The organism is Pantoea sp. DY-17, from assembly GCF_019795975.1.
GTDB lineage: Bacteria > Pseudomonadota > Gammaproteobacteria > Enterobacterales > Enterobacteriaceae > Pantoea > Pantoea leporis.
Genome location: NZ_JAIMIG010000001.1, coordinates 1,600,183 through 1,715,525, shown reverse-complemented (window position 1 = coordinate 1,715,525; position 115,343 = coordinate 1,600,183). Strand labels below are relative to the sequence as shown.

Annotated in this window: 105 protein-coding genes and 2 tRNA genes (2 of these 107 only partly in view); 65 read left to right on the top strand and 42 right to left on the bottom strand. The window is 56.6% G+C overall.

Annotated elements, in window-relative coordinates:
- The 6 genes from K5Y33_RS08115 to puuD form a co-directional block, all read right to left on the bottom strand.
- Positions 1-722, bottom strand: the 5' end (the start) of a protein-coding gene (locus tag K5Y33_RS08115) for a glucosyltransferase domain-containing protein (protein WP_222233661.1). The gene continues 748 nt to the left of window position 1, outside the view; only the first 722 of its 1,470 coding nucleotides appear in the window; it begins with the start codon at positions 720-722; its stop codon lies beyond the left edge, outside the window.
- Positions 712-1,650 carry a glycosyltransferase family 2 protein gene (locus K5Y33_RS08110; RefSeq protein WP_222233660.1) on the bottom strand — a complete coding sequence of 313 codons (939 nt, stop codon included), beginning with the start codon at positions 1,648-1,650 and terminating at the stop codon, positions 712-714. Before K5Y33_RS08110 ends, K5Y33_RS08115 begins: the two co-directional genes overlap by 11 nt.
- Positions 1,647-2,006: a GtrA family protein gene (locus K5Y33_RS08105; RefSeq protein ID WP_101763396.1), complete on the bottom strand. Its 360-nt coding sequence runs from the start codon at positions 2,004-2,006 to the stop codon at positions 1,647-1,649. The genes K5Y33_RS08110 and K5Y33_RS08105 overlap by 4 nt, the downstream gene beginning before the upstream one ends.
- A 95-nt stretch (positions 2,007-2,101) precedes the next feature.
- The gene (locus K5Y33_RS08100) at positions 2,102-3,379 is read right to left on the bottom strand and encodes an FAD-binding oxidoreductase (protein ID WP_222233659.1); all 1,278 of its coding nucleotides are present in this window, start codon (positions 3,377-3,379) and stop codon (positions 2,102-2,104) included.
- Between the two features lie 24 nt (positions 3,380-3,403).
- Positions 3,404-3,961 (bottom strand): HTH-type transcriptional regulator PuuR, encoded by a 558-nt coding sequence (gene puuR / locus K5Y33_RS08095; RefSeq protein WP_008104818.1) that lies wholly within the window; start codon positions 3,959-3,961, stop codon positions 3,404-3,406.
- Positions 3,958-4,722 carry a gamma-glutamyl-gamma-aminobutyrate hydrolase gene (puuD, locus tag K5Y33_RS08090; protein ID WP_222233658.1) on the bottom strand — a complete coding sequence of 255 codons (765 nt, stop codon included), beginning with the start codon at positions 4,720-4,722 and terminating at the stop codon, positions 3,958-3,960. The genes puuR and puuD overlap by 4 nt, the downstream gene beginning before the upstream one ends.
- A 213-nt stretch (positions 4,723-4,935) precedes the next feature.
- Between puuD and K5Y33_RS08085 the strand changes: the two genes are divergently transcribed.
- Positions 4,936-6,351, top strand: coding sequence for a glutamine synthetase family protein (locus K5Y33_RS08085; protein WP_101763399.1), 1,416 nt, complete (start codon positions 4,936-4,938; stop codon positions 6,349-6,351).
- 371 nt (positions 6,352-6,722) lie between these two features.
- Positions 6,723-8,081: an APC family permease gene (locus K5Y33_RS08080; protein ID WP_222233657.1), complete on the top strand. Its 1,359-nt coding sequence runs from the start codon at positions 6,723-6,725 to the stop codon at positions 8,079-8,081.
- Between the two features lie 196 nt (positions 8,082-8,277).
- Here K5Y33_RS08080 and ygbI read toward each other — a convergent pair whose 3' ends face one another.
- Positions 8,278-9,039: a DNA-binding transcriptional repressor YgbI gene (gene ygbI / locus K5Y33_RS08075; protein WP_222212121.1), complete on the bottom strand. Its 762-nt coding sequence runs from the start codon at positions 9,037-9,039 to the stop codon at positions 8,278-8,280.
- A gap of 259 nt (positions 9,040-9,298) precedes the next feature.
- Here ygbI and ltnD point away from each other — a divergent pair, with 259 nt between their 5' ends.
- From ltnD to K5Y33_RS08050, 5 genes are all read left to right on the top strand, one after another.
- On the top strand, positions 9,299-10,207 hold the full coding sequence (gene ltnD, locus K5Y33_RS08070) for an L-threonate dehydrogenase (RefSeq protein WP_222233656.1): 909 nt from the start codon (positions 9,299-9,301) through the stop codon (positions 10,205-10,207).
- A gap of 2 nt (positions 10,208-10,209) precedes the next feature.
- Positions 10,210-11,469 carry a 3-oxo-tetronate kinase gene (otnK, locus tag K5Y33_RS08065; protein ID WP_255610243.1) on the top strand — a complete coding sequence of 420 codons (1,260 nt, stop codon included), beginning with the start codon at positions 10,210-10,212 and terminating at the stop codon, positions 11,467-11,469.
- Positions 11,466-12,092 carry an aldolase gene (locus K5Y33_RS08060; protein ID WP_222233655.1) on the top strand — a complete coding sequence of 209 codons (627 nt, stop codon included), beginning with the start codon at positions 11,466-11,468 and terminating at the stop codon, positions 12,090-12,092. Before otnK ends, K5Y33_RS08060 begins: the two co-directional genes overlap by 4 nt.
- Positions 12,092-12,871: an HPr family phosphocarrier protein gene (locus K5Y33_RS08055; protein ID WP_222233654.1), complete on the top strand. Its 780-nt coding sequence runs from the start codon at positions 12,092-12,094 to the stop codon at positions 12,869-12,871. Before K5Y33_RS08060 ends, K5Y33_RS08055 begins: the two co-directional genes overlap by 1 nt.
- A 119-nt stretch (positions 12,872-12,990) precedes the next feature.
- A complete protein-coding gene (locus K5Y33_RS08050; protein WP_137386087.1) occupies positions 12,991-14,343 on the top strand; it encodes a GntP family transporter in 1,353 nt (450 codons plus the stop codon).
- A gap of 186 nt (positions 14,344-14,529) precedes the next feature.
- Here the strand turns inward: K5Y33_RS08050 and sbcB are convergent, their stop codons facing one another.
- Positions 14,530-15,951 carry an exodeoxyribonuclease I gene (gene sbcB, locus K5Y33_RS08045; RefSeq protein WP_110866679.1) on the bottom strand — a complete coding sequence of 474 codons (1,422 nt, stop codon included), beginning with the start codon at positions 15,949-15,951 and terminating at the stop codon, positions 14,530-14,532.
- 202 nt (positions 15,952-16,153) lie between these two features.
- Between sbcB and dacD the strand changes: the two genes are divergently transcribed.
- The 5 genes from dacD to K5Y33_RS08020 all read left to right on the top strand — a co-directional run bounded on the left by dacD (position 16,154) and on the right by K5Y33_RS08020 (position 19,929).
- Positions 16,154-17,320, top strand: a complete 1,167-nt coding sequence (gene dacD / locus K5Y33_RS08040) for a serine-type D-Ala-D-Ala carboxypeptidase DacD (protein ID WP_192233442.1) — start codon at positions 16,154-16,156, stop codon at positions 17,318-17,320.
- A gap of 308 nt (positions 17,321-17,628) precedes the next feature.
- Positions 17,629-18,687: an FUSC family protein gene (locus K5Y33_RS08035; protein WP_101763409.1), complete on the top strand. Its 1,059-nt coding sequence runs from the start codon at positions 17,629-17,631 to the stop codon at positions 18,685-18,687.
- Between the two features lie 161 nt (positions 18,688-18,848).
- Complete coding sequence (gene tmaR, locus K5Y33_RS08030; protein WP_008110563.1) at positions 18,849-19,169, top strand: PTS system regulator TmaR; 321 nt, start codon at positions 18,849-18,851, stop codon at positions 19,167-19,169.
- 140 nt (positions 19,170-19,309) lie between these two features.
- The gene (locus tag K5Y33_RS08025; protein ID WP_007891008.1) at positions 19,310-19,498 is read left to right on the top strand and encodes a type II toxin-antitoxin system HicA family toxin; all 189 of its coding nucleotides are present in this window, start codon (positions 19,310-19,312) and stop codon (positions 19,496-19,498) included.
- Between the two features lie 17 nt (positions 19,499-19,515).
- Positions 19,516-19,929, top strand: coding sequence for a type II toxin-antitoxin system HicB family antitoxin (locus K5Y33_RS08020; protein WP_222233653.1), 414 nt, complete (start codon positions 19,516-19,518; stop codon positions 19,927-19,929).
- Positions 19,930-20,015: 86 nt separating this feature from the next.
- Here the strand turns inward: K5Y33_RS08020 and K5Y33_RS08015 are convergent, their stop codons facing one another.
- From K5Y33_RS08015 to K5Y33_RS08005, 3 genes are all read right to left on the bottom strand, one after another.
- A complete protein-coding gene (locus tag K5Y33_RS08015; RefSeq protein ID WP_222233652.1) occupies positions 20,016-20,843 on the bottom strand; it encodes a glycosyltransferase family 8 protein in 828 nt (275 codons plus the stop codon).
- 18 nt (positions 20,844-20,861) lie between these two features.
- Complete coding sequence (locus tag K5Y33_RS08010; RefSeq protein WP_222233651.1) at positions 20,862-22,244, bottom strand: D-arabinono-1,4-lactone oxidase; 1,383 nt, start codon at positions 22,242-22,244, stop codon at positions 20,862-20,864.
- Positions 22,245-22,318: 74 nt separating this feature from the next.
- Positions 22,319-22,960, bottom strand: a complete 642-nt coding sequence (locus tag K5Y33_RS08005) for a TetR family transcriptional regulator (RefSeq protein WP_101763413.1) — start codon at positions 22,958-22,960, stop codon at positions 22,319-22,321.
- 212 nt (positions 22,961-23,172) lie between these two features.
- Here K5Y33_RS08005 and K5Y33_RS08000 point away from each other — a divergent pair, with 212 nt between their 5' ends.
- From K5Y33_RS08000 to K5Y33_RS07980, 5 genes are all read left to right on the top strand, one after another.
- Positions 23,173-24,000 (top strand): MetQ/NlpA family ABC transporter substrate-binding protein, encoded by an 828-nt coding sequence (locus K5Y33_RS08000; protein WP_222233650.1) that lies wholly within the window; start codon positions 23,173-23,175, stop codon positions 23,998-24,000.
- A 12-nt stretch (positions 24,001-24,012) separates the two neighbouring features.
- Positions 24,013-25,143 carry a methionine ABC transporter ATP-binding protein gene (locus K5Y33_RS07995; protein WP_222233649.1) on the top strand — a complete coding sequence of 377 codons (1,131 nt, stop codon included), beginning with the start codon at positions 24,013-24,015 and terminating at the stop codon, positions 25,141-25,143.
- Positions 25,124-25,780, top strand: a complete 657-nt coding sequence (locus K5Y33_RS07990; RefSeq protein ID WP_192233454.1) for a methionine ABC transporter permease — start codon at positions 25,124-25,126, stop codon at positions 25,778-25,780. The genes K5Y33_RS07995 and K5Y33_RS07990 overlap by 20 nt, the downstream gene beginning before the upstream one ends.
- 97 nt (positions 25,781-25,877) lie before the next feature.
- Positions 25,878-27,077 (top strand): M20 family metallopeptidase, encoded by a 1,200-nt coding sequence (locus tag K5Y33_RS07985; protein ID WP_192233456.1) that lies wholly within the window; start codon positions 25,878-25,880, stop codon positions 27,075-27,077.
- An 11-nt stretch (positions 27,078-27,088) separates the two neighbouring features.
- Complete coding sequence (locus tag K5Y33_RS07980) at positions 27,089-28,381, top strand: NtaA/DmoA family FMN-dependent monooxygenase (protein ID WP_222233648.1); 1,293 nt, start codon at positions 27,089-27,091, stop codon at positions 28,379-28,381.
- A 75-nt stretch (positions 28,382-28,456) separates the two neighbouring features.
- Here K5Y33_RS07980 and K5Y33_RS07975 read toward each other — a convergent pair.
- Positions 28,457-28,532 (bottom strand) — tRNA-Asn (locus K5Y33_RS07975).
- Positions 28,533-29,039: 507 nt separating this feature from the next.
- Between K5Y33_RS07975 and K5Y33_RS07970 the strand changes: the two genes are divergently transcribed.
- The 6 genes from K5Y33_RS07970 (at position 29,040) to K5Y33_RS07945 (ending at position 37,104) form a co-directional block, all read left to right on the top strand.
- Positions 29,040-29,963 (top strand): sugar ABC transporter substrate-binding protein, encoded by a 924-nt coding sequence (locus K5Y33_RS07970; protein WP_222233647.1) that lies wholly within the window; start codon positions 29,040-29,042, stop codon positions 29,961-29,963.
- Between the two features lie 34 nt (positions 29,964-29,997).
- Complete coding sequence (locus K5Y33_RS07965; protein ID WP_222233646.1) at positions 29,998-31,482, top strand: sugar ABC transporter ATP-binding protein; 1,485 nt, start codon at positions 29,998-30,000, stop codon at positions 31,480-31,482.
- A gap of 14 nt (positions 31,483-31,496) precedes the next feature.
- A complete protein-coding gene (locus K5Y33_RS07960) occupies positions 31,497-32,528 on the top strand; it encodes an ABC transporter permease (protein WP_101763421.1) in 1,032 nt (343 codons plus the stop codon).
- 569 nt (positions 32,529-33,097) lie between these two features.
- Entirely contained in the window at positions 33,098-34,015 is a 918-nt protein-coding gene (gene nac, locus K5Y33_RS07955; protein WP_101763422.1) for a nitrogen assimilation transcriptional regulator NAC, read from the top strand.
- A gap of 1,169 nt (positions 34,016-35,184) precedes the next feature.
- Positions 35,185-36,144 carry an HTH-type transcriptional regulator Cbl gene (gene cbl / locus K5Y33_RS07950; RefSeq protein WP_101762578.1) on the top strand — a complete coding sequence of 320 codons (960 nt, stop codon included), beginning with the start codon at positions 35,185-35,187 and terminating at the stop codon, positions 36,142-36,144.
- Positions 36,145-36,258: 114 nt separating this feature from the next.
- Positions 36,259-37,104, top strand: coding sequence for a GNAT family N-acetyltransferase (locus K5Y33_RS07945; protein WP_222233645.1), 846 nt, complete (start codon positions 36,259-36,261; stop codon positions 37,102-37,104).
- A 264-nt stretch (positions 37,105-37,368) separates the two neighbouring features.
- Here K5Y33_RS07945 and K5Y33_RS07940 read toward each other — a convergent pair whose 3' ends face one another.
- From K5Y33_RS07940 to K5Y33_RS07925, 4 genes are all read right to left on the bottom strand, one after another.
- Positions 37,369-46,113, bottom strand: coding sequence for an Ig-like domain-containing protein (locus tag K5Y33_RS07940; protein WP_222233644.1), 8,745 nt, complete (start codon positions 46,111-46,113; stop codon positions 37,369-37,371).
- Between the two features lie 1,282 nt (positions 46,114-47,395).
- Entirely contained in the window at positions 47,396-47,833 is a 438-nt protein-coding gene (locus K5Y33_RS07935) for a transposase (RefSeq protein ID WP_192233466.1), read from the bottom strand.
- A gap of 386 nt (positions 47,834-48,219) precedes the next feature.
- A complete protein-coding gene (locus tag K5Y33_RS07930; RefSeq protein WP_222233643.1) occupies positions 48,220-49,647 on the bottom strand; it encodes an Ig-like domain-containing protein in 1,428 nt (475 codons plus the stop codon).
- 186 nt (positions 49,648-49,833) lie between these two features.
- Positions 49,834-52,017, bottom strand: coding sequence for a bifunctional diguanylate cyclase/phosphodiesterase (locus K5Y33_RS07925; RefSeq protein ID WP_222233642.1), 2,184 nt, complete (start codon positions 52,015-52,017; stop codon positions 49,834-49,836).
- 311 nt (positions 52,018-52,328) lie between these two features.
- Here K5Y33_RS07925 and phnF point away from each other — a divergent pair, with 311 nt between their 5' ends.
- The 13 genes from phnF (at position 52,329) to phnE (K5Y33_RS07860) (ending at position 63,219) form a co-directional block, all read left to right on the top strand.
- Positions 52,329-53,045: a phosphonate metabolism transcriptional regulator PhnF gene (phnF, locus tag K5Y33_RS07920; RefSeq protein ID WP_222233867.1), complete on the top strand. Its 717-nt coding sequence runs from the start codon at positions 52,329-52,331 to the stop codon at positions 53,043-53,045.
- Positions 53,042-53,488: a phosphonate C-P lyase system protein PhnG gene (gene phnG / locus K5Y33_RS07915; protein ID WP_217546235.1), complete on the top strand. Its 447-nt coding sequence runs from the start codon at positions 53,042-53,044 to the stop codon at positions 53,486-53,488. Before phnF ends, phnG begins: the two co-directional genes overlap by 4 nt.
- The gene (phnH, locus tag K5Y33_RS07910) at positions 53,488-54,063 is read left to right on the top strand and encodes a phosphonate C-P lyase system protein PhnH (RefSeq protein ID WP_222233641.1); all 576 of its coding nucleotides are present in this window, start codon (positions 53,488-53,490) and stop codon (positions 54,061-54,063) included. The genes phnG and phnH overlap by 1 nt, the downstream gene beginning before the upstream one ends.
- Complete coding sequence (locus tag K5Y33_RS07905; RefSeq protein WP_101762820.1) at positions 54,063-55,139, top strand: carbon-phosphorus lyase complex subunit PhnI; 1,077 nt, start codon at positions 54,063-54,065, stop codon at positions 55,137-55,139. The genes phnH and K5Y33_RS07905 overlap by 1 nt, the downstream gene beginning before the upstream one ends.
- Complete coding sequence (locus K5Y33_RS07900; RefSeq protein ID WP_008105508.1) at positions 55,132-55,980, top strand: alpha-D-ribose 1-methylphosphonate 5-phosphate C-P-lyase PhnJ; 849 nt, start codon at positions 55,132-55,134, stop codon at positions 55,978-55,980. Before K5Y33_RS07905 ends, K5Y33_RS07900 begins: the two co-directional genes overlap by 8 nt.
- Positions 55,970-56,731, top strand: a complete 762-nt coding sequence (gene phnK, locus K5Y33_RS07895) for a phosphonate C-P lyase system protein PhnK (protein ID WP_222233640.1) — start codon at positions 55,970-55,972, stop codon at positions 56,729-56,731. Before K5Y33_RS07900 ends, phnK begins: the two co-directional genes overlap by 11 nt.
- A gap of 165 nt (positions 56,732-56,896) precedes the next feature.
- On the top strand, positions 56,897-57,601 hold the full coding sequence (phnL, locus tag K5Y33_RS07890; protein WP_222233639.1) for a phosphonate C-P lyase system protein PhnL: 705 nt from the start codon (positions 56,897-56,899) through the stop codon (positions 57,599-57,601).
- Entirely contained in the window at positions 57,598-58,734 is a 1,137-nt protein-coding gene (gene phnM, locus K5Y33_RS07885; RefSeq protein WP_222233638.1) for an alpha-D-ribose 1-methylphosphonate 5-triphosphate diphosphatase, read from the top strand. The genes phnL and phnM overlap by 4 nt, the downstream gene beginning before the upstream one ends.
- On the top strand, positions 58,734-59,267 hold the full coding sequence (gene phnN, locus K5Y33_RS07880; RefSeq protein ID WP_222233637.1) for a ribose 1,5-bisphosphokinase: 534 nt from the start codon (positions 58,734-58,736) through the stop codon (positions 59,265-59,267). Before phnM ends, phnN begins: the two co-directional genes overlap by 1 nt.
- Positions 59,268-59,465: 198 nt before the next feature.
- Positions 59,466-60,296: a phosphonate ABC transporter ATP-binding protein gene (phnC, locus tag K5Y33_RS07875; protein WP_101762815.1), complete on the top strand. Its 831-nt coding sequence runs from the start codon at positions 59,466-59,468 to the stop codon at positions 60,294-60,296.
- Between the two features lie 26 nt (positions 60,297-60,322).
- Positions 60,323-61,249: a phosphonate ABC transporter substrate-binding protein gene (gene phnD / locus K5Y33_RS07870; protein ID WP_110868351.1), complete on the top strand. Its 927-nt coding sequence runs from the start codon at positions 60,323-60,325 to the stop codon at positions 61,247-61,249.
- A 225-nt stretch (positions 61,250-61,474) separates the two neighbouring features.
- On the top strand, positions 61,475-62,338 hold the full coding sequence (phnE, locus tag K5Y33_RS07865) for a phosphonate ABC transporter, permease protein PhnE (RefSeq protein WP_101762813.1): 864 nt from the start codon (positions 61,475-61,477) through the stop codon (positions 62,336-62,338).
- Positions 62,335-63,219, top strand: coding sequence for a phosphonate ABC transporter, permease protein PhnE (phnE, locus tag K5Y33_RS07860; RefSeq protein ID WP_222233636.1), 885 nt, complete (start codon positions 62,335-62,337; stop codon positions 63,217-63,219). The genes phnE (K5Y33_RS07865) and phnE (K5Y33_RS07860) overlap by 4 nt, the downstream gene beginning before the upstream one ends.
- Here the strand turns inward: phnE (K5Y33_RS07860) and K5Y33_RS07855 are convergent.
- A complete protein-coding gene (locus K5Y33_RS07855) occupies positions 63,173-65,761 on the bottom strand; it encodes an ATP-binding protein (RefSeq protein ID WP_101762811.1) in 2,589 nt (862 codons plus the stop codon). The genes phnE (K5Y33_RS07860) and K5Y33_RS07855 overlap by 47 nt on opposite strands.
- Before the next feature lie 144 nt (positions 65,762-65,905).
- Between K5Y33_RS07855 and K5Y33_RS07850 the strand changes: the two genes are divergently transcribed.
- The 6 genes from K5Y33_RS07850 to K5Y33_RS07825 all read left to right on the top strand — a co-directional run bounded on the left by K5Y33_RS07850 (position 65,906) and on the right by K5Y33_RS07825 (position 72,272).
- Positions 65,906-67,411, top strand: coding sequence for a sugar ABC transporter ATP-binding protein (locus K5Y33_RS07850; protein ID WP_210082088.1), 1,506 nt, complete (start codon positions 65,906-65,908; stop codon positions 67,409-67,411).
- A gap of 10 nt (positions 67,412-67,421) precedes the next feature.
- On the top strand, positions 67,422-68,405 hold the full coding sequence (locus K5Y33_RS07845) for a ribose ABC transporter permease (protein ID WP_101762809.1): 984 nt from the start codon (positions 67,422-67,424) through the stop codon (positions 68,403-68,405).
- Positions 68,406-68,607: 202 nt separating this feature from the next.
- Positions 68,608-69,546 (top strand): ABC transporter substrate-binding protein, encoded by a 939-nt coding sequence (locus K5Y33_RS07840; protein WP_101762808.1) that lies wholly within the window; start codon positions 68,608-68,610, stop codon positions 69,544-69,546.
- A gap of 116 nt (positions 69,547-69,662) precedes the next feature.
- Entirely contained in the window at positions 69,663-70,346 is a 684-nt protein-coding gene (locus K5Y33_RS07835; RefSeq protein WP_110868355.1) for a D-lyxose/D-mannose family sugar isomerase, read from the top strand.
- A gap of 11 nt (positions 70,347-70,357) precedes the next feature.
- Positions 70,358-71,218, top strand: a complete 861-nt coding sequence (locus K5Y33_RS07830) for a ketose 1,6-bisphosphate aldolase (protein ID WP_101762806.1) — start codon at positions 70,358-70,360, stop codon at positions 71,216-71,218.
- Positions 71,219-71,222: 4 nt separating this feature from the next.
- On the top strand, positions 71,223-72,272 hold the full coding sequence (locus K5Y33_RS07825; RefSeq protein ID WP_222233635.1) for a carbohydrate kinase family protein: 1,050 nt from the start codon (positions 71,223-71,225) through the stop codon (positions 72,270-72,272).
- Here K5Y33_RS07825 and K5Y33_RS07820 read toward each other — a convergent pair.
- A complete protein-coding gene (locus K5Y33_RS07820) occupies positions 72,209-72,955 on the bottom strand; it encodes a response regulator (RefSeq protein WP_101762804.1) in 747 nt (248 codons plus the stop codon). The genes K5Y33_RS07825 and K5Y33_RS07820 overlap by 64 nt on opposite strands.
- 80 nt (positions 72,956-73,035) lie before the next feature.
- Here K5Y33_RS07820 and K5Y33_RS07815 point away from each other — a divergent pair, with 80 nt between their 5' ends.
- The 3 genes from K5Y33_RS07815 (at position 73,036) to K5Y33_RS07805 (ending at position 75,463) form a co-directional block, all read left to right on the top strand.
- Positions 73,036-73,305: a hypothetical protein gene (locus K5Y33_RS07815; RefSeq protein WP_222233634.1), complete on the top strand. Its 270-nt coding sequence runs from the start codon at positions 73,036-73,038 to the stop codon at positions 73,303-73,305.
- A gap of 61 nt (positions 73,306-73,366) precedes the next feature.
- Positions 73,367-74,665, top strand: coding sequence for an NCS2 family permease (locus tag K5Y33_RS07810; protein ID WP_008105472.1), 1,299 nt, complete (start codon positions 73,367-73,369; stop codon positions 74,663-74,665).
- A 261-nt stretch (positions 74,666-74,926) separates the two neighbouring features.
- Complete coding sequence (locus K5Y33_RS07805; protein WP_255610241.1) at positions 74,927-75,463, top strand: DUF4164 family protein; 537 nt, start codon at positions 74,927-74,929, stop codon at positions 75,461-75,463.
- Between the two features lie 50 nt (positions 75,464-75,513).
- Here K5Y33_RS07805 and K5Y33_RS07800 read toward each other — a convergent pair whose 3' ends face one another.
- Positions 75,514-76,962 carry an AMP nucleosidase gene (locus K5Y33_RS07800; protein ID WP_110868358.1) on the bottom strand — a complete coding sequence of 483 codons (1,449 nt, stop codon included), beginning with the start codon at positions 76,960-76,962 and terminating at the stop codon, positions 75,514-75,516.
- Positions 76,963-77,362: 400 nt separating this feature from the next.
- Here K5Y33_RS07800 and K5Y33_RS07795 point away from each other — a divergent pair, with 400 nt between their 5' ends.
- The 9 genes from K5Y33_RS07795 (at position 77,363) to ybiX (ending at position 87,575) form a co-directional block, all read left to right on the top strand.
- On the top strand, positions 77,363-78,478 hold the full coding sequence (locus K5Y33_RS07795; protein ID WP_101762802.1) for a branched-chain amino acid ABC transporter substrate-binding protein: 1,116 nt from the start codon (positions 77,363-77,365) through the stop codon (positions 78,476-78,478).
- An 82-nt stretch (positions 78,479-78,560) separates the two neighbouring features.
- Positions 78,561-79,475 carry a branched-chain amino acid ABC transporter permease gene (locus K5Y33_RS07790; RefSeq protein WP_008105462.1) on the top strand — a complete coding sequence of 305 codons (915 nt, stop codon included), beginning with the start codon at positions 78,561-78,563 and terminating at the stop codon, positions 79,473-79,475.
- Between the two features lie 10 nt (positions 79,476-79,485).
- Positions 79,486-80,766, top strand: coding sequence for a high-affinity branched-chain amino acid ABC transporter permease LivM (gene livM, locus K5Y33_RS07785; RefSeq protein WP_222233633.1), 1,281 nt, complete (start codon positions 79,486-79,488; stop codon positions 80,764-80,766).
- Positions 80,759-81,634, top strand: a complete 876-nt coding sequence (locus K5Y33_RS07780; RefSeq protein WP_222233632.1) for an ABC transporter ATP-binding protein — start codon at positions 80,759-80,761, stop codon at positions 81,632-81,634. The genes livM and K5Y33_RS07780 overlap by 8 nt, the downstream gene beginning before the upstream one ends.
- Positions 81,627-82,376 carry an ABC transporter ATP-binding protein gene (locus K5Y33_RS07775; protein ID WP_222233631.1) on the top strand — a complete coding sequence of 250 codons (750 nt, stop codon included), beginning with the start codon at positions 81,627-81,629 and terminating at the stop codon, positions 82,374-82,376. The genes K5Y33_RS07780 and K5Y33_RS07775 overlap by 8 nt, the downstream gene beginning before the upstream one ends.
- 120 nt (positions 82,377-82,496) lie before the next feature.
- Positions 82,497-83,909, top strand: coding sequence for an EmmdR/YeeO family multidrug/toxin efflux MATE transporter (locus K5Y33_RS07770; protein ID WP_110868362.1), 1,413 nt, complete (start codon positions 82,497-82,499; stop codon positions 83,907-83,909).
- A 131-nt stretch (positions 83,910-84,040) separates the two neighbouring features.
- Complete coding sequence (locus K5Y33_RS07765; RefSeq protein ID WP_222233630.1) at positions 84,041-84,208, top strand: hypothetical protein; 168 nt, start codon at positions 84,041-84,043, stop codon at positions 84,206-84,208.
- A gap of 353 nt (positions 84,209-84,561) precedes the next feature.
- Positions 84,562-86,847, top strand: a complete 2,286-nt coding sequence (locus K5Y33_RS07760) for a catecholate siderophore receptor Fiu (protein WP_222233629.1) — start codon at positions 84,562-84,564, stop codon at positions 86,845-86,847.
- Between the two features lie 50 nt (positions 86,848-86,897).
- Entirely contained in the window at positions 86,898-87,575 is a 678-nt protein-coding gene (gene ybiX, locus K5Y33_RS07755; RefSeq protein ID WP_222182793.1) for a PKHD-type hydroxylase YbiX, read from the top strand.
- A gap of 44 nt (positions 87,576-87,619) precedes the next feature.
- Here the strand turns inward: ybiX and K5Y33_RS07750 are convergent.
- The 3 genes from K5Y33_RS07750 to K5Y33_RS07740 all read right to left on the bottom strand — a co-directional run bounded on the left by K5Y33_RS07750 (position 87,620) and on the right by K5Y33_RS07740 (position 89,526).
- Positions 87,620-87,695, bottom strand: a tRNA-Asn gene (locus tag K5Y33_RS07750).
- A gap of 103 nt (positions 87,696-87,798) precedes the next feature.
- Positions 87,799-88,575 (bottom strand): DgsA anti-repressor MtfA, encoded by a 777-nt coding sequence (gene mtfA, locus K5Y33_RS07745; RefSeq protein ID WP_222233628.1) that lies wholly within the window; start codon positions 88,573-88,575, stop codon positions 87,799-87,801.
- A gap of 276 nt (positions 88,576-88,851) precedes the next feature.
- Complete coding sequence (locus K5Y33_RS07740; protein ID WP_101763938.1) at positions 88,852-89,526, bottom strand: hypothetical protein; 675 nt, start codon at positions 89,524-89,526, stop codon at positions 88,852-88,854.
- Between the two features lie 570 nt (positions 89,527-90,096).
- Here K5Y33_RS07740 and K5Y33_RS07735 point away from each other — a divergent pair.
- Together K5Y33_RS07735 and K5Y33_RS07730 are read left to right on the top strand one after the other, a co-directional pair.
- Positions 90,097-90,795 carry a phosphohydrolase gene (locus K5Y33_RS07735; protein ID WP_110868365.1) on the top strand — a complete coding sequence of 233 codons (699 nt, stop codon included), beginning with the start codon at positions 90,097-90,099 and terminating at the stop codon, positions 90,793-90,795.
- A gap of 76 nt (positions 90,796-90,871) precedes the next feature.
- Positions 90,872-91,120: a hypothetical protein gene (locus tag K5Y33_RS07730; protein ID WP_008105442.1), complete on the top strand. Its 249-nt coding sequence runs from the start codon at positions 90,872-90,874 to the stop codon at positions 91,118-91,120.
- Positions 91,121-91,161: 41 nt separating this feature from the next.
- Here K5Y33_RS07730 and K5Y33_RS07725 read toward each other — a convergent pair whose 3' ends face one another.
- Both K5Y33_RS07725 and dcm read right to left on the bottom strand, forming a co-directional pair.
- The gene (locus tag K5Y33_RS07725; RefSeq protein ID WP_222233627.1) at positions 91,162-92,754 is read right to left on the bottom strand and encodes a methyl-accepting chemotaxis protein; all 1,593 of its coding nucleotides are present in this window, start codon (positions 92,752-92,754) and stop codon (positions 91,162-91,164) included.
- A 124-nt stretch (positions 92,755-92,878) separates the two neighbouring features.
- Positions 92,879-94,270 carry a DNA (cytosine-5-)-methyltransferase gene (gene dcm, locus K5Y33_RS07720; RefSeq protein ID WP_222233626.1) on the bottom strand — a complete coding sequence of 464 codons (1,392 nt, stop codon included), beginning with the start codon at positions 94,268-94,270 and terminating at the stop codon, positions 92,879-92,881.
- A 128-nt stretch (positions 94,271-94,398) separates the two neighbouring features.
- Between dcm and K5Y33_RS07715 the strand changes: the two genes are divergently transcribed.
- From K5Y33_RS07715 to K5Y33_RS07700, 5 genes are all read left to right on the top strand, one after another.
- On the top strand, positions 94,399-94,875 hold the full coding sequence (locus tag K5Y33_RS07715) for a very short patch repair endonuclease (protein WP_222233625.1): 477 nt from the start codon (positions 94,399-94,401) through the stop codon (positions 94,873-94,875).
- 70 nt (positions 94,876-94,945) lie between these two features.
- Positions 94,946-95,218: a hypothetical protein gene (locus K5Y33_RS07710; protein WP_008105433.1), complete on the top strand. Its 273-nt coding sequence runs from the start codon at positions 94,946-94,948 to the stop codon at positions 95,216-95,218.
- Between the two features lie 14 nt (positions 95,219-95,232).
- Positions 95,233-96,135 carry a DUF808 domain-containing protein gene (locus K5Y33_RS07705; protein ID WP_101763943.1) on the top strand — a complete coding sequence of 301 codons (903 nt, stop codon included), beginning with the start codon at positions 95,233-95,235 and terminating at the stop codon, positions 96,133-96,135.
- Between the two features lie 44 nt (positions 96,136-96,179).
- Positions 96,180-96,314 (top strand): hypothetical protein, encoded by a 135-nt coding sequence (locus K5Y33_RS23650; RefSeq protein WP_255253243.1) that lies wholly within the window; start codon positions 96,180-96,182, stop codon positions 96,312-96,314.
- Between the two features lie 182 nt (positions 96,315-96,496).
- The gene (locus K5Y33_RS07700) at positions 96,497-96,676 is read left to right on the top strand and encodes a YodC family protein (protein WP_101763944.1); all 180 of its coding nucleotides are present in this window, start codon (positions 96,497-96,499) and stop codon (positions 96,674-96,676) included.
- A gap of 48 nt (positions 96,677-96,724) precedes the next feature.
- Here K5Y33_RS07700 and K5Y33_RS07695 read toward each other — a convergent pair whose 3' ends face one another.
- The 3 genes from K5Y33_RS07695 to yodD all read right to left on the bottom strand — a co-directional run bounded on the left by K5Y33_RS07695 (position 96,725) and on the right by yodD (position 99,361).
- Positions 96,725-97,945: a glycosyl transferase gene (locus K5Y33_RS07695; RefSeq protein ID WP_101763945.1), complete on the bottom strand. Its 1,221-nt coding sequence runs from the start codon at positions 97,943-97,945 to the stop codon at positions 96,725-96,727.
- 26 nt (positions 97,946-97,971) lie between these two features.
- Positions 97,972-98,769: a mannosyl-3-phosphoglycerate phosphatase-related protein gene (locus K5Y33_RS07690; RefSeq protein ID WP_110868371.1), complete on the bottom strand. Its 798-nt coding sequence runs from the start codon at positions 98,767-98,769 to the stop codon at positions 97,972-97,974.
- A gap of 358 nt (positions 98,770-99,127) precedes the next feature.
- Positions 99,128-99,361 (bottom strand): YodD family peroxide/acid resistance protein, encoded by a 234-nt coding sequence (gene yodD, locus K5Y33_RS07685; protein WP_222233624.1) that lies wholly within the window; start codon positions 99,359-99,361, stop codon positions 99,128-99,130.
- 313 nt (positions 99,362-99,674) lie between these two features.
- On the opposite strand from yodD, the gene K5Y33_RS07680 reads away from it, so the two are divergent.
- Together K5Y33_RS07680 and dsrB are read left to right on the top strand one after the other, a co-directional pair.
- Entirely contained in the window at positions 99,675-99,833 is a 159-nt protein-coding gene (locus tag K5Y33_RS07680) for a YqaE/Pmp3 family membrane protein (protein ID WP_192411592.1), read from the top strand.
- A gap of 68 nt (positions 99,834-99,901) precedes the next feature.
- Positions 99,902-100,096, top strand: a complete 195-nt coding sequence (gene dsrB / locus K5Y33_RS07675; RefSeq protein WP_101763947.1) for a protein DsrB — start codon at positions 99,902-99,904, stop codon at positions 100,094-100,096.
- A gap of 124 nt (positions 100,097-100,220) precedes the next feature.
- Here dsrB and K5Y33_RS07670 read toward each other — a convergent pair whose 3' ends face one another.
- The 15 genes from K5Y33_RS07670 to fliF form a co-directional block, all read right to left on the bottom strand.
- Positions 100,221-101,924: a methyl-accepting chemotaxis protein gene (locus tag K5Y33_RS07670; RefSeq protein ID WP_137386044.1), complete on the bottom strand. Its 1,704-nt coding sequence runs from the start codon at positions 101,922-101,924 to the stop codon at positions 100,221-100,223.
- Positions 101,925-102,066: 142 nt separating this feature from the next.
- Positions 102,067-102,702: a transcriptional regulator RcsA gene (gene rcsA / locus K5Y33_RS07665; RefSeq protein WP_008105413.1), complete on the bottom strand. Its 636-nt coding sequence runs from the start codon at positions 102,700-102,702 to the stop codon at positions 102,067-102,069.
- Positions 102,703-103,331: 629 nt separating this feature from the next.
- A complete protein-coding gene (gene fliR, locus K5Y33_RS07660; protein WP_101763949.1) occupies positions 103,332-104,120 on the bottom strand; it encodes a flagellar biosynthetic protein FliR in 789 nt (262 codons plus the stop codon).
- A complete protein-coding gene (fliQ, locus tag K5Y33_RS07655) occupies positions 104,120-104,389 on the bottom strand; it encodes a flagellar biosynthesis protein FliQ (protein WP_008105408.1) in 270 nt (89 codons plus the stop codon). The genes fliR and fliQ overlap by 1 nt, the downstream gene beginning before the upstream one ends.
- 40 nt (positions 104,390-104,429) lie before the next feature.
- Positions 104,430-105,161: a flagellar type III secretion system pore protein FliP gene (gene fliP, locus K5Y33_RS07650; protein ID WP_222233865.1), complete on the bottom strand. Its 732-nt coding sequence runs from the start codon at positions 105,159-105,161 to the stop codon at positions 104,430-104,432.
- Entirely contained in the window at positions 105,161-105,556 is a 396-nt protein-coding gene (fliO, locus tag K5Y33_RS07645) for a flagellar biosynthetic protein FliO (RefSeq protein WP_101763950.1), read from the bottom strand. Before fliO ends, fliP begins: the two co-directional genes overlap by 1 nt.
- A 2-nt stretch (positions 105,557-105,558) precedes the next feature.
- Positions 105,559-105,969, bottom strand: coding sequence for a flagellar motor switch protein FliN (gene fliN, locus K5Y33_RS07640; RefSeq protein ID WP_008105402.1), 411 nt, complete (start codon positions 105,967-105,969; stop codon positions 105,559-105,561).
- Positions 105,962-106,969, bottom strand: coding sequence for a flagellar motor switch protein FliM (gene fliM, locus K5Y33_RS07635; protein ID WP_064739115.1), 1,008 nt, complete (start codon positions 106,967-106,969; stop codon positions 105,962-105,964). The genes fliN and fliM overlap by 8 nt, the downstream gene beginning before the upstream one ends.
- A gap of 4 nt (positions 106,970-106,973) precedes the next feature.
- Positions 106,974-107,459, bottom strand: a complete 486-nt coding sequence (gene fliL, locus K5Y33_RS07630; protein WP_222233623.1) for a flagellar basal body-associated protein FliL — start codon at positions 107,457-107,459, stop codon at positions 106,974-106,976.
- Between the two features lie 129 nt (positions 107,460-107,588).
- Positions 107,589-108,851 carry a flagellar hook-length control protein FliK gene (locus K5Y33_RS07625; protein ID WP_222233622.1) on the bottom strand — a complete coding sequence of 421 codons (1,263 nt, stop codon included), beginning with the start codon at positions 108,849-108,851 and terminating at the stop codon, positions 107,589-107,591.
- Complete coding sequence (fliJ, locus tag K5Y33_RS07620) at positions 108,848-109,291, bottom strand: flagellar export protein FliJ (RefSeq protein ID WP_064739112.1); 444 nt, start codon at positions 109,289-109,291, stop codon at positions 108,848-108,850. Before fliJ ends, K5Y33_RS07625 begins: the two co-directional genes overlap by 4 nt.
- 19 nt (positions 109,292-109,310) lie before the next feature.
- The gene (gene fliI / locus K5Y33_RS07615; protein WP_008105395.1) at positions 109,311-110,675 is read right to left on the bottom strand and encodes a flagellar protein export ATPase FliI; all 1,365 of its coding nucleotides are present in this window, start codon (positions 110,673-110,675) and stop codon (positions 109,311-109,313) included.
- A complete protein-coding gene (fliH, locus tag K5Y33_RS07610) occupies positions 110,675-111,376 on the bottom strand; it encodes a flagellar assembly protein FliH (protein ID WP_137386041.1) in 702 nt (233 codons plus the stop codon). Before fliH ends, fliI begins: the two co-directional genes overlap by 1 nt.
- Positions 111,369-112,361, bottom strand: coding sequence for a flagellar motor switch protein FliG (fliG, locus tag K5Y33_RS07605; protein WP_101763955.1), 993 nt, complete (start codon positions 112,359-112,361; stop codon positions 111,369-111,371). Before fliG ends, fliH begins: the two co-directional genes overlap by 8 nt.
- Positions 112,358-114,088 (bottom strand): flagellar basal-body MS-ring/collar protein FliF, encoded by a 1,731-nt coding sequence (fliF, locus tag K5Y33_RS07600; protein ID WP_222233621.1) that lies wholly within the window; start codon positions 114,086-114,088, stop codon positions 112,358-112,360. The genes fliG and fliF overlap by 4 nt, the downstream gene beginning before the upstream one ends.
- Positions 114,089-114,346: 258 nt before the next feature.
- On the opposite strand from fliF, the gene fliE reads away from it, so the two are divergent.
- Positions 114,347-114,658 (top strand): flagellar hook-basal body complex protein FliE, encoded by a 312-nt coding sequence (gene fliE / locus K5Y33_RS07595; protein WP_008105389.1) that lies wholly within the window; start codon positions 114,347-114,349, stop codon positions 114,656-114,658.
- Between the two features lie 128 nt (positions 114,659-114,786).
- On the top strand, positions 114,787-115,343 hold the 5' portion of the coding sequence (locus tag K5Y33_RS07590; RefSeq protein WP_222233620.1) for a YnfC family lipoprotein. 151 nt of this gene lie beyond the right edge of the window; 557 of the gene's 708 nt are visible here — the first part of the coding sequence; it begins with the start codon at positions 114,787-114,789; its stop codon lies off the right edge, out of view.

The window sequence follows — 115,343 nt, the reverse complement described above, 5'->3', positions numbered from 1 at the left end:
TATACATCCCTTTTCCCCCATCCTATCATTGAGGTAAGGTAGTTAGATATTGTTACGTCAAAATATAAAGCAGTCCATTTAGCTAAAAAAGAGTTTATTATCAATGAAAGAGTTATTAATAAGCTAAATACAAATATTTTCTTTAGAGCTTGTCTAAATATTATCTGACCTTTAATAGCGTCAGTTGTTATTCTAATGCATGTTAGTGTGGCAGCGTAGAGGAAAATTGATTGGTAAACGGAAAGGGATACCACGGTGAGCATTATAAATGCACTCGCCCGGATAACACTCATCTTTTCAATCATGAAAAGTGCAACAACTGAGAGTAAAAAAGATAAAGAAACAGTATCTGCTTGATTTGAAAATTCCAACTGATAAGCAAGTTGAGGTAATGCCGCTAACATAATTACGAATGAAATTGATTGAAGCTTGTTCAGTCCTATATAGATAGATGAGGTTGCAGCCGATAAAGATAGAATGATTATACTTAATGCTGTTGTGAAAAAAGGAGCATAGGGCTCAGGAAGAACATAATGTCTTAGTAAGGCATGTCCCCATCTACCGGCTGAAAGCGTTTGTAGAAAATTATCTAATGGTTCTTCGTCTATAGATAACGTAAAATGTGTTAGCTCAAATCCATAAACGAAAATATAAGCTAATAAAGCAGCGATGAATGCTGATTTAAACGTGTCTAAGTTTTTTGTCGTAATATTAAATGTCATGTTTTTTTTCATCTTTACATTTTGTCAAAATATATCTTGGACGACCCTTGCTCTCTATATAAATCCTACCAATATATTCCCCAAGCACACCAATCCCAATGAGCTGAACGCCACCTAAAAACAGCATTGAAACCATGATTGAAGGATAACCTTTAACAGGGTTGCCCCAGAATATAGTATCAATCAGCATCCATGCGCCATAGATGAATGAAAGGGCAGCAACGACAAGTCCGAGATAAGTCCAGATCCGAAGTGGGAAGGTTGAAAACGAAGTAATCCCTTCAAGCGCAAGATTCCACAGTTTCCAGCCATTAAATTTTGTTGTACCAGCAACACGTTCAGCGCGAATATATTCAACGACCGCAGTTTTGCCGCCGACCCAGCTGAGAACACCTTTCATAAAAAGGTTACGTTCCTGCAGCAATTTGATGTTTTCCACTACGTCGCGTGACATTAAGCGGAAATCACCCACGTTTTCTTCTATCTTCGGCGAACTGATCTTGTTGTGCAGTTTGTAAAACCACTCAGCAGTCTTACGCTTTAAATGAGAGTCAGTGCTACGATCAACACGTTTAGCCAGAACAATATCCGCGCCCAGATGCCACTTTTCGACCATTAAAGGAATGACATCAATAGGATCTTGTAAATCCACATCGATTGGAATGATGGCATCGCCAGTTGCCGCTTCAAGGCCAGCGAAAAGGGCCGGTTCTTTACCAAAATTGCGTGTGAACGAAATATGTTTGACTAAATCATCATTAGCCTCAATTTCATTTAGAACCGCTTCAGTGCTGTCTGTGCTGCCATCGTTTATAAAAACGATTTCAACATTATATTTTTTGAAAGGTTCAAATTCGCGTACTGCTTTATAGAAGAGAGGAATGGCCTCCTCTTCATTCAATACAGGAACAATCAGAGAAAATTTCATTTACTCGTCCTAAACACGAAAAACTTAGAGTAGGCGAAGCCGCAAACCAAGCTGAGTGCAGAGAAGAAAACCAATGTAATAATTGGATTAATGTGCAGATAGTCAGCTGTCCAGCCCACGGCTGTTGCCATTGCGCCCATAAAGCAGATATAGAGAAGATATCGGGTGGTGGTCGCTTCTGCGTTAAACGTCCATTTTGCGTTGGCAAAGAAGGAAAAGGTTACCGCAACACAAAACGCCACGAGGTTAGACAGGGATTGGCTACCAACGATGGCATAAAGTGCGGCAAATACGCCCCAATGAATGAGCGTATTAATTACACCTACAGAAGTGTATCTGGCGAACAACCTCAACATTTTGCAGCCCAAAAATTAAAGAGCCCGATCCTGACATTACTGCTGTTTTATAGCAAGTTTTGGTAAAGGAATGTCGAGAAATTGTAATCAGTGGTTCACACCCCAAACCGATCCCTTAACGCATACCACGCCGCTCCCATCGCGGTAAGCGGCACCTTAAACCGTCTCCCACCTGGAAACGGCAGATGCGGCAATTTCGCAAACGCTTCAAATCTCTCGGCGTGCCCACGTAGCACTTCAGCAATTAACTTTCCCGAAAGATGGGTACAGGTCACGCCGTGTCCGCTGTCGCCCTGCATAAAGAACGCATTCTTCTCCACCTGCCCAAACTGCGGCATGCGCGATAGCGTGAGCAGGAAGTTGCCACTCCAGCGGTGACTGATTTTGATATCCCGTAACTGCGGAAAGGTGCGCTGCAACTTGGGGCGAATCAGCGCTTCGATGTCATCCGGCTCGCGTGCGCCATACACTACGCCGCCGCCGTAGAGCAGGCGGTTATCGGCGGTGAGGCGGAAATAGTCGAGCAGATAGTTACAATCTTCAACGCAGTAATTGTTCGGCAGCAAACCCAAAGCCTGATCGCGCGTTAAAGGTTCGGTGGTGACGATCTGCGAGCCGCACGGCATGCTTTTGCCCGTCAGGCGCGGTTCAAGCTGTGACGGCAAGTAAGCGTTACCGGCAAAAATCACGAAGGTGGCGCTGACTGCGCCCTTAGCGGTTTTTATGCGATGCGGTGCGCCGTATTTCACTTCAATCGCCGCCGACTGCTCATAAATGCGCCCGCCGTGACGGCGAATCGCTTCGGCTTCGCCCAATGCGAGATTGAGCGGATGCAGATGCCCGCCGCGCTTATCGAGTAAGCCGCCGACGTAGCGATCGGTCGCCACTTCGCGCCGAATACCGCGTTCGTCGAGCAGCTCTAAATCGTGATTGCCATAGCGCGCCCAAAGGGCTTTTTGGCTGCGTAGATGGCCCATTTGCCGCTGATTCAGTGCGGCGAAAATGCCGCCGGGACGATAGTCGCAGGCGATAGCGTAACGGTCAATGCGGTCGCGAATGATCTCCGCGCCTTCAAACATCATGCTGCCAAGCATTTGTGCGGTCTGTTTGCCGTAGCGCTGCTCAATCACATCCACGTCGCGGCTGTAGGAGTTGACGACCTGGCCGCCATTGCGGCCGCTGGCGCCAAAGCCGATTTTCGCCGCTTCAAGCAGCACCACGTCGTAACCGGCTTCGGTGAGAAACAGCGCGGACGAGAGCCCGGTAAAGCCGCCGCCAATGATGCAGACATCGCACTGCACCGACTCTTGCAGCGCCGGCCACGGCTCATGGGCGTTGGCGGTAGCGGCGTAATAACTTCCCACATGTTGCATGACATCCTCCTTAAGCGCGAAATCTTAGAAATTGGCGGGCGTATGCGCGCTAACAATGCGACACGGCTGATCTGAGGTATTGGTAAAACTGTGCGGCAAGCCGGTATCAATCACATAGCTTTCACCGCGATAGAGATGGTAACTCTGGCCGTTGACCACCAGCGTGATTTCCCCTTCCAGCACGGTGCCGGTTTCCTCGCCGGGATGGCGTAACTTCTCTCCGGTGCTGGCACCGGGTTCATAGCGCTCCAGCAGCATCGCCAGCGCGCGCCGTGCGGCACCGTTATCGATCAGCATCAGCGATACGCCAAGGCTGCCGATCTCCACGCACTCTTCCGGGCGCACAATCACCCGCGGCGTGGCATTGATTTTGGGTTCGGAGAAAAACTCTGAGAGCGAAAGCCCATAAACTTTCAGCAGCTTCTGTAAGGTGCTGACGGCCGGGCTCACTTTGTCCTGTTCGATAGTGCTAATGGCGCTGTGCGTTAAACCTGATAACTCAGCGACGCGACGCTGAGACAATCCCAACTCCTGCCGGATCTGCGATAAGCGACGTCCGGGTGCCAGAGTGGCATCATTCATGGCTGTTTTTCCTTGTGATAACAGACCGCGGCGTGGATAAAAGCCTCAAACAAACGGCGCGAGACCGGATCGCGTTCGGAGTGCCATTCCGGATGCCATTGCACCGCAAGGGCGAAAGGGTGCTTTGGCAGGCTTACGGCTTCAACCAGCCCGTCGGGCGCGCGCGCTTCGATATGCAGCTGCGGACCGGTTTCGCGAATGCCTTGCCCGTGCAGCGAATTCACCGCAAAGGGTTCGGCGCTGCCCAGCAGCTGGCTCAGCATGCCATCCACTTCTGGCTGCACGGTATGCACTGGCGCATATTGCTCATCCAGCGGCAGCGCGTCGTTTTCGCGGTGCTCCTGAAACAGATGTGTCATATGCAGCTGGCGATACAATGCGCCGCCATTAGCGACCACCAGCTCCTGCAAACCGCGACAGATGCCGAACATCGGCATCTTTTTACCGATCGCATGGGTGATGAGACCAAAAGCAAGGCGATCGCGCGCCGGATCGGCATGCGTCTCTTTACCGTCTTCGCCATAATGCCAGGGCTCGATGTTGCTGGGGCTGCCAGTCAGCAAAATGCCATCCAGCACGGTCATACTGTTTTCTAATAGATGAGGTGCCTTCATCAGTTGATGCGGCAAGGGCAGCGGCACGCCACCGGCAAGCACGATAGCGTCGAGATATTTGTTGTGAACCGTTTGCCCTGCGTGGCTGCCGATAAAGTTCTGGCACATCACTACGCCAATCAAGGGCTTGTCAAAAATAATGCCCATAACGTCTCCGCGTTGCTGTTCAATATTTTCGCCGGAAATGCGCGGCTGGCCTTAAAAGTGTGCAATATTTTGTCAATCTAGCAACCGATCGTTCATTCCTCAAACAGAATTGTTACATTTGCACACTTTTTGCGTTAGCGCTATGTTAGTGGAGTGGCTGTTATTTTGAGCATTGCGCGCACCAATATTAAACGGTAAAGGGCGGGTGGGATCATGACGAACCTCGTAGAAGTAGAAGACTTCACGCGACACAGTGAAGAGAAACGAACAAGCGCGTTCCAGCTGGAGGTCAAAACCTGGCTGGAACGCCATCCTGAAACGCAGTATGTCGATATTCTTCTTAATGATTTAAATGGGGTATTTCGCGGTAAACGCATTCCCATCTCCGCATTGGCAAAACTGGAAAAAGGGTGTTACTTCCCGGCCTCGGTTTTCGCTATGGATATTCTCGGTAACACCGTCGAAGACGCCGGACTGGGTCAGTCACTGGGCGAACCCGACCACCTCTGCATGCCGGTGCCCGGCACCTTGATTCCTTCTGCCGCCGATCCCACGCACATCGCTCAGTTGTTGCTGACCATGTGTAACCAAGATGGCACTCCCTTTGACGTTGAACCCCGTAATGTCCTTAATCGACTGTGGCAACAGCTGCGTAATCGAGGATTGTTCCCGGTGGTAGCGGTAGAGCTGGAGTTCTATCTGGTGGATAAAAAGCGTGATGCGGAGGGCTTCATTCAGCCGCCGTGTTCGCCGGGCAGTGACGAACGCAATATGCAGAGCCAGGTGTATTCGGTGGATAATCTCGATCACTTCGCCGACGTACTGCGGGACATCGACCATCTGGCCAAGCTGCAAGGCATTCCCGCCGATGGCGCGTTGGCGGAAGCCTCGCCCGGCCAGTTCGAAATCAACCTGCATCACACACGTGACGTGTTGAAAGCCTGCGATCACGCTATCCAGCTGAAACGGCTGGTGCGTCAGGTGGCGGAAAATCACGGCATGACCGCCACTTTCATGGCCAAGCCTTACGAAGAGTACGCGGGCAGCGGCATGCATGTGCACATCAGCATGCTGGATGCCGCCGATCACAACGCCTTTGCGCTTGATGACGGCAGCGATTCACCGCTGATGAAACGCGCGCTGGCGGGCATGATCGATTTAATGCCGGCTTCGATGGCGCTGCTGGCGCCGAACGTGAACGCCTATCGCCGCTTCCTGCCGGAAGCCTATGTACCGCTGCAGGCGTCATGGGGACACAACAACCGTACGGTTGCGCTGCGTGTGCCTTGTGGCGATGCGGATAACCATCGCATCGAGTATCGCGTGGCCGGTGCAGATGCAAATCCCTATCTGGTGGTGTCAACAATTCTTGCCGGTATTTTGCACGGTCTGGATAATCAGCTACCTTTACCGCATGCGGTGCAGGGCAATGGACATGAAGCCGAAGGGCTGGCATTACCGATTCGGCAGAGTGATGCGCTGTATGAATTTGAGAATAGCTATCCGCTGCAAAAGCTGCTGGGCGAGCGTTTCAGCGGGGTGTGGCACAGCTGCAAACAGTATGAACTGATGCAGTTTGAGCGCTTAATCACCTCGACGGAAATCGACTGGATGCTCAAGAATGCCTGAGTGCCGGAAGAATTGATCTAACGTCTTGTGCCGATGGCATAAGTTGGGGCAAAATACGCGCCCTGCAAAATGAGAACTAACCGACGTTAACCGCGTCGGTTATTTTTTTGCATGATGTACTCACTGACATTCACACGAGGCCGGACACGCATCCGGATAGATAGATACTGACAAACACGCTTGTGCGTGAGATTTGAGGAAAACAAAGATGGGACTGTTTAACATTGCACCAGCGCAGGCTGGTTCTCGCTTCCGTGATGACTACGGCGCCGCGACAATCGTAAACACTAATATCACTTCTCACTGCAGCAAATTGCGCAGTAGCCCTGTAGCCCAACCGATCGCGGTTGTCGTCTGCGGGGGCCTGAACAATGTCGCTTAACACCTCTGCCGCACCTCAGCGTGCACACCTGAAAAAATCTCTGACCCTGATCCCGGTTGTCATGATGGGCCTGGCGTATATGCAGCCAATGACCCTGTTTGATACTTTCGGTATTGTGTCTGGATTAACCGACGGCCACGTCGCCACCGCTTATGCTTTCGCCCTGATCGCGATTCTGTTTACTGCCGTGAGCTACGGCAAGCTGGTACGCCGCTTCCCATCTGCGGGCTCCGCTTACACCTATGCTCAGAAGGCAATCAGTCCGCACGTCGGCTTTATGGTTGGCTGGTCATCACTGCTGGACTACTTGTTCATGCCGATGATCAACATCCTGCTGGCGAAAAGCTACTTTGAGACGCTGGTGCCGGGCATTCCGTCATGGATTTTCGTGGTGCTGCTGGTGGCCTTTATGACCATCTCCAACCTGCGTGGAATCAAAACCGTTGCTAACTTTAACAGCGTGATCGTGGTGCTGCAGGTGGTGGTGATGGTAGTGATTACCGGCATGGTGGTTTACGGTGTGGCGCACGGTGTTGGCGAGGGAACATTGACCAGCAGCAAACCGTTCTGGTCTGAGAATGCGCACGTAGTCCCGATGATTACCGGTGCGACCATTCTCTGCTTCTCGTTCCTCGGCTTCGACGGTATCAGTTCGCTGTCGGAAGAGACCAAAGATGCTGAACGCACTATCCCGCGCGCGATTTTCCTCACCGCGCTGATTGGTGGTGTGATCTTTATCGGTGTCTCTTACTTCCTGCAGCTGTACTTCCCGGACATCTCGCGTTTCCAGAATCCGGACTCTTCACAGCCAGAAATCATGCTGTTCGTGGCGGGTAAAGCGCTGCAGATTGGCATCCTGATCTTCTCGGTGGTGACGGTGCTGGCATCCGGTATGGCCGCGCACGCAGGCGTTTCACGTCTGATGTACGTGATGGGCCGCGATGGCGTGTTCCCACAGCGTTTCTTTGGCTTCGTGCACCCGAAATACCGCACGCCGTCTCTGAACGTACTGCTGGTGGGTGCGGTCGCGCTGATGGCGATCAACTTCGACCTGGTAACCGCAACTGCGCTGATTAACTTCGGTGCGCTGGTGGCGTTTACCTTTGTGAACCTGTCGGTGATTGCGCAGTTCTGGATCCGTGAGAAGCGTAACAAGACGCTGAAAGATCACATCAACTATCTGGTGCTGCCGGTAATGGGTGCCCTGACGGTGGGTGCGTTGTGGATTAACCTGGAAGAGACCTCCATGGTGCTCGGCCTGGTGTGGGCAGCGATTGGTATTATTTACCTCGCCTTTGTGACCCGCACCTTCCGCAACCCGGTTCCGCAGTTCAGCGAAGAAGTGTGATTTGATCGACGTCGCTGTCCCCCATCCCGGCCTTCCCCCGCAAGCGGGGGAAGGAGACGCTGCCACATGCACCTCCTCACTCGCATAGAGCACCATCTTCCTCCCCCATTTATGGGGGAGGACCGAGGAGGGGGACAGCAAGCACGGACCAGGGATAGGGGACAGCGAACACGGATCGAGTAGGGGACAGCACGCACTATCCCGCCAACACCAACTCCCAACGCCCCGCACCTAACGCCTCGCGTCCCGCTTTACTCAACCCCGCATCGGTAATCAAGGTATCAAACCGCTCCAGCGGCAACGCCAGATGCGTCGCAATCTTGTTGTACTTCGAACTGTCGCTTAACAACACGCGCTTACTACTCACATCGCTCGCCGCCAGCTTCACCGGCACCTTATCCTCATCCGGCGTAAACAGCCCGCGCGGGCCCCAGCAGGACGCGGAGATAAACGCGATATCAATCGCCAGCTGGCGCAAACTTCTGGCGGCCGCTTCACCGACGCTGGAACGGTTCTCACGACATACCGTGCCGCCGGTGTGAATCAACTTGCAGCCGCTGCTCTCCATCAGCAGGCGCGCAATCACGAAATCGTTGGTCACCACCAGCAAGTCATCACGCTCAAGCAACTCGCGCGCCAGCGCCAGTGTGGTGGTGCCGGCATCGAGATAGATGCAGCTATTACGCGGAATATGACGCGCGGCATACTGCCCAATCGCCATCTTCTCGCCGCTGTACATATTGGTTTTCGCCAGATGCGATGGCTCCGCCGCCAGGCGATCTGCTGAGCGCACGCCGCCCGAAACAGACAATACCGCACCTTGCTCTTCCAGCTTCTGCACATCGCGACGTATCGTCATATGCGACACACCCAAGCGCTCAGTGAGCTCGGCAATGCTAACCACGCCGCGTTCGCCCACCAGCGCTAAAATTTGTTGATGACGTTCAACCGGAATCACCTTGCTCTCCCTGAATTATCATTTTTTCACATTGTAGATCATCGATTCACAGCCCGCAGCACAATTTATCTTGGCGGAATCTAAGCAGAAATCCCATCTGGACTGACTTCGAAGCGCTGACCTCCGGCTGTGAATCCATGTTAATCATTGAGCGGCTAAGTTAATTTTTGTGATATCACGCACGTTTATTCGCCACTGACTGCGGCAGACTTAACACCAATGAACAAATTATCACTTAAATTAACAATGGAGGTTTGCTATGTCAGCAACCGTGAATAACATCGGCGTGATTGGTTTAGGTTCCATGGGCATGGGTGCAGCGCAGTCTTGCATCCGTGCAGGATTAAATACCTGGGGTGTTGATCTCAATCCGCAGGCGCTGGAAACCCTGCGTCAGGCCGGTGCACGTGATGCGCAAACCTCCGCTGACCGCTTTGCCGCTGAACTCGATGCGGTGCTGCTGCTGGTGGTGAACGCCGCGCAGGTTAAAGCAATCCTGTTCGGTGAAAACGGCGTGGCGGCGCAGCTCAAGCCCGGCACCGTGGTCATGGTCTCTTCTACCATCTCTTCACAGGATGCGCAGGCGATAGAACAACAGCTGGCGCAGCATCAGTTGCTGATGCTGGATGCACCGGTTTCCGGCGGCGCAGCCAAAGCCGCAGTCGGCGAGATGACGGTAATGGCGTCCGGTAGCGATGAAGCTTTTGCCCTGCTCAAGCCTGTGCTGGATGCGGTGGCGGGGAAAGTCTATCGCGTGGGCAGCGAAATCGGTCTCGGCTCAACCGTCAAAATCATTCACCAGTTGCTGGCGGGCGTGCACATTGCTGTGGGCGCTGAAGCGATGGCGCTGGCCGCGCGCGCGGGAATCCCGCTCGACACCATGTATGACGTGGTGACCAACGCCGCCGGTAACTCATGGATGTTCGAGAACCGCATGCGTCACGTGGTGGATGGCGATTACTCGCCGAAATCAGCGGTCGATATCTTCGTTAAAGATCTCAATCTGGTGGCGGATACCGCCAAGTCGCTGCACTTCCCGCTGCCGCTGGCTTCTACTGCGCTCAATATGTTTACCGAAGCCAGCAACGCCGGCCACGGTCGTGAAGATGACAGCGCAGTGATCAAGATCTTCAGCGGCATCACGCTGCCGCAGGCGAAGGAGCAATAATCATGCGTTTAGGCGTTATTGCAGACGATTTTACCGGCGCAACCGACATCGCCAGTTTTCTGGTGCAGAACGGTTTGCCGACCATCCAGTTCAACGGCGTGCCGGAAAGTCATGACGCGCTGAGCGCGCAGGCGATTGTTATCAGCCTGAAGTCACGCTCATGCCCGGCACAGCAGGCGATCGATCAGTCGCTGGCGGCGCTGCAGTGGCTGCAACAGCAGGGCTGCGATCGTTTCTACTTCAAATATTGTTCCACCTTCGACAGCACCGAGCAGGGCAACATCGGTCCGGTGACCGATGCGCTGCTGGCAGCGTTGGGCGAAACGCAAACGGTGATCTCGCCATCGCTGCCGGTTAACGGTCGTACGGTGTATCAGGGTTATCTTTTTGTGGGCGATCAGCTGCTGTCCGAATCGGGCATGCGCCATCATCCGGTGACGCCAATGACCGATAGCAATCTGGTGCGTTTGATGACGCGCCAGGCCAAAGGCCAGGCCGCAGTGATCAACGCCGCGCAGCTCGATCAAGGTGCTGATGCGGTGCGTGCGCAGCTGGATACCCTGAAAGCGCAGGGCATCAACTATGTGGTGCTGGACGCGCTGCACGAGCAGCATCTGCTGACGCAGGGCGAAGCGCTGAAAGAGACGCGCCTGGTGACCGGCGGTTCAGGCCTGGCGATCGGTATCGCCCGCGCCTGGGCAACGCAGCAGCAGAACAGTGATGCTGAACACGCCGGGCGCCCACAAGGCGATCGCGCGGTGGTGATCTCAGGCTCCTGCTCGCAAATGACCAACCGTCAGGTGCAGGCGTATCGTCAGCAAGCGCCCTCGCATGAAGTGCTGGTGGAGCGCTGCCTCGATAACACCGAAAGCTATGCGCAGGAACTCTGTGATTGGGTGGCAGCGCATCATCAGTCCGATCTGGCACCTTTGCTGTTTGCTACCGCCGATGCCCAGCAGCTGCAGGCCATTCAGCAGCAATACGGCGCGGCGCGCAGCAGTGAAGCGGTTGAGCAGCTGTTTGCCGCAGTAACCCGTGAACTGAAAACCCGTGGCTGGCAGCGCTTCATCGTTGCTGGCGGTGAAACCTCGGGCGTGGTGGCACAAAGCCTTGGCGTCACCGCATTCCACATTGGCCCAATGATTTCGCCGGGCGTGCCGTGGGTACGCGATATCCATCAGCCGCTGTCGCTGGCGCTGAAATCAGGCAACTTTGGCGACGAACAGTTCTTTGCCCGCGCACAACAGGAGTTTTCAGCATGACGGAACAACAAGCACGCGAAGAAATGGTACAGCTCGGTGCGTCCTTCTTTCAGCGCGGTTACGCCACCGGTTCAGCGGGCAATTTGTCGCTGCTGCTGGAGGATGGCAACTTGCTGGCGACGCCAACCGGCTCCTGCCTCGGCGAACTGCAGGCCGATCGCCTGTCGAAAGTGACGATTCAGGGCGAATGGATCTCCGGCGACAAGCCGTCGAAGGAGGTGGCTTTTCACCGCGCTCTCTACCTGAATAATCCCGCGTGCAAAGCGGTAGTGCATCTGCACAGCCACTATTTGACGGCGCTCTCCTGCCTCAACGATCTCGACAGCGAAAACTGTATTCGTCCGTTCACGCCGTATGTGGTGATGCGCGTCGGCGATGTGCCGGTGGTGCCCTATTACAAGCCGGGCGATCAGCGCCTGGCAGACGATCTGGCCAATCTGGCCTCGCGCTATAACGCCTTCCTGCTGGCCAATCACGGTCCGGTGGTGGTGGGCAAATCCCTGCGCGAAGCTGCCAATAACACTGAAGAACTGGAAGAGACCGCGCGCCTGATGTTTACGCTCGGTGACCGCTCGATTCGTTATCTGACCGATAGCGAAGTCGCGGAATTGAGGAATGTTTAATGCCTAAGTTTGCAGCCAATCTATCTACGCAGTTCGGTGAGTTGCCGTTTATCGAACGCTTTGCCGCCGCGGCCAATGCCGGTTTTCGCGCCGTTGAATTCCTGTTCCCGTATGACTTTCCGGCCGAGGTGATCAAAGCCGAGCTGGAAAAACATCAGCTGGAACTGGTGCTGTTAAACACCGCTGCGGGCAACGTGCAGGCGGGCGAGTGGGGCGTATCCGCCATTCCGGGCCGTGAACAGGAAGCGCGTGCCGATATCGATCGGGCGCTGGAGTATGCGCTGGCGCTCAACTGCCAACAGGTGCATGTAATGGCGGCAACGGTGCCAAACGGTGCCGATCGTGCAGCCTATGAAGAGACTTTCGTGCGTAACATGCATTATGCCGCCGAGCGTTTTGCGCCGCACGGCATTCGCCTGCTGCTGGAAGCGCTTAATCCAGTCACTAAGCCGAATTATCTCTACGCCAGCCAGTATCAGACGCTGGCGATGATGGCGCGTATCGATCGGCCCAACGTCTTTACCCAGCTCGATCTGTTCCATGCACAGCTGGTGGACGGCAATCTGACGCATCTGATTCGTGAATACGCCGGGCGTTATCGCCATATCCAGATCGCCTCGGCGCCGCATCGTCACGAGCCGGATGAAGGCGAGATCAACTATTCCTATCTGTTCGACCTGCTGGATGAAGTGGGTTACGACGGTTGGGTGGGATGTGAATACATCCCGCGCGGCCGCACTGAAGCCGGCCTCGGCTGGTTCGCGCCTTACGCTAAATAATTTTTGTTTAACCACCCAGCACAGGGATTTTCAGCACTGTGCTGGGTAAGTCATACCTTAATCCGTCAATACCAGATAGAGCTGTACCCAAACTATACTAATTAAATCAGAGGATTATCATGTCTACCGCGTTGTTGTTAGCCATTGCTACCGCCAGCATTGTGATCTTGCTGCTGCTGGTGATTAAAACCAAAGTTCACCCCTTTGTGGCGCTGCTGATTGTCAGCTTGCTGGTGGCGATTGCGACCGGCATTCCAGCCGACAAAATTATGGAAACCATCTTTAGCGGGATGGGTAACTTGCTGGGGCATATCACCATTATCATCGTGCTGGGGGCGATGCTCGGCGCAGTGATTGAAGCCTCGGGCGGTGCCGAGTCGCTGGCACAACGCTTCAGTAAATCGCTGGGTATCAAGCGTACCGTGGCGGCGCTGACCATGGCGGCGTTTATCCTCGGCATTCCGGTGTTCTTCGAAGTCGGCTTCATCATCGTGATTCCGCTGATTTATGGCTTCACCAAAGTGGCGCGCGTGTCACCGCTGAAGTTTGGCTTGCCGATGGCGGGCGTGATGCTGACGGTGCATGTGGCGCTGCCAACCCATCCCGGCGCGGCGGCGGCGGCGGGCATTCTGCACACTGATATGGGCTGGCTGATGATGCTCGGTATCCTGATCTCGATTCCGGTCGGTATCGTCGGTTATTACGTCGCGAAAGCGATGAACCTGCGCCAATATCATCTTTCCGTTGATGTATTAGAACAGCTGCAGCTGGCGAAGCCGGAAGGTAAGCCGAAGAACGACGCGCCAGCGCCGGGTGCACTGACCATTACCGGTCTGATTGTTGTGCCGATTCTGTTGATCGTCATGGGTACCGTCGCGCATACCACACTGGCTGAAGGCAGCACGCTGCGTGCGGTGATGACGGTGATCGGTACGCCAGCCATTGCGTTGCTGATTGCGCTGGGACTGGCGGCATGGCTGCTCGGCGTGCGTCGTGGCTGGAGCAAAGAGAAGTTGGAAGATCTCACCGGACGTGCGATTCCCAGCTCCGCCAGCGTGATTCTGGTGGCGGGCGCGGGCGGCGCGTTTGGTAAGGTGCTGGTGGAATCGGGCGTGGGCAAAGCGCTGGCGTTGACGCTGGAAACCTTGCATCTGCCATTAGTTCCGGCTGCGTTCATTCTGTCGCTGGCGCTGCGTGCTTCGCAGGGATCGGCAACGGTGGCAATTCTGACCACCAGCGGCTTGTTAAGCCAGGCGGTGGGCGATGTGACGGATATGCAGCGCGTGTTGGTGACGTTGGCGGCCTGTTTCGGTGGGTTAGGCTTGTCGCACGTCAATGATGCGGGTTTTTGGGTGGTGACGCGTTATCTGGGCTTGTCAGTGGCCGATGGCCTTAAGACCTGGACGGTATTGACGACGGTGATGGGGCTGAGCGGTTTTGCACTGACGTGGCTGGTGTGGGGGATGATTTAAGGGTTTTCCCTCACCCTAACCCTCTCCCACAGGGAGAGGGAACCGATCGAGCGCTCACGCCAGCATCTGGCAGCGTCTCCCTCTCCTGTGGGAGAGGGAACCGATCGAGCGCACACGCCAGCATTTGGCAGCGTCTCCCTCTCCCTGTGGGAGAGGGCCGGGGTGAGGGCATCAAATCGCAGAGGACTAAGACACCAGCTCCTGCGCATACAAATAGAGCGCCTTCAGTTGCGCCATCTTCTCCGTATTCCCCTCATGCAAACTCGCCAGCGACTCCAGCTCCAACAGGAACGCCTGCACGCGCTCGGCATTCAGCGCTTCGCGGCGATGCTGCAACCAGCGCTGCTGTTCGGCGTCATCCAGGGTACCGGGGAAGTTGCGCGCACGGTAGCGGAACAACAATTTAGCAATGCGCTTATCGTCGAAGGTCAAATCCAGCGCCGGTAAGTTCTGCGGCGGCGTCTGGCGGATGATATTCATGCCAGCGCGATCGGCATCGCTAAAGAAACCGTCATACAACTGCGCGTCAACATCATCTGACGGGGTAAACGGCTCGGCGTCGGCAAACAGCGCCACCACTTTCTCACGCACTTCCGCGTGGTCACGCAGCAGCTTGAGGTTTGCAAGGCACTGCTGACGGTCGATGTTGAGGCGCGCGGCATCTTCCGGACGCAGCGTGCTGGCAGGCGCCAGCACGGGACACTTATTAATGTGCACCAGCTTGATCGGCACCGCAGGCAGATCGCCCAAATCGCTGTGGCGGGTATACAAACGTTCGCGCAGTTCGTCAGATTCCAGCGTCAGCAGCGGCGACATATCACCGGCCAAATCGGCGACAATCAGCGCGTTACGGTTATCCGGATGCCACGCCAGCGGCACAATCCAGCTGGTGTTACCGCGCGCCGCACCGAACATGCCGGAGACGTGCACCAGCGGTTTCATCTGCGGGATATCAATCAGCGTCATCAGTTTCTGTTTGTTGCGATGGGTAAACAGAAACTCAAACAGCTTCGGCTGCTTCTCTTGCACCAGTTTTGCCATCGCCAGCGTGGCATAAACGTCGGACATCGCATCGTGCGCCTGTTCGTGCGCCACGCCGTTGGCCTTAGTCAGATGCTCCAGCTTGAAGCTGGGGAAGCCATCGTCATTCTCCGGCCACTCAATGCCTTCCGGACGCAGCGCATAGCAGGCGCGCATCACATCCAGCAGATCCCAGCGTGAATTGCCGTTCTGCCAGCTCCAGCCATAGGGATCAAAGAAGTTGCGATAGAAGATATTGCGCGTCACTTCATCATCAAAACGCACATTGTTGTAACCAATCACACAGGTTTGCGGCTCGCTAAACAGGCCGTGAATGCGTTCGGCAAACGCTGCCTCGGTCACGCCACGCGCTTTGGCGGTTTGCGGCGTAATGCCGGTGATCATCACCGCTTCCGGCTGCGGCAGATAATCGTCGGCTGGCTGGCAATAAAACACCTGCGGTTCACCTACTGCATTGAATTCTTTGTCGGTACGCAGGCCCGCGAACTGCGCCGGACGGTCCAGCGACGGGCTTTTACCGAAGGTTTCATAATCGTGGAATAAGAAGGTGAACTCAGAGGCGGGCACGGCGTTATCCTGGCAATGGAGAATCAACGCACAGGATAGTCGTCCATGGGTAGCAGTACAACCTCGATCATCCTCGCTGCGAGCGGGCGCGCAGCATTTATGCGCAGTTCATACTTTTTTTCAATTTATTCAGATCTGTAAGCGCTATTTGCCGTAAAACGTGCGGCGGTAAATTCATTTTTTTGATTTTGAGGAAGAAGTGTTGAAAAGGCGTCTGCTGGTAACTGTATCTGGAATAATTATTTGGGCATCGTGGGCGCAGGCTGACGACAGCATGCCGTTTCCCCTGACACCACCGCCGATTGATGCGGCTTCATGGGTGTTGATGGACGCCACCACCGGACAAATTCTCACCGCTGGCAATCCGGATGAAGAGCGTAACCCGGCCAGCCTGACCAAACTGATGACCGGCTATGTCGTGGATCGCGCTATCGATCAGAATAAAATCAGCCGCGATGACAAAGTCACTATCGGCAAAGATGCGTGGGGCGCAGGCAATCCGGTGTTCAAAGGCTCCTCGCTGATGTTCCTCAAGCCTGGCGATCAGGTCACGGTGCGCGACCTGATGCGCGGCGTGATCATCGATTCCGGTAACGATGCCTGCGTAGCGCTGGCGGATCACGTGGCCGGCAGCGAAAGCAGCTTCGTCACCATGATGAACAGCTACGTGCAGAAACTCGGCCTGTCGCACACCCATTTCGAAACCGTGCACGGCCTCGATGCGCCGGGCCAGCACACCACCGCACGCGATCTGGCGGTGCTGTCGCGCGCCATCATCAGCGGCGAGCCCGATTTCTACGCCATGTACGGGGAGAAAACCCTGACGTGGAACGGCATCACCCAAAACAACCGCAACGGCTTGCTGTGGGATCAAAATCTGCACGTCGATGGTCTGAAAACCGGCCACACCGAAAGCGCCGGTTTTAACATCATCGCCTCCAACGTCGTCGGCCGTCATCGCCTGATTGCGGTGATCATGGGCGGCAAGAGCCCGAAAGGGCGCGAAGATCAGGCGCGCAAGCTGCTGGTGTGGGGCCAAAACAGCTTTGATACCGTGCAACTGTTCCACGCAGGCAAAAAAATCGGCAGCGAAAACGTCTGGTACGGCAATCCGCATAAGGTCGATGTCGGCACCACGCAGGATATCTACCTGTCGCTGCCGCGCACCGAAGTGGCCAACGTGATGGCGAAATACGTTATCGATCGTAAAGATCTGGAAGCGCCGCTGAAAGCGGGCGAGCAGATTGGCGAAATTCAGGTGATGGACAAAGATAAGCAGCTGGCCAGCTATCCGCTCTACGCGCTGCAAGCGGTGGAAGAGGCAGGCATCATTACGCGTATCAGCGATTACGTGAAACAGAAACTGTAATCTGTCGCGTATTTCCGCGTCATCATCGTCGCCGTGATGCGGCGATGATGACACAATCGTTGTTGGCGTTGCAGACCAGAAAGGTGTGCTGGTGCGCGATGACGTGATTTTCTGATCGCCATTCATGGCAACCGTTTTAATGCGCGCACCAAACCCACTGCGTTACATCAATGTTTCTATTGAGAAAACTTGATGTAACGTCCATGTTGTATTTCAGCAAAACCTGAAAAATAATTGCGTTCGACCCTGATGATGCAGCCGTCGCCAGGGTAACATAGCGCGCAAATTTTTAGCGTTCCCGGACAACCATGTTACGCGCTGACAAGCCCATCTCGCAGATTGAGTTCTGGTTCTACCGCCACTATCGCACCGTACACGGCGTGCGTATCGCTATCGCCTTTGTGCTGTGTTTCCTGTTTGTGCGGCTCACCGACATTCCCGAAGGCACCTGGCCGCTGATTACGCTGGTGGTCGTGATGGGGCCGATTTCCACCTGGGGCAACGTGCTGCCGCGCGTGGTGCAGCGCATTAGCGGCACTTTTGCCGGTCTGATTTCTGGCCTGATCGCGCTCAAGCTTGAGCTGTTTTCACTGCCGGTGATGCTGGTGTGGTGCGCCGTTGTGATGGTGGTCTGTGGCTATCTGACGCTGGGAAAACATCCTTACATGGCGCTGCTGATCGGCATCACGCTCGGCGTGGTGGTTGGCGCACCGGCCGGGGATTTCACCATCGCCATGTGGCGCGGAGGCGATGTGATTCTCGGTTCACTGATGGCGCTGCTGTTCAGCGCCATCTGGGCGCAGCGCGCCTACACCCATTGGCGCATCCAGTTGTCGGATGCGTTTATCGCCATGGCCAAACTGCATCACACCGGCTTCTCCGCCAATCTGCTGGAGAAGCCGCGGCTGAATAAACCTTTTCAGAAATTGCTGAGCAGCGTGATCAAAATGCGCGCGCTGCTGGAGCCGGCGAGTAAAGAGACGCGCATTCCGAAATCGGTGTTTGAGGCGATCCAGACCATCAATCGCAATCTGGTCAACACCATGCAGATGCAGATTGATGCATGGTGGTCGTCGCGTGAAAGCCACTTGATTATGCTCAACGCGCCTACGCTGCGCCGCACCCAGCAGATGACCGAAGACACGCTAAATGCGCTGGCCACGCTGATGGTGAAAGGCGAAACCGAGCAGATCACCGCCAACAGCCACGCGCTCGAGGAGATCACCCAAGAGCTGGAGCAGCTGATTGCTAATCGCAGCGGACGTTCCGAAACCACGGCGATTTACGGCTACGTTTGGCTGAGCCTCGAACAGGCGCGTCAGCTGGAGCGTATGACCGATTTAGTGCGTCTGGCGCTGCGTAAATAGTTTTCTCAGGCAAGGACTTAATGTGAATCACCCTTTCTTTGCGCTAAGATAAGCGCCAGTCCGAATTTAGCGGTGAGAATTGCAACCCTGGCGGCCAAGCCGCTAAGCTAAACGTTATGACTATTCCGCCTGCCGACGCAGGCCTCAAGAAAGGTGCCAACATGGAAAATGCCAAGCAATCATTTCAGGACGTACTGGAGTTTGTGCGTATGTTCCGTCGTAAAAACAAACTGCAGCGCGAAATCGTGGATAACGAGAAGAAAGTCCGTGATAACCAGAAACGTGTGCTGCTGCTGGACAACCTGAGTGAATACATCAAACCCGGCATGAGCATCGAGGCGGTGCAGGAAATTATCGCCAGCATGCGTGTGGACTATGAAGACCGCGTTGATGAATACATCATCAAAAACGCTGACCTCTCCAAAGAGCGTCGCGAGCTGTCGAAGAAGTTGAAAGCGATGGGCGAGCCAAAAGCGCAATAAATTTCCATCCACCACTCATCTTGAGGTCGTCATTTATGACGACCTTTTTATTTGGGAATAGATAACCCCAATAACTCTTCTTGCGATTTAGAGTTATTGGGGTTATCTTTTATGCTTTCAGGACGCGGAAAGGCAATGGCTTGGATAGCAGATCATTAATGGCCGAGATCAAGGCCGATGGCTGGGAACTGATACGTGTGAACGGCAGCCATCACCATTTTGTCCATCCGGTAAAAAAAGGGCTGGTGACGATACCGCACCCCAAAAAGGATTTGCCGATCAAAACGGTGAAAAGTATCAGGAAACAAGCCGGACTGACTGTCCATTAATTCGAAAGAGGTGACGTATGTTTTATCCCATCGCGATTGAGGCGGGTGACCAAAGCACGGCATTTGGCGTCACGGTGCCGGATTTACCGGGCTGTTTTTCTGCTGGAGATACGCTGGAAGCGGCGGTAACAAATGCCAAAGAGGCGATTATCGGGCATCTGGAGCTGCTGGTAGAATTAGAGCAGGACATCCCGGCGGTTTCTGAATTGAAATCGTTGATGAAAGATCCGCAATATGCAGGTTATGTTTGGGTGCTTATTGATGTGGATATCACTCGCATTTTGGGCGGGTCCGAGAAAATCAACGTAACCTTGCCAAAACTGCTGATTGATCGCATTGACCGCTGCGTAGCAACGCATCCCGAATTCAAAACCCGTTCAGGTTTTTTGGCGCAGGTCGCGCTCGAGCGCATTGCGAAGACCCGTTCATAAGCTGCGTCGGGCACCCATTTATGGCGACCTGGCCCGCAGTAATGGGCAATTCATATGAAACAGCGCGACGAATCGCGCTGTTTTTTTTATTCCGCCGCTAACTCCCACCATAGCTTATCCAGCGCGTAGTAGCGGTCGCGTTCCGATTCAGGCTGATTCAAGTCGCGTTTCCACGGCTTCGCCAGAATAAAGTGCAGGTTCTTCACTTCATCTTCACGCCACATCTTACTGTGCTGGAACGGCAAGGTTTTCAGCGCATTGTATTTGTACGAAAGCGGCAGCCAGCGATCCTCGAACACTTCATTAAGCAAATCCTGCTCCGAGAACGGGTAGCGACGCAGATCGGTAATGCCCGCCACTTTTTCCTGCAGCCACTCAAACACCGCCAAATCCGGCTTCAACACCAGGAAGCCGCCGTTCAGGTAGCGATCGAGCGTAGACGGTGCCGATTCGCCGCGATCCTGCCAGGTATAGTGACAATTCTCTGGCTGCCAGCTGGCTGGATAACTGGCGATCTTATTGGGGTTGCAGCGACAGGCGTGGCACGCTGCCAGCGCATGCTTGCCCAGATCGAGCGTAAACAGCTCATCCATATTGTGCAGCACCAGCATGTCGGCATCGAGAAATACTACGCGCTCACAATCAACCAGCTCCCACGCGCGCAGCTTGCTCCACACTTCACCGAACTGCGCCGAGGCGTAATGCTGCTCCAGTTCGGCGTTTGGCGTCAGCGGATCCACCGGATGTATCACACAGCCCAGCGCCTGCAACGCCTCACGCGTCTCCAGATCGATGGCGTCGGTGACCATGACAATTAGCGGCCAGCGGGTTTCGCTGCGCTTCAGCGAGCGGTGCAGCGCCTTCACGCCAATGAAATAGTCCGGCTGCGTTAACAGCGTTACCCATGCAAACATGGTTTCTCCCCTTCAAACTTAATCAAACAAAGCAGTGACATAGTCATTGCTAAAACGGCGTTGTGGATCGAGCTGGTCGCGCACCGCGCGGAAAGCGTCCCACTGCGGATAGATATCGCGCCACTGATAGCGCTGCGGATCGTAATATTTGCCCCAGTGCGGACGTCCGCCTTCGGCCGCCAGCAGCTTCTCGACTTCAGTGAGAAAATGCAGGCCATCCTGCGACAGCGAACCGTCATCAGCGTAATAAACCACAAAGCCAAAGAAGCAGGTGGCGTGCTGATACGCCGGGTTGAGCCAGCCTTCAGACGCGCCGGTACAGCGCAGAATGATCGGATAGTGCATATGCGGGTGATTCTCGGCATACCACGCTTTGATCTTGCTGATAATCTGCGGCGTTTTCTCCAGCGGCACGCCGATCTCGACGTTGATCTGCGGTACGGCAATGCCGCGACAAAATAGCTGATAGATATCGCCGCTGATGTCGGTGAAATCGCGGAAGCGCGTCACGGTGCGGAACTGTTTGCCGCCTTTGCCGTGAATCTGCGTATCGCGATGCATCTGCGCCAGCGTCTGATCGATGGTGTCATTCAGGCTGCTGTCGGTGTCATCGCCATGCTCAATCACCTCGCGCTGATTGGCGTGCCATGCCTGCGAATCTTCAGCGCTGGCTTCGTGCGCGTTCCACACGTGCATCAGGTTGTCATCGACAAACCACCAGGCTTTGCTCATCTCATATTGCTGGTTCCATTCGATTAGATCGTTCTCCAGCGTATCGGCGGAGACGGCGAATTTGTGGCAGGTAAACAGGCGGAAAGGGCGGGTGCGCAGCGTCACGGCCGTCACAATGCCCAAGGTGCCGAGCGAAACCTGTGCGGCAGCGAAATCGGGCTCACCGCGCACAAATTCACGCACGCTACCGTCAGCCAACACCATGCGGATGCGCAGCGCTTCATCGGCGATGGAGCTTTGTGCTAAACCCTGGCCGTGCGTGCCGGTGGCCATTGCGCCCGCCAGCGTCTGCACCGCAATCACGCCCGGCGACGAGGCCAGCATGCGATCCATCTCGGTTAAGGTGCTGTAAACCTGCTCCAGCGGCGTACCGGCGGCAAAGGTGACGCTCTCTTCGTCCTGGGCGATCACGCCGTTGAACGCGCTGAGATCCAGCAGCAAATCCTGCTCATCAACGCCCAGCATGCGGCCCGGCGACAAGCGGTTGCCCAGCACGCGCACTTTGCCGCTGGCGGTGCGCAGCAGTTGTTGCAACTCCGCTTCAGTTTGCGGCTGATGTAACTGACTACGCTGACCAACCACCGAGTTTTGCGCCCAGTTCCACAGTGCGCTGTCCTGATCGGTATTCTGCGTATGGCGTAAGGGATAAAGGTGGGGATCTTTGTTCACTACGGCGTTCCTTAGTCTGTGGTCTGTGACGGTCCCAAATTTAAAAGCGTAGACCATCAGCGCGCAGCCGCAGCCTACGGGGCTTTGCGCACATAACGCAGCGTGGCGGTGACGGCTAACTGGCGGTTGCGACGGATGCTGTCTTCCTCGCTATCGTTCGGCGTGAACAGCGTGTGAAAGGTGTAGCGATTGGAGACGTGATGCACACAAATGCTGCTCAGCAAGCGGTGCACATCCACGGTATCCAGCCCAGCAATAAACAGCCCTTGCTGCTGGCCGCGCGTCAGAATGTCATCCAGCACATCGAGTGCACTTTTGTTCAGCGCCTTGATGCGTTCGGATTGCATGATGTAGCGCCCGCGCAGCAGGTTTTCGGTACACACCAGCCGCATAAAATCCGGGTGCGAAACGTGGTAATCAAAGCTGGCTTCCACCAGTTTGGTCATCGCCAGTTCCGGTGCCATCTCGGCGAGATTAAGGCCGGTTTCATGCTGGCGAATCGCCTGATACACCTGCTCCAGCACCTCAATATAGAGCTGCTCTTTATTGCCGAAGTGATACACCACCATGCGTTTAGTGGTTTGCGCGTGCTCAGCGATCTGCTCCAGCCGCGCGCCCTGCATACCGAACTCGGCGAACATTTTCAGCGCACCAGCAAGGATGCGTTTCTTCAGCCCTTCAGGGTCATTTTTTCGTTTAGGTGTGGTGTCCGACATAGCGCTCAGTAACAAGTCCATCAAAAGGGGGAGGATAGCACAGCCATTTCTCGCGTGTGGCGATGCGAGCGGCGCTGCGGCTTTATGCTTTTCAGGAATAGCATTTCTGAATAAATCATAATGCAGGAATAAGCAACTGCGTATACTGCGGTCATCTGTCGTTACGACAGCTTATTTTGACTCGCGCAATTATAACGATTAGGAAGCATTTTATGCACACACGTCTGTCATCAGTAAAAAATAAATTCCTGTTAACGGCTGGCGCCTTGCTGCTGGCCAGTGCGGCGCTGTCGCCGCTGTCCATCGCCCACGCGGCGGACAAAACCTCGGTTAAAGTCGGCATTATGAGCGGCGAAGATGAAGACGTCTGGCGCGAAGTGATCAAACAGGCGGCGGCAAAAGGCTTAACGGTGAAAACCGTGATCTTCAACGATTACAACCAGCCGAACGAAGCTCTGCAAAACGGCGAAGTGGATGCTAACGCCTTCCAGCATCAGCCGTTCCTCAATAATCAAATCAAGGTCAATCACTACGACATCGTGCGCGTCGGCGATACCGCCGTGTGGCCGATTGGTCTCTACTCGAAGAAAGTGAAAAGCGCGAAAGAGCTGAAAGAGGGCGCGGTGATTGGCGTGCCAAACGATCCCTCTAACGAAGCGCGCGGTCTGGTGCTGCTTGAGCAACAAGGTCTGATCAAACTGAAGCCGGGCGTCGGCATCGCGGCCACCACCGCCGATATCACCTCGAATCCGCATCATCTGAAAATCAAAGAGCTGGATTCCGGCATCATCGGCCGCTCCGTTCCTGATCTGGATGCCGCCGTCGTCAACACCGATTGGGCGCTGAAAAGTGGCCTGACCGCAGAAGACCGCATTGCGCAGGAGCCGGTAAAAGATAACCCGTACAACAACTTTATTGCGGTGAAGAAAGAGAACGTCAGCGCGCCGTGGGTGAAAACGCTGGTGGCTTCTTATCAGAACGATGCCGTGAAGACCGTGTTTGACAAGGTCTACAAAGGCACGGGCGAAACGGCCTGGTAAGGAACAAACAAGATGACGTTATTCTCAGCAGCCGAAACGCCATTTACCGCCGTCAAACGCGGCGTGGCGGAAAGTGCCCATGACGAGGCGCAGGTGAAGTTTCGCGACAGCGGCAGCGTGGTGCGCCTGCAAGGCGTGTCACGTCGCTTTGGACAAACCCAGGCGCTGCGCGATATCTCGTTGACGGTGCAGAAAGGCGAAATTCTTGGCCTGATTGGACGCAGCGGCGCGGGGAAATCCACGCTGATCCGCTGTCTCAACGGGCTGGAACAACCTGATGAAGGCGTCATTGAAATCGAAGGCCGGAACATCACCGGCCTGTCGGAAAAACAGCTGCAAACGGTGCGCAGTCGTGTTGGCATGGTGTTCCAGCACTTCAATCTGTTATCGGCAAAAACGGTGGCGCAGAACGTTGCGCTGCCGCTGAAAATTGCCGGCATGGATAAAGCGCAACGCCAGCAGCGCGTGGCGGAACTGCTGGAGCTGGTAGGACTGGCGGATAAAGCGCAAAGCTATCCGGCGGCGTTATCCGGTGGACAAAAACAGCGCGTTGGCATTGCCCGCGCGCTGGCGGCCAGTCCGGCGCTGCTGCTGTGCGATGAAGCCACCTCGGCGCTCGATCCGGAAACCACGCGCTCGATTCTGGCGCTGCTCAAATCCCTGAATCAAAAACTCGGCATCACCATTTTGCTGATTACCCATGAGATGGAAGTGATCAAATCCGTGGCGCATCGCGTGGCGGTGATTGATGCCGGTGAAATCATTGAACAAGGTCCGGTTTGGCAGGTGTTTGCGCATCCCAACTCGCAATTGACGCGCACGCTGCTGCGCGGTTTGCTGCCGCAGCTGCCGGAAAATATTGCTGCGCGCCTCAGCGATGACAAGCAAGGCGACGCCATCTACAGCGTGCACTTTGCCGGTGACGATGCGCAGGGCGATCTGCTCACCCGCTTTGCCGGCGCGCTGCCGGGCAAGTTCCGCCTGCTGCAGGGCGGCATCGATCACATCCAGCACTACGCGGTGGTGCGTTTCTTTATTGCGCTCCCGGCAGCCAACGTGGCCGACGAGCAACAGATTCTCAGCTGGCTGCACGCGCAGCAGGCTCAAGTGGAGTTGGTGGGTTATGTCGCCAGTCATGATTGATCTTTTACTCAATGCGTTAGGCGAAACGGTTTTAATGACGGTGATCTCCGGTCTGTTTTCGCTGGTGGCCGGCTTGCCGCTCGGCCTGATTCTGGTGATGACCAGCCCCGGCGGCATTGCTGAGCATCGTGGCGTGAATCGCGTGCTGGGCCTGATCATCAACAGCTTCCGCTCGCTGCCGTTCATCATTCTGCTGGTAGCGCTGATTCCCTTTACCCGTTTTCTGGTCGGCACCTCGCTCGGCACCTGGGCCGCGATTGTGCCGCTGTCGATCACCGCAACGCCGTACTTCGCGCGCGTGGCCGAAGTGTCTCTGCGTGATGTCGATCGCGGCCTGATTGATGCGGTGCGCGCCATGGGCGCCAGCAAGCTGCGTATCGTCTGGGACGTGCTGATCCCGGAAGCGCTGCCCGGCATCTTGTCGGGGTTTGTGGTTACGCTGGTGGCGCTAATTGGTGCTTCGGCCATGGCCGGCGCGATTGGCGCAGGCGGACTGGGCGATCTGGCGATCCGTTATGGCTATCAGCGCTTTGAAACCTCAGTGATGATCGCGGTGATCGCGGTGCTGATTGTGCTGGTGTGCGGCATTCAGTGGCTCGGCGACCGGTTAGTGCAGCGTATTGATAAGCGCCATTGATTATCACTGATGCGCGATAAATCGCGCCGCTACGAATACGTGCATCTACGGTAGCGGCGCAATCTATTGCGCATTGTTTTGCCAAAGGAGAATGCTCATGTCGCTGAATCCACTTCAGCTCACGCTCGAAAACAGCCTCGAACAACACAGCGCCGCTTATCTCAAGGTATCGCAGGCGATATTCCAAAATCCCGAAACCGGCAACAACGAATATTTTGCCAGTGAGCAACTCACGCAACTACTCAGCGCTGAGGGCTTTGCGGTCACGCGCAACGTCGCCGGACATGAAACGGCGTTCTACGCGGTGAAGGCCAGCGACAAACCGGGCCCCACCATCGCTTTTCTCGCGGAATATGACGCGCTGATCGGCATCGGTCACGCCTGCGGTCATAACCTGATTGGCACCACCAGCGTGGCGGCGGCCATCACGCTATCGCAGGTACTGGATCAAACCGGTGGACGCGTGGTGGTGTTAGGCACGCCAGCGGAAGAGGGCGGATTAGCCGGACCGGGCGGACCCAAAGGCAACGTGAAAAAGCGCTTTGTCGAAGCCGGCTACCTCAAAGATGTCGACGTGGCGCTGATGGTGCATCCTTCGGGCAAAACCCGCCTGACTGAATCCACGCTCGCCAATAATCATCTCTATTTCCACTTCTACGGCAAGCCGTCGCACGCCGCCAGCGCGCCCCATGAAGGGATCAACGCGCTGGATGCGCTGGTGCTGCTCTACAACGGCATCAGCGTGTTGCGTCAGCAACTGCCGGATGGCGTGCGCGTGCACGGCATTATCACCAACGGCGGCCAGGCCCCGAACGTGATCCCGGAATACGCCTCCGCGCATTACTACATCCGCGCGGACAGCCGCGAAGTGGTGGAATCCCTTGAGCCGCGTCTGCGTGCCATTGCTGAAGGCGTGGCGCTGGCGACCGGCGCGCGCGTCGAGATTGACCATCAGATTGGCCCGCGCGATTTCAAACTCAACTCAGCGCTGGATGCCTTGCTGCTGGAAGAGTTCACCGCGGCAGGCGAACAGGTTGATCTCTCGCCGCAGAAAAACAAAGTCTCCACCGATGCTGGCGACATCAGCCACGCGGTGCCGACGGCGCATCCGTGGCTGAAAATCGGCCATGACGATCTGATTTTCCACACCGTGCCCTTCCGTGAAGCGGCCAACTCAGCGCGCGGCTATCAGGCGTTGCTGATTGGCGCGCGCGTGCTGGCTCGCACCGGCTTACGTCTGCTGACCGATGCGGACGCCTTAAACCATGTCAAAGCGGATTTCGCGCGACAACCATAAAGGAGAGTGTTGTGTCGCAAACGTATCGCAGAAAACTGAAAACGCTGGTCGGCGCCAGCAGTGTGATTTCCGCCGCCAATGACAGCCAGCCCGGCGTGGGCATCACGCGCGCCATCGAACTGGCGAAAATTGCCGAGCGCGAAAAAATCACCGGGCTGTTCACCGCCGATTTGCTGCAGGCCGATGCGGCCGGATTAGCGGGCACCACCGGCACGCAAGATCCGCTGATTGCGCTGGCGGCATTGAGCCAGGTCACTTCGCACATCGGTTTAATCGCTACCGTCAGCACCAGCTGGCTGCATCCGTATAATCTGGCGCGTCAGGTCGGCACGCTCGATCACATCAGCGGCGGTCGCGCGGGCTGGAACGCGGTAACTTCCTCGGTTGGCGAGGAGAACTTCGGTGAAAGCCAGCTGCCGCCACCGCAGGAGCGCTACGCGCGCGCCACTGAATTTATTGAAGTGATGAACGCGCTATATGACGCCAACGAACGCGCGGCAGTGCAGCGCACCGCCAGCGGCGGTATTCGTCTCGACCACAGCAAACTGCATCCGATTCACTATCGCGGCGACTATTTTCAGGTGGCGGGGCCGCTTAACGTACCGCCGCCGCCACAGCGCCGTCCGGTGCAGTTTCAGGCGGGACAATCCGACGCGGGCGTCACGCTCGGCGCACGTTATGCCGAGGTGATTTACACCTCGCAGCCTACTTTTGAGGCGGCGCAAACTTTCGTGGCTGATGTGCAGCAGCGGGCGCGACGTTTTGGCCGCGAACATAATCCGCCGCTGATCATGAACTCGTTTCACGCCATCATTGGCGACAGCGACGCCGATGTGGCGCGCCGTCTGCGCGATAAGCATGAACGCATCAACTATGAACAGGGCAGATTACGCGTGGCCGATATGCTGGGCGGCGAGGTGGATTTGCGCGATGTGCCGCTCGACCAACCGCTGCCCGCCGCGTTAATTCCCGAACTGGCGCAGGTGCATCGTCGTCAGGGGCGCGCCGCCATTTTCCGTGGCTATGCGTTGGAAGGATTAACCTTGCGCGAGCTGATCATCAAAGCCGAAGAGACCGGCCACTGGTTTGTAGCCGGTACGCCAGAAACCCTGGCCGATGCCATCGAACAGCGCTACCGCGCCGGCGTGCTGGATGTGATTTCGTTGCATGGACTCGGCCAGCCCGATCAGCAGGATTTGCTGCTCAACGGCCTGCTGCCAGAACTGCGCCGCCGCCAGCTGATAGATAACGATTATGTCGGCAACGATTTCCGCAGCAGTCTGGAGCTGGCTCCGCTGACGTAGTTGCTCGTGGCGACCTGGCAAATCCTCAAAAACACAAAACCCCGCTCAGGTTTCCCTGAGCGGGGTTTTTGAATTTGGCTCCTCTGACTGGACTCGAACCAGTGACATACGGATTAACAGTCCGCCGTTCTACCGACTGAACTACAGAGGAATCGTGTGAACGAGGCGCATATTAGCGATGCCGATCCCCATTGTCAAAGCCCGACTGCACACTTTTGGTTTAAGTGCGCGTAAAAGCAGCGGAATGCTGCTTTTCTGCCTTGAATGATCAGATTCTAAACTGCCAGCAAGATCTCACTTTAAACGCAATTCCTTTGAGATGTTAGATGCATGTCAAAGTTTTGTTATTTGCCGATTTTAAAACAATCATTTCAGTGCTTTTATGATGAAAGTTTCAAATGCATGTTAGATGAAATAAATGAACTGCTAATCATCACCGGCGAAATGAGTTGTGTCATCTGAAACGGCATTTCGAAAATAACTGGCTGATTAGTAGAAGGTTACACAGAAAAGATGCAGTAAACCGATAGCGTCAGACCAGAAGCCTTGCCTCTACAACCACAAAAAAAACGCCAGCGACGTTGGGTGAATGTAAAAGATATTTTTCATTCGCGGTCTCAGCCAACCTGAGCATGTTAACGAATAAGAAGGGTTACCTATGAAATTCAAAAAAGCGTTATTAACTTCCCTGTTAGTTTGCATGTTACCTGCCGCTGTCATGGCAAAAGACCTTCAGGTTGGCGTTTCTATGGCGCTGTTTGATGACAACTTCCTCACCATTCTGCGCACCGCAATGCAGAAAGAGATGACCAAAGATGGCGTTAAAGGCCAGGTCGAAGATGCCAAAGGTGACGTTTCACAGCAGCTGCAGCAGGTACAGAACTTCATTGGTCAGGGCGTTGACGCCATCATCGTTAACCCGGTGGATACCAACGCGGTGAAACCGTTGATGGATGCCGCAGCGAAAGCGGGCGTGCCGCTGGTGTTCGTCAACCGTAAACCGGCGGGCGAGTTGAAAGACAAAATGGCTTACGTCGGTTCGGATTCCGAACTGGCTGGTCGTCTGCAGATGGAAGCACTGGCGAAAGCGCTGAACGGTAAAGGCAACGTAGCCATTCTGATGGGCGACCTCGCTAACGAATCGACCCGTGACCGCACCAAAGGCGTAGAAGCAGTGGTAGCGAAATATCCGGGCATCAAAGTGGTACAGAAACAGACCGCTAAATTCATGCGTAACGATGCGGTAGACGTGGTGAGTAACTGGCTGACCGCCGGTGACGATATCCAGGCGATTGCCTCCAACAACGATGAAATGGCGATTGGTGCGCTGCAGGCGCTGGGTAAAAACCCGAACTACATCCTGATTGCCGGTGTTGATGGAACGCCAGATGCGTTGCAGATGCTGAAGAACGGCAAAATGGTTGCCACCGTATTCCAGGACGCAAAAGGTCAGGGCGAAGGTGCGGTTCAGGCGGCAGTGAAACTGGCAAACGGCGAGAAAGTTGAAAAGGTCATCAACATTCCTTACCAGCTGATCACCAAAGACAACATGGCGCAGTTCGAATCACGTAATCAGAAATAAAACCGTAACCGACTCAGCCGTACGGAGGTGATGTATGACCGCTTTTGCGCTTGAAGCCGAAGGCATCAGCAAGTTCTTCCCCGGAGTGAAGGCACTCGACAATGTCTCACTGCGTATTAAACCGGGGTCGGTACATGCCCTGATGGGTGAAAATGGCGCGGGCAAATCCACTTTAATGAAATGCCTTATCGGGATGTATCGTCCCGATAAGGGCACCATTCGCATTAAAGGGGAGCCGGTGCAGTTTCAGGACACCATGGATGCGCTGCGTTCCGGCATCTCCATGATTCACCAGGAACTCAATCTGGTGCCTTACATGACCGTGGCCGAGAATATCTGGCTCGGCCGCGAACCGATGAAGTACGGCTTTGTTGATCACGGCAAGCTGAACAAACAGACGCAGGAACTGCTGAACAAACTCAATATCCGTTTGAAAGCCGATCGTCTGGTTGGCGAGTTGAGTATTGCGTCGCAGCAGATGGTGGAAATCGTGAAAGCGGTGTCATGGAATTCAGACATCGTGATCATGGATGAACCGACCTCGGCACTGACGGAAACCGAAGTGGCACACCTGTTCACCATCATCCGCGACCTGCGTGAGCAGGGCAAAGCCATCATCTACATCAGCCATAAGATGGATGAGATTTTCACCATTACCGATGAGATCAGTATTTTCCGTGACGGATCGTGGGTTGGCAGCAACAGCACCAGCGAATACACGCGTCAGTCACTGATTACGCAGATGGTGGGCCGTGAATTAACCCAGCTGTTCCCGAAATTCAACGGTGAAATCGGTGGGGATGTGCTGACGGTGCGCAATCTCACCTGCAAAGATCGCTTCACCGACATCAACTTCACGGTGCGCAAGGGCGAAATCCTCGGCGTCGCGGGATTGGTGGGTGCCGGACGCAGCGAAGTGATGGAAAGCCTGTTCGGCATGGAGAGTTTCGACAGCGGTGAAATCCTGATTGATGGCGTGCCGGTCAAGATCGATTCGCCGTCAACGGCGATTGAGAAGGGTATGGCGTTCCTGACCGAAGACCGTAAAAAGTCGGGGCTGTTTCTGGTGTTGTCGGTGATGGAGAACATGAGCATCGTCAACATGCCCGATTACACCCATAAAAGCGGTTTTGTCAGCCACATCAAAATGGCGCAGGACTGCATGGATCAGATTCGCAAGCTGAACATTAAAACCCCCACCATGGATCAGATCATCAATAACCTCAGCGGCGGTAACCAGCAGAAGGTGCTGATTGCCCGCTGGCTGCTGGCGCAACCGAAGATCCTGATTCTCGACGAACCCACGCGCGGTATCGACGTGGGGGCAAAAGCAGAGATTTATCGCTTAATCAGTGAACTGGCGAATCGCGGCGTGGCCATCATCATGGTGTCGTCCGAACTGCCAGAAATTCTCGGCATGAGCGACCGCGTGATGGTTATGCACGGCGGACGTATAACCGGCATCCTCGATAAAGAAGAGGCCAATCAGGAATCCATTTTGTCGTTGGCATCCGAGTGAGGCGTGAGACACCTATGAGTAACGTAAAAATTACGGCCCCGCAGGCCGCAGAACAGAGTTCTTTCTTTGGCAACCTGCGTCACAAGCTGCCAAAAGATACCGGGATTTTTGTCGTGATGGTGGGCATTGCCCTGATTTTTGAAATTGCCGGTTGGTACGTACGTGACCAATCTTTCCTGATGAACACCAACCGCCTGGTGCTGATTATTTTACAGGTGGCAATCATCGGCATCATCGCGGTGGGCGTGACCCAGGTCATCATCACCACCGGTATTGACCTGTCATCCGGTTCGGTTATTGCCCTCACCGCGGTGGTGGCGGCCAGTCTGGCGCAAACTTCAGACAGCCTGTCGCCGATGTATCCCTCGCTGGTGAACCTGCCTGCGGTGATTCCCATCGTCGCCGGCATCGGGGTCGGGCTGCTGTGCGGCGTAATGAACGGCGTGCTGATCACCAAAACCGGTATTCCGCCGTTCATCGCCACGCTTGGCATGATGGTGTCGGCACGCGGTCTGGCGCAGTACTACACGCAGGGTAACCCGATTAGCTTCCTGTCAGATGGCTTCACCTCCATCGGCCAGGGCGCGATGCCGGTCATTATCTTCCTGGTGGTGGCGTTCCTGTTCCATATCGCACTGAAACACACCCGCTACGGCAAATATGTCTACGCGATTGGCGGCAACATGACCTCCGCCAAAGTGTCCGGTATCAACGTTAATAAGTACCTGATCATCGTCTATACCATCGCCGGTGCGCTCTCTGGCCTGGCGGGTGTGGTGCTGGCGGCGCGTGTCAGTAGCGGCCAGTCCAGCATGGGGATGGCGTACGAACTGGATGCCATTGCCGCTGCGGTTATCGGCGGCAGCAGCCTGATGGGCGGCGTGGGCCGCATCACCGGTACGCTGATTGGTGCAGTGATCCTTGGCCTGATCAAGAGCGGCTTCACCTTTGTCGGTGTCGATGCTTACGTGCAGGACATCATCAAAGGCATCATCATCGTCGCAGCGGTTTCAATAGATATGCATCGCAACCGTAAAAAACGCTAATACGCTTCATACTTCACGCTGTAGCGGCGTTGGCTGCGAAAATTCCCCCCGGTCACATAGTTAACTATGCTCCCGGGGCTGAATTTTCTTGCCGCCTTGCTACAGCGCGAATTATTTTGCGTAGTGACATTGTGCTCGATCGGTTCCCTCTCCCGCGCGCGGGAGAGGGTTAGGGTGAGGGACAACGCGCACCGCCCGCCACATAAGTTTTCCAACTGGCTAAACCCCTTCTTTCCCGCTCGTTTTGTTCCATTCCCGCCGTTTCTGTTCACTTTCTGTGTTTTCTGCACCAAACCAGCTCATCAGGTCATCACTTTTTTGCACGCCTGACTCGCATTTTCTGCCCCACGGCGGTGCATGTTGTTCAACGCTTACGCAAATCACGTCATCGCCCACGCTTATTAACTCCTTCGAGGTAATCGCAAACGCTTATTTTCCGTGCCGTTAGGAAAAATCTGCCAACGCAATTTTGCATCGCGAACAAACCTGGCCTGCATATTGCAACTTCATTCCCACAAGCCAGCAGGCTGAAACACCCAACTGGGTATTCGGGGATTGACGGAGGCAACATGAATTTAAGACGACTCAAGTATTTTGTAAAAATCGTCGATATCGGCAGCCTGACTCAGGCAGCAGAAGTGCTGCACATCGCGCAGCCTGCGCTTAGCCAGCAGGTGGCGACGCTGGAAAATGAACTCGATCAGCAATTGCTGATCCGCACCAAGCGCGGCGTGACGCCCACTGAAGCCGGAAAAATTCTGTATGCCCACGCTCGCACCATTCTGCGCCAGTGTGAACAGGCGCAAACGGCGGTGATCAACGCCGGCCAGGCACTGAACGGCCAGGTTTCGATTGGTTTAGCGCCGGGCACCGCTGCATCTTCGCTCACCATGCCGCTGCTGCACACGGTGCGTGAGCAGTTCCCGGATGTGCTGGTGTATCTGCATGAAAACAGCGGCACCTCGCTCAATGAAAAAGTGATGAACGGCCAGCTGGATATGGCGGTGCTGTACGACCGTGCGCCAACGGCGGGCATCAACAGCATTCCCTTAATGAAAGAAGAGCTCTATCTGGTGGGCGCAACAGCGTGCCCGGGTGCCACGGTCGATCTGGCCGATGTGGCGCAGATGAGCCTGTTCCTGCCACGCGATTACAGCGCGGTGCGTAAACGTGTCGATGAAGCGTTCTCGCTGCGCCGTCTGAGCGCGCGCATCATCGGCGAAATCGAATCCATTTCGACGCTGACGGCGGCGGTGTCCAGCGGCATGGGCGTGACTGTGCTGCCAGAATCTGCAGCGCGGGCGCTGGTGAGTTCAACCCATGCATGGATGGCGCGCATTAACAGTCCGTCACTCAATCTGCCGCTGTCGCTGAACATCTCGGCGCGTCTGCCGCTGTCGCCATCGGCGCAGGCCGTGAAGAATATTTTGCTGTCGCTGCTGAATAAGCCAGCGGTAGAGGACCGTGAATTGATGCTGGTGGGATGAGTTAAGCGCACTTTTCCCCTCACCCTAACCCTCTCCCATCAATGGGAGAGGGGACCGATCCCGCCCCATATTTAGCCTAACGCTCGTCAGTTAAGACATGAAAACCCGTCATTACCGAGCACACACATTGTAGCGGCGCAATTCATTGCGCGATAAATCGCGCCGCTACGGAAGGTGCGGTGATTTGATACGGCGCTTAACTGATCGGCATTAGCCCATATTCAGCCTCATGCTCGTCAGTTAAGACATGAAAACCCCTCCTTACCGAGAGCACACATTGTAGCGGCGCAATTCATTGCGCGATAAATCGCGCCGCTACGGAAGGTGCGGTGATTTGGTACGGCGCTTAACTGATCGGCATTAGCCCATATTTAGCCTCATGCTCGTCAGTTAAGACATGAAAACCCCTCCTTACCGAGAGCACACATTGTAGCGGCGCAATTCATTGCGCGATAAATCGCGCCGCTACGGAAGGTGCGGTGATTTGATATGGCGCTTAACTGATCGGCATTAGCCCAGATTTAGCCTCATGCTCGTCAGTTAAGACATGAAAACCCGTCATTACCGAGCGCACACATTGTAGCGGCGCAATTCATTGCGCGATAAACCGCGCCACTACGGAAGGTGCGGTGATTTGATACGGCGCTTAACTGATCGGCATTAGCCCATATTTGGCCTAACGCTCGTCAGTTAAGACATGAAAACCCGTAATTACCGAGCGCACACATTGTAGCGGCGCAATTCATTGCGCGATAAATCGCGCCGCTACGGAAGGTGCGGTGATTTGGTACGGCGCTTAACTGATCGGCATTAGCCCATATTTAGCCTAACGCTCGTCAGTTAAGACATGAAAACCCGTAATTACCGAGCGCACACATTGTAGCGGCGCAATTCATTGCGCGATAAATCGCGCCGCTACGGAAGGTGCGGTGATTTGATACGGCGCTTAACTGATAGGCATTAGCCCATTTTTAGCCACAAAGATCACCTCACCAACCAACCGCTCGATCAGCTCCCTCGCCCGCTTGCGGGAGAGGGCGGGGGTGAGGGCGTCCTTCAAACGACTCCTTATTACTATTCCGCATAACACACCGTTTTTTATTATTTGTTGCGATGACACCAACTTCATAACATGGACGAAACAGGGGCAGGAATCAGGAGAAAAGGGTGTGAATTTCCAGCAACTTAAAATTATACGTGAAGCGGCCCGTTGCGAGTTCAACCTGACCGAAGTGGCGAATACGCTGTTTACCTCCCAATCCGGAGTCAGCCGCCATATTCGCGATCTGGAAGATGAACTGGGCGTGGAAATCTTTATTCGTCGTGGCAAGCGACTGTTAGGCATGACCGAACCGGGCAAGGCGCTGTTGACCATTGCTGAGCGCATCCTTGATGAAGCGGGCAAAGTACGCCGCTTAGCGGATGTGTTTACCAATGAAACCAGCGGCGTGCTGACCATCGCCACCACGCACACCCAGGCGCGTTACAGCCTGCCGCGCGTGATCAAAGCGTTTCGCCAGCTCTATCCCAACGTGCGCCTTGAGCTCAATCAGGGATCGCCGCAGGAGATCGTCGCCATGCTGCTGGCCGGTGAAGCCGATATCGGTATCGCCTCCGAGCAGCTAGTGAATAACAGCAGCCTTGCGGCGTTCCCGTGGTTCAGCTGGCATCACTCGCTGCTGGTACCGCACGATCATGAACTGTTACAGCAGCAGCCCATTACGCTCGCCAGCCTGAGCCGTTATCCGTTAATCACTTATCGTCAGGGCATCACCGGCCGTTCGCGGGTGGATCGGGCATTCCAGGCCGCCGGTCTGCGCCCGGATATCGTGCTCAGCGCGCAGGATTCTGATGTGGTGAAAACCTACGTGGAACTCGGTCTTGGTGTGGGGATTCTCGCCGATCAGGCGTGCGATATTTACGAAGGCGAAGATCTGGTAAAAATCGACACCCATCATCTGTTCGATGCCAATACCGTGTGGCTCGGCCTGAAGCGCGGCCAGCTGCAGCGCAATTACGTTTGGCAGTTCCTCGAACTCTGTAATGCCAATCTGTCGCTGGAGGAGATCAAGCGTCAGGCGCTCTCCTACGAAACCGAAAACGAACCGGCCATCGACTTCCAGATTTGATCCAGCACGGTGCGGCGCAACCCGGCCGCACCGCCTCGCAACCGCGTTCCCGCTTTCATCCCCGCCCTGAAATGTGCTAAAGACAAGAGCATTTCCCGCACATCAGGAGCAAACATGATCAGGCTACGCGCTATGACGTCACGCGACATCGATTCCGGTGTTGCCCTCACGCAGCAACTGCACTGGCCGCATCGCCGCGAAGACTGGCAACAGGCGCTGACGTTCGGCGCAGGCACGGTGGCTGAGCATCAGGGCGACTACGCCGGCAGCGCGCTGGGGTTTCGCTGGGGCGAGCAGGCGGCCACCATCGGACTCGTCATCGTCAGCCCACGCTGGCAAGGGCAGGGCATCGGCAAACAGTTGATGCTGGCGCTGCTGGAACAATTCCCTGATTACCGGCTGCGGCTGCACGCCACCGAGAGCGGCAAACCGCTGTATCAGAAACTCGGTTTTGCGGTAACGGGCCAGATCCTGCAATATCAAACGCGCGCGCTGGCGGCGGTGCCGGCGTTAACGGTGCCAGCCGGTTTCACGCTGCGTCCCGTGTTGCCCGCAGAGGCACAACCGTTGACCACCTTCGATCACCAGGCGCACGGCCTGTGGCGTCCCGCGTTAATCACCCACCTGATTGCCGCTGCACAAACCCGCATATTGCTGGATGCGCAGCAGCGCGTGCAGGGCTTTGCCAGCCTGCGCCGGTTTGGTCACGGCTGGTCGATTGGCCCGGTGATTGCGCTGAATCTGGCGAGCGCGCAAACCTTGATTGCCGCCCTGATGCAGACGCTGCGCGGCGAGTTTGTGCGCATCGATACCGACGCCGCGTTACCGCTGGCGCATTGGCTGAAAACCCTGGGTCTGCAGCAGGTGGATGCGCCCACCATCATGGTGCGCGGCACGCCATGGGCGCCACAACCCGGCGCGATGCAGGCTTATGGTTTGATGACGCAGGCGATGGGATGATGCCGGATGAAGAGAGGATCGCTGCCGCGGCCGTCGCGGCGGATGCGGTGTACCGTGATCACCGCACTACGTAGCGGCGCGATTTATCGCGCAATGCCAGCCGGGGCGCAATGCCAGCCGGGGCGCAATGCCAGCCGGTGCGCAATGCCAGCCGGTGCGCAATGCCAGCCGGTGCGAGATGCCCGAAGGTTCTGAGTGGGTAAACAACAAAAAAAGCCACCGAATTTCGGTGGCTTTCCAGACAGATAATAGAGGATCTAACCGTTAAATCAGCTCGGTTTTCACCCCCTGCTGCACCAGCAGTTCCGCGTCGTCGCCGTGGCTGTACACTTCATACTCCACGCCCGCAACCGTCACCGTGCCCTGCTGATGCTGCCATTCGCTGATATCGCTGCCTTCCGGCAGAATATCTTTCAGCTGCACCACGTCGCCGGCATCGCCATTCACCATCAACTGGGTTTTGCCGTCTTCGATAAACAGATCTTTTTCGCCGTAATGCAGCAGCGCATCCAGATCGATTATCAGCGTATTATCCCCGCTGCCGCGAATATCAAAGATCTCCACCGACTGAATCTCCGCTTTATGCTGAGATAAATCGAGCAGCTGATCTTTACCGGTTAATTGCAGAGTATCAACCTGCGTTTCACTGCCGGTAATGGCGTTATCGGTTAATTCGTCGACGCCGTCGAGGAAGTGGATGAGGCTTTCGCTTTCACTAGACAACATTGAAGGATTGTACATATCTTTTTCAACAGTATAAATATTGTCAACGTAAGTTTGGGTACCATTTTTTATGAATGCAAAATCTATCATTTGATAATAAGGTGCATCGGTTGCAATATAATCTGCACTATCAAATGAAAATACTTTTCCAGCTTCGACTGTAAAGGTTAAAGTGTATTTTTTATTTAAGAATGAGTAACGAAATTGAAAAACAGTTTCTTCAGTACTGTTGTTCCAAAGAGTAAGTCCAACCTGTGAAAAAGAATTTGATTTTCCTAATTCATACTTATTTGCATCAAAAGTGAAACTTACATTTCCTCTTAACTTGAGACTGTGACTCCCCCAATCATCAGGAGCACCGTCAGGAGTTGTGACTACATCGACTGCAATACTGTTCGGAGTAGAACCAAACATAATGCGAGAATTTTCATTAAAGTTTATAGAAGCTGAATTATAAATCCCTCCCAGCTTTATATTTTCGAAGTCAAGTATTCCTGCATCACCTGGATATCCTTGAGTAATATTAAGCTCAAATGACTGGCTCCAGCTTTCCGAACCTACTTTTTTAACTTGGAATGCCCAGTCGCCTTTCGCCAGCGCCGTATCCGGCGTCCAGCTCCACTTACCATCCGCACCCGCCTTCACGCTGTAGGTTTTCTCACCCGACGCATGCTGCGCACGGATCATCACCACGCTGTTCGCCGGCGCGTTGCCGCGCAGGGTTGGCGTGCTGTCATCAGTGATGTCACCGCTGGCGAGGCTGCCGGTCTTAGCACCATAATTATCAAACGCATCGGTAATGGTCGGCGTCGGATCGGTGTAGTTCAGAATAAAGCTCTCTGACCAAGCGCTTGTGCCGCTGCTGTTCTCTGCACAGGCGCGGAAGTGCCAGTTGTCGCTGTGATCCAGCGCCGGCGACGTCCACTCCCAGCTGCCGTCCGCGTTTACCACCGTGCTGCCCACGTTCACCCACGCCTGATTCCACGGGCCGTTCTGGAAGTGAATGATGCTGCCCGCCACGCCACGCCCGCGCAGGGTTGGCGTGCTGTCATCGGTGTAGCCCTCGCTCTTGACGCTGCCCGTAACCGGACCGACGTCGTCAAACGCATCGACGATGACTGGCTTGTCAGGCGCCGCCGCAACGTATTTCACCACGAACTTGTTGCTCCACGCGCTATAGTGATCGCCGTTCTGCGCCTGGGCCTGGAAGTCCCAGGTGTTGCTGCTGCTCAGCGCCGGTGAAGTCCACTCCCAGGTGCCGTCGGCTCTCACCACGGTGCTGCCCACGGCCTCCCACGGCACGCCCGGCGGGCTGCTCTGAATGTGGATGATAGTGCCGGCCACGCCTTTGCCGCGCAGGGTCGGCGTGCTGTCGTCGGTGGTATCACCGTTCTGCAGGCTACCGGTCTGGGCACCAAAATCATCAAACGCGTCAACAATGATCGGCGTCGGATCGGTGTAGTTCAGAATAAAGCTGTCTGACCAGTCGCTTTGGCCGTTGCTGTTCTCTACGTACGCGCGGAAGTGCCAGTTGTCGCTGTGGTCCAGCGCCGGCGACGTCCACTCCCAGGTGCCGTCCGCTTTCACCACCGTGCTGCCCACGTTCACCCACGGCTTATCCCACGGGCCGTTCTGGAAGTGAATGATGCTGCCCGCCACGCCTTTGCCGCGCAGGGTTGGCGTACTGTCATCGGTGTAGCCCTCGCTCTTCACGCTGCCGGTCACCGGACCGACGTCGTCAAACGCATCGGTGATGGTCGGCTTGTCAGGCGCTGCCGCAACGTATTTCACCACGAACTTGTTGCTCCACTCGCTGAAGTGATCGCCGGTCTGCGCCTGGGCCCGGAAGTCCCAGGTGTTGCTGCCACTCAGCGCCGGTGAGGTCCACTCCCAGGTGCCGTCGGCTCTCACCACGGTGCTGCCCACGGTCTCCCACGGCACGCCCGGCGGGCTGCTCTGAATGTGGATGATGGTGCCGGCCACGCCTTTGCCGCGCAGGGTCGGCGTGCTGTCGTCGGTGGTGTCACCGTTCTTCAGGCTGCCGGTCACCGCGCCAAAATTGTCCCAGGCATCGTCGATGGTGGGCTGCATATCCAGCGCCGGATCGATGGTCAGCTGGAAGCTGCTCCAGCCGTTCTGGCCGGCCTTCTGCACCTCAAAGGTCCAGCTGCCTTTCGCCAGCCCGGACGGCGTCCACGACCAGTTGCCTGCGTTGTCCACGCTCACCGTGGTGGAGGCGTAGCTGCCGCCGTCCATTTTGTAGCGCAGCGTAATGGTGCTGTTGGCCGGGCCGCTGCCGCGCAGGGTCGGCGTGGTGTCGTCGGTGGACGCGCCGCTGCTCAGGCTGCCGGTCACCGGACCCGCGTTGTCGAACGCGCTGTCGATGCTGGCGTTGCGATCCGCGTTGGAATCGATGGTCAGCTCGTAGCGGCTCCAGTTTTCCTGGCCGTCCTTCTTCACCTCAAAGGTCCAGTGTCCGTCCTCCAGATCTGGCGCGGTCCACGTCCAGTCCCCGCTGGCGTCCACTTTAACCATGATGCCGCCGCTGCGGTCGCCATTGCTGTACTTCAGCGAGATGCTGCTGTTGGCCGGGCCGGTGCCGCGCAGCGTCGGGGTGCTGTCGTCGGTGGTCCCGCCGTTGGCAATGGTGCCGGTCACGGCGCCGAAGTCATCCCAGGCGCTGGTGATCACGGCATCGCGGTCCACGGTCGGATCGATGGTCAGCGTAAAGCTGCTCCAGCCGCTCTGGCCGGCCTTCTGCACCTCAAAGGTCCAGCTGCCGTTGGCCAGCGCGGACGGCGTCCACGTCCACTTGCCATTGCCGTCCACGCTTACCGTGGTGCTGGCGTAGCTGCCGCCGTCCATTTTATAGCGCAGGGTGATAACGCTGTTGGCCGGACCGCTGCCGCGCAGGGTTGGCGTGCTGTCGTCGGTGCTGCTGCCGCTGCTCAGGCTGCCGGTCACCGGGCCGACGTTATCGAGCGCGCTGTCGATGGTCGGGTAGCGATCGAGGTCCGGATCTATGGTCAGCTGGAAGCTGCTCCAGCCGTTCTGGCCGGCCTTCTGCACCTCAAAGGTCCAGCTGCCTTTTGCCAGCGCGGACGGCGTCCACGACCAGTTGCCCGCGTTGTCCACGCTCACCGTGGTGGAGGCGTAGCTGCCGCTGCCGAGCTTGTAGCGCAGCGTGATGGTGCTGTTGGCCGGGCCGGTGCCGCGCAGCGTCGGGGTGCTGTCGTCGGTGATCCCGCCGTTGGCAATGGTGCCGGTCACGGCGCCGAAGTCATCCCAGGCGCTGTTAATCACGGCATCGCGGTCCACGGTGGGATCGATGGTCAGCTGGAAGCTGCTCCAGCCGCTCTGGCCGCTCTTCTGCACCTCAAAGGTCCAGCTGCCTTTTGCCAGCGTATTTGGCGTCCATGACCAGGTGCCGTTTACGTCCACGCTCACCGTGGTAGAGGCATAGCTGCCGCCGTCCATTTTATAGCGCAGCGTAATGGTGCCGCTGGCCGGGCCGCTGCCGCGCAGGGTCGGCGTGGTGTCATCGGTGCTGCTGCCGCTGCTCAGGCTGCCGGTCACCGGGCCGACGTTGTCGAACGCGCTGTCGATGGTGGCATTGCGATCCAGGTTTGGATCGATGGTCAGCTTAAAGCTGCTCCAGCCGCTCTGGCCGTCCTTCTGCACCTCAAAGGTCCAGCTGCCTTTCGCCAGCGTATTTGGCGTCCATGACCAGTTGCCGCTGGCATCCACGCTCGCGCTGTCGATGGTGTAGCCACCGTTGCCGAGCTTGTAGCGCAGGGTGATAACGCTGTTGGCCGGGCCGGTACCGCGCAGGGTCGGCGTGGTGTCGTCGGTGGTCGCGCCGCTGCTCAGGCTGCCGGTCACCGGGCCCACGTTGTCGAGCGCGCTGTCGATGGTCGGGTAGCGATCGAGGTCCGGATCGATGGTCAGCTGGAAGCTGCTCCAGCCGTTCTGGCCGGCCTTCTGCACCTCAAAGGTCCAGCTGCCTTTCGCCAGCCCGGACGGCGTCCACGACCAGTTACCTGCGTTGTCCACGCTCACCGTGGTGGAGGCGTAGCTGCCGGTGCCGAGCTTGTAGCGCAGCGTGATGGTGCCGTTGGACGGGCCGCTGCCGCGCAGGGTCGGCGTGCTGTCGTCGGTGGACGCGCCGCTGCTCAGGCTGCCGGTCACCGGACCCGCGTTGTCGAACGCGCTGTCGATGCTGGCGTTGCGATCCGCGTTGGAATCAATGGTCAGCTCGTAGCGGCTCCAGTTTTCCTGGCCGTCCTTCTTCACCTCAAAGGTCCAGTGTCCGTCCTCCAGATCTGGCGCGGTCCACGTCCAGTTCCCGCTGGCATCCACTTTAACCATGATGCCGCCGCTGCGGTCGCCGTTGCTGTACTTCAGCGTGATGCTGCTGTTGGCCGGGCCGGTGCCGCGCAGCGTCGGGGTGCTGTCGTCGGTGGTCCCGCCGTTGGCAATGGTGCCGGTCACGGCGCCGAAGTCATCCCAGGCGCTGTTGATCACGGCATCGCGGTCCACGGTGGGATCGATGGTCAGCTGGAAGCTGCTCCAGCCGCTCTGGCCGGCCTTCTGCACCTCAAAGGTCCAGCTGCCGTTGGCCAGCGCGGACGGCGTCCACGTCCACTTGCCGTTGCCGTCCACGCTTACCGTGGTGCTGGCGTAATTGCCGCTGCCAAGCTTGTAGCGCAGGGTGATAACGCTGTTGGCCGGGCCGCTGCCGCGCAGGGTTGGCGTGCTGTCGTCGGTGCTGCTGCCGCTGCTCAGGCTGCCGGTCACCGGGCCGACGTTATCCAGCGCGCTGTCGATGGTCGGGTAACGATCGAGGTCCGGATCGATGGTCAGCTGGAAGCTGTTCCAGCCGCTCTGGCCGGCGTTCTGCACCTCAAAGGTCCAGCTGCCTTTTGCCAGCCCGGACGGCGTCCACGACCAGTTGCCTGCGTTATCCACGCTCACCGTGGTGGAGGCGTAGCTGCCGCTGCCGAGCTTGTAGCGCAGCGTGATGGTGCTGTTGGCCGGGCCGGTGCCGCGCAGCGTCGGGGTGCTGTCATCGGTGGACGCGCCGCTGCTCAGGCTGCCGGTTACCGGGCCGACGTTGTCCAGCGCATCGGTAATCACCGGTCCGGCGGCAGCAACGTACTTCAGAATAAATTTCCCGGTCCAGCCGCTGATAACGTCGCCGTTTTGCGCCTTCGCGTGAAACTCCCAGGTGCCGTTTTTGCTCAGCACCGGTGAGGTCCACTCCCAGGTGCCGTCCGCTTTAACGACGGTGCTGCCCACATTAACCCAGGAACCGCCCGCCAGGCCGTTCTGGAAGTGGATGATGGTGCCGGCCACGCCGGTACCGCGCAGGGTTGGCGTGTTGTCATCGGTGGTGTCACCGCTTGTCAGGCTGCCGGTTACCGCGCCAAAGTCGTCCCAGGCGCTGTCAATGGTTGGCTTCAGGTCCAGCGCCGGATCGATGGTCAGCTTAAAGCTGCTCCAGCCGCTCTGGCCGTCCTTCTGTACCTCAAAGGTCCAGCTGCCTTTTGCCAGCGTATTTGGCGTCCACGACCAGTTGCCGTCTGCATCCACGCTCGCGCTGTCGAGGGTGTAGCCACCGTTACCGAGCTTGTAGCGCAGGGTGATAACGCTGTTGGCCGGGCCGGTACCGCGCAGGGTCGGCGTGGTGTCGTCGGTGGACGCGCCGCTGCTCAGGCTGCCGGTCACCGGTCCGACGTTGTCGAGCGCGCTGTCGATGGTCGGGTAGCGATCGAGGTCCGGATCGATGGTCAGCTTAAAGCTGCTCCAGCCGTTCTGGCCGGCCTTCTGCACCTCAAAGGTCCAGCTGCCCTTCGCCAGCGTATCCGGCGTCCACGACCAGTTGCCGTCTGCATCCACGCTCACGCTGTCGAGGGTATAGCTACCGTTGCCGAGCTTGTAGCGCAGGGTGATAACGCTGTTGGTCGGGCCGGTGCCGCGCAGGGTTGGCGTGGTGTCATCGGTGGACGCGCCGCTGCTCAGGCTGCCGGTCACCGGGCCCGCGTTGTCCAGCGCGCTGTCGATGCTGGCGTTGCGATCGGCATTGGGATCGATGGTGAGCGTAAAGCTGCTCCAGTCCATCTGACCGCTCTTCTTCACCTCGAAGGTCCAGCTGCCGCTGGCCAGCTCCGGCGGCGTCCACGACCAGTTGCCGCCTGCGTCTGCTTTTATGCTGGCGCTGGCATAGTGGCCGTCGCCCAGGGTGTAGCGCAGGATCACCAGGCTGTTGGCTTCGGCGCGACCGTGCAGCGCTGGCGTGCTGTCGTCGGTCCTGCCGCCGCTGCCGAGGTTGCCGGTCACGGGACCGAAGTCATCCACCGCGTAATCGATGACGGGCGCAAAGCCGCCGTCGCTTTCGGAAACAATGATCAGATCGAAACTGTCGTTCCAGTGCGTCTGCCCCAGAGATTTGACGTCGAACGACCACTGGCCGGCGGCCAGCTCAGTGTCCGGCGTCCAGCTCCAGCGGCCGGTGCTGTCGGCGTCAACGGTGACGGAGGCAGCAGCGCCGCCCGCCAGCGTATAGCGGATCACCACCTGGCTGTTGGCTTCCGCCCGGCCCTGGAAGGTGGGCGTGGCGTCGTCGGTGATGGCGCCGCTTTCCAGCAGGCCGGTGGCATCGCCGAAGTCGTCGATAACCGTTTCAAAGCGGGGGCGCAGGACGATATCGGACGGGCTGACGATCTCCAGCTCAAACAGCGCCGAGGCGACGTCGCCGGTGCTGGCCTGGAATTCATAGCGGCCGTACGGCAGGTTGCTGCCCGGCGTCCAGCTCCAGGTCTCGCCGCTGACGGTGGCGGTGGCGCTGCCGGCCCAGGTCGGGCTGCCGGCGAGGCGGTAATAGACGATAACGGTGTCAGCGGCGGAGACCTCGCCGCGCAGGGTCGGCGTGGCGTCGTCGGTGAGCGCGCCGTTGCCGAGCGCGCCGGTGAAGCTGCCCGCGTCGTCAAGCGCATCGGTAATGGTAACCGTGACGTTGTCGCCGGCAATCACGATGTCAAACGCCGCCGAAGGCGCGCCGGCGCGCAGCTGCTTACCAAAGGTCTCTTCGGCCATCAGGCGCAGGCTGTTAATGCCGTCTTTTAAGTCCTGCGATGGCTCCATCACCCACTTGCCGGTGACCTTGTCCGCCACCGCGCTGCCGATTTTTTCATTTTTGTCGTTGAGCAGGTAAACGGTGCTGCCTTTCTGCGCGATGCCGGTCAGCGTCGGGCGTTTGTCGTCGGTAGCCTTGCCGGCGTCAAAGCTGCCGGTCACGGCGCCCTGGTCGTCGTAGAGGTTAATCAGCTCCGGCGCGTCCGGCGCGGTGGTATCCACAATCATGGTGCCGAGCGTCGGCGGGTTGCGGTTGCCGGCGTTGTCAAAGTGGCGGAGGGAGAAGCTGTACTCGCCGTCGGCGTAGGGCGTCGGCGCTTCCCAGCGGTAAAAGCCTTCATCGTTTACCGGGACGCGGAAGGTGTCGGTGCCGATGACCAGCTCAATAAAGCCGCCGGGCTCCAGCTTCTCTTTGTTACCAAACACCAGTTTGCCGTCGGCGCTTTCAAAGTAGAGGGTCTTGCTGCGGGCCAGCGGTTCGGTGGCGGCCGGTGCGGCTTCGCTGACCGGCGCGGCGGCCGCGTCACCGGTGTGTTCAACCTGCGCGCTGCCGTTGCCGGTAATGATGTTGAACGGCGCAGACGGCGTGCCGGCGCGCAGCTGTTTACCAAAGGTCTCTTCGGCCACCAGGCGCAGGCTGTTGCTGCCGTCTTTCAAGTCCTGCGCTGGCTCCATCACCCACTTGCCGGTGACCTTGTCCGCCACCGCGCTGCCGATTTTTTCATTTTTGTCGTTGAGCAGGTAAACGGTGCTGCCTTTCTGCGCGATGCCGGTCAGCGTCGGGCGTTTGTCGTCGGTGGCCTTGCCGGCGTCGAAGCTGCCGGTTTTGTCGCCCTGGTCGTCGTAGAGGTTAAGCAGTTCAGGGGCGGCGGGGGCGCTGGTGTCAACAATCACGGTGCCGAGCGTCGGCGGGTTGCGGTTGCCGGCGTTATCAAAGTGGCGGATGGAGAAGCTGTAGTGGCCGTCGGCGTAGGCGGAAGGCGCTTCCCAGCGGTAAAAGCCTTTGTCGTCTACGGGGACGCGGAAGGTGTCGGTGCCGATGACCAGCTCAATAAAGCCACCGGGCTCCAGCTTCTCATTGTTACCAAACACTAGCTTGCCGTCGGCGCTTTCAAAGTAAAGGGTCTGGCTGCGGGCAAATAAATCAATCATAAGAATCGTCCATAATGTGTTGTCAATGTAAGTGCGACGCGGTTTACACGACATCGCACAGCGGCGGGAATGTTAGAGCAGCGCGTTACGGACTCGTATCAAGAACCGTCTGCAAAGAAGGAAAATTCCTGGTGGAGCGTAGCGGCGCAATTTATTGCGCAATGCCGGATGAGGGCACGGTGCCGCTGTCAGCATGCGCGATAAATCGCGCCGCAACGGAGATGTGCGGATTGTTTGCGTTGTGATGATGGCTGCCGGGCAATGTAGCGGCGCAATTTATTGCGCAATGCCGGATGGGGGCACGGTGCCGCTGTCAGCACGCGCGATAAATCGCGCCGCAACGGAGATGTGCGGATTGTTTGCGTTGTGATGATGGCTGCCGGGCAATGTAGCGGCGCAATTTATTGCGCAATGCCGGATGAGGGCACGGTGCCACCGTCGGCACGCGCGATAAATCGCGCCGCAACGGAGATGTGCGGGTTGTTTGCGTTGTGATAATGGCTGCTGCCCCTGTAGCGGCGCAATTTATTGCGCAATGCCGGATGGGGGCACGGTGCCGCTGTCAGCATGCGCGATAAATCGCGCCGCAACGGAGATGTGCGGATTGTATGCGTTGTGATGATGACTGCTGCCCCTGTAGCGGCGCAATTTATTGCGCAATGCCGGGCGGGGCACGGTGCCGCCGTCAGCATGCGCGATAAATCGCGCCGCAACGGAGATGTGCGGATTGTTTGCGTTGTGATGAAGGCTGCTGGGCAAGGTAGCGGCGCAATTTATTGCGCAATGCCGGGCGGGGGCACGGTGCCGCTGTCAGCATGCGCGATAAATCGCGCCGCTACGGAGATGTGCGGATTGTTTGCGTGGCGATGAAGGCTGCCGGGCAATGTAGCGGCGCAATTTATTGCGCAATGCCGGATGGGGGCACGGTGCCGCTGTCAGCATGCGCGATAAATCGCGCCGCAACGGTGACGTGCGGATGGTGTGTGTGATGATAACGTTCTGCTGCGTAATGTAGCGGCGCAATTTATTGCGCAATGCCGGATGAGGGCACGGTGCCACCGTCGGCACGCGCGATAAATCGCGCCGCAACGGTGACGTGCGGATTGTTTGCATCGCGATGATGGCTGCCGGGCAATGTAGCGGCGCAATTTATTGCGCAATGCCGGATGAGGGCACGGTGCCGCCGTCGGCACGCGCGATAAATCGCGCCGCAACGGTGACGTGCGGATGGTGTGTATGGTGATAATGTTCAGCCGCATAACGGCGGGCGTGGTTTGTTGGTTCAGTAATAACGGTCCAACGTCCAACGCAAAGGGTTTTGCTCAATATATTGTCGGGCGAAAAACAGTTCCCGCTCATCCCGAATAACCCGTTCATAAAAGTTACGTTGCCAAAGTGATTGCTGCCACATCCGGCTCATGCCCGCTTTATAGAGGGCAATAATGGTTGACAATGAAACGGTGTTATCCCCGGTTAACCAGATGATGCCATGCAGGTGATTGGGCATGACGACAAAACTATCCAGTTTTATACCGGCTATACGTGTGGGCAGCGCCAGCCAGGCTTGTTTGGCGGTGTGGCCCATCGGGGAGGGAAAAAAGAGATGATGATCGATATGGCCAAAGAGTGGCGCACGCAAACGCGTAACCAGCGTAATAAAATACGCGCCCGAAGCGGTGTAATCATAATTCAATAACCGAATGTTCTTGCGTCCTTTCATTGCGCCTCCCTGTTTTACCCCAAGCATCTTTTATTCAGCGCGCAATGTCAGATTCGAGGTTCGTTATGCCGAGCCCTATTCCAATCTTTTTAAAATGAACCTATTGTTAAGACGCTTTTCTCCAGCGTATGTCAGGTAACCCTATTTATGCTAATGCTCGTCAGTTAAGACATGAAAACCCTAATTTCCGAGCGCACACATTGTAGCGGCGCAATTCATTGCGCGATAAATCGCGCCGTTACGGAAGGTGCGGTGATTTGCTATGGCGCTTAATTGAGCGGCATTAAACCTACTCATGCGCACTTAATTAAACGCCGCCCAAAAACAAAAAAGCCATGCAGCAAAGGCGGCATGGCTTGGTTAATACGGCTCTCAATTAATGCTGATTAAACGGCGTGTTGCACCAGTAATTCTGTCTCATCTGTGTAGTGGTAAACATCATATTGAACACCCGCCACGGTGAGGGTGCCTTGCTGCTGTTGCCAGCCGTCAATATCGTTGCCGGATAAAATATCCTCCAGCTTCACCACGTTACTGGCGTCGTTGTCCAGCATGTACTGCGTTTTACCGTTATCAATCAAAACGTCACTATCAACAACGGAAAGCAGATCGCCAACACTCAGTGACGTTAACGCGTTGTCAAACGCGTCATCCCCGCTTGCTGTATCTGCTGAGGTATCAATGGTGATCGCGAAGCTCTGGCTCCAGCTTGGTGCGCCCTCAACCTGCACCTGGAATGTCCAGTAGCCGTCATTCAGATTCTGCCAGGGCGTCCAGCTCCAGTTGCCCTCGTTGTCGGTAAAGGTACTGTTGGTGCGCACCCTGCCGCCATCGGTATACAGGATATCAATCAGCTTATTGGCCGGACCGGTGCCGTGCAGGGTCGGCATCGCATCATCGGTAATGCTGCCAGAGAAGCGGTCACCCTGATCGCTGCCGACATTATCCGTAATATGGGAGATTTCGGCGTCGCGCAAGGCGATACGGCCTTCCGGCGTATCAATGGTGATCGCGAAGCTCTGGCTCCAGCTCGGTGCGCCCTCAACCTGCACCTGGAATGTCCAGTAGCCGTCATTCAGATTCTGCCAGGGCGTCCAGCTCCAGTTGCCCTCGTTGTCGGTGAAGGTGCTGTTGCTGCGCACTCTGCCGCCATCGGTATACAGGATATCGATCAGCGTATTGGCCGGTCCGGTGCCGTGCAGGGTCGGCATCGCATCATCGGTAATGCTGCCGCTGAAACGCTCGCCTTGCTCGCTGCCCACGTTATCGTAGATGTGGGTAATCAGCGCTGGCGGTGCCGCTGGGGTGTCGATGACCAGCGTGAACGCATTGCTCCATGTGTCCTGGCCGTCGGCCTGCACTTTAAATGTCCAGGTACCGTCGGCCAAATCGGCGCGTGGCGTCCAGCTCCAGTTACCGTCAGCGTCGGTGGTGATGCCGTTGTAGCGGGTTACGCTGCCGTTGGTGAACATAATGTCCATGTAAGTGTTCGCCGGGCCGGTGCCGCGCAGGGTCGGGGCGGCATCGTCGGTGCGGTTGCCGCTGGCGCGCACGCCTTGCTCCTGTCCAACGTCATCCCAGGCATAGCGAATAACTGGGGTGATCGCTTTTACGCCATAAGCGTAAGACGAAGGCTGGTGTGCGTAGCTTACCGGTGTGTCGCTGACGAGGCTTTCAGGGAAACTGCTCAGGGTTTTGGTGGTGGTTTGCTCAATCACATAAGTTGAATTATCGAGCGCGATATAGGCGGTTGAACCGTTTTCACGCGACGCGCGGTCGGTGTCGAGGGTGTAATCCGGATAGCGTGTGTTCATCTGTGGTTCCTTAACAGAGTAAAAGAAGGGATTGAGGCCGGCTTGCCGAAACGGGCTGGCAAGCGCACAGACGAGAGGATGGGTTAAACGCGTTAATCAGGGTACGAGAATGGTCCCGATGCGCACGCAGCTTTTCAATGCGTGAGCGAGAAAAGCGCGGCAGTCGGCGGCCGCCGCGCGGGAGCGTTAAGGGCGGGAAGCGGGCGGCAACATGGTCAAAATGTCATCCAGCGGCACCGCGTGGCTAAACAAATAGCCTTGCAGCTGATTACAGCCTGCATCGGCCAGCGCGTTTTTCTGGCCTTCGGTTTCTACGCCTTCAGCGGTCACCGTTAAGCCCATCGCGTGACCTAACCGCACCACCGATTCCACAATCGCGGTAGAGTTCTGCGCCACGCCCAGCGACTGAGTAAACGAACGGTCAATCTTGATTTTGTCCACCGGGAAGCTGCTGAGGTAATTAAGGCTTGAATAGCCGGTACCGAAATCATCCAGCGCAATCCGGAAGCCGGCTTCGCGCAGCGCAATGATGCTGTTGCGCGCCTCGTGTTCATCCTCAATCAGCACGCCTTCGGTGATCTCCAGCTCCATACGCTGCGGATCGGCACCTTCTTCCTGCACGATATGGATGATGCGCTCAACAAAATTCACCGCGCGGAACTGCACCGGCGAGACGTTCACCGCCACCACAATATCCGGCAGCTTGAGCGACGTTTTACAGGCTTCGCGCAGCACCCATTCGCCGAGCGGGATGATCATGCCGGTCTCTTCGGCGATGGCGATGAAATCACCCGGTGCAACGTCGCCGCGCATGGCGTGATGCCAGCGCAGCAGCGCCTCCAGGCCCACCACCTGCTGGCCGCTGATATCCATTAACGGCTGATACCACACCGCTAATCCACTAAACTTCACCAGCGCCTGACGCAAATCCGCCGCCATCTGCTGACGGGTGCGCAGCGATTCATCCATCACTTTTTCGAACTGGCGATACTGGCCGCGCCCGTGGTTTTTGGCATCATAAAGCGCGATATCCGCTTTGCGCATCAGCTCCAGCCGATCAATGCCGTCTTTTGGCGCCAGCGCCAGACCGATGCTGACGCCCACCCACAGCTCGCTGCCCACCAGCTGATACGGCTCGCTCAGGCGGCTGATAATGCGTTGCGCCAGCGATTGCACCTGACCAATATTCTCCACCTCCGGCATCACGATGATGAACTCGTCGCCGCCGATGCGGCCCACGGTGTCGCTGGTGCGCACAATCTCATTGAGGCGGCGCGCCACCTCAATGATCAACTCATCGCCGGCGTGATGGCCGTAGGTATCATTGATATTTTTGAAGCGATCAAGATCCAGCAGCAGCAGCGCCACGCGCTGATCGTGGCGTCCGGCCAGCGCCAGCGCCTGGGTTAAGCGATCTTCCACCAGGGAACGATTGGGCAAACCGGTTAACACATCATGAAAGGCCAGATGCTGCGCCTGCGCTTCACTGGCACCGAGTTTCAGCAGCGACTGCGACAGCTTGAGTGAAGAGGTCCAGATGCGGCGCACCATCACCCAACACAGCACGGTAATCAGGATCACCGACAGCAAGGTAGACGGGCCGAGGGTGCGTAACATCTGCGCGCCGGGCTTATCGGGATTCCAGCTGAGGTAACCGACCGGTTCGCCCTGTTGTGAGTTCAGCAGATAGCGCGCTTTGGTTTTCCCCGCTGGCTCACTGTCGCTGAAATGCAACTGACGTAGCTGGCTGCGATCGGCGAGGTTGCGCAGATAGCCATCGTCGAGAAACTTAATGCTTACCAGACGATAGCGCCCGGCCTGTTTAGTACTGCTGATATCGCCCACCGCCAGCGCGGCAGCGCGTTGACCGATGCGCACGAAATCGGCGTGATCGGTGGGGCCCGCCACCACATCGCTGTTTTGCACCAGCGGACTGTTCAGCATGTCCTGCAGATAAGGGCCGATGCGCTTGTCCGGCACCGGCTGGCCGTTGCGCCACACGTTAATCAGCTGGTTGTCGCGGTCCAGCAGCACCACCAGCTGGTGATCAAACATGTCATAGAGCCAGCCGCCGACATTTTGCGTCAGCCAGCGTTGATCGGGATGCGACGACGCCAGCTGATCGGCCAGCGGTGACCAGCGCGTCAGGCTGCGCAGCTGGCGCAGATGTTCCGTCAGGCTCTGGGTAAACGAAGCCTGGATCATGCGCTGTTGCTGATCGCGCGCTTCGTTATTGCTTAACGCTGTGCCCCAGAACAGACCCACGCCCGCGCCGACAAAGGTCAGAAGCAAAATTGCCAGCAGCGGCAAAATAACTTCACGCACAAAGTTGCGGCGAAAACCATCCGATAGTTTTATTGCGTTAATCATTTTAAAAGTTGGCCTGACAAGAAGGGTTCATCCTTTAACCTAGCAGAACATCCGCAGGCTGTATTCTGTAAGGGAGCTGAAAGCGTGATGTAAATTAGCGTTAATTTTTTGAATGCTGTCACAAACAGAACAGTTAAAAATAATTTATTAAAAAAGCCGTCCGTTTCGCTGCAATTCTGCTGCCCTAAAACAAATTCATCCGCCCGTCATTGAGCCGTCACGGCGCTGTCATCTGACATGCGCAATGTAATCGCCATCCCGCAGCAAGCCCGCTGCGTTCCTCAACCAATGCGAATGAGGTATTGAGCGTGATGGAGATATCCAGACATCCGACCACTGTTTATCAGGCCGTTGCTGCCCAGCTGGAGCTGGCGCTGCAGGAGCGCTACCGCTGCGGCGACTATCTGCCTTCTGAACAGCAGCTGGCCGATCACTACGCAGTGAATCGTCACACCTTGCGGCGCGCGGTGGATGAGCTGGTCAATAAAGGCCTGCTGCAACGGCGTCACGGCGTGGGCATTTTGGTACTGATGCGGCCGTACGATTATCCGCTGCATGCGCAGGCGCGTTTCAGCCAGAACCTGATGGAGCAGGGCAGCCATCCCACCAGCGAGCGTCTGCTGGCGGTGCTGCGTCCGGCGAGCAGCGATGTGGCGAGCGCGCTGGGCGTCAACGAAGGCGACAATGTTATCCACTTGCGCACGCTGCGCCGCGTCAATGGCGTGGCGGTGTGCGTCATTAACCACTTCCTGGCGCAACTCAGTTGGTGGCCGGCGCTGCAACAGTTCCACAGCGGTTCACTGCACGACTATATGCAGCAACAGCTTGGCCTGAGCCTGACGCGCAGCCAAACCCGCATCAGTACGCGTCGCGCGCAGGCCAAAGAGTGCAAGCAGCTGGAGATTGCGCTGCAGTCGCCGCTGCTGTGTGTGCGCACCCTCAATAAACACAGCGACGGTCAGGTAGCGGAATACTCCGTCAGCCTGACGCGTGGCGACATGATTGAACTGACTCTGGAGCACGAATGACACAGCAAACCGCCCGCCAGCATTGGCTCTCGGTGCTGGCGCACAGTGAAGCCCGCCAGCTTGAGGCGCACTGGCAGCCGTTACGTATCACTACTGATTTTGAACGCATCCGTCCGGCAGAAACCGGCTTAACCCGCCTGCAGGCGCGCATGGGCGGCAGCGGTAAGCGCTTTGTGATGGGCGATGCCACGGTGACGCGCGCGGTGGTGAAGCTGCACAACGGCACGCTCGGCTTTAGCTACGTGCTGGGGCGCGACAAAGCGCACGCCGAACGCTGCGCGCTGATTGATGCGCTGCTGCAACAGCCGGAAACCCAGGCGCTGTTGCAGGAAAAATTGATTGCCCCGCTGGCGGCTCTGCGTGAAGAGCAGCGACAGCTGCGCGCGCGTGAGATCGCCAGCTCCAAAGTGGATTTCTTTACGCTGGTTCGCGGAGATAACTGATGACTTTACTGGCAAGTTTTACCCATCCGGTGGCCGATGCCCAACGTGCTTTTCGCCGCATCCTGAAAGCGATGAGCGAGCCGGGCGTGATGGTATCGCTGCCGCTGCAACAGGGCTGGGGCGATCTCTCGCCGGCGGCCACGGCGGTGCTGCTGACGCTGGTCGATCAGGAGAGTGCGCTGTGGCTGGATGGCCGCATCGATAGTGACGTGGTACGCAGCAACCTGCGTTTCCACACCGGCGTGCCGATTGTCGATGAACGCGATGCCCCCTTTGCGCTGACGCATGCGGCGGCCAATCCCGATCCGGCGCTGTTTGCCTCTGGCGACAATATGTCCCCGGAAAAAAGCACCACGCTGATTGTGGAAGTGCCGTCACTGAGCGGCGGTTTAACGCTGCGCCTGTCCGGTCCCGGCTTACGTGAGCCGCGCGCCGTTGCGCCGCAGCTGCCAAAAGCGATTCTGCACTATCTGCGTGAGCGCCCACATCCGTTCCCACAAGGTGTGGATCTGATTTTCACCTGCGGTGAAGCGATGATGGCGCTGCCACGCACCACCGACGTGGAGGTGTGCTGATGTACGTTGCGGTCAAAGGGGGCGAAAAGGCGATAGCCAGCGCCCATCAGCTGCAGGCCGATCTGCGTCGTGGCGATCGCGAGGTTGCCGAATTGGGTTGCGATCAGGTGGCGCAACAGTTGGGTTTAGCGGTCGATCGCGTGATGACCGAAGGCGGCATCTACGATCCGCAGCTGGCGGCTTTGGCAATTAAACAGGCGAGTGGCGATCTGGTGGAAGCGATCTTCCTGCTACGCGCCTATCGCACCACGCTGCCGCGCCTCGCCGATAGCCTGGCGCTGGCAACCGCTGAGATGCGCCTCGAACGCCGTATCTCAGCAGTTTACAAAGATTTGCCGGGCGGCCAGGTGCTCGGCCCAACCTACGATTACAGCCATCGTCTGCTCGATTTCACCCTGCTGGCGAATGGCGAAACGCCTGCCGCGCCGCGTGACGATCAGGCGCTGCCACAACACTGTCCCCACGTGTTCAGCATGATGACGGCGGAAGGATTGGCGGCACGCGAAGAGGATGACGGCAGCGAGCCGTGCGACATCACGCGCGAACCGCCAGGCTATCCGGCTACGCGCGCCGCACGGCTGCAACAACTGGTGCGCGGCGACGAAGGATTTCTGCTGGCGCTCGGCTACTCGACGCAGCGCGGCTACGGCCGTAATCATCCGTTCGCCGGTGAAATTCGTACCGGTTATCTCAGCGTGTCAATCTGCCCGGAAGAGTTGGGCTTTGAGATTGAGATTGGCGAAATCCTGCTGACCGAATGCGAGATGGTGAATGGCTTCACCACCGAAACTGACAGCGCGCCGCACTTTACGCGCGGTTACGGTCTGGTGTTTGGCCGTTCCGAGCGCAAAGCGATGGCGATGGCGCTGGTGGATCGCGCGCTGCAGGCGCCGGAGTACCACGAACGCATTGCCGGCCCGGCGCAGGATGAGGAGTTTGTGCTGTCGCATGCCGACAACGTCGAAGCGGCGGGCTTTGTCTCGCATCTGAAACTGCCGCACTACGTCGATTTCCAGGCGGAGCTTGAGCTGCTGAAACAACTGCGCCAACCGCATCAGGAGCAGAACCATGAGTGAGTTAACCGGCTACAACAACGGTTATCTGGATGAGCAGACCAAACGCACCATCCGCCGCGCCATTCTGAAGGCGGTGGCGATTCCCGGTTATCAGGTGCCGTTCGCCGGACGCGAAATGCCGATGCCCTACGGTTGGGGCACCGGCGGGATTCAGATCACCGCCAGTATTATTGGCGATGCCGATGTGCTGAAGGTGATCGATCAGGGCGCGGATGACACCACCAACGCGGTATCCATTCGTCGCTTCTTCCAGCGCGTCAGCGGCGCGGCCACCACCGAAGCAACCCGTGATGCCACGCTGATCCAGACGCGTCACCGCATTCCGGAAACGCCGCTGGAAGAAGATCAAATCCTGATTTTCCAGGTGCCGATCCCTGAGCCGCTGCGCTTTATCGAGCCGCGTGAGACCGAAACCCGCACCATGCACGCGCTGGAGGAGTACGGCATCATGCAGGTGAAGCTGTATGAAGATATCGCCCGCTACGGCCATATCGCCACCACCTATGCCTATCCGGTGAAGGTCAACGATCGCTACGTGATGGATCCATCGCCGATCCCCAAATTCGACAACCCCAAAATGCACATGATGCCAGCGCTGCAGCTGTTTGGTGCCGGACGTGAGAAACGCATCTATGCGCTGCCGCCGTACACCAAAGTGGAAAGCCTCGACTTCGACGATCACCCGTTCAGCGTGCAGCAGTGGGAAGAACCCTGCGCGCTGTGCGGTTCGCGCCACAGCTACCTCGACGAGGTGGTGATGGATGACGCCGGTACGCGCATGTTTGTCTGCTCCGATACCGATTTTTGCCACCAGCAGCAGGAACAACAGCATGCACAGTGAACAGCCGCTGCTTGCGGTCAACCATCTCACCCACCTTTACGCGCCCGGCAAAGGGTTTGAAGAGGTGAGTTTTGAACTCTATCCCGGCGAAGTGTTAGGCATTGTTGGGGAATCCGGATCGGGCAAAACCACCTTGCTGCGCAGCCTGTCAGCACGCTTAGCGCCGCAGCAGGGCAACATTCTTTATCGCGCGCAGGATCTCTATCAGCTGAGCGAGAGCGATCGCCGCCGCTTGCTGCGCACCGAATGGGGCGTGGTGCATCAGCATCCGCTGGATGGTTTGCGTCCGCAGGTCACGGCGGGCGGCAACATCGGCGAGCGGCTGATGGCGGTGGGCCAGCGGCATTACGGTGATATCCGTAAAGAGGCGATGCGCTGGCTGCAGGATGTGGAGATCCCCGCTAACCGCATCGACGATCTGCCCACCACCTTTTCCGGCGGCATGCAGCAGCGTTTACAGATTGCCCGCAACCTGGTGACGCAGCCGACGCTGGTGTTTATGGATGAGCCAACCGGCGGGCTGGATGTGTCGGTGCAGGCGCGCCTGCTGGATCTGCTGCGCACGCTGGTACGTGAGCTGAATCTGGCGGTGGTGATTGTGACGCACGATCTCGGCGTGGCGCGGTTGCTGGCGCATCGCCTGCTGGTGATGAAGCAGGGGCGCGTGGTGGAGAGCGGGTTGACTGACCGGGTGCTGGACGATCCACATCATCCGTATACGCAGCTGCTGGTTTCATCTGTTTTGGCGTAGGGCAACGTCAAAACAACGCGATAAATCGCGCCGCTACGAATCGTGCGGTTCGTGGGCACGTAATCTGGTGCCCGCACAGACCGTAGCGGCGCAATTTATTGCGCAATGTCGAGAGCTGTACAAGGGGTGAATGTGGTGGAAAACAGCAAATATCAGGAAATTAACATGCAACCTTTATTGCGCGTAGAGCATCTGAGCAAAACCTTTGTGCTGCACAACCAAAGCGGCGCCGCGCTGCCAGTATTGCAGGACGCCAATCTTGACGTCAGCGGCGGCGAATGCGTGGTGCTGCATGGCCGCTCCGGCAGCGGCAAATCCACGCTGCTGCGTGCGCTGTACGGCAACTATCAGGCCAACAGCGGTCACATCTGGCTGCAACATCAGGGCGAATGGATCGACATGGCCAACGCGCCCGCCCGCCAGATTCTGGCGATTCGCCGCCACACCGTCGGCTGGGTCAGCCAGTTTTTGCGTGTCATCCCGCGCGTGCCCACGCTGGAGATTGTGATGCAGCCGCTGCTTGAGCGCGGCACCGAGCGCGCTTTCTGCGAAAAGCGCGCCAAAGAGCTGCTGACGCGCCTCAATGTGCCGGAGCGTTTATGGTCACTGGCGCCGTCCACCTTCTCCGGCGGCGAACAGCAGCGCGTCAACATCGCACGCGGCTTTATCGCCGACTATCCGGTGCTGCTGCTGGATGAGCCAACCGCCTCGCTCGACAGCGCCAACAGCGCTGCGGTGGTGGAACTGATTGAACAGGCGCGCGCCCGCGGTGCCGCCATTGTCGGAATTTTCCATGACGAAGCGGTGCGCGCACGCGTGGCCGATCGCCTGCACGTCATGCAGCCAATGCAAGCAGGAGCAGAAGCATGATCGTCAACAACGTCCAGCTGGTGCTGGAAAACGAAGTGGTAACGGGATCGCTGGAAATCCGTGACGGGCGCATCGCCAGCTTTAGCGACAGCGTCAGCCAACAGCCGGGCGCGCTGGATGGCGAAAACGCCTTCCTGCTGCCGGGTTTGGTGGAGCTGCACACCGATAACCTCGACAAGTTCTTTGCGCCACGTCCGAAGGTGGATTGGCCAGCCTATTCGGCGATGAGCAGCCACGATGCGCTGATGGCCGCCAGCGGCATCACCACGGTGCTGGATGCGATTGGCGTCGGCGACGTACGCGATGGCGGCCATCGCCTGGATAATCTCACCAAAATGATCGACGCGATTCAGGACAGCAATCGCAAAGGTATTAACCGCGCCGATCACCATTTGCATCTGCGCTGCGAGCTGCCGCACAACACCACGCTGCCGCTGTTTGAAGCGCTGATCAACACGCCGGAGCTGTCGCTGGTGTCGCTGATGGATCACTCGCCGGGCCAGCGCCAGTACGCCTCGCTGGAGATGTATCGCACCTATTATCAGGGCAAATATCAGCTCAACGACGAGCAGATGGATCAGTTTGAGCGTGAGCAGCTGGCGCTGGCCGCCGAGTTCTCCACGCCTAACCGCAACGCCATCGCCAGCTTGTGCCGTTCACGCGGCATTCCGCTGGCCAGCCACGATGATGCCACGGCGGCGCACGTTGCCGAATCGCATGAGGTCGGCAGTGCCATCGCCGAATTTCCAACCACGCTGGAGGCGGCACGCGCATCACGCAACTGCGGCATGCAGGTGCTGATGGGCGCGCCCAACATCGTGCGCGGCGGTTCGCACTCCGGCAACGTGGCGGCGGCAGAACTCGCCAGCCACGGCCTGCTGGATATTCTCTCCTCCGACTACTATCCCGCCAGCTTGCTCGACGCGGTGTTTCGGCTGGTGGCCGATGAGCGCAACACGCTGACGCTGCCGCAGGCGGCCGCGCTGGTGACCCACAATCCGGCGCGGGCAATTGGCCTGCAGGATCGCGGCCGCATCGCCGAAGGACTGCGTGCCGATTTGGTGCTGGTGCATACCGATCATGGTCATTCGCACATCCGTCACGTCTGGTCGCAAGGCAAGCGGGTGTTCTGATGGCGCGCCTGATCTGGCTTACCGGGCCTTCGGGCGCGGGCAAAGACAGCCTGCTGAACGCGCTGCGTGAAGCGCCGCCGGAGAATTTGCTGATCGCCCATCGCTACATTACGCGCGCCGCCGATGCGGGCGGCGAGAACCACGTGGCGCTAAGCGAAGCCGAGTTTCGACGGCGCGAGGCGCTGGGGTTGTTCGCCGTCAGCTGGCAGGCGCACGGCATGTATTACGGGCTGGGCGAGGAGATCGATCTGTGGCTGGCGCGCGGAATGAACGTGCTGGTGAACGGCTCGCGCCTGCATCTGCCGATGGTGCAGCAGCATTACGGCACGCAGCTGCTGCCGCTGGTGTTACAGGTTTCGCCAGCGGTGCTGGAAGCGCGTTTGCGGCAGCGTGGGCGCGAGTCAGAAGCGGAGATCGCGCAACGGCTGGCGCGTGCCGCCGAACCGCTGCCCGCGCACTGTTATGCGTTGAATAATGATGGTGCGTTGAGCAGTACGCTTGAACAGCTGCGACGTTTGCTGGGTGCGCGATAAATCGCGCCGCTACGGACACGTGCAAAAATTCGTAGCGGCGCAATTTATTGCGCAATGTCCGGATGGGCAGGGTGTGGACATGCGAGTCGTGACAGCAAACCGCGCTGTCACCGTTTAATCATTTTACTGTCATCAAGCTTTCATCCGTTTTGCCCGTAATAGCGTGCAATCAACAGCTCAGAAGAGATGGAGTGCAACATGGCACAGGCATTACTGAAAACCGTCGTCGACAATCCCTTCCCACACGTTACCGGGCAGGGCAACAAGGTGCTGTCGGTGCAGGGATTGTGCAAAGCGTACGGCGCCAATCAGGTGCTGGATAACGTCAGCTTCGATCTGCATGCGGGCGAGCTGGTGGCGGTGATTGGCCGCTCGGGCGCAGGCAAATCGACACTGTTACACATGCTCAACGGCACCATCACCGCTTCACAGGGCGCGATCCTCAGCAATCGCCACGGCGAAGTGGATCGCGATGTGGTGACGCTGAACAGCCGCCAGATGCGTGAATGGCGCAGCGAATGCGGCATGATCTTCCAGGACTTCTGTCTGGTGCCGCGCCTCGACGTGCTGACCAACGTGCTGCTCGGTCGTTTAAGCCAGACCTCGACGCTGAAATCGTTCTTCAAAGTCTTCTCCGAAACCGACCGCGCCCGCGCAATCGAACTGCTGCAGTGGATGAACATGCTGCCGCAGGCGCTGCAGCGTGCGGAAAATCTCTCTGGCGGCCAGATGCAGCGCGTAGCGATTTGCCGGGCGCTGATGCAGAACCCGCGCATTTTACTGGCGGACGAACCGGTGGCGTCACTCGATCCGAAAAACACCAAGCGCATCATGGACGTGCTGCGTCAGGTGAGCGAGCAGGGCATCAGCGTAATGGTGAACCTGCACTCAATTGAATTGGTAAAAAGCTACTGCACCCGCGTCATCGGTATTCAGCGCGGCAAAGTGCTGTTTGATGGACATCCTTCCCGGTTGACCGACGGCCTGATGCATGAGCTGTACGGCGACGAAATTAACCAGCTCCACTAACTCCCACAGCAAGAGAAAACCTAAGAATGAAACTGACTTCTTTAGCTTTACTGACTATTGCGATGGCATTTGGCGCAAACGCAGCGGATGCACCAAAAGAGTTGAACCTCGGGATTCTTGGCGGCCAGAACGCCACGCAGCAGATTGGTGATAACCAATGCGTGAAAGATTTCTTCGATAAAGAGCTGCAGGTGGATACCAAACTGCGCAACTCGTCTGACTATTCAGGCGTGATTCAGGGCTTGCTGGGTAACAAAATCGACCTGGTGCTGAGCATGTCGCCCGCCTCGTTTGCCTCGGTTTATCTGCAGAACCCGAAAGCGGTGGATGTGGTGGGCATCGTGGTGGACGACAAAGACGGTTCGCAGGGTTATCACTCAGTGGTGATCGTGAAAGCCGACAGCCCGTACCAAAAGCTGGAAGACCTGAAAGGCAAATCGTTCGGCATGGCCGATCCGGATTCCACTTCCGGCTTCCTGATGCCGAACCAGGCGTTCAAGAAAGAGTTTGGCGGCACGGTGGACGACAAGTACAACAACACCTTCTCCAGCGTCACCTTTTCCGGCGGTCACGAGCAGGACATCCTCGGCGTGCTGAACGGCCAGTTCGAAGGCGCAGTAACCTGGACGTCGCTCATTGGTGACCGCGAAACCGGTTATACCTCCGGTGCCTTTGGTCGTTTGATTCGTATGGATCATCCAGACCTGATGAAGCAGATCCGCATTATCTGGCAGTCGCCGCTGATCCCGAACGGTCCGATTCTGGTGAGCAACAATCTGCCCGCTGACTTCAAAGCGAAAGTGGTGGCCACCATCAAGAAACTGGATAAAGAAGATCACGGCTGCTTTGTTAAAGCGGTTGGCGGTGCCCAGCACATCGGCCCAGCTACCGTGGCGGATTACCAGAATATCATCGATATGAAGCGTGATTTGATGAAGGGTACGCGCGGTTAATTTAGTTGGTGCTGGCTGTCCCCCTCCTCGGTCCGTGCTCGCTGTCCCCCATCCCGGCCTTCCCCCACAAGTGGGGGAAGGAGATGCTGCCACATGCGACTTCGGAGCTGCATTTTGCACCATCTTCCTCCCCCACTTGTGGGGGAGGACCGAGGAGGGGGACAGCGAGCACCATCCCGCGAGCACCATCCAGAACGAACCCTCCCAACCAACAGGAATCCCCCCTTGACCGATTTCGAACACTACTACCAACGCATCCGCCGCCAGCAAAAGCGCGACTCGCTGCTGTGGTCGCTGCTGTTACTGGCGCTCTATCTGGCCGCGGGCAAGATGGCGGAATTTAACCTGCTCACCGTCTGGCAGTCGCTGCCACACTTTTTCGATTACATTGGCGAAACGCTGCCTGTGCTGCATCTCCCGCTGCTGTTCGCTGACGGCAAAACCGAGGGTTCGCTGGCCTATTGGGGCTATCGCCTGCATTTCCAGCTGCCGCTAATCTGGGAAACCTTACAACTGGCGCTGTCGTCCACCATCATAGCGGTGGCGGTGGCTGGCGTGCTGGCGTTCTTCGCCGCCGACAACACCCAAACGCCACGCAGCCTGCGCATGGCGATCCGCGCGTTTGTCGCCTTCCTGCGCACCATGCCCGAACTGGCGTGGGCGGTGATGTTCGTGATGGCGTTTGGCATTGGGGCCATTCCTGGCTTCCTCGCGCTGGCGCTGCACACCGTCGGCAGCCTGACCAAACTGTTCTACGAAGCGATTGAGAGCGCCTCGGATAAACCGGTGCGCGGCCTCGCGGCGTGCGGTGCCAGCAAACTGCAGCGCATGCGCTTTGCCTTTTGGCCGCAGGTCAAACCAACGTTTCTCTCCTACAGCTTTATGCGTCTGGAGATCAACTTCCGTTCCTCCACCATCCTCGGGTTGGTCGGTGCGGGCGGTATCGGGCAAGAGCTGATGACCAATATCAAACTCGATCGATACGATCAGGTCAGCATTACGCTATTGCTGATCATTGTGGTGGTGTCGCTGCTGGATACGCTGTCCGGCTGGCTGCGTCGCCGCGTAGTGGAAGGAGACGTATCATGATCGCCTTAGCGCCGGATGTCGCCAAACTTAAACAGGAGCATGCCGCCCTGTTTGCCGCGCAAAACCGCTATCTGCGCCGCGTTGCGCTGGTGGCGCTGGCCATCGCGCTCTATTACCTGTTCTTTTTCGAATTCTTTGGCATTGAGTGGAGCCGTTTTCTCATCGGCTGCCAGCAGCTCAGCCGTTATTTCCTGCGTATGTTTGTCTGGCAGGATTTCCTCAACTGGCCGTTTGCTTACTACTTCACGCAGGTCGGGATTACGCTGGCGATTGTGTTTTCCGGCACGTTGACCGCGTCACTGGTCGCCTTGCCGGTCTCGTTCCTGGCGGCGCGTAACGTGATGCACGATCCGCTGACGCGTCCGATTGCGCTGGTGGTGCGTCGCGTACTGGATGTGCTGCGCGGCATCGACATGGCGATTTGGGGGCTGATCTTCGTGCGTGCCGTCGGCATGGGACCGCTGGCTGGCGTGCTGGCGATCTTGATGCAGGATGTCGGTCTGCTCGGCAAACTCTACGCCGAAGGGCACGAAGCGGTGGAGCGTTCGCCGAGTCGCGGTCTCAGCGCGGTGGGCGCGAACAGCCTGCAAAAACATCGCTACGGCATTTTCACCCAATCGTTCCCGACCTTCCTCGCGCTCAGCCTGTATCAGATTGAGTCCAACACCCGCTCCGCAGCGGTGCTGGGCTTTGTTGGCGCGGGCGGCGTCGGCCTGGTGTATGCCGAGAACATGCGTTTATGGAACTGGGATGTAGTGATGTTCCTGACCCTGATTCTGGTGGCGGTGGTGATGATCATGGATGTGGTCTCCAGCAAGCTGCGGAAGCGTTACATCACGGGGAAAGGGGTGCCGTTGTGGCAGCCTGCCGCGCGCGACTAAGCCGTTCACTGCGCTGCCAGGCGCGCTCCAGCGCCTGCACCAGCTGCGCCTGATGCCAGGGTTTTGCCAGCCGCTCACACAGCGGCAGCGTGACCTGCGTCTGGCGCAGATCCTGACCGCTGATCAACACCGTTGCCAGATGCGGCCACTGCGCCTGCGCCTGGCGAATCACATCCGCGCCGTTAATGCCGCCCGGCAGCATCAAATCACTGATTAACAGATCGATATCCGGCGTCTGGCGCAGCAGCCTCAGCGCGCTTTCGCCGTCGCCACACTCCAGCGTCAGATAACCCAGCTGATGCAGATGTTCGCACAGCGTTTGCCGCACCGTCGGTTCATCATCCAGCACCAACACCAGCCGATCGTTGCTGGCCTGCGGCACCAGCGGCGGCGGCACGCTGAGCGGTTGCGCCGCTTCGGGCGCGCGCGGCAATAATAGCCGCACGGTGGTGCCTTGTCCCGGCGCGGTTTCCAGCTCAATCTGGCCGCCGGATTGCCGCACAAAGCCATACACCATCGATAAGCCCAAACCGCTACCGCTGCCGATGGCTTTGGTGGTGAAGAACGGCTCGAACACCTGTTCACGCACCTCGGCCGACATGCCGCAGCCGTGATCGATCACTTCAATGGTGACGCGATCGCGCTTGCCGTCGGCTTCCTGTTTACGCTGATTCCAGATACGCAGGCGGATTTCGCCGCTCTGCTGCGCCATCGCATCGCGCGCGTTGACCACCAGATTGATTAGCGCGTTCTCCAGCTGTCCGGCATCGATCCACGCTGGCCAGCCGGGTCGCTGCGCATCAATTACCAGCTGCTGGCCGGGCAGCAGCGCGTGCTGCAGCAGCGAATGCAGATTATCCACCAGCTCCACCACCGACACCGCGCGCGGATAGAGCGCCTGCTTACGTGAGAAGGCCAGCAAGCGCTGCGTCAGCTGCGCCGCACGGTCGGCGGCCTGACGCGCGCGTTCGATGCGGCTGGCGAGCGTGCCGGGCGGCAGCTGATCGACGGTTAACGCCAGGCTGCCAATGATCACCGCCAGCAGATTATTGAAGTCGTGCGCCAGTCCGCCGGTCAGCTGTCCCACTGCTTTCATCTTCTGGCTGTGCAGCAGCGCTTCCTCCAGCGCCTTGCGCGTGGTGCGCTCCAGCACGGTATTTACCATGCCGCGCCGTGGCACCGGGCTGAAGCGCAGCTCCAGCGTGCGACCATCCGCCAGCCGCACTTCCTGCGCATCGGCTAATCCGTTGAGCTCGACATCAACGCGTTTTAATAGCTGCTGATAGTGCAAACCGCGATGCAGTTCACGCGGCGCGATGCCGAGCAGCTCGGCATATTGCGCATTCCATACCACCAGCTGACCGCTGTTATCGAACAGCGCAAAGCCGTCGCGCATGGCGAGAAAGGTCGATTCCAGCTGGTTGCTTTTCTCTTTTAGCAGGCGCGACGTGTGCGCCAGCGACGCGGTATTGCGCGCAAACACGTTGAAGGCGCGCGCCAGATCGCCCAACTCATCGCGCCGCGCCAGGCCCGGCACGTTGACGCTCTTTTCACCCTGCGCCAGCCGCGTCATGGCGTGGGCGATGGCGGTCAGACTCGAACCGAGATTGCGGTAAATGTAGTAACCGGCGTAACCAGTGATCAGCAGCGCCAGCAGCATAAACAGGCCGATAAAGCCGATGATCGAATCCAGCTCTTCATGCGTCACCGCGCTGCGGGCGTCACTCTGTTGCGCCACCAGCTGCACGTAATGGGTGATGTCGTCGTTGAGCATCGCCACCAGCGCTTTGATGCGATAGGTAGCGTAGGCAATGGCGATATCGCTTTGCTCCAGCTGCTGCGCCACCGGCTGCAAATCCGTGCTGGTGGCGATCAGCCGCTGCACCTGGGTATTCAGCGCGCCGTTAAGCCTTAACGCTTGCCACTGGCGCAGCACCGAAGGCAATTGCTGCACTGCGGCCTGCGGCGCGCTGGATTGAATCGCCACGCTGAATAAGCTGTGGGTTTGCTGGCGCAGCGCGGCAGAAGGGGAATCGGTGCGCGTTAGCAGGTCAATGCGATTGAGTAACAGCTGCGATTGCCACAAGCCGCTCAGCATCACGTTGCGCTGCAGATGGCGCTGATGCCCGGCGCGCAGCAACTGATTGATGGTTTGTTCCAGCGTCTGGCTGCGCTCACGAATACGCGCTAGCAGCTGCGGCTGCTGTGCCGCCAGCGGCGCACTTGCCAGCAAGCTCAGCGACTGCTGCAGTTCCCGCTGCGTTTGCTGCAGGCGCGCCGATTCGCTCTGATACTCCAGCGCGCCGACCACCTGCGATAACCGCACCGCCGCAATGGCCACATTGGCGGTGTCGCGCGCCAGCGCCAGGCTGCCGTTCATATCGGCCAGCGTTTGTGCCTGCGCCTGTTCCTGAATGTGACCTGCGTGGCGAAATCCAAAAATCGCGACCAGGCTCACCGCCAGCGTCACCGACATCACCAGCAGATTAAACAGCAGCAGACGACTGCGCGCGCCCGCGTGCCAGTGCAGACTGTGACTCATGGCTGCCACTCCTTACCGCTCAACTGCTGGCGAGTATAGAAGCGCGATCGGGGCGAAATATGACAAATATGAATGGCCGCTGACATTTTCCATTTATCTAAGCAGGTTTTACTCGCTGCAACCTTTGCCAGCAGGAGTCTGTAAATGGATGCCACACCGATACTCTCCATGCGGGGAATCACCCGACGCTTCGGCAACTTCTATGCGCTCAAGGGCGTGGATCTCACGGTCTGGCCCGGTGAAGTGCATGCGCTGATGGGCGAAAACGGCGCGGGCAAAAGTACTTTGATGAAAATTCTGGCCGGCGCCTATACCGCCAGCAGCGGGGAAATTCTTATCGACGGCCAGCCGTATGTCATAAAAGGCCCAAAAGAGGCGTTGGCGGCGGGCATCACCCTGATTTATCAGGAGATCAATCTGGCACCCAATTTGACGGTGGCGGAGAACATCTTTCTCGGCAGTGAAATCACGCGTGGAGGCCTGGTGAAGCGTCGCCAGATGGCGGAAGAGGCGCAGCGGGTGATTGATCGCCTGGGTGCGCAGTTCAGCGCCACCGATCTCGTGAGCCGCCTGAGTATTGCCGAGCAGCAGCAGGTGGAAATTGCCCGCGCGCTGCACCGCAACAGCCGCATTCTGGTGATGGATGAGCCGACTGCCGCGCTCTCCAATCGTGAAACCGAGCAGCTGTTTGCGCTGATTAAACGGCTGCGCAGCGAAGGCATGGCGATTATCTACATCAGCCATCGCATGGCGGAAGTGTATGAGCTGTCGGATCGCGTGAGCGTGCTGCGCGACGGGCAGTACGTCGGCAGCCTGACGCGCGAGCAGCTTAACGCCAGCGAGCTGGTGCGCATGATGGTCGGGCGGCCGCTCAGCGATCTGTTCAACAAAGACCGCAATATTCCGCTCGGCGACATCCGTCTCGCCGTCAATCACTTGTGCGACAAACACAAAGTGCGTCCCAGCAGCCTGTCGGTGCGTGCCGGCGAGATTGTCGGGCTGGCGGGGCTGGTCGGCGCCGGGCGCAGTGAACTGGCGCAGCTGATTTTTGGCGTGCATCAACCGAGCGGCGGTGAGATCTGGATCGACGGCGTGAAAGTGCAGATTCACTCGCCGCGCGACGCCATCGCACGCGGCATCGGTTTCCTCACCGAGAACCGCAAAGAGCAGGGCTTGTTCCTTGAACTGGCGGCGCAGGACAACATTGTGATGGCGACGCTGGAGCGCGATGCCAGCTACGGCCTGCTCAATCGGCGCAAAGGGCAGAAGATCGCCAGCGAGGCGATTGATGCGCTGAACATCCGCGTGCCGCATGCGCAGGTGCGCGCGGGCGGCTTGTCCGGCGGTAATCAGCAGAAGCTGCTGATTTCACGCTGGGTGGCGATTGCGCCGCGCATCCTGATTCTTGATGAGCCGACGCGCGGCGTTGATGTCGGCGCCAAGAGCGAAATCTACCGCATGATGCAGCAGATGGCGCAGCAGGGCGTGGCGATTTTAATGATCTCCAGCGAGTTACCGGAAGTGGTGGGCATGAGCGACCGCGTTTATGTGATGCGTGAAGGCGCCATCGCCGGTGAGTTGAGTGGGGCAGAGATTAGCCAGGAAAACATTATGACACTGGCCACCGGCGCGCAGCCGGTTCAGGCCTGAGGAGAGCGCAATGACCAGTGAATCCGCACGCGTAAAAAGTCCCACCCTCAAGCGCGCGTTAATGAGTGACCTGCTGCAAACCGTCGGCATCCTGCCGATTCTGATCCTGATCGTGGCGGTGTTCGGCTTTGTCACGCCGAACTTCTTCACCGAGGGCAATCTGCTCAACATTACGCGTCAGGCCTCGATCAACATCGTGCTGGCGGCGGGCATGACCTTTGTCATTCTCACCGGCGGCATCGATTTGTCGGTGGGATCGATGCTCGGCACCACGGCGGTGGTGGCGATGGCGGTTTCGCTCGATCCGGCATTTGCGTCACTGACGATCCCGGCGGCGTTAGGTGCCGGGCTGATTATGGGGTTGTTCAACGGCATTCTGGTGGCGTGGGCGGGGCTGCCGCCCTTTATTGTCACGCTTGGCACCTACACCGCGATGCGCGGCGCGGCTTATCTGCTGGCGAACGGCACCACGGTGATCAACTCCGACATCAACTTTGAGTGGATAGGCAACGGCTATCTCGGGCCGGTGCCGTGGCTGATCATCATCGCCTTTGCGGTGATCGCGCTGTGCTGGTTCATTCTGCGCCGCACTACCTTAGGCGTACACATTTATGCCGTTGGCGGCAACGTGCAGGCGGCGCGCCTGACCGGCATCAAAGTCAGCGTGGTGCTGCTGTTTGTCTACGCCATGAGCGGCTTGCTGTCGGGGCTGGCTGGATTGATGAGCGCCTCGCGGCTCTACAGCGCCAATGGCAACCTTGGCGTCGGTTACGAGCTGGATGCGATAGCGGCGGTGATCCTCGGTGGCACCAGCTTTGTCGGCGGCATCGGCACCATCACCGGCACGCTGATTGGTGCGCTGATTATCGCCACGCTGAATAACGGGATGACGCTGATGGGCGTCTCCTATTTCTGGCAGTTAGTGATTAAGGGCGCGGTGATCATTATCGCGGTGTTGATCGATAAGTACCGGACGCGGCATCACGTGGGTTGAGTTACAAGGTGCTGGCTGTTTTAGAACGTGCTGGCTGTCCCCCTCCTCGGTCCTCCCCCACAAGTGGGGGAGGAAGATGCTGCCATATGCTCGTACTGAAGCTGCATGTGGCAACGTCTCCTTCCCCCGCTTGCGGGGGAAGGCCGGGATGGGGGACAGCGAGCACTAATCATAAAAACCAAAAAGCAGGAGAACATCGACTATGCGTTTTAATCCGATTCTAACCGGACTGCTGGCGGCTACGCTTCTGAGCGCGCCATTGGTGCAGGCCAAAGAGCTGAAATCCATTGGTGTGACCGTCGGCGATCTCGCCAACCCGTTCTTCGTGCAGATCACCAAAGGTGCCGAGCTGAAAGCGCGTGAACTGGCGGGCGACAAAGTCAACGTAACGCTGGTCTCCAGCGGCTACGATCTCGGCCAGCAGGTGGGGCAGATTGACAACTTCATCGCCGCTAAAGTGGACATGATCATCCTTAACGCCGCCGATTCCAAAGGTATCGCGCCCGCGGTAAAACGTGCGCGTGATGCCGGGATTGTGGTGGTGGCGGTCGACGTGGCAGCAGACGGCGCTAACGCCACTATCACCTCCGATAACACCGCCGCCGGCGCGATGGCGTGTAAATACATCTCCGACCGCCTGAAGGCCAAAGGCAACGTGGTGATCATCAATGGACCGCCGGTTTCTGCGGTGCAGAACCGTGTCGAAGGCTGCATGACCGAGCTGAAAACCCATCCGGACATCAAGCTGCTCTCCTACAACCAGAACGCCAAAGGCAGCCGCGAAGGTGGCCTCGAAGTGATGACCGGCCTGCTGTCGGCCAATCCAAAGATTGATGCAGTGTTCGCGATTAACGACCCAACGGCGATTGGTGCCGATCTGGCGGCGAAACAGGCGCAACGCAATGAGTTCTTTATTGTCGGCGTCGATGGATCGCCAGACGGTGAAGAGGCGCTGAAACGCAAAGGCTCGCTGTTCGTGGCCACGCCAGCGCAGGACCCGCAGGTGATGGCGGCGAAAGCGGTGGAGATCGGCTATGACATCCTGCAGGGCAAGCCCGCGCCGGATAAGCCGGTGCTGATTCCGGTGACGATGATCGATCGTAACAGCGTCAGCAGCTACAAGGGCTGGACGGTGAAGTAAGCAGCCGCTGTCCCTCACCCTAACCCTCTCCCATAAATGGGAGAGGGGACAAATAGCGCCCTCTCCTGCTTGCGGGAGAAGGCTGGGGTGAGGGCCAGCGTGGAAAGGAGGTGAAGATGCAACGCTCAGAAGTGAATGCGATCCTACAACGCACCCGCGAATTCTTTATGCGTCAGGATGTGCATCTGCCGCCGTGGGCCGATTACGGCCTCAGCCAGTGGCGCGCGCTCGATAAACATGACGCCGATGAACTGCTGGCGCTGCATCTTGGCTGGGATGTCACCAGCTTCGGCGCTGACGATTTCAATCAAACCGGTTTAACCCTGTTCACACTGCGCAACGGTTCGCGGGGTGGCCAGCCGTGGGCCAAACCTTATGCCGAAAAAATCATGCATGTGCGCGAAGGGCAGGTCACGCCGCTGCATTATCACCCGCAAAAGATGGAAGACATTATCAATCGCGGCGGCGGCAATCTGATCGTCACGCTGCATAACCGTGCGGGCAATCAGCTGGCTGATACGGCGGTTAACGTCACACTCGATGGCATCCGCCAAACCCACGCCGCCGGTTCGCAGCTGCGTTTATCGCCGGGCGAAAGCGTTACCTTGTTGCCGGGCATCTGGCACAGCTTTTGGGGCGAAGAGGGCTACGGCGATGTGCTGGTGGGTGAAGTCTCGATGCCCAATGACGACGAACATGACAATGTGTTTCTCACGCCGCTGGCGCGCTTCAATCCGCTGGATGAAGATGAAGCACCGCGCTGGCTGCTGTGTAACGAATATCACCGCTGGCTGGCCTAAAGGAGCCTGATATGGCACTGATTTCACTGGCGCAGGGTTTGGCCCATGCGCAACAGAACGGCTACGCGCTTGGCGCGTTTAACGTCCTCGACACCCATTTCCTGCGCGCGCTCTATCAGGCCGCTGAGCGGCAGCGCTCGCCGTTTATTATCAGCATCGCTGAAGTGCATTTTAAGTATGTCAGCCTCGAGCATTTGGTCGCCGCGGTGCGTACCGAAGCGGCGCTGCACGCTATTCCGGTAGTGCTGCATCTCGATCATGGCCTGCATTTTGAGGCGGTGATGCAGGCGATTCGCCTTGGCTTCACCTCGGTCATGTTCGATGGCTCGACGCTCAGCTATGAGGAGAACGTGCGCCAGACCCGCGAGGTGGTGAAGATGTGTCACGCGCTCGGCGTGTCGGTGGAGGCCGAACTCGGTGCGGTGGGCGGCGATGAAGGCGGTGCGCTGTTTGGCGAGGCCGACAGCGATAAATTTACCGATCCGGCGCAGGCCGCTGATTTTGTACACTCCACCGGCATTGATTGCCTGGCGGTGGCGATTGGCAATGCGCACGGCAAATACAAAGGCGAACCCAAACTCGACTTCGACCGGCTGGCAGCGATTCGCGCGACGGCCGGCATTCCGCTGGTGCTGCATGGCGGTTCCGGCATTAGCGACGCGGATTTCCGCCGCGCCGTCAGCCTTGGCATCAATAAAATCAATTTCTATACCGGCATGTCGCAGGCGGCGCTCGGGGCGATTGAAGCGCAGATCGCCCAACGCGATGCGCGCTACGACGCCTTTGCTGAGTTGTTGATGGCGGTAGAGCGCGACATCGCCAACGTGGTGGCGCAGCAGATGCAGGTATTCGGCAGCGCCGGGAGGGCATAACCGCATGGTGCGTAACGGAATCATCGGTGCCGGCAGCATGCTGGTGGATCACGTGCAGCGCATCAGCCATTGGCCGGAACAAGGCTGGCTAACCGAGATTCAGCACAGCGAGAAGTGCAGCGGCGGCGCGGCGCTCAATGTGCTGTTTACGCTGGCGCGCATGCAGCTGAATCTGCCGCTGGCGGGCGTCGGCATAGTAGGCGAGGACAGCGACGGCGACTACATCCTGCAACTGCTGGACGATCATCACATCGACCGCCAGTTTGTGCAGCGCATCGCAAGCATCAATACGGCGATGACGCAGGTGATGACCACGCCGGATGGCCAGCGCACCTTCTTCCATGCGCGCGGCGCCAATGGCAAGCTCGATCTGGCGCACTTCGCCGACGTCTTCACGTCCCATCGCATCTTCCATCTCGGGTATTTGCTGCTGCTGGATAGCCTTGATGTGCCGGACGATGAATACGGCACGCGCAGCGCACGGCTGCTGGCGCAGATGCAGCAGCGCGGCTATCTCACCTCCCTCGATTTGGTGTCGCGCGTGGGCGAATATCGACCGCTGGTGGTGCCTGCGCTGCGCTGGCTCGATTATCTGGTGATTAACGAACTGGAGGCGCAATCACTCACCGGCATCAGTTTGCGCACGCCGCACGGGCTTGCCGCACCGACTGCGTTTGCCGAAGCGGCGACCTGGCTAATGCAGCAAGGCGTACGTCAGCGCGTGGTGATCCACGCACCCGAAGGCGCGTGGGGCCAGCAAGCGGACGGCGAAGGGCGCTGGCAACCGGCGTGGTGCTTAGCGCCAGAAGAGATCGTCGGCAGCGTGGGGGCGGGCGATGCGTTTTGCGCCGGTGTGCTCTATGCCAGCCATGAAGACTGGTCGCTGACGGAAACGCTGAAGCTGGCGCACACCTGCGCCTGCTTTAATCTGCATGCCGCCAACGCGCTGGACGGCACGCGGCCATTAGCCGAGATGCAGCGCTGGATGGATCAGGCGATTTGCGTTTCACGTGCCGAAGAGGCCGGACGCATCACGTCGGCGGAGAAAACATAGCCGAGACCGCGAATGGTGCGGATCAGGCTCGGTTGATGCGGATTGATTTCTATCTTGCGTCGCAGCCGCATAATCAGTACATCAATAGTGCGATCAAACACCTCAAGGCTTTCGCTGTGCGTCAGTTCGAGCAGTTGATCGCGGGTTAATACTTTGCGCGCATGCGCCACCAGCGCGCGCAGCAGCGTGTATTCACCTTGCGTTAGCGGCACGCTTTCACGCTGCGGATTGAACAGTTGGCAGCGCGCATCGTCGAGGCGCCAGCCGTTAAATTGCCAACCTTCATCTGCTAACGCTTCCGGCTGCGCCAGCCGTCCGCAGCGTCGCAGCGCCGCGCGTGCCCGAGCCACTACCACGCGCGGATTGAACGGTTTAGCGATGTAATCATCCGCGCCCATCTCCAGCCCCACCACCATATCCGCTTCCGAACCCATGCCGGTCAACATGATCACTAGCAGATCGGGACGCTGCCGCTGCATCTGTTGCAGCACCAGCAAGCCGTTGGTGTCTGGCAGCATCATATCCAGCATCACCAGTGAAATTTCCGGGTGTAGCGTGAGCAGGGCTAGCGCATCTTTACCCTGATGGCAGCAATAAACGGTAAATACATGTTCATTCAACACATCGTGCAGCAATTCGCACACTGCACGATCATCATCGACCACCAGAATCGCGGGCTTCATGGATGCGCCTCTTTTGTTACGAAAGGGTTAAAAGCAGTGTAACCCGATGTTTTTTACCTGCTGATTAAGGCAACAGAAACGTGAGCGCCATCGCCTGGCAGAGTGCGGAAGCGTGCAGTGCCGCACTCTTTTTGCCAAAACATCGTCAGCAAGGAAAACGATTGCGCGGCGCTGGTGCAATGCACCATAATCGCGCCTCATTCTGGTTCAGAATAATCTTAGCCGCAGCCGCAAATGAAAACGTAATCGATTGCGTAGGGGAGTGGCATAGCTATTGCTATATGGACAGGGGAAAGCGCAAGGTTTCACAACCTGTTGTCCAGTTTGCTTCGCTTTCAAAACAACAATAAGCATGTAAACCACATTGGCAAGGAGCGCGCGCATTCGTGCCGACTCCGCTCATGAGAGATGATGATGTTAGAAAAACTCTTCAAACTAAAAGCGCACAACACCACGGTTCGCACCGAAATCATTGCGGGTATCACCACCTTCCTGGCAATGGCTTACATCCTGTTTGTTAACCCGAGCATTCTCGGCGCAACCGGCATGGATAAAGGTGCGGTCTTCGTGGCGACCTGTCTGGCGGCGGCGATTGGCTGTGTGTTAATGGGCCTGATCGCTAACTATCCGATTGCACTTGCACCGGGCATGGGCCTCAACGCCTTCTTCACCTATACCGTGGTGCTGCATATGGGTTACACCTGGCAAGTCGCGCTGGGCGCGGTGTTCTTGTCGGCGGTGATCTTCTTTGCCATGTCGCTTTTCAAAATTCGTGAGTGGATTATTAACAGCATTCCGCTGCCGCTGCGTGCCGGTATTGGTGCCGGTATCGGTCTGTTCCTGGCGATTATCGCGCTGGAAGGCGCGGGTATCGTAGTGGATAACCCAGCAACGCTGGTTGGCCTGGGCGATCTGACCAAACCGGGTCCGCTGCTGGCGCTGCTCGGCTTCTTCATCATTGTGGTGCTGGAAGCGCGTCGCGTTACCGGTGCGGTGCTCATCGGCATTCTGGTGGTGACCTTCATTTCTATGGGCATTGGCCTGACACCGTTTGGCGGCGTGTTCTCCGCTCCGCCCTCTATCGCGCCAACCTTTATGCAGCTGGATATCGCCGGTGCCTTTAACGTCGGTTTGGTGAGCGTAATCTTCGCCTTCCTGTTCGTGGACGTGTTCGATAACACGGGCACCTTGCTGGGTGTGACCAAGCGCGCTGGTCTGGCGGATGAGCAGGGCAACGTGCCGAAAATGGGCCGTGCGTTGATCGCAGATAGCGCCGCCGCGCTGTTCGGCTCGCTGCTTGGTACTTCAACCACCACCAGCTATGTGGAATCTGCTGCCGGCGTCAGCGCCGGTGGCCGCACCGGCCTGACGGCGATTGTGGTGGCGATTCTGTTTCTGCTCAGCCTGTTCTTCTCGCCGCTGGCGGGCAGCGTACCGGTTTATGCCACCGCGCCAGCGCTGCTGTTTGTGGCGGTGCTGATGGCGTCTGGCCTGGCAGATATTGACTGGAAAGATATCACCACCGCCGCGCCGGTAACCGTGACCGCGCTGACCATGCCGCTGACCTACTCGATCGCCAACGGTATTGCGTTCGGCTTCATCACCTGGACGGTGGTGAAACTGCTGAGCGGTCGCACCAAAGAGGTCAACCCGGCGCTGATCATTTTGTCGATTCTGTTTGTTATCAAACTGGGCTGGCTGAGCGCGTAAATGTTACTTAACGGAAGCCCGATCGGGCTTCCGTGTCTGCTGTTGCATCCCTTCGTTTATTTTCTGCGTGACACTTCGCAGTCCTTTTTGATGCTCACTTTCCTTCCCTCTCAAAACAGCCCAGGCTGTGCGTGTTATTTAAACCTGCCCGCAAAAAATGTGCTGTGAATGGCGGGATCGTGGAATGTTAACGCTGCGCAAATCTGTTTCACTAACAGTGAGGTGGAAAGATTGAGCTGCGCGATGGAAGAGGATTCGGTGATGGATTACCCCATTAGCAATACAACTCGAGTGTTCCCACCGCTTATTTTTGACGTTGGTAACAAAGGAGATCATCAAATGGAACAACTCACCAAACGGGTTGAAGAGCTGGAAAAAACCACGCAACAGATTCAGATGGATGTTGCTGTGCTAACCGCGCGTTCAGAACATTTTGCGACTAAAGCGGATATCGAAAAGGTCAGAGCCGAGCAGGGCGTGATGCGTGTGGAGATTATGGGCGAGCTGGGGGCGCTTGAACAACGTCTCGATAAAAAGTTTGAGCGGATGGAAGACAAATTCGATAAAAAGTTCGAAAAGATAGATGAGAAGTTTGGAAAGATAGATGAGAAGTTCGAAAGGATTGATGAGAAGTTTGAAAGGATTGATGAGAAGTTCGACAGAGTTGATCAGAGATTCAATCAGCTGGAGGATAAAATATCTGCCTTCAACAACAGCATCACCTGGAAAATCATGATACCGACCGGCCTTCTGGTGCTGGCGTGGTTTGTGCAGAATATCGTTTTGAAAATGTCATGACGCGCTTTACTGCACGGTTCCGGCCCTTCATGGGCCGGAACTCATCATGATTACCTAAACGGCGGCTCGTTAAAGGTTCTCAGCTTCCTCGAATGCAGCTTGTCGCCTTCAGCTCGTAGCAGTTCTACCGCGCAGATGCCAATCTGCAGGTGCTCGGAGATTGCGCCTTCATAGAAGCGGTTTGCCTGGCCCGGTAGCTTGATCTCGCCATGCAGCGGTTTATCGGATACGCACAGCAAGGTGCCGTAAGGCACGCGGAAGCGGTAACCCTGCGCGGCGATGGTGGCGCTCTCCATATCAACCGCAACGGCGCGGCTCAGGTTGAAGCGCAGCGCCGAAGCGGAGTAGCGCAGCTCCCAGTTACGGTCATCGGTGGTGACCACGGTGCCGGTGCGCAGGCGCTGTTTAACTTCTTCGCCGGGCATGCCGCTGACCGCTTTGGTGGCGTCATACAGTGCGCGCTGCACTTCGGCGATGCTGGGGATTGGGATATCTGGCGGCAGTACGCTATCCAGTACGTGGTCGTCGCGCAGGTAGGCATGCGCCAGCACATAGTCGCCGATGGTCTGGCTTTCGCGCAGTCCACCGCAGTGGCCAATCATCAGCCAGGCGTGCGGACGAATCACCGCCAGGTGGTCACAGATGGTTTTGGCATTGGATGGCCCCACGCCGATGTTCACCAGCGTAATGCCGCGACGATTCGGTGATGTCAGGTGCCATGCCGGCATTTGGTGCTTCTTCCACGCCAGATCGGACATCATCGCCGTCGGGTCTTGCGTATCGGCGGTGATCACCACTTCACCGGCGCAGGCCAGGCTGTCGTAAGGCGTGGTGGGATCCTGCACCTGCTCAATCGCCCAGCGCACGAACTCATCGACGTAGCGCGTGTAATTGGTGAACAGCACGAACGGCTGAAAGTGCTCTACGCTCGTGCCGGTGTAGTGGCGCAGGCGTGCCAGTGAGAAATCGGTGCGCAGGGCGTCAAAGTGCGACAGCGGGAAAATCGCATTGGCGTGGAACAGGCCGTCGGCGGTTTCATCACCGATTTGCGACAGTTCGGTGGTGGGGAAATGGCGTGCGATGCTGGCGCTCATTGAGCGGTCCAGTGACAAGCCGTCAATCACATAAGGATAAGGAATTTCCTGCTGTGAAGGCGCGACCTCAATCAGCACGTCGTACTCCTTCTCCAGCATCTGCAGCTGCTCGCTGAGATAGTGGCGCAGCAGCGCCGGGCGCGTGATGGTGGTGCTGTAGCTGCCGGTATGGGTAAAACGTCCCCACGCGCGGGTGCGATTTTGCTGCGGACCTTCACCCAGCCAGGTGATGCGCAGCTGCGGATAAACAAACAGCCCTTGCTGACGCGCGGCCTCATCCGGCAACTGTCCGGTGGCAGTGAAATCGCGAATGGCGTTGCGCAGCGCGTCAACGGCTGCGTCGTACAGGCGTTCTAGTTCGTCCAGCGCTTGCTGGCTGCTCAATCCGTTCCGTTGTGTATTCATGGGTTCTCCTTCAGAAACATGGACCGTTTTCACCAGAGCATAGCGGATAAACCCTTCGCTACGATGAAGAATCTGTGATCGACCGCATTCTGCACCATCACGGTGCTGGTGCGTGGCGTAACCGCGGCTATGTTTATGATCAGCAGGGATGTTACATCGCGTGTCTCCTGTTCTGGAGCGATGCCCGAGTAATAAATCGTCCACCTTCGCGGTATTGGCGAGCTTATTGCTTAGTTTTCAACCGTGGCCTTAATGAATCTATCCCGTTCTTAAAGCAGGTTGCCATAAATGGCGACTCTTCGGGTGTTGGAGGCCGCACTCTGTTCTGCCGAAGTTTCAGAAATTGATTTCTCCCAGGCCGTGGTATGGCTCCGTTCCTGACCCGTTGAGGATTGAAAGCATGTCTTTGAAATTCATAAAACACCCAATGAAGGTGGCGATTGCAGGTTGTTTAAGCGTGGCCTTTTACGCTCAGGCAGATATTAAAATTGGTGTGGCGGGTCCGTTCTCTGGGCCTAATGCGACGTACGGCGCGCAATACTGGAAAGGCGCAAGCCAGGCCGCGGAGGATATCAATGCGGCAGGCGGCATCAACGGCGAGAAAATCGTGCTGGTGCAGGGCGACGACGCGTGTGAACCGAAGCAGGCGGTATCCGTCGCTAACCGATTGGTCGATCAGGATAAAGTGATGGCGGTGGTCGGCCACTTCTGCTCCTCATCCACCATGCCCGCTTCGGAAGTCTATGATGAGGCTGGCGTTTTAGCGATCACGCCCGGATCCACCAACCCAAAAATTACCGAACGCGGCATGAAAACTCTATTTCGCATGTGTGGGCGTGATGACCAGCAAGGCGCTATCGCCGCGGATTACATCATCGACAAGCTGAAAGCGAAGAAAGTGGTCATCATTCATGACAAAGACACTTACGGCCAGGGTTTGGCGGATGCCACCAAAGCCTCACTTGAGAAGCGCGGCGTAAAAGAAGTGCTGTATGAAGGGTTGTCGCGCGGTGAGAAAGATTTCAATGCGCTGGTAACCAAGATCGGCGCGCTGAAACCGGACGTGGTCTATTTCGGCGGCTGTCATCCCGAAGCCGGTCCGCTGGTGCGTCAGATGCGTGAGCAGGGCGTTAATGCGGCTTTCTTCTCCGGTGACTGCATTGTGACGGAAGAGATGGTGACGGCAGCAGGCGGCCCGCAATACACCAAAGGCGTCTACATGACCTTCGGCAACGATCCGCGCACCATCGCCGATGGCAAAGCGGTCATCGACAAATTCCGCGCCAGCGGATTTGAGCCAGAAGGTTACACCCTGTATGCCTACGCCTCCGTGCAGACGCTGGCCGCCGCTTACAAAGCAGCCGGTAAAGACAACGCCAAGGCCAGCGACTGGCTGAAAGCCAACAGCGTCGATACCGTCATGGGCAAAAAAGGCTGGGACAGTAAAGGCGATCTCAAGGTGTCGGATTACGTCGTGTATCAATGGGACGACAAAGGCAAGTATCACCAGCTGTAATGTGCCACGCGGCCCCGCGCAGTGCGGGGCCATTCGCGATTGCGCGCGAGGTGTGCGCTCCCATTGAGTACGAGACGACATTATGGACGCCTTTTTCTTACAGCAGCTGATCAACGGTTTAACGCTCGGTGCCGTGTATGGCCTGATCGCCATCGGCTACACCATGGTTTACGGCATTATCGGCATGATCAACTTCGCCCACGGCGAGGTGTATATGATCTCCGCCTATCTGTGTGCCATTGGCTTATCGCTACTCAGCTTTTTTGGCATTCACTCCTTCCCGCTACTGATATTCGGCACCTTAATCTTCACCATTATCGTCACCTCGGCTTACGGCTGGGCGATTGAGCGCATCGCCTATCGACCGCTGCGCAATTCGACGCGCCTTGCGCCGCTGATTTCAGCGATCGGCATGTCACTGATTTTGCAAAACTATGTGCAACTCAGTCAGGGGCCAAATCAGCAGGGCATTCCGACGTTGCTGACCGGCGTGTTGCGCATGGAATTTGATGGCGGCGTGGTGCAAATCACCTGGACCAAAATCTTCATCCTGATCGCGGCGTTTTGCGGCATGGCGCTGCTGACCTGGATTATCCAGTACACCAAACTCGGGCGTATCTGCCGCGCAGTGCAGCAGGATCGGCGCATGGCTTCCATTCTCGGCATCAATACCGATCGCGTTATCTCGCTGGTGTTTGTGATTGGTGCGGCGATGGCGGGATTGGCCGGCGTGCTGGTGACGATGAATTACGGCACCTTTGATTTTTACGCCGGATTTATCATTGGCATCAAAGCGTTCACCGCCGCAGTGCTCGGCGGCATCGGTTCACTGCCGGGCGCGATGCTTGGCGGATTATTGCTGGGCGTCGCGGAAGCGCAGTTCGCCGGGATGGTGAATTCTGACTACAAAGATGTGTTCTCGTTTTCGCTGCTGGTGGTGATTTTGATCTTCCGCCCGCAAGGACTGCTGGGACGTCCGCTAGTCGCTAAAGTGTGAGGAAGCCCCGATGAATGCAATGACGCAAAATCCTGTGCGCCAGGCGCTGCTCGATACGCTGCTGGCGGGGTTAGTGGCGCTGGTGGTATTTGGTCCGATTGTTGGCGTGGTGCTCGACGGTTACAGCTTCAAACTGTCGCCACAGCGCGTGGCGCTGCTGGTGGCGGTGGTGATGGCGGGGCGTTTGCTGTTCAGTTTGTTTCTGCACGCGCCTTTTGGTCAGCGCATCATGCGCAAGTTTGCCAGCAGCGATGACGGGGTTTACGTGCGCGAGCCCGGCTATCGTTCGCGTTTGCGCTGGATATTGCCGCTGCTGCTGATCGTGGCGCTGGCCTTTCCGTTTCTCTCCAGTAAATATCTGCTGACGGTGGCGATTCTCGGCCTGATTTATGTGCTGCTCGGGTTGGGCTTGAATATTGTGGTTGGGCTCGCCGGATTACTTGATCTCGGCTACGTGGCTTTTTATGCCATCGGAGCGTACGGCCTGGCGCTTGGCTATCAATATCTCGGATTGGGTTTCTGGAGCATGCTGCCGCTGGCGGCGCTGCTGGCAGCTTTTGCTGGCGCGCTGCTTGGGTTCCCGGTGCTGCGCATGCACGGCGATTATCTGGCGATCGTTACGCTCGGCTTTGGTGAAATCATTCGTCTGGTGCTGACCAATTGGGTCGCCTTTACCGGCGGCCCGAACGGGGTTTCCGTGCCGTCGCCGACCTTCTTTGGCCTCGAGTTTGCCCGCCGCGCGCGCGATGGCGGCGTGCCGTATCACGAGTTTCTGCACGTCACTTACAACCCGAATATGAAATTTATCTTCATCTATGTTGTGCTGGTTCTGGTGGTGTTGCTGGTGCTGTGGATTAAGCATCGCCTGACGCGTATGCCGATTGGCCGCGCCTGGGAAGCGCTGCGTGAAGATGAGATTGCCTGCCGCGCGATGGGGCTTAACCATGTGTTGGTTAAGCTTTCAGCCTTTATGTTGGGCGCGTCAACGGCGGGCATCGCCGGGGTGTTTTTCGCCAGCTATCAGGGCTTCGTTAATCCCACCTCGTTTACCTTTTTTGAGTCGGCGCTGATTCTCGCCATTGTAGTGCTCGGTGGGATGGGATCGACGCTCGGCGTGGTGCTGGCAGCGTTTGTGCTGACGGTGGCACCGGAACTGCTGCGCAGCTTTGCCGAATACCGCGTGCTGCTGTTCGGCATGCTAATGGTGCTGATGATGATCTGGCGGCCACGTGGGCTGGTGCGCACCGCACGCGTTGGCGTGCCACTGCGAAAAGGAGTGCGCCATGAGTGATGCCATCCTGCAAGTGGACAACCTGATGATGCGCTTTGGCGGCATCAAGGCACTGAATGACGTTAGCCTGGCGGTGGAGCGCGGTTCGGTGACCTCATTAATCGGCCCCAACGGCGCGGGTAAAACCACGGTGTTTAACTGCCTGACCGGCTTTTATCGCGCCACCGGCGGACGCATTGTGCTCAACGCCAATCAGCGCAGCACCGATGTGATTCAGGTGCTGGGGCAAAAAATTCATGCGGGCGACTGGATCAATCCCACCCGGCTCGGCTCGCGGCTCTGGTACAAGATGTTTGGCGGCGCGCACCTGGTGAACCGCGCCGGGCTGGCGCGTACTTTCCAAAATATTCGGCTGTTCCGCGAGATGTCGGTGATTGAGAATCTGCTGGTGGCGCAGCATATGCAGGTCAATCGTCAGCTGCTGGCGGGCGTGCTGAACACACGCGGCTACCGTGAAGCAGAAAATCGCGCGCTGGATCGCGCTTTTTACTGGCTGGAAAACGTCGATTTGGTCGCCAGCGCCAACCGTCTGGCCGGCACGCTCTCATACGGTCAGCAACGGCGGCTGGAGATCGCGCGCGCCATGTGTACGCGACCTGAGCTGATTTGTCTGGATGAGCCGGCGGCTGGGCTGAATCCGGTGGAAACCGAGGCGTTGAGCGAAATTTTGCATCGCCTGCGCGCCAATCATCGCATCAGCGTGTTGCTGATTGAACACGACATGCCGATGGTGATGCGCATTTCCGATCACATTGTGGTGCTCGATCATGGCGATGTGATTGCTCAGGGCACGCCGCAGCAAATTCGTCACGATCCCAAAGTGATTGCCGCCTATCTCGGCGCAGAAGAGGAGAGCGACCATGGCTGAACCGATGCTGGCATTTGAGCAGGTCGATGTGTTTTACGGCCCTTTGCAAGCGCTGAAACAGGTGTCGCTGACGGTGAATCAGGGCGAAACCGTGGCGCTGATTGGCGCTAATGGCGCGGGGAAATCCACGCTGCTGATGTCGATCTTTGGCCAGCCGCGTATTGCCAGCGGCGAGATACGTTTGCGCGGCGAAGCGATCAGCCAGCGTTCGACGCACTTCATCGCCGCCAGCGGCATTGCGCAGGCCCCGGAAGGACGGCGCATCTTTCCTGATATGACGGTGGAAGAGAACCTGCTGATGGGCACCATCGCCATCGGCGAACGTTTTGTTAAAGAGGACAAAGAGCGCATGTATCAGCTGTTTCCGCGCCTGCGCGAGCGGCGCAAGCAGCGCGCCATGACGCTCTCCGGCGGCGAGCAGCAGATGCTGGCGATTGCCCGCGCGCTGATGAGTCGGCCTAAACTGTTGCTGCTCGACGAACCCAGCCTTGGCCTCGCGCCGATTGTGGTGAAGCAGATTTTTGCCATTCTGCGCGAGTTGACCCAACAAGGCATGACGCTGTTTCTGGTGGAGCAGAATGCCCGCCATGCATTGCAGCTAGCCGATCGCGGCTATGTGATGGTGAACGGTGAGATTCGCCTGAGCGGCAGCGGCGCAGAGCTGCTCAATAATGACGACGTGCGCAGCGCCTATTTGGGCGGCGCAGCCGATCCTGCGGTGGTGGCGACAAAAAGTTTGTAATAATGATTAAATGGTGAGGGGAAACACTTTGCATAATTCTCAGTGGCCTATCATCATTATTACTCTTCTTCCTCTCCAAAGTGATTTGGTAATCCCTTGCAAAATCCTGGCGTAGCAGTGATGCGGGCGGTCAGAAACACGGCGTGGTATCCCAAGCGCCGCGCTTACCGTACGTTGTTCTGGCGAGAAATCACCCCATTAGCCGTGCCCATCTTTATCGAAAACCTCTGCGTGATGCTGATGGGCGTCCTCAGTACCTTTTTGGTGAGCTGGCTGGGTAAAGAAGCGATGGCGGGCGTCGGTTTGGCCGACAGCTTCAACATGGTGATCATCTCCTTCTTTGCTGCCATCGATCTCGGCACCACGGTGGTGGTGGCGTTCAGCCTGGCGAAACGCAACGGCAAACGGGCGCGAGCCGCCACCAGACAGTCGCTGGGATTGATGACCGCGCTGGCGTTTGTGCTGGTGATCGCCATCGAGTTTTGGGGGCATCTAATCATTGATGTGATTGCCGGCAGCGCCGATCCCAAAGTGAAAGAGCTGGCGCTGAGCTATCTGCAAACCTCGGCGTGGAGCTATCCCGCAGCGGCGATTGCGCTGATTGGCAGCGGCGCGCTGCGTGGTGCGGGCAATACCAAAATCCCGATGCTGATCAACGGCGGCATGAACATTCTCAACATCGTGATCAGTAGCGTGCTGATTTACGGCTGTCTGGGTTGGGAAGGTATGGGTTTTGTTGGTGCAGGATTGGGCTTAACCATTTCGCGCTATATTGGTGCGGCGGCGGCGATTTACGTGCTGTATCGCGGCATTACGCCGGCCCTGAAAATCTCCATCGCCAGCTATTTCCGCCGCTGGGACCGCAATATTCTGATGGAAGTGTTGGGCATTGGCGTGCCCGCCAGTATTGAATCGGTGCTGTTTAACGGCGGTAAGTTGCTGACGCAGATTTTTGTTGCTGGCATGGGTACCAATGAGATCGCCGGTAACTTTATCGCCTTCTCGATTGCTTCGCTGATTAACCTGCCGGGTAACGCGCTGGGATCGGCCTCGACCATTATTACCGGCCGCAGGCTGGGGCTGAATCAGGTGATGCAGGCTGAACGGCAAATCAAACACGTTTTCTGGCTGGCGATGATTGGATTGTGTTCGCTGGCGTTGATCACCGTGCCGCTCGCCGGAACACTCGCGCAATTTTACAGCCGCGATCCGGAAGTGATTTCGGTTACTAAGCATTTAATTTGGCTGAATGCCGCCTTTATGCCGATTTGGACCGCTTCATGGGTGCTGCCCGCCAGCCTGAAAGGCGCGCGCGATGCGCGTTACACCATGTATGTGTCCATGTTTAGTATGTGGGGCGCACGCGTGGTAGCCGGTTATTTCCTTGGGATTGTGCTGGGAATGGGCGTGATTGGCGTTTGGCTCGGCATGTTCCTCGACTGGACGGTGCGCGGCGTATTTTTCTGGTGGCGACTCAATAGCGGCAAATGGCTGAACAATTATCGCAAGATGATGGCGAAGAGCAGGGGATAGGGCATTGGCTGGCCCCATTGTGGGCTCTACATATATGCATTATTTGGCAAAGAAGCGCACAACTAATCGTTTTGGTTATATGGGATAATGCGGTTTACTGTCAGCCTCAATCATTTGTGGAGAAGCTGACAATGAAACACCTCTTGCAGCAGTGGTTTAACCAACTGATCAATGGCGATACTGGACCCGCAGAAGAGCGCGAATTCGATCTCAGTAATCATATCGACCTGCTGATCCCCATCAGCCAGCTGTACGGTGTTGAGTTCCATCCTTCGGTGTATCGCTACTATGAGAGATGAGCGCCTGCACCATGTCATCCGCTACAGCTACTGGAATGAGCTGTGCGCTGTTGAATAAAGAACCCGCTCTAGCCAGCGGGTTTTTTTATGCCTGAAATTTGACCCTTCGTTCAAAAAAATTCATCAGATTTTCACACTCTCTATCAATTGTCTTGATTCCGTAATTTTCTCGTAAAGAAATGTATTCCTAACTCGCGGCGTGCGTGTAAGATAGAAAAGTAAATGATAACCATTGGCGTTATCATTTAGGTGTCACGCCAGCTCAACCCCTTGCCGCCGGAATGCTTCTGCGCCAGGCCATCCGCTGATGTGATGTGCGCGTCAATCATTACAAGAAACTCACTCCCTTAAAAATGGATAAAAATCGCACCCTGCCGTTTGGCAGCTTCAATTCGTTGACCCTGTTCACCGGGCTTTGCATTGGTATTTCTCCTGCTGCCGCATTAGCGGCAGAAAATGCCAACAAAAAATCTGACGATACCTTAGTGGTTGAAGCGCATACGCCATCGCTGTATGCCCCCAACGCATCTGCCGATCCGAAATTCAATCGTCCGCTGGTGGATACCACCCGCACCATGACGGTGATTCCGGATCAGGTGATTAAAGATCAGGGCGTAACCAATCTTACCGACGCGCTGAAAAACGTGCCGGGCGTGGGCGCGTTCTATGCGGGTGAAAACGGCAGTTCTACTACCGGTGATGCGGTGTATATGCGCGGCATTGATACCTCCAACAGCATTTACGTCGATGGCATTCGCGATATTGGTAGCGTGACGCGCGATACCTTCAACACTCAGCAGGTTGAAGTGATTAAAGGGCCATCGGGCACCGATTACGGACGCAGCGCGCCGTCAGGTTCGATCAATATGATCAGCAAACAGCCGCGCCTCGATACCGGGCTCGACGCCTCAGTCAGCGTTGGCAGCGCATGGATGCGTCGCGGCACGCTGGATTACAACCAGGCGATCAACGACAACGCCGCGTTCCGCCTCAATCTGATGGGTGAGAAAACTCACGATGCGGCGCGTGATAACGTGCAGAACGAGCGTTATGGCGTGGCGCCATCGCTGGCGTTGGGTCTGGATACTTCAACGCGCTTGTACCTTAACTATCTGCATGTGCATCAAAACAATACGCCCGATGGCGGCATTCCAACCATTGGTCTGCCGGGCTATTCGGCGCCGAATGCGGCGACGGCGGCACTGAATAATTCTGGCAAAGTCGCGACCAGTAATTATTACGGCACCGATTCTGACTTTGATAAATCGACCACCGACAGCGCCACCATACGCTTCGAGCACGATATCAACGACAGCACCACCATCCGCAACACCACGCGTTGGTCGCGCGTGAAGCAGGAATATCTGCTGACGGCGGTGATGGGCGGCGCCACCAATATCACTGCCCCGAACCGGAACGATGTGAATAGCTGGAGCTGGTCGCGCCTGGCGAACACCAAAGACACCAGCAACCGCATTCTCTCCAACCAAACCAACATCACCTCGAAGTTTTACACCGGTTCGGTTGGGCACGATGTCAGCGCGGGCGTGGAGTTTACGCGTGAAAATCAAACCAACTACGGCGTCAATGCGATTACGCCGCCATCGGTTAATATCTACCATCCTATCAGCAGCATTTCGGTGGGTGGATTGGACAGGAATGGTGCCAATGCTAACGGGCAAACCGATACCGCAGGCATTTACGCCTTTGATACGCTCGCGATAACCAAAAGTTTTGAACTGAACGGCGGCATTCGTCTCGATAACTATCACACTGAGTATGACAGCGCGACCGCCTGTGGCGGCACCGGACGCGGTGCGTTGACGTGCCCAGCTGGCGTGCCGCGCAATACGCCGGTTACCACCGTGGATACCGCGAAATCGGGCAATCTGGTGAACTGGAAAGCCGGTGCGCTTTATCGTCTGACCGAGCAGGGCAACGTCTATGTTAACTATGCCATTTCTCAGCAACCGCCAGGTGGCAGCAGCTTTGCACTGGCCGCAGGTGGCACCGGCAACAGCGCCAACCGCACCGACTTCAAACCGCAGAAAGCCAAGTCCAGCGAACTGGGCACCAAATGGCAGGTGCTGGATAAACGTCTGTTGCTGAATGCAGCGCTGTTCCGTACCGATATTGAAAATGAAGTCACCGCTAATGACGACGGCACCTATTCGCAAGCCGGTAAAAAACGTGTGGAAGGTTATGAGCTCTCAGCCACCGGCAACATCACGCCAGATTGGGAAGTGATCGCCGGCTATACCCTGCAGCATGCGTCCGTGACCGAAGGGGATAGCGTATCGCAGGATGGATCTTCTGCGCTGGCTTACACGCCGAAGCACGCCTTTACGCTGTGGACCAACTATCAGGCAACCGATGCGATTTCAGTCGGTGCCGGTGCGCGTTATGTGGGCAGTCTGCGTCGCGGCAGCGATGGTGCAGTCGGTACGCCGGATCACACCGAAGGTTATTGGGTCGCCGATGCCAAATTGGGCTACAAGGTGAACAACAACCTCGATCTGCAGCTCAACGTGTACAACCTGTTCGATACCAACTATGTTGCCTCAATCAATAAGAGCGGTTATCGCTACCATCCAGGCGAGCCACGGACTTTCCTGCTGACGGCAAACGTGCATTTCTAAGTTAACGTCGTGGGGCGTGCGCGCCCCACAATTTTTGAGAGAACAACGCGATGATGTATCACATTCCTGCTGTACTGACGCCGGAAGAGGTAGCGAGTTTTAGCACGCTGCTGCAACAGGCCGAATGGATCGACGGAAGGGCGACGGTCGGCAGCCAGGGCGCGACGGTGAAAAACAATCAGCAGATCGATACCCGCACGCCGCTGTACGATCAGCTGCAAACCGCGGTGATGCAGGCACTGAACAACAACCCGCTGTTCTTTTCCGCTGCATTACCACGATCGATTTCCACGCCGCTGTTTAACCGTTATGAGCAGGGCGAAACCTACGGTTTTCATGTCGATGGCGCGGTACGCCATAACGGCGCGGCGGGCTGGATGCGAACCGATCTCTCCGCCACGCTGTTCCTCAGCGAACCTGAAAGCTACCAAGGTGGCGAATTGGTGATTGAAGACACGTATGGTCAGCACAAGGTGAAACTGCCAGCAGGCCATCTGGTGCTGTATCCGTCGAGCAGCCTGCATTGCGTCACGCCGGTTACCCAGGGTGCGCGCGTCGCTTCATTCCTGTGGATTCAGTCGATGGTGCGCGACGATAAACAGCGTGCCATGCTGTTCGAGCTGGATCGCAATATTCAAAGCCTCAAAGCGCGTCACGGTGATAGCCCAGAGCTGTTGTCGCTGCTGAACATGTATCACAACCTGCTGCGCGGCTGGACGGAAGTGTAAAAGCAAAAAGCCCGCTTAGTTTCCTAAGCGGGCTTCTCTAAATATGGCTCCTCTGACTGGACTCGAACCAGTGACATACGGATTAACAGTCCGCCGTTCTACCGACTGAACTACAGAGGAATCGTGTGAACGAGGCGAATATTAATGGCGACCCTTGCAGGTGTCAACAGCTTAAAACACATTTGTATTCAACTGGCTAGCATTAGTACAAAGCGATCGCGATTTAAGCAGGTTCTGCTGTCAGCATCGCCAGTCGCGCCAGGGGATCCTGACGATAGAACTCCTGCAGATGGCGATACATCGCCGGGAAACGGTTAGCCAGTAAATCCGGTGCGCTGAAGAAATACTCCGACAGCACCGCAAAACATTCAGCCGCATCGCTGGCGGCGTAAGGATCGATGGTCGCCGCCTGTTCACCGACTAACTCAACTTCCGCTTCAATCTCCGCCATTGCCTGCAGCAGGTCTTTCTCCCAACTGGCGACATCGCGCAGCGCCATCACCGGAATGCCGCTGGTATAGCCGCTGCCGCGCGCATCGAGTTTATGCGCCACTTCGTGGATCACCAGGTTAAAACCGGAGAGATCGAGCGAATCCTGAATATCCAGCGCATTCAGCACCACCGGACCTTGCGTCCAGCTTTGTCCAGCGTGCACCGCCGGCGCGTGATGCACCAGGCCGTTATCATCTTCCCAGCGATCGTCGACATTGAAAGGTTCAGGATAGATCAGCACTTCATGAAAGCCATCGAGCCATTCGAGACCGAGCTTCAACACTGGCAAACAGAACAGCAGCGCCAGACGCGTCAGTAACAGTTCATCGAGTTGCAGGCCTTGCAGCGGCGAGATTTTTTTCTGCTGCAGGAAGCGTTGCGCCAGCGTAACCAGCGCGGTTTTTTCATCAGGATCGAGCAGTGAAAAGATCGGCTGTGCCAGCGCCTGTTGCCAGGGCAGCGCCAGTACTGAAGTCTCTATTTGCGCATGCCACGGCCATTTGAACATTGCGTCACTCACTCTTCAGACGAAAACAGTATCCTGGCGCGGCAAAGGGGAAATTACCAGCGCGGAATCAAAGCCGGAGATTCAACCAGTTAATGGGGGATTTGTCTGTGATTGGCGTGGCAAAGCGGGAAAGTAAGTTTGCCCTCACCCCAACCCTCTCCCGCAGGCGGGAGAGGGAGCTTACTGTGCAAATCTTCACGTGCTCCCCAAACTTCTACGTCGCTAAGAACGGTTCCCTCGCCCGCTTGCGGGAGAGGGTTAGGGGGAGGAGACGTTTTATCGTTCAACCCGCTGGAACGCGATCACCCAAACCCACGGGTTCACTTCCCAGCTGGTGGCGCCGTACTGTTTCTGCCACGCTTTGCGGTACGCTTCTTTTGGCGATTCGGAATTCATATTCATGGTGAAGAAGTTATTCAGGAAGTGCGAATCGGTCTGCACGCCTTCCGCCATGATGTCATCTTCACTAATGTCCTGAATCTTCTCGGCTCGCACCGAGGTGATTTGCAGGTCGATGCGGCTGGCCCAGCGCGGCATGTGAATCGCGGTTTGCCAGCCAAACTGCTCGGCATTCTGCATATTCTCATCCAGCTGTCCTAATTCATTGCTGTCAGCGCGATATTGGCAGTAAGCCGCATTGCGGAACGGCAGAGGATCGCGTTCGTAATCCGCCAGCATCGCCTCCGGCACAATCGGGCCGCGCCAGGTTTCACGTACCCACAAACCATCGCCCGCCTGACCAAATGGGCAGTGCGAACTGACATCGGTCATCGACATCAATTTATAGCCGTGCAGATGATTGGCGCTGACATCAAATGCGTGTACCCCTTCATGATGATCCTGACCCGGACCAAAGGCTTGAGTTTTCATAATGCGCCGGGTCTGCGTTTGCTGGCCAACCAGCAGGGCGCGTACCCGCTGTTCGGAAAAAAGAATCGGCCGTTCTTTCATTGCATACCTCTTAATGTGTCACAAACCCGGAAACTGCGAAGAATCCCCTAACATCCGTAGATGTGAGAGCTAGCATAATGGGTTTGAATCAGTTTGCTTAATAATTTGTCGACTTAGTATCAGGCTATTCTGGCAATTTTAGATGTAAAAAATGGTTCATAAGCAAAATGTGTGCTGAAAAGGACTTTGCAAGGGATCAGAAGCCATAAATTTTCCAGATACAGTACGTTATAAAGGCCATTATGGGAACCTTTTCAGATTATGCCGTGTTGATCTGCCTCTAAGAAGCCCCATTTATCAGCATAGATAACTGGAATTTATCCCTAAAGCGAAATTTGTTGATGACGCGAATATATTAAACCTATTGAACAGAGTTATTTAACTAAAACGCACTAAGGAAATACCGAAATCGCAATGGCTGCTGTGCAAGCGGCGTTAACAGCGTTATAACAAGATCGGGATCTCATTTTTACGCCTGGCACCGCCTGGACGGATGTAAAAAAAGTGTCATGACCAGGCCGCTATGATGTCCGCAGGAACGTAGATAACAGCAATAACAGGAGAAGCACGATGTCACTTACTCACTGGCAACAACGCTACGAGAATTGGCTGCAGCTCAACTGGCTGCACGACGACAAAGCCCACGATATCGCGCACCTGCGCCGCGTCTGGATGAGTGCTAAGCGCATCATGCAGCACAGTGACGCCGATCCTATGGTCGTGATGACCGCCTGCTATTTTCACGATGTGGTCAACCTGCCGAAAAACCATCCCGAACGTCATTTAGCGTCAACTTATGCCGCGGAAGAGACGCGCCGCATACTGCAGCAAGATTTCCCCGACTTCCCGTTCGAACGGCTGGATGCCGTTGCGCACGCGGTGCAGGCTCATAGCTTTAGTGCGCGTATCGCGCCGCAAACGCTGGAAGCGAAAATCGTGCAGGATGCCGATCGTCTCGAATCATTAGGTGCTATCGGCCTGGCGCGCGTTTTCTATACGGCGGGCGCGTTAGGTCGTCCGCTGTTTGATAGCGAAGATCCGTTAGGAAAAGATCGGGAACTGGATGATGTGAAGTGGACCTTGGATCACTTCCAGAAAAAGCTATTGGGTTTACCGCAAACCATGCAAACCGAAGCTGGACGCCTGTTGGCGGAACATAACGCCGATTTTCTCGTCCACTACATGGGCAAACTTTGCGCCGAGCTGCAGGGCAATCTGACCTCCATCGATGAATCGGTGTTAAGAGATTTCAGCCCCATACACTCGTAATATTAAATTTTTATGACAGTCTGTTAAGTTTCATCTGCTTCCGCTACGTTGTTGTAAATCAAAAGGGAGTATGAAAATGACCGAGACCGTTAACTTAACCATCAAAATTGACCCGGCACTGAAAGAGCACATCAAACAGTTAGCCGCCGATAACCAAATCTCCATGAGTCAGGAGATCGTTAATCGCCTGCAGGCCAGTTTAGATGCGGGTGCGCAACCGGCCATTGATAGTCTGGATACTCAGGAAGCGGTGGAAGATCAGCTCTCCGCTGCGGAACTGAAGCAGATTCGTGCACTGCTGAAGAAAAGTAAGAAGAAGAAATAAGCAGAAAACCCGTCACTGACGGGTTTTTTTATGCCTGCAGATTAAATACGGAACTGCTGCGCGCGCTGAGTCAGGCGGTCCGATAAGGCGCGCAATTGCACTGCCGATTGCACCTGATGGGCGTTAAGCGCTTCGTTCTGCTGCAGCTGTCCGCTCATCTCCACCACTTCCAGCGCAATCTTTTTTACCCGATGACTCTGCGCGGCACTGTTTTGCTGCAGCTCGTTCAGCTGCGTCACCACGCCAGACACCGCGCTGCTGATCTGCGCGAACAGCACCTCCAGCGCTTTCACCTTATCGAAGCCAGCATGCACATGTTGCTGCGTATGCTGAATCAATCCGTCAATCTGGCGCGTCGAGGCACCGCTTTGCTGCGAGAGCAAACCCATCTCTTTGGCGACCACCGAGAAGCTGCGGCCGTAAGCGCCGGCATGTGCCGACTCAATTGCGGCATTCAGCGATAACAAACGCGTCTGCATCGACAAGTCATCCAGCATGCCAACAATCCCGGCGATATCATCCGACGCGGTGACAATTTGCTGCATCTGGGTTTCCATCTTATCGACTTCCAGTGCGCAGTTACGCATCAACGCATCGGCAGATTGCGCTTCCTGCGTCGCCTGCTGCGAGAACTGGGCACCAATCTCCACCTCTTCAGAGACGCGATCTAAGCGCTGCGACAGATGATGGAAGCTGGCATTTTGCTGCTGGTGTTGCTGCATCACTTTCTCATTGTGCTGCTGCATATCTTCTGCGCCGGCGGCCACGCTGACCGCCACCGTGTTGATGTCGCGCACAATCTGCTGCAAGCCGCGTCGCATGGTCTCAATTGACTGGAACAGCTGGCGCGTTTCCAGCGACTGACGACGCGGAAGGTTTTGCGCATCGACCAGATCACCGGTGGCGATCTGTTCCAGCTGCGCATTGGCGCGACGCAGCGGCAACAATACGCCGCGCATCAGCAGGCTGGACGCCAGCACTAACAGCGCCATCAGTATCGCGCTGACCATCAGCGACAGATTGCGGCTCTGCTTCAAGGTGCTGAGGGTGTTTTGATTCACGCTGCTGAGCTGCTGATTGGCCTGCTCGATTTCACTGAACCAGGCATCATTAAACTGCTGCTGAAATGCCTGCATCGGCACCATAAAAAAGGCGTTGATGTCGTTGGCCGCTAATCCTTTCAGCTGCTCCTGCAATCCTGCTGCCAGCATGGTAAAACCTTGCGCCAGCGGGCTATCCGCATGGGCGTGGTAGGCGGCGAACTGTTGTTGCGCCTGCTTCAACGAGTCATCGGCTGCCGCCGCCAGGCTTTTCCAGCTATCCACCGAGCCACTTTGTTGATCCTGCATCAGATAAATACCGGCGCGATGGCTGTTATCACTGGCGGTAAGCAGTTCGATGCGCGCTTTATCCAGCAGGGCCAGACGTTCGCGCAGTTGATTCGCCTGCTGCAACGAGGTTTGCGTCTGGTTAACGTGAGTATTCAGTAGCAGCACGCCGGCAAACTGCAGCAAGCAGAACAGCGCAATGAACAGCAAAAACTGGCTACGTAAACTGGTGAGCCACAGCGGAATACGCGGGGAGAACCGCGCGCGTAACCGCAGCGGCAGAGTGATAACAGACAGGAGTGACATCACACGCCTCCAAAAAATAAAACAGGAGTATTGGCAGCACGCGTGACAGTTTGGTGACAGCGGGCGCGATTAGGCGGAAAACAGCATAAAGCGCGGCCCTAAATAAAATTGTGGTCCTGAATCGCTACGCCTTTTGCGCGGCGTACTGTTCAATCAGCGGCAATAACAGTTGCGCCACCGCAGCAAATACCGGCACCACCACCGAGTTACCGAACTGCTTGTAGGCCTGCGTATCGGAAACCGGAATGCGCAGTTTGGCCTCGCCCGGCGCTTCAAAACCCATCAGGCGGGCACATTCGCGCGGGGTTAAACGACGCGGACGGCGCGCCATATTCTCCGCCTGCTGGAAATCTGCTTCGCCTTGCGCGTGATCCCAGCCGCGATCGATGAGGATTTCCGAACCATCTTTGTAATAGCGCGCCGATAAAGTACGCACGCAAATGTTCAGATTACGCGGATCGTTAAGGCCAAAGCCGAAGCCGTTGCCTTTGGCTTTGTGCTTTTTTGCGTATTGATACAGATAGTTCCACAGCGTGGGCGACAGCGTATATTTTGCTTCTGGCTCGGGTTCCAGCAGGCTATGTAACGACGGCACCTTTTGCGGATAGAGCGCGGGCAGGGCGCGCAACGAAAAGCCGTTGCTGAGCCCGCTATCACGGCGAATGCCCACCAGCACGATGCGCTCACGATGCTGCGGCAGGAAATGGCGCGCATCGATAATTTTCGCATCCGGCAAACCGCCGTCATTGGCATCGGCCACGTCATAACCGAGTTCATCCAGCGTGGCCATAATGATGGCGAAGGTGCGGCCTTTATCGTGGCTCTTAAGGTTTTTCACGTTCTCCAGCACGAAGAACGGCGGCTTCTTGGCGGCCAAAATGCGCGCCACATCGAAGAACAGCGTGCCTTGCGCTTCGCACTCAAAACCGTGCGCGCGACCTAACGCATTCTTCTTGCTCACGCCCGCCAGCGAGAAGGGCTGGCAAGGAAAACCGGCCAGCAGCACCTGATGATCGGGAATGGTGCGATCGATATGCTGATAAATTGCCTGCTCATCGCTGATGCCCGCAGGCTGCGTTACCAGACGAATATCACTGTTGAAGTGATGCAACTGTGGATCGCTATACAGATTGGCTTTATAGGTGCGCACCGCTTCTTTATTCCATTCGCTGGTGAACACGCACTGACCGCCAATCTGCTCGAAGCCACGGCGAATGCCGCCGATACCGGCAAACAGATCGACAAACTGGAATTTGGCGTCGTCATAATGCGCCGGACGCTGCGGCAGCAAAGCCTGCAGGCTGGCCACTTCGCGGCTGGAGAGCGCCGGCGCGGCACTTTTACCGGCGCGGATGCGATTCAAACGCGGCACGCTCCAGTCGCGGCCACCGGCTTCAGTTAAGGTGATAACCACATCGCGTGCGGCATAGATATCGAGCACCTGCAGTAACAGCGACGTCGCGTCATCCTGATCGGCGGTTAACGGGGAGGGCGAGACGGGGTCGATAGCGAGCATGCGTTTTTCCTTAACAGTGAGGCGGCTATGCTAACACTCATCACGCAACGAGGAAATTGGCGTGCGGTGTGCTTTCGCTTTTGGCTTAAACCGCTAAAGTTGTAGAAGCGCTAATACAAGGAGACGCCATGGCAGACGTTCACTCGCAAGCCATTCGCAGCAAAAACATGCGCGCGATTCGCAATCAGGATACCGCGATTGAACAGCGTATTGCGTTGATTCTCAAAGATCGCGGCTTCACCTATCGCGTACAGGATAAAGCGCTACCGGGCCGCCCGGATTTTGTCCTGCCCGCCGAGAAAGCGATCATCTTTGTTCATGGCTGCTTCTGGCATCGTCATCACTGCTACTTATTCAAAATGCCGGCCACGCGTACCGAATTCTGGAGTGGCAAAATTAACAGTAACGTTGAGCGCGACCGGCGTTACGTCGAAAAACTGCGCGAAGGAGGTTGGAAAGTACTGATTGTTTGGGAGTGCGCGCTGCGCGGCAAACTGCAGCTGCAGGACAGCGCGCTGATTGAACGTTTAGAAGAGTGGCTGCTGGCCGCAACCGACAGCAGCGAAATCGACCATCAGGGCTTGCATCACTATCGCGTTGAATAGTGCGAGATTGTTGCTTTTAGCCGCTATAACAGTTTAGATCTCCCTTTTCTCTGGGACGCTGAATTGAGCCATGAGCAGCATCAAACTTACCGTTAAGCGCCTGTATCAACTCCGCGATGAGCGGATGGTGACAACCCAAGCCACGGCGCGCATTTATCTTGGCGACCGGCTGGTAGCCACCGAAGAGATCAGCGGCATGACGGAAAGTCCGGTGAGCAAGTATTTGCACGCCGGGGATCTGACGGGGCCGTTACGCGTCGAATGGGACTGTGCGGGCATCGCCGATATGTCAGTGACGGCGATTGAGCGTTGCCCCTGTTGTCAGGATCACGAACCGGAATAATAAGGAATACCACTTTGGCAGGAACCAGTTTACTCACCCTTCTGGATGATATTGCAACACTGCTCGACGATATCTCGGTCATGGGCAAAGTTGCGGCAAAGAAGACCGCAGGCGTATTGGGTGACGATCTGTCGCTGAATGCGCAGCAGGTTAGCGGTGTCAAAGCCAACCGTGAATTGCCCGTTGTATGGAGCGTTGCAAAAGGCTCCTTTCTTAATAAATTCATTCTGGTGCCGCTGGCGTTATTGATCTCGGCGTTTGCGCCCTGGTTGATTACGCCGCTGCTGATGATTGGCGGTGCCTATCTCTGCTACGAAGGCGTGGAGAAAGTGCTGCATAGCCTCAATCACGATAAGGCTGAGCAGAGTCCGGAGGCGCGTCAGCAGCGTCTCGACAAACTGGCGCAGCAGGATCCGCGGGCGTTTGAAAAGGACAAAGTGAAAGGCGCAGTGCGCACTGACTTTATCCTCTCGGCGGAGATTGTCGCCATCACGTTGGGCATCGTCTCAGAGGCGCCGCTGCTGAATCAGGTGCTGATTCTCGCCGGTGTCGCCATTCTGGTGACCATTGGCGTGTACGGCATCGTGGCGATGATTGTTAAAATTGACGATTTGGGCTTTTGGTTAAAAGAGAAATCTTCCACGGTCGCGCAGGCCATTGGCGGCGTATTGCTGGCCTTTGCCCCCTGGTTGATGAAAGCCTTAACGTTAGTCGGCACGCTGGCGATGTTTTTGGTTGGTGGCGGCATTGTGGTGCACGGCATCACGCCGCTACATCACGCTATTACGGAATACAGCGCCGGATTCAACGGTTTGGTCTCGGCACTGCTGAGCAACGGCGCCAATTTGGTGATCGGCTTTATCATTGGGTCGATCGTGCTGTTGGGCGTAAATCTGATTGCTAAGCTGCGCGGCTAGCAGTTATAAAGCGCTGTAAATTTTTAATCACGGTCAGGAGAACGATGATGAACGACGATATGTTTGAATTTGATATCGATGCACAGCTGGAACAGGCTGAAGCCAAAGCGGCAGAAAAAGCCAACGAAGTGCCTGCGGATATCAGCGACGAAGCGGATTGCGAAGGCTGCAAAATCTAATTTTCCTGTCCAGGACGTGCTATCAAAGCCGACAATAAATTTTGTCGGCTTTTTTTATTTACAGAGTTTTTAACTGCTTATTCTGATTTAGTAGCAGTAATAGATTAATCGTATAGGAAAAAATCGGTCACAGCTGCTATACCTAAATTCGGTCATTTAACGATGAAAGAGGGAGGTGCGGTATGATCTTTGCAATCAGTGACGAAGTTCAGCACAAACAGGGCGGACCCACCATGGTGGTCACCGGCTATGCCAGCGGAATGGTAGAGTGTCGTTGGTATGATGGTTACAGCGTGCGACGTGAGGCGTTTCGCAGTGATGAACTCAGTCACGTATCGAGCGCGCAACAGCTGGCCAGTTAAACACATTCGGGACGATGCCCGTCGTCCCGAATGTGGTTCAACCCTGAATTACACCTTGCCGTCGTTATCCTCTTCCACCGCCTGATAAATCCGCTGCAGAATATCCGGGAAAGCCGATTGCACGCGACTCCAGCTGGGAATAAAGGGTTTCTCATTCGGACGCTCAATAAAGGCTTGTCCGGCGTCAAGAATCGCCTGGGTGAACATTTCTACCGCCGCTTCCTCAATGTGCTGATCAAACTTGAGGCCGTTCATGGTGGCTTCGTGGTTGTAGATCTCCATCATGTCCAGCGCATTACGGTAGTAAGTGGCTTTCAACACCCGGAACGAATCGCTGGTGAGCGGCACGCCCATGGTGGCCAGCTTACGCAGCAGCGACTGCACGATGTCATTGCTCATGCGTTTCAATCCGCCGGTACCATCATCTTCGGCCAGCGGCTGATGCTTGTGGTCGTAGTTATCGGCGATCTCAACCTGGCAGGTCTGACGCGTGGTGTAGTTACGATAAATCTCCGACAGCACGCCAATCTCTAATCCCCAATCGCCGGGAATCTTGATGCCGTTGAGCACATGCGTGCGCATGGCAAACTCGCCAGAGAGCGGATAGCGGAAGCTGGTGAGGTAATCGAGATATTCCGAGTGACCGTAGACCTTCTGCAAGGAGCGCAGCAGCGGACCGACCAGCAAACGCCCGACGCGGCCATTCAGCTTGCCGTCGGCGACGCGCGCGTAAAAACCTTTGCAAAACTCATACTGAAAAGACGGATTGGCCAGCGGATAGAGCAAACGCGCCAGCATGCCGCGTTCATAGGTGACGATATCGCAGTCGTGCAGCGCCACGCACTGAGTGCGGTCGGAAGCCAGCGTGTAGCCAGTACAGAACCACACATTGCGCCCTTTGCCGGGTTGGCTCGGCGATAAACCCTCTTTATCCAGTTCGGCATCCAGCGCTTTCAAGCGCGGCCCGTCATTCCACAAAATGCGATGGCGCTGCGGCAGGCGGGAGAAGAACTCACGCGCAAACAGAAACTGGTCGCGATCGGCGCGGTCGAGGCCAATCACAATCTCCTCCAGGTAAGGTACCTTCGCCAGTTCGTTAACGATATTATCCAGCGCCGGGCCTTCCAGTTCCGAGAACAGCGACGGCAAAATCAGCCCCATTTTGCGTTTGCGTGAGAAGCGCACCATCTCTTTTTCCAGCGATTCGACGCTGCGGTGGGTGAGATTATGGAAATTAGTAATGACACCATTCTGGTAAAAATCACTCATCGTCTCATCCTTTTGGTTAAAGGCCGTTACTCATTCGGCGCAAGAAAATAGTCCAGACCTTCACGCCAGCCCTGCGGACCGACGTGCGCGGTGTGGTAAACGTTCTCAGTATCGGTGCGTTGCAACTCCACCGGCGTTTTACTGAAGCCTTTTATCACCACGGCATAATCAACGCGCTCCAGCATCGGCACATCGTTGGGACCATCGCCCAAGCCGATTGTGGTGCGCGCTTCTCCTTCCTGCGCGGCGAGATGCTGCTGAATGTCCGCCAGCGCGATACCTTTGCCGGTGCCGGCGGGCATCACATGCCAGAAACGCCCGCCCTGGGTTAACGCCAGATTGTGTTCGGCCAGCGCCGCGCGGAATTCCGGTAAACGCTGTTCGTCATCGCGCCACAACACCACTTCCGACGCTTCGCGCAGGCGGCTTTGGCTGGCTTCGGCAAGGGTTAAACCGGTAAAGCGTGCGACTTCGGCATCACTAAATTCATGAAAGCCGTTGAAGCGAAATCGTGCCTGCAACGCTTGCAGCGTCTGGCACAGCGCATGATAGCTGGCGCTGGTTTCGATCGGCGGCGTGTGTTCACCGCCCAACACCACGCGCGCACCGTTTTCAGCAATAAAGGGTGCACCGACAATGCCTAACTTCTTTTGTAGCGGAATAATCTCGGCCGCCGTTTTGCTGGAACAAATCACCAGCGGGATCTGATGTTGTTTCAGACGCGCCAGCCATTCACTGGCCGCATCCCAGTTATAGTCATGATGATCCAGCAATGAGCCATCAAGATCGGTAATGATCATTAGGGAAGAGTTAAGACTCAGCATCATCACACTCCTTACGCCAGTGGCATCCGTAAAGCGAAGAGTAATCAGTATAATAGCGGAATCGCGATCACACTTTTTCCCGCGACCCGGCCAGCGACATCCAGGATAATTCTTAAATGGCAAAAGTGGCGGGAGGCGCGATGCACATTTCGTGCACATCTGAAACCAGCAGTGACGCGGCGCGTGGGACGATTCACATGAATGTTTATACAAAATTGTTCGATTTACATGCAGGGATGAGTCTTGTCTTAATCAGACTAAGGCGTAATCTGACAGGGTGTTAAGAATTCCCTGGTGTAACGAACTTACTGATTTACTTTACCCGGCCATCCCGCCGGGTATTTTTTTGAAATCGATTTCAGCGGTTAACTTCGCTGCTGGCGAAGTCGCGAATGTCGAGTTCGAAAGCTTCCGCTAGCTCGGAGTAAGAGTCATAGGCTGCGCCATTTACCGTAACGCAATGCGCGTCTTCGGCTCCCATAAACTCTTTTACCTCGCCCGACGTTCTCTTCTGAATGGCTTCCAGCAACGCATCAACATCGACATTCACTTCGCGCTGAACTCTCTCGCTGTACTCTTTTGCAGTGGTCATGGCGGCCTCCCGGAGGCAATCGGATCTACACCAGTATAGTCGTTGGTGAAAAGAGGGCGCGGAGGGCAAATGGCAGGCAAAAAAAAGCCCGCGCTGCGCGGGCAAAAATCCTTGTTACTTTTAGGTTGACTGCGCCTTTGGGGTTGGTGCAGTACTGAGAAGTGTACGAGCAGCCTGCGTCAAAAGTCTCTCTGCGAAACGTTAAGAAAGCGAAAAAGCGCATCTTGACAGAGTTTTACCTGCCTTTAAGTGCACAGTGCGTAACAGCGACTATGCTTAGCGATTGATTGTTAAGTGATATCAGGGAGTGAATATGGACTTTTTACGTATTGTCATCGCCATTTTGGTTCCACCACTGGGCGTATTCTTGCAAGTCGGTTTTGGTGGGGCTTTCTGGCTCAACATTCTGCTGACGCTGTGCGGCTACATTCCGGGCATCATACATGCGGTGTGGGTTATCGCCCGACGCTGATCGCGATCAGGCAGTGTTGATTATCTTCCGTTAAACTGTGTCGCAGGACAATTTGCGGAGAGTAATCAATGAAGGTGAACGATCGCGTTACGGTTAAAACCGACGGCGGCCCGCGCCGTGTGGGTACGGTGCTGGCAGTGGAAGCATTCAATGAAGGCATCATGTATCTGGTGGCGTTAGAAGATTACCCGCTGGGGATTTGGTTCTTTAATGAAAGCGATCATGCTGAAGGGGTTTTTGTGGAGCCGTATGAAGAGGCTTGATTAATTTTCCCCTCACCTTAACCCTCTCCCGCAAGCGGGAGAGGGGAAAGATTGGCGCACCATCCACTCCTTCGCCCACGTGTGGGAGAGGGCCGGGGTGAGGGATACCGCACACTACCTCAAATCAAAACGTCTCCCAGTTATCATTCCCTGACGTCGCCAATGCAGGACGTGGCGCCAGATTTGGCGTACGCAACGCAGACTGCGCCGCTTTAGCCACGTGCGCCACCGGCGCGTCATTCAAACGGAACACCGCCACCGCCTGCGTCAATCTGCCGGCCTGATCTTCCAGCGAAGCCGCTGCCGAAGAGGCTTCCTCAACCAGCGAGGCGTTCTGCTGCGTCACGTTATCCATCTCGGTCACCGCCAGGCTCACCTGCTGGATGCCACGGCTCTGCTCATCCGACGCGGCGGCAATCTCAGCCATAATGTCCGTCACGCGCCGCACCGCTTCAACAATCTCGCCCATGGTATTACCGGCTTCACCGACCTGGCGTGAACCGTTGGTGATCAACCCCACCGATTCAGCAATCAGCGTTTCAATCTCTTTCGCCGCCTGCGCACTGCGTTGCGCCAGGTTACGTACTTCGCTGGCCACCACGGCAAAACCACGGCCTTGCTCACCGGCACGCGCCGCTTCCACCGCAGCATTCAGCGCCAGAATATTGGTCTGGAAGGCGATGCTGTTGATGACGTTGGTGATCTCGGCAATCTTCTTCGAGCTGCCAGAAATGTTATTCATGGTTTGCACCACGCCGCTCACCAGATCGCCACCGCTGCGCGCTTTGCCTGAGGCATCGGCGGCCAGCTGGCTGGCGTGATGGGCGTTCTCGGCGTTCTGTTTCACCGTGGCGGTGAGCTGCTCCATGCTGGCGGCGGTTTGCTCCAGCGCGGAGGCCTGCTCTTCAGTACGCGATGAGAGATCGGTGTTACCGGCGGAAATCTCGCTGGAACCCTGATAAATCGCTACCGCGCCTTCTCGCACCGTACCGACGGTGCGCACCAGCGAGGCCTGCATTAGCTGCAGGTTATGCAGCAAGCTACCAATCTCGCTGCGGCCATAGGCTTGTTCCGGCGCGGTGAGATCGCCTTGCGCGATACGCTCGATGCGATCAACGGACTGACGTAGCGGGGTGATCACCACGCGACGCAGGAACACGAAGGTCAGCAGCACCAGCAGCAAGGCGGCAGCAAACGCCACCGCCATAGCAATAAAGCCAATGCGTGATTGATGCGCGGCTTCGGCATTAATCGCTTCGGCGCGGTCGGTACGGATTTTAATCGCCTTCAGCAGCACGGCATTATAGGCATCATCCAGTTTGCGCGTGACGTCAGTTTCCTGCGCCACAATGCCTTCGAAGCTGCCCTGTTTAGCCGATTCAATCATCGGCTTGAGACCTTTATCAATATAAGCATTGAAGCTGGCGGTCAGCGGTTCATCGAGGGCAATATCCGCCGGCGTTTTCGCCTTGCGATCCATATAGAGTTTAAAACCTTCGCGCGCTTGTTTAATACGCGTCTCGGTGCGCGCTAAATCGGCACGATAACCATCCATTTCACCAATACGCGCGGCGGCACCGGATTGCAGCACATTGAGTCGCGCAGTACGCAGATGGTTAGAACTGTTAGAGATGCCCATACGAATTTGAATTTCTTCGGTGGCATCGTTTAGGGAATTATTACTCTGAATCAAAAAGTAGCTGGCGAGTCCAATGCACAGGGCAAAAAGCAGCAGAATGCCACCAAAGATCATACTGAACAAAGGCATCAGGCGCAGGTTCTGCCAGATGCTGAGCTTATATTGCTCATCAATCGATGCTGTTTTCATATCCTTGCTCTCATGTAGGTAGGTGTTATGAGAATAAGCATCGGCAGGCAGGGGGAAAGGATTAGGCAGGAAAGTGGGATCAAACTCTCAAAACGTGAAAAGGGCCAATCAGATGATCAGCCCTTTTATTCACTGTAGGTAATTATCGCACGTTAACATAAATCCCTGAGGTGACATTATCAGTCAAACGGACGACATGATAAATAACCTGCTTATTATGGGTTTTAATTTTACGTTTAATATTACCTTTATGTGACGATACGGTTTTGGCTTTAATTTGCATGTTCTCAGATATCTGAATGGTGTCATGACCTGACATCCACATTTTCAGCATATTTGATTCAGTCTGACTTAATGTCAATGGATGCACGTCGAGCCCGGCAGAAATACGCGGCGAAGCGTTGAGTTTCTTTTGCAAATAGGTGCCTAATAAGGAATCCAACGTCGAAGTTTTTATCGATTTTGATGTAATAATCAGGTTCTTACGAACGTAGAGGTATTCCTCAAAATGGATATTCGAGATCGCCATGAAAATAAAGAATAAGGTATCAGGATGCTGCATGATAATAGCACGAATACGATCGCTGGAATCAGATTCGTGAATAAAGCACTCTTCGTTGATAAACACAACGCCCGGCTTAATTTGCTCACATCTTTGTTGCAATTGGTCGATATCCGAGACAGGAGTAATATTTTTCTTTTTAACTCCTTTCGCAGACATATAGTCAGACAAACCCAGGCGTGTGTAATTACATGAATCCATAATAATCGTTGGCATTATAGCGACCCTCACCAATTTGTTATCCGTTTAAATCAACGATGAATACGCGTTTGCGGTACGAGAGAAATTTCCAAAGACACTTTTTTATTCTGCTCAGCAGATTGGCGATAGTTATCCATGCGCCATCATGACTCTTCCCTGAACCGTGCTGCGAAGTTTTTTTTATAGTACATCCACGTCACTCTCATCTCAGCCATAGTGGGAATAGCTAAGGATTTGCATTAAGTGTTTTATTCGCTCTGTTTTGAGAGCCCTGTCACTATCGCGCAGATCACAGACAAATCTGATAGGACAAATCTTAAAAACATTTGTGTGGCGAAAGTATGACGCTTCAGCGAGCGTTGACAATGCCGGAAAAAAGGGATTTAGACAAGAAAAATCGCTGTGAAATTTTTTTTGTTTAAAAACAGCCCTTTGAGCATTTAATCAACCGATTCAGCAGGTTTAACCCCTTAGGAATCGTCTGACTAAAATACGCGAAGCGCGGTTTAATAAGAATAATTTTCACCAAAAATGCGCACTTATCAGAATTTCCTCAGTTGATTTCTGAGAAATATGGTTCAGAAAATGCACTAACAGATTTTGAATGCTTAACTATTACTTAAGGGCGTCTACAGAATAGTTAATCAACGGGCGCGGGAAAGTTCTGACACAAACTGGGCGAGTAAATCAAAGACTTCGCTAAACAGATGTTCGCAGAAGGGAGCAAGCAGCGGCATCATCAACCCTACGCTGAGGATGCCCACCGTTAAGGTAATCGGGAAGCCAACCGCGAAAATAGAGAGTTGTGGTGAAACACGGTTTAACAAACCTAGTGCCATGTTTAGCGTGAGGAGCAGAACTATTAAGGGCAGCGCTAACATCATGCCATTAAGGAAAATTAATCCCGCGGATTTCACCAACGCCATAAAAGCATTGGCGTTAAGCGGCTGATCGCTGATTGGCAACGTATGAAAACTGTCCACCAGCAGTGAAATCAGCCACAGATGTCCGTTGAAGGTAAGAAACAGCAGCATGGCCAGCATATCGAGAAAACGAGCCAGCACCGGCATGTTCAGGCGGCTGCCCGGATCGAAGAAGGTGGCGAAGGACAATCCCATCTGCAAACCAATCACTTCCCCCGCCATGCGCACCGCCGCAAAGGCGAACTGCATGGTCAGGCCGATGCTCACGCCAATCAGCAATTGTTGCAGTAGCAACCAAAATCCCGCGGGTGTAAACAGGGTCGCCTCCACCGGCGGTAGCACCGGCAGGATGATCCAGGTGGTCAATACCGCGAGGCCAATCTTGACGCGTTTGGGAATCGATTTTTCGCTCAGCACCGGCGCGCTGGCAAACAGCGCCAGCAAACGCACCATCGGCCAGAAGAATTGTGCGACCCAATGGATCAGCTGGCTGCTGTCGAGGTTAATCATTAGCCAATAATGTACGGCAGATTGCTAAACAGCGTGCGAATGTAATCCAGCATCAGATTAAGCATCCACGGACCAGCGATTACCGCCGTAGCGGCGACGGCCAGAATCTTGGGGATAAAGGAGAGCGTTTGTTCGTTAATCTGGGTCGCGGCTTGCAGCACGCTGATGATCAACCCGCTGATCAACGCCACCAGCAACATCGGCGCGGCCATCAGCAGGGCGACACGCATTGCTTCCTGGCCCATAACCATCACTGATTCAGGTGTCATGCTGCACTCCTCGAGAAAGAAAGGTGAGGGCGAACGCCACTCAAGAGTAGAAACTTTGCGCCAGTGAACCCACCAGCAGCTGCCAGCCATCCACCAGCACGAACAGCATCAGCTTGAACGGCAGGGAAATGGTCGCCGGCGGCACCATCATCATCCCCAGCGCCATCAGTACGCTGGCGACCACCAGATCGATGATCAGGAACGGAATGAACACGGTGAAACCAATCTGGAAGGCGGTTTTCAGTTCACTGGTGACATACGCCGGCAGCAGAATACGCATCGGAACCGCTTCCGGACCCTGAATCGGTGCGGTGTTAGCCAGACGGGCAAACAGCGCTAAATCGGCTTCGCGCGTTTGACGCAGCATAAATTCACGCAGCGGCTGAGCACCTTTGTCAATCGCGTCCGCCATACTGATTTTGTCCTGGCTGAACGGCACATAGGCGTCGGAGTAAATCTTGTCGAAGGTCGGCGCCATGATAAAGAAGGTCAGAAACAGCGCCAGGCCGAGCAGCACCTGGTTTGGCGGCGCCGACGGCGTGCCGAGGGCGTTACGCAGCAAACCAAACACAATAATGATGCGCGTGAAGCTGGTCATCATCAGCAGCACCGCCGGAATAAAGGTCAGCGAGGTGATGAACACCAGCGTCTGCACCGGCAGCGACCAGCTCTGGCCACCGTTCGCCAGCGGCTGGCTGATTAAACCTGGCAGCTGCGCATGGGCAACCGGTGCCAGCAACAGCAGCGGCAAGAGAGGAAGTAATCGATGCATCATTGTGGTTTTCCGGGGCGTTTAACCAGGTTCTGGAACAGCTGACGAAAATCCTGTGGCGCAGCGCTGTGATTTGCCCGTTCTTCCGGCGGCAGCGGCGGTAACGAGTGCAGATGGGTGATCTGCTGGGCGGTCACGCCCAACACCAGACGCGCATCGGCGGTATCGACAATGACCACACGCTCACGCTGGCCAACCTGCACCGTCGCGCTGACTTTCAGCGCCTGGCCGGTCACCGTTTTCGGTGCAAAGCCAAGGCGTTTGGCCAGCCAGCCGCAGCCGAGAATCAGCAGAACAATCACTGCCAGCACGCTGCTGACCTGGCCAATCACCGAACCGGTTGAGACCACCGGCTGGCTGGGTACCGGTTGTTCGGCTTGCGTGTGTTTTAACATGCTTAACGGCTCAGACGACGCATACGTTCAGACGGGGTAATGATGTCGGTGATGCGCACGCCATATTTGTCGTTCACCACCACCACTTCACCCTGCGCGATCAGATAACCGTTGATCAGAATATCCAGCGGTTCCCCGGCCAGGCCATCCAGCGCCACCACCGAACCCTGCGTCAAGCGCAGCAGCTCTTTGATGGTCATCTTGGTGCGACCCAGTTCCACGGTCAGTTTGACCGGGATATCCATGATCAGATCGATATCCTGCAGCGAGCCGCTGATGCCAGGATTTTCCAGCGACTTGAACACATTTTCAGTTGGATCTGGCGCGCTGGTGGTGGTTTGTTCGTTCATAGCTGCAGCCCACAGATCGTCCGCGGAGATGTCGTCGTCGGACGGTTTCTTGCTGTCACTCATCGGGCTGTTCCTCGTTCAGCGAATTCAAAATCGGGTTAATCAAATGTTCTACACGCAGCGCGTACTGGCCATTGATGGTGCCGTATTGGCTGGTCAGCACCGGCACGCTATCGACGTGAGCGATGATGCGGTCCGGCTTCTCAATGGGCAGGACGTCACCGGGTTTCAGCTGCAAAATACGTGACAGGCGCAGCGATGTTTCGGCGAAATGGGCAATCAGCTCCAGCTCCGAGTGCTGCACCTGTTTCACCAGATTGTCGCGCCAGTGATTATCTTCCCGGCGTGAGTTTTCCAGTGGGGGATTGACCAGCAGCTCGCGCAGCGGCTCAATCATCGAAAACGGAATACAGATATTGAATTCACCGACCAGGTTTCCAATCTCCACCTGGAACGGCGTGTTCACCACGATGTCATTCGGTGAAGTGGTGATGTTGGTGAACTTCACCTGCATCTCGGAACGCACATACTCCACTTCCAGCGGATAAATCGCTTTCCACGCGTCGCTGTAGCCATCCAGCGCCAGCTTCAGCATGCGGCGAATCACGCGCTGTTCGGTATGGGTAAATTCACGTCCTTCAACTTTGGTCGGGAAACGACCGTCGCCGCCAAACAGGTTATCGACAGCAATAAAAACCAGGCTCGGTGAAAACACCACCAGCGCCGTGCCGCGCAGCGGCTTGAGGTGGATCAGGTTCAGGTTGGTTGGCACCGGCAGGTTGCGGGCGAACTCGTGGTACGGCTGAATCTTGATCGCACCCACACTAATATCGGGGCTACGGCGCAGCAGGTTAAACAGCGCCATACGGAAATGACGGGCAAAGCGCTCGTTAATGATCTCCAGCGCCTGCAGACGCTCACGTACGACGCGGCGCTGAGTATTGGGATCATAGGGACGGATATCGCCATCGGTCCCTTTGGAACTGTTCTCTACTTCCGCACTGTCACTGTCGCCATTAAGCAGCGCGTCAATCTCAGCCTGGGAGAGAATGCTATCGCCCATTAAATCACCTCAAAATGAAGGCGGTAAACAGCACGTCATTGACAACCTGAGCCGGTTGATCTTTTACCAGCGGCGGCGCCAGCACCTGTTTGATCTGCTCAACCAGGGCCTGTTTGCCTTGCTCTGTTGCCAGAGCCGTCGCGCTTTGACGCGAAAGCAGTAACAGCAGACGGCTGCGCACTTCCGGCAGGTAATCGTTCAACCGACGACGGGTATCCTCATCGGGTAGACGCAGGGTGAAACCCACGTACAGCACACGGTCGGGATCGTTGTCAGGATTGACCAGGTTTACTGTAAACGTATCCATTGCAAAAAATACGGGAGCAGCCGGTGGCTCGACTTTCGCCGCGTCCGGTTGGCTGCCTTCGTGTTTATTCATCATTCGCCAGACTGCATAGCCTGCCACGCTGCAAGCGGCCAGCGTTACAATCAGTAACACCGGTAGTAGTAGTGAACGTTTGCGGCCTTTAGCTTTCGCGTTATCAGACATCTTGCAGTTACTTCCTGTGAATTATGGGTAAGCCTCTCGGCTGACCTGGACAGATTATCCCGCGTCTTAAGTCAAACAATGGGAAGAAAAGACGCGGGTTTTACGCTTACCTTCAGCGTTTAGCGGCTATCAGGCAAAGATATCGACAGCGCCGTTACCGGCCGCGCGCGCTTGAAGGGCTGCCGGGACGGCAATAGGCGTTATCTCGTTGTCACTGTCCTGGGAGAGGCTAAAGCTGCCGTGCTGTCCATCACGACGTCCTTCCTGCTGGCCCTGATAACTCTGGCCCTGTGCGAAGGCGTCGCTGCTGACGTTACTCTGTCCCAGGTTTATTCCGCTCTCCGCCAGCGCGCTACGCAGCTGAGGAAGAGCCGCTTCCAGCGCGGCCCTCACTTGGCTGTGGCTGGAAACCATATTTAACTGTGCCTGATCCTTATCAAGGGTCAGGCTGATCTGGATAGCGCCCAGATCCTGCGGATGTAGACGCAACTCGGCGTTCTGCTGCCCGTTGCGGCTAAACATCACAATCTGCTGACTCAGCGCCTGCTGCCACTCGCTGCTGCCGAGCTGCGCATTCAGCATGGGCGTCGACGGCGTGGTGCTGGTCGAAGCGGTGCTGCTTACCAGCGAGCTGGTGGCGCTGAGCGGTGCGCTGGTTAATGGCGTCACCGGGTCATCACTGCTCTGCGCGGCGGCGCGCGCTTCCGGCTTACTCAGCGCATTCAGCACCTGCTTAAAACTCTCATCCAGCGTCAACCCGCTGCTGTTACTGGCGGTGGTGCTGACGCTGCTGCTCTGCGTGCTGCTGGCCGTTTGCGTTAAGAGCGTTACAGCATCGCTGGATTTCTTCTGTGCGCCATCCGGCTGCGCGTGCTCTTCTTTTACTGCACCGTCCAGCGAACCCCTTAACAGTGCGGTGTTAAGCGAAGCGCGAGTGTCGGTTTTCCCTTCGCCTGCGCTGCTACTTACGCTGGTTGGGCTAGTGCGGTTCTCTACCGCCACCGGCAACATGGCGAATAACGCCTGCACATTCTGTAAGTCGCTGGCAGTTAACGAACTTGCCTCACTCTTGTCTTTATCATCGGCTGATTTCAGCGTGGCTTTAGTGTTTTCCGGCTGTAAAAGTGCGTTTAACGCATCGGGTTTCTCCAGCGCCTGTAATAAAGCGCTTAGCGAAGCCTTACTGACGTCTTTTTCATCAACTTCTGCTGTCAGATCAGTCGATTGCGTGTTAACAGCTTGTTGCTTTACCAGCGTCAGCAAGCGGTTGCCGAGTTCAGTAATAAATCCCTGCGGCAGCGACTCCGCGCCCTGCAAAACATCTGATGAAACTGAAGTGTCAGCGTCTCCCAAAACCGAGGTTTGCGTAGCAACTGTTGGCAGCGTAATCATTCGCCTTTCCTCAATGCGGCCCGTTGGGCAAATTCATCCATCCGTTTCTGATCGAGACGGTTTTCTTGTCGTAATGCGTTTTCCTCAGCGCGCGTAATCAGCGTCTGATAAGCATTGAGCCGCTTATGCTTTTCACGCCAGTTGCTCAGCGCGCTGTCGAGGCGCTGATTCCACTGGGAAAGCTGTTGGCGATGCTGTTCGATGGCTTTTTCCAGCGTCTGAATAAACTGGTGATAATTGGTCCAGCGCGTGCTGGCGATGCCGCCGGACATATCCTGATTGAGCTTGTTGCGATACTCATCCTGATAATCCAGCAGCATGCTGAGTTGTTCGTCGGCCTGCTGCACACCCCGGCGCATATCGCCAAGGTGAATCACCGCACTCTCCAGTTCCTGCTCCGCCATATCGCGCAGCTTGTTGATCGCACTGGCCGTTTTCATCACTTAACCTCGTTTGGCGTTAACCGAACATCGCCTGCAGATGCAAACAGGCATCGTCGTAATCGCTGCGTTCGAAAATGCCCTGATGCAGGAAGGCTTCCATCTCGGGATAGAGCTTGATGGCGCGGTCCAGCATCGGATCGCTGCCTGCGGCATACGCACCCACACTCACCAGATCGCGGTTACGCTGGAAGCTGGAGAGCAACTGTTTGAACTGACGCACGCGCGCGTAGTGTGTCTCATCAATTAATGAGGTCATGGCGCGGCTGATTGACGCTTCAATATCAATCGCCGGATAGTGACCGGCTTCCGCCAGACGGCGCGACAGCACGATGTGGCCATCGAGAATGGCACGCGCCGAGTCGGCAATCGGGTCTTGCTGATCGTCGCCTTCGGTCAACACGGTATAAAAGGCGGTGATTGAACCGCCGCCGTGCGTACCGTTACCGGCGCGTTCCACCAGCGCGGGCAATTTGGCGAACACCGAAGGCGGATAACCTTTGGTCGCCGGCGGCTCACCGATGGCCAGTGCGATTTCACGTTGCGCCATGGCGTAGCGGGTGAGGGAATCCATAATCAGCAGCACATGCTGGCCGCGATCGCGGAAATCCTCTGCGATACGCGTGGCATAAGCGGCACCCTGCATACGCAGCAGTGGCGAGACGTCCGCCGGCGCGGCGATCACCACCGAACGCGCACGGCCCTCGGCACCGAGAATATTTTCAATGAACTCTTTAACTTCACGACCACGTTCACCAATCAACCCCACCACGATCACGTCGGCTTTGGTGTAACGCGCCATCATACCGAGCAGCACGCTTTTACCGACGCCGGAACCGGCGAACAGGCCCATACGTTGACCGCGACCCACGGTGAGCAGGGCATTGATGGCGCGCACGCCGGTATCCAGCACATCCTCAATCGGCGTACGTTGCAGCGGATTGAACGGCGCGGTGATCAGCGGGGCGCGATAGCCGGTTTCCGGCGCGGGTAAACCGTCGAGGGGTTTGCCGCTGCCGTCCAGCACGCGACCCAACAGTTCCGGGCCCAGCAGCATCTGTTTGCCGCTGTGCCCGCTGTCGCCACTGACGCGCGCATAAACGCGTGCGCCCGGTAAAATACCGTCGACTTCTTCCAGCGGCATCATCAGCAGTTTCTGCCCGTTGAAGCCGACCACTTCACTTTCAACTTCAGTGATCTTGCTGCCATCGGTACGTTCAATAATGCAGGTAGCACCGAGCGGCAGTTGCAGGCCGGTGGCTTCCAGCACTAAGCCGGTGGCGCGCGTCAGGCGCCCGTAACGACGCACGGTTTGTACCTGCGAAATGCGTTCTTCGAAGGCGTCGAGCGCGCCGAGCCAGCGTGAAAGGCGTGAGGAGGTCATTACAGTGTCCCCGGAGCGGCCAGGCGGCACAGCTCCTGCCAGCGCGTTGCCACGCTCGCATCAAGGTCGCCATCTTCGGCGCTAAGCTTACAGCCGCCAGGATGCAGCGTGCTGTCGGCCAGCAAGCGCCAGCCATGCAGATCGAGCGTTGGACCCAGCGTCTGCTCGATGCGCTGCAGATCGTCCGGATGGACGCGCAGCTGCGGTTTGCCGCTGAACATCGGTTCCTGCTGAATCAGCTGCTGGATTTGACGCAGCAGGGCGGTGCCGTCCACCTGCGTGGCCTGGCCAATCACCGTGCGCGCGGCTTCCAGCGCCAGCTGCATCAGACGTGAAGCGATCACGCTGTCGAGTGCTTCGAGCGTGTGATGGAACTCGGTCACCAGCTGCTGCATACGTGCCTGCAGCGGCGCTTGCTGCTGCTGCGCATCGGCTAAGCCTTGCTGGAAACCGGCGTCATAACCGTTCTGTTGCGCTTCGGCGAAACCTTTCTGATAGCCTTCGCTGTAGCCTTGCGTCTGCGCATCTTTGCGCATCTGCTGCTGCATGCGTTCCAGCTGTTGCTGCTGTTCCGCTTCGGCGCTCAGTTCGACATCGATCTCCGGCTCCTCTAACTGAGGTTCCGGTTCGGCACCGAACGGGCTGCCTAAATCATCAGGCTGCCAGCGCTGCCACGCGCGGGCGGAAAAGGCATCAGACATAGGTTTCCTCGCCACCACCAATCACCATCTCGCCGGATTCTGCTAAGCGGCGCACCACCAGAAGAATGGCCTTCTGCTCGTTCTCCACCGCCGACATACGTACCGGACCACGGTTGGCCAGATCGTCGCGCAGGATATCGGCCGCACGGGCGGACATGTTCTTGAGGAACTTCTCGCGCAGCGGCTGTTCGGCACCTTTCAATGCCACCAGCAACTGTTCGGATTCCACTTCCTGCAACAGACGCTGGATGCTGCGGTCGTCCACTTCCACCAGGTTTTCGAACAGGAACATCTCGTCGATGATCTTCTGTGCCAGCTCGCCATCGAAGTCGCGTACTGCTTCGATAACCGCTTCTTCCTGCTGGGTTTTCATCAGGTTGATAATTTCTGCTGCGGTTCTCACGCCGCCCATCTTCGCGCGCTTGAGGTTGGTGCCGTCGAGCAGGCCATTCAGTACTTCGGTCAACTCCGCCAGCGCCGCCGGCTGGACACCGCCGAAGGTGGCGATACGCAGCATCACATCGTGACGCAGACGCTCGTCGAACAGCGCCAGAATATCCGCCGCCTGACCACGTTTGAGGTGGACAAGGATGGTGGCGATAATCTGCGGATGCTCGTCGCGAATAAGGTCGGCCGCCGCCTGTGGCTCCATGAAGTTGAGCGTTTCCATACCGCTGGTGGTCTCGTTTTTCTCGAGAATATCTTCCAGCAGGCTTGAAGCTCGCTCCTCGCCCAACGCTTTGATCAGCACCGAACGCAGATAATCGTTGGAGTTGAGGCTCAGCGCCGCAAACTGTTCGGCATCGGCTTCGAACTCGCGCAGCACTTCGGTCAGCTGTTTGTGTGAAACCTGGCGCATGTTGGCCATAGCACCACTCAGATGCTGAACCTCACGCTGGTTAAGGTGTTTGAACACCTCCGCCGCGCGCTCTTCGCCGATGGTCATCATCAGAATGGCGCTTTTTTCTGTACCGGTCAGACTCATAGTTCTTTACTCATCCATTCGCGGATAACCAGCGCGACGACGCGCGGATCGTTTTCAGACATGTCGCGGATACGCTGGCTCATCACCTCGGCGCTCATGCGGTTAGTAGATTTACGCTCCTGATCCAGCTCGTCTTTGCTGAGCTGAACGTTAAAGGCTTCTTCTTCTTCCATGGCCGCAGAGCGTGCCGCCAGCGCTTCAGCCGCTACCTTCTCCTGCTCTTTCTTACGCACCAGCTGTGGACGTACCAGCTTGCGATAGAGGATGAAGCCAACCAACGCCACCAGCAGCCAGCGACCGGCAGTCATCAGCTGATCGAAGAACGATTGCTGCTGCCAGAATGGCAGGTCGCCACCGCTTGGTTCGGTCATGTTGAACTGAGAGTTCACCACGTTGACGCTGTCGCCACGGGTTTGTGAATAGCCCATCGCTTCACGGGTTAAATCTTCAATCTGCTTGATCTGCTGCTCGTTAAGCGCCACCGCTTTGCCTTTTCCGTCGTCGCGGTAGTTCACCACCACGGCAACCGACAGGCGCTGCACATCGCCGACGTTCAGCTTGGTATGACGAATGGTGCGGTCCAGCTCGTAGTTCACCGTGTCGTTGCGCGTTGAGCTGCTCGGGCCAGAAGGCTGTGCGGTGCTGGTGGTGCTGCCGTTATTCTGCGCATTGGCGGTTTGCGCGTTGGCGTTTTGGCCGTTGGCATTATTGTTGTTATTCGTTGGCGGATTGGTCACCGGCGCGGTATTGGCTGGCGCAGGCTGATTCGACAATGCACCCGGCACGCCGCCTGGATACGGGCTGCCATTCTGTTCGGAGTTGCTGGTCTGGCGTGAACGCACCGCGCTGTTGTTAGGATTGGCGTTCGGCTGGTATTTCTCGTCGGTTTGCTCGCTGCGGTCGAAGTTGATTTGCGCCGTCACCTGCGCATGCACATTGCCCTGACCGACAATCGGATTGAGGATCGCTTCGATACGCTGCTGGAAGCGCGCTTCCACTTCAGACGCATATTTCAGTTGCGCGTCATTCAGGTCGCGACCTTCGCTGTCAGAGCGGGTTAACAGACGACCGGCCTGATCGACAACGGTCACGTTGCCCGGCGGTAAACCGGCCACGCTGCTGGAAACCATATGCTGAATGGCCTGAATCTGGCCTTCATCTAATGCGCGGCCTGGCTGCAGGTTAAGCGTCACCGAGGCGGAAGGGGCTTTCTGCTCACGCACGAACAAGGTCGGTTTCGGCATTGCCAGATGCACGCGTACGCTCTTCACCGGACCGAGCGTTTCGATGGTGCGCGACAGTTCACCTTCCAGCGCACGCTGATAGTTGATCTGCTCGCTGAACTGGCTGATCCCGAACTTCTCTTTGTCCATCAGTTCGAAGCCAACGTTGCCGCCTTTCGGCAAGCCTTGTTGTGCCAGACGCAGACGCAGCTCATGCACTTTATCGGCGGGCACCATCAGTGCTCCACCGTTATCGGCGAACTGGTAAGGGATGTTCATTTGCGTCAGCTGCGTGACGATCGCGCCACCATCCTCATCGGAGAGGTTGTTATAAAGCACGCGGTAGTCTGGCGCTTTTGCCCACAGCACCAACGCAAACACCACCGCGATAACCGCAGCAGCAGCGATAATTAAGGGAATACGCGGATTGGCGCGCAGGCGGGCGAGAAGGTCATTGAAGCCTTTCTTAGCTGTATCCTGTGTAGCGGCTGCACTCGCATTCATGACCGATTCCTGCCTGACATTATTGATCGGGTGTGGTGTTGTGGTGACAAAACGTACTCCCTGAAGACTTCTCCCCTAAAATCGGGAGAGGAGAAAAATTAAATTCCACTTAATGGCAGGCATTATTTGTTGAAACCCGCGACATCGATGGGTGGATAAGCCGGGTTTTTTGCGGTCATTTAGCGCCTTTGTCCTATTGACAGTGTGTTAACTTTCTCATCGTGAAAATTTAATCACTTCTTCAATAGGGGTCAGGCAATGTCAATTCAGGCGATTGAGGGTGTGCTGCAGCAGCTGCAGATGACGTCTCTGCAGGCCAGCGGTAAGCAAGCGGAGTCCACTAATCAGGTCGATTTCAGTGCCACCATGAAAGCAGCTCTCGACAAGATCAGCGAAACCCAGACAACGGCCCGCGCTCAGGCGCAGGATTTCGAAATGGGTAAACCGGGCATCCAGTTAAATGATGTGATGGTCGATCTGCAAAAATCCTCTATTTCCATGCAGATGGGCGTGCAGGTGCGTAACAAACTGGTGTCGGCGTATACCGATATCATGAGCATGCAGGTTTAGTTTCTTTCGGGTATTTCTTTCGGGTATAGTCCAGCGCGGTAATGGTGTTATATCAGGCGGGAAGGTTGCTGCATCACAGTGAGTACACCGCCAAACGCGCTGCCTTATTTTGAGAAGAGGATTCTCACGTGAAGAAAACCCTGCTGTTTTTAATCGCTATTGTCCTGCTCACGGGATGTGACAAGGATGACGCGACTTACTACCCGCAAATGAAAAACTTTGCCTATCTGTATCAATTCGAAGCGCTGCCCGGCAAAGTCAAAACGACCCATCAAACGCTGTTTACCGCCGACGGCCAGCAGATCTTCGAAGTGAATGTCGATTTCGACCGCAACGGCTGTCCGACGCACGTGAAATCGGTGCGCAAACAGGGCGAAGTGATTGATGTCACGCGCGATGGCGACCAATTAAAAGGCAGTGAAAACGGTCAGGACGTGGTGGTGACGCTGGATAAAAACTGCGCCATGGTGAAGAAAGTCACGCCGACCATGACCGTGGATATTGCCTATAACAAACAGGGTTTGGTTGAGCAGATCTCATCGCCCGCCTCCGATGCCGCGTTTCACCTCGCTTATAACAGCGCCGGTGAAATGGCGGTATTGAGTATTACCCAGGCCGGAACGGAAGTGTCGCGAGCTACCGCGGTGCGAGCAGAAGATAAGAAAAAGATCTCTGACGTGGTCAC

What these genes read in the sequence shown, in the direction of transcription:
- K5Y33_RS08110 (WP_222233660.1), bottom strand. Translation starts at nt 1,650, where the DNA reads ATGAAATTTTCTCTGATTGTTCCTGTATTGAATGAAGAGGAGGCCATT.
- K5Y33_RS08105 (WP_101763396.1), bottom strand. Translation starts at nt 2,006, where the DNA reads ATGTTGAGGTTGTTCGCCAGATACACTTCTGTAGGTGTAATTAATACG.
- K5Y33_RS08100 (WP_222233659.1), bottom strand. Translation starts at nt 3,379, where the DNA reads ATGCAACATGTGGGAAGTTATTACGCCGCTACCGCCAACGCCCATGAG.
- puuR (WP_008104818.1), bottom strand. Translation starts at nt 3,961, where the DNA reads ATGAATGATGCCACTCTGGCACCCGGACGTCGCTTATCGCAGATCCGG.
- puuD (WP_222233658.1), bottom strand. Translation starts at nt 4,722, where the DNA reads ATGGGCATTATTTTTGACAAGCCCTTGATTGGCGTAGTGATGTGCCAG.
- K5Y33_RS08085 (WP_101763399.1), top strand. Translation starts at nt 4,936, where the DNA reads ATGACGAACCTCGTAGAAGTAGAAGACTTCACGCGACACAGTGAAGAG.
- K5Y33_RS08080 (WP_222233657.1), top strand. Translation starts at nt 6,723, where the DNA reads ATGTCGCTTAACACCTCTGCCGCACCTCAGCGTGCACACCTGAAAAAA.
- ltnD (WP_222233656.1), top strand. Translation starts at nt 9,299, where the DNA reads ATGTCAGCAACCGTGAATAACATCGGCGTGATTGGTTTAGGTTCCATG.
- otnK (WP_255610243.1), top strand. Translation starts at nt 10,210, where the DNA reads ATGCGTTTAGGCGTTATTGCAGACGATTTTACCGGCGCAACCGACATC.
- K5Y33_RS08060 (WP_222233655.1), top strand. Translation starts at nt 11,466, where the DNA reads ATGACGGAACAACAAGCACGCGAAGAAATGGTACAGCTCGGTGCGTCC.
- K5Y33_RS08055 (WP_222233654.1), top strand. Translation starts at nt 12,092, where the DNA reads ATGCCTAAGTTTGCAGCCAATCTATCTACGCAGTTCGGTGAGTTGCCG.
- K5Y33_RS08050 (WP_137386087.1), top strand. Translation starts at nt 12,991, where the DNA reads ATGTCTACCGCGTTGTTGTTAGCCATTGCTACCGCCAGCATTGTGATC.
- K5Y33_RS08035 (WP_101763409.1), top strand. Translation starts at nt 17,629, where the DNA reads ATGTTACGCGCTGACAAGCCCATCTCGCAGATTGAGTTCTGGTTCTAC.
- tmaR (WP_008110563.1), top strand. Translation starts at nt 18,849, where the DNA reads ATGGAAAATGCCAAGCAATCATTTCAGGACGTACTGGAGTTTGTGCGT.
- K5Y33_RS08020 (WP_222233653.1), top strand. Translation starts at nt 19,516, where the DNA reads ATGTTTTATCCCATCGCGATTGAGGCGGGTGACCAAAGCACGGCATTT.
- K5Y33_RS08015 (WP_222233652.1), bottom strand. Translation starts at nt 20,843, where the DNA reads ATGTTTGCATGGGTAACGCTGTTAACGCAGCCGGACTATTTCATTGGC.
- K5Y33_RS08005 (WP_101763413.1), bottom strand. Translation starts at nt 22,960, where the DNA reads ATGTCGGACACCACACCTAAACGAAAAAATGACCCTGAAGGGCTGAAG.
- K5Y33_RS08000 (WP_222233650.1), top strand. Translation starts at nt 23,173, where the DNA reads ATGCACACACGTCTGTCATCAGTAAAAAATAAATTCCTGTTAACGGCT.
- K5Y33_RS07995 (WP_222233649.1), top strand. Translation starts at nt 24,013, where the DNA reads ATGACGTTATTCTCAGCAGCCGAAACGCCATTTACCGCCGTCAAACGC.
- K5Y33_RS07990 (WP_192233454.1), top strand. Translation starts at nt 25,124, where the DNA reads ATGTCGCCAGTCATGATTGATCTTTTACTCAATGCGTTAGGCGAAACG.
- K5Y33_RS07985 (WP_192233456.1), top strand. Translation starts at nt 25,878, where the DNA reads ATGTCGCTGAATCCACTTCAGCTCACGCTCGAAAACAGCCTCGAACAA.
- K5Y33_RS07970 (WP_222233647.1), top strand. Translation starts at nt 29,040, where the DNA reads ATGAAATTCAAAAAAGCGTTATTAACTTCCCTGTTAGTTTGCATGTTA.
- K5Y33_RS07965 (WP_222233646.1), top strand. Translation starts at nt 29,998, where the DNA reads ATGACCGCTTTTGCGCTTGAAGCCGAAGGCATCAGCAAGTTCTTCCCC.
- K5Y33_RS07960 (WP_101763421.1), top strand. Translation starts at nt 31,497, where the DNA reads ATGAGTAACGTAAAAATTACGGCCCCGCAGGCCGCAGAACAGAGTTCT.
- nac (WP_101763422.1), top strand. Translation starts at nt 33,098, where the DNA reads ATGAATTTAAGACGACTCAAGTATTTTGTAAAAATCGTCGATATCGGC.
- K5Y33_RS07945 (WP_222233645.1), top strand. Translation starts at nt 36,259, where the DNA reads ATGATCAGGCTACGCGCTATGACGTCACGCGACATCGATTCCGGTGTT.
- K5Y33_RS07940 (WP_222233644.1), bottom strand. Translation starts at nt 46,113, where the DNA reads ATGATTGATTTATTTGCCCGCAGCCAGACCCTTTACTTTGAAAGCGCC.
- K5Y33_RS07935 (WP_192233466.1), bottom strand. Translation starts at nt 47,833, where the DNA reads ATGAAAGGACGCAAGAACATTCGGTTATTGAATTATGATTACACCGCT.
- K5Y33_RS07930 (WP_222233643.1), bottom strand. Translation starts at nt 49,647, where the DNA reads ATGAACACACGCTATCCGGATTACACCCTCGACACCGACCGCGCGTCG.
- K5Y33_RS07925 (WP_222233642.1), bottom strand. Translation starts at nt 52,017, where the DNA reads ATGATTAACGCAATAAAACTATCGGATGGTTTTCGCCGCAACTTTGTG.
- phnF (WP_222233867.1), top strand. Translation starts at nt 52,329, where the DNA reads ATGGAGATATCCAGACATCCGACCACTGTTTATCAGGCCGTTGCTGCC.
- phnG (WP_217546235.1), top strand. Translation starts at nt 53,042, where the DNA reads ATGACACAGCAAACCGCCCGCCAGCATTGGCTCTCGGTGCTGGCGCAC.
- phnH (WP_222233641.1), top strand. Translation starts at nt 53,488, where the DNA reads ATGACTTTACTGGCAAGTTTTACCCATCCGGTGGCCGATGCCCAACGT.
- K5Y33_RS07905 (WP_101762820.1), top strand. Translation starts at nt 54,063, where the DNA reads ATGTACGTTGCGGTCAAAGGGGGCGAAAAGGCGATAGCCAGCGCCCAT.
- K5Y33_RS07900 (WP_008105508.1), top strand. Translation starts at nt 55,132, where the DNA reads ATGAGTGAGTTAACCGGCTACAACAACGGTTATCTGGATGAGCAGACC.
- phnK (WP_222233640.1), top strand. Translation starts at nt 55,970, where the DNA reads ATGCACAGTGAACAGCCGCTGCTTGCGGTCAACCATCTCACCCACCTT.
- phnL (WP_222233639.1), top strand. Translation starts at nt 56,897, where the DNA reads ATGCAACCTTTATTGCGCGTAGAGCATCTGAGCAAAACCTTTGTGCTG.
- phnM (WP_222233638.1), top strand. Translation starts at nt 57,598, where the DNA reads ATGATCGTCAACAACGTCCAGCTGGTGCTGGAAAACGAAGTGGTAACG.
- phnN (WP_222233637.1), top strand. Translation starts at nt 58,734, where the DNA reads ATGGCGCGCCTGATCTGGCTTACCGGGCCTTCGGGCGCGGGCAAAGAC.
- phnC (WP_101762815.1), top strand. Translation starts at nt 59,466, where the DNA reads ATGGCACAGGCATTACTGAAAACCGTCGTCGACAATCCCTTCCCACAC.
- phnD (WP_110868351.1), top strand. Translation starts at nt 60,323, where the DNA reads ATGAAACTGACTTCTTTAGCTTTACTGACTATTGCGATGGCATTTGGC.
- phnE (WP_222233636.1), top strand. Translation starts at nt 62,335, where the DNA reads ATGATCGCCTTAGCGCCGGATGTCGCCAAACTTAAACAGGAGCATGCC.
- K5Y33_RS07855 (WP_101762811.1), bottom strand. Translation starts at nt 65,761, where the DNA reads ATGAGTCACAGTCTGCACTGGCACGCGGGCGCGCGCAGTCGTCTGCTG.
- K5Y33_RS07850 (WP_210082088.1), top strand. Translation starts at nt 65,906, where the DNA reads ATGGATGCCACACCGATACTCTCCATGCGGGGAATCACCCGACGCTTC.
- K5Y33_RS07845 (WP_101762809.1), top strand. Translation starts at nt 67,422, where the DNA reads ATGACCAGTGAATCCGCACGCGTAAAAAGTCCCACCCTCAAGCGCGCG.
- K5Y33_RS07840 (WP_101762808.1), top strand. Translation starts at nt 68,608, where the DNA reads ATGCGTTTTAATCCGATTCTAACCGGACTGCTGGCGGCTACGCTTCTG.
- K5Y33_RS07835 (WP_110868355.1), top strand. Translation starts at nt 69,663, where the DNA reads ATGCAACGCTCAGAAGTGAATGCGATCCTACAACGCACCCGCGAATTC.
- K5Y33_RS07830 (WP_101762806.1), top strand. Translation starts at nt 70,358, where the DNA reads ATGGCACTGATTTCACTGGCGCAGGGTTTGGCCCATGCGCAACAGAAC.
- K5Y33_RS07825 (WP_222233635.1), top strand. Translation starts at nt 71,223, where the DNA reads ATGGTGCGTAACGGAATCATCGGTGCCGGCAGCATGCTGGTGGATCAC.
- K5Y33_RS07820 (WP_101762804.1), bottom strand. Translation starts at nt 72,955, where the DNA reads ATGAAGCCCGCGATTCTGGTGGTCGATGATGATCGTGCAGTGTGCGAA.
- K5Y33_RS07810 (WP_008105472.1), top strand. Translation starts at nt 73,367, where the DNA reads ATGATGTTAGAAAAACTCTTCAAACTAAAAGCGCACAACACCACGGTT.
- K5Y33_RS07805 (WP_255610241.1), top strand. Translation starts at nt 74,927, where the DNA reads ATGGATTACCCCATTAGCAATACAACTCGAGTGTTCCCACCGCTTATT.
- K5Y33_RS07800 (WP_110868358.1), bottom strand. Translation starts at nt 76,962, where the DNA reads ATGAATACACAACGGAACGGATTGAGCAGCCAGCAAGCGCTGGACGAA.
- K5Y33_RS07795 (WP_101762802.1), top strand. Translation starts at nt 77,363, where the DNA reads ATGTCTTTGAAATTCATAAAACACCCAATGAAGGTGGCGATTGCAGGT.
- K5Y33_RS07790 (WP_008105462.1), top strand. Translation starts at nt 78,561, where the DNA reads ATGGACGCCTTTTTCTTACAGCAGCTGATCAACGGTTTAACGCTCGGT.
- livM (WP_222233633.1), top strand. Translation starts at nt 79,486, where the DNA reads ATGAATGCAATGACGCAAAATCCTGTGCGCCAGGCGCTGCTCGATACG.
- K5Y33_RS07780 (WP_222233632.1), top strand. Translation starts at nt 80,759, where the DNA reads ATGAGTGATGCCATCCTGCAAGTGGACAACCTGATGATGCGCTTTGGC.
- K5Y33_RS07775 (WP_222233631.1), top strand. Translation starts at nt 81,627, where the DNA reads ATGGCTGAACCGATGCTGGCATTTGAGCAGGTCGATGTGTTTTACGGC.
- K5Y33_RS07770 (WP_110868362.1), top strand. Translation starts at nt 82,497, where the DNA reads ATGCGGGCGGTCAGAAACACGGCGTGGTATCCCAAGCGCCGCGCTTAC.
- K5Y33_RS07765 (WP_222233630.1), top strand. Translation starts at nt 84,041, where the DNA reads ATGAAACACCTCTTGCAGCAGTGGTTTAACCAACTGATCAATGGCGAT.
- K5Y33_RS07760 (WP_222233629.1), top strand. Translation starts at nt 84,562, where the DNA reads ATGGATAAAAATCGCACCCTGCCGTTTGGCAGCTTCAATTCGTTGACC.
- ybiX (WP_222182793.1), top strand. Translation starts at nt 86,898, where the DNA reads ATGATGTATCACATTCCTGCTGTACTGACGCCGGAAGAGGTAGCGAGT.
- mtfA (WP_222233628.1), bottom strand. Translation starts at nt 88,575, where the DNA reads ATGTTCAAATGGCCGTGGCATGCGCAAATAGAGACTTCAGTACTGGCG.
- K5Y33_RS07740 (WP_101763938.1), bottom strand. Translation starts at nt 89,526, where the DNA reads ATGAAAGAACGGCCGATTCTTTTTTCCGAACAGCGGGTACGCGCCCTG.
- K5Y33_RS07735 (WP_110868365.1), top strand. Translation starts at nt 90,097, where the DNA reads ATGTCACTTACTCACTGGCAACAACGCTACGAGAATTGGCTGCAGCTC.
- K5Y33_RS07730 (WP_008105442.1), top strand. Translation starts at nt 90,872, where the DNA reads ATGACCGAGACCGTTAACTTAACCATCAAAATTGACCCGGCACTGAAA.
- K5Y33_RS07725 (WP_222233627.1), bottom strand. Translation starts at nt 92,754, where the DNA reads ATGTCACTCCTGTCTGTTATCACTCTGCCGCTGCGGTTACGCGCGCGG.
- dcm (WP_222233626.1), bottom strand. Translation starts at nt 94,270, where the DNA reads ATGCTCGCTATCGACCCCGTCTCGCCCTCCCCGTTAACCGCCGATCAG.
- K5Y33_RS07715 (WP_222233625.1), top strand. Translation starts at nt 94,399, where the DNA reads ATGGCAGACGTTCACTCGCAAGCCATTCGCAGCAAAAACATGCGCGCG.
- K5Y33_RS07710 (WP_008105433.1), top strand. Translation starts at nt 94,946, where the DNA reads ATGAGCAGCATCAAACTTACCGTTAAGCGCCTGTATCAACTCCGCGAT.
- K5Y33_RS23650 (WP_255253243.1), top strand. Translation starts at nt 96,180, where the DNA reads ATGATGAACGACGATATGTTTGAATTTGATATCGATGCACAGCTGGAA.
- K5Y33_RS07700 (WP_101763944.1), top strand. Translation starts at nt 96,497, where the DNA reads ATGATCTTTGCAATCAGTGACGAAGTTCAGCACAAACAGGGCGGACCC.
- K5Y33_RS07695 (WP_101763945.1), bottom strand. Translation starts at nt 97,945, where the DNA reads ATGAGTGATTTTTACCAGAATGGTGTCATTACTAATTTCCATAATCTC.
- K5Y33_RS07690 (WP_110868371.1), bottom strand. Translation starts at nt 98,769, where the DNA reads ATGCTGAGTCTTAACTCTTCCCTAATGATCATTACCGATCTTGATGGC.
- yodD (WP_222233624.1), bottom strand. Translation starts at nt 99,361, where the DNA reads ATGACCACTGCAAAAGAGTACAGCGAGAGAGTTCAGCGCGAAGTGAAT.
- K5Y33_RS07680 (WP_192411592.1), top strand. Translation starts at nt 99,675, where the DNA reads ATGGACTTTTTACGTATTGTCATCGCCATTTTGGTTCCACCACTGGGC.
- dsrB (WP_101763947.1), top strand. Translation starts at nt 99,902, where the DNA reads ATGAAGGTGAACGATCGCGTTACGGTTAAAACCGACGGCGGCCCGCGC.
- K5Y33_RS07670 (WP_137386044.1), bottom strand. Translation starts at nt 101,924, where the DNA reads ATGAAAACAGCATCGATTGATGAGCAATATAAGCTCAGCATCTGGCAG.
- rcsA (WP_008105413.1), bottom strand. Translation starts at nt 102,702, where the DNA reads ATGCCAACGATTATTATGGATTCATGTAATTACACACGCCTGGGTTTG.
- fliR (WP_101763949.1), bottom strand. Translation starts at nt 104,120, where the DNA reads ATGATTAACCTCGACAGCAGCCAGCTGATCCATTGGGTCGCACAATTC.
- fliQ (WP_008105408.1), bottom strand. Translation starts at nt 104,389, where the DNA reads ATGACACCTGAATCAGTGATGGTTATGGGCCAGGAAGCAATGCGTGTC.
- fliP (WP_222233865.1), bottom strand. Translation starts at nt 105,161, where the DNA reads ATGCATCGATTACTTCCTCTCTTGCCGCTGCTGTTGCTGGCACCGGTT.
- fliO (WP_101763950.1), bottom strand. Translation starts at nt 105,556, where the DNA reads ATGTTAAAACACACGCAAGCCGAACAACCGGTACCCAGCCAGCCGGTG.
- fliN (WP_008105402.1), bottom strand. Translation starts at nt 105,969, where the DNA reads ATGAGTGACAGCAAGAAACCGTCCGACGACGACATCTCCGCGGACGAT.
- fliM (WP_064739115.1), bottom strand. Translation starts at nt 106,969, where the DNA reads ATGGGCGATAGCATTCTCTCCCAGGCTGAGATTGACGCGCTGCTTAAT.
- fliL (WP_222233623.1), bottom strand. Translation starts at nt 107,459, where the DNA reads ATGTCTGATAACGCGAAAGCTAAAGGCCGCAAACGTTCACTACTACTA.
- K5Y33_RS07625 (WP_222233622.1), bottom strand. Translation starts at nt 108,851, where the DNA reads ATGATTACGCTGCCAACAGTTGCTACGCAAACCTCGGTTTTGGGAGAC.
- fliJ (WP_064739112.1), bottom strand. Translation starts at nt 109,291, where the DNA reads ATGAAAACGGCCAGTGCGATCAACAAGCTGCGCGATATGGCGGAGCAG.
- fliI (WP_008105395.1), bottom strand. Translation starts at nt 110,675, where the DNA reads ATGACCTCCTCACGCCTTTCACGCTGGCTCGGCGCGCTCGACGCCTTC.
- fliH (WP_137386041.1), bottom strand. Translation starts at nt 111,376, where the DNA reads ATGTCTGATGCCTTTTCCGCCCGCGCGTGGCAGCGCTGGCAGCCTGAT.
- fliG (WP_101763955.1), bottom strand. Translation starts at nt 112,361, where the DNA reads ATGAGTCTGACCGGTACAGAAAAAAGCGCCATTCTGATGATGACCATC.
- fliF (WP_222233621.1), bottom strand. Translation starts at nt 114,088, where the DNA reads ATGAATGCGAGTGCAGCCGCTACACAGGATACAGCTAAGAAAGGCTTC.
- fliE (WP_008105389.1), top strand. Translation starts at nt 114,347, where the DNA reads ATGTCAATTCAGGCGATTGAGGGTGTGCTGCAGCAGCTGCAGATGACG.